This is a genomic window from Massilia suwonensis (assembly GCF_042655665.1).
In the GTDB taxonomy this organism is placed as follows: domain Bacteria; phylum Pseudomonadota; class Gammaproteobacteria; order Burkholderiales; family Burkholderiaceae_D; genus Telluria; species Telluria suwonensis.
Window position 1 is genome coordinate 55483 of sequence record NZ_JBHSMR010000013.1, and the last position, 112736, is coordinate 168218.

General features: G+C 66.1%; 97 protein-coding genes and 1 tRNA gene (2 of these 98 only partly in view). 41 read left to right on the plus strand and 57 right to left on the minus strand.

What is annotated here, in order from left to right:
* From ACFPQ5_RS08180 to ACFPQ5_RS08215, 8 genes are all read right to left on the minus strand, one after another.
* Positions 1 to 148: the 5' end (the start) of a branched-chain amino acid ABC transporter ATP-binding protein/permease gene (locus ACFPQ5_RS08180; protein ID WP_379753365.1), read on the minus strand. The gene continues 1805 nt to the left of window position 1, outside the view; 148 of the gene's 1953 nt are visible here — the first part of the coding sequence; the start codon lies at positions 146 to 148; its stop codon lies off the left edge, out of view.
* 2 nt (positions 149 to 150) lie between these two features.
* Positions 151 to 1041, minus strand: a complete 891-nt coding sequence (locus ACFPQ5_RS08185; protein ID WP_379753367.1) for a branched-chain amino acid ABC transporter permease — start codon at positions 1039 to 1041, stop codon at positions 151 to 153.
* A gap of 111 nt (positions 1042 to 1152) precedes the next feature.
* On the minus strand, positions 1153 to 2310 hold the full coding sequence (locus ACFPQ5_RS08190) for an ABC transporter substrate-binding protein (protein ID WP_379753370.1): 1158 nt from the start codon (positions 2308 to 2310) through the stop codon (positions 1153 to 1155).
* A gap of 277 nt (positions 2311 to 2587) precedes the next feature.
* Positions 2588 to 2995, minus strand: coding sequence for a hypothetical protein (locus tag ACFPQ5_RS08195; RefSeq protein ID WP_379753373.1), 408 nt, complete (start codon positions 2993 to 2995; stop codon positions 2588 to 2590).
* Positions 2996 to 3104: 109 nt separating this feature from the next.
* The gene (locus tag ACFPQ5_RS08200; RefSeq protein WP_379753376.1) at positions 3105 to 4409 is read right to left on the minus strand and encodes an SGNH/GDSL hydrolase family protein; all 1305 of its coding nucleotides are present in this window, start codon (positions 4407 to 4409) and stop codon (positions 3105 to 3107) included.
* 331 nt (positions 4410 to 4740) lie between these two features.
* On the minus strand, positions 4741 to 5583 hold the full coding sequence (gene serB, locus ACFPQ5_RS08205) for a phosphoserine phosphatase SerB (RefSeq protein ID WP_379760036.1): 843 nt from the start codon (positions 5581 to 5583) through the stop codon (positions 4741 to 4743).
* 5 nt (positions 5584 to 5588) lie between these two features.
* Positions 5589 to 9035, minus strand: coding sequence for a transcription-repair coupling factor (mfd, locus tag ACFPQ5_RS08210; RefSeq protein WP_379753379.1), 3447 nt, complete (start codon positions 9033 to 9035; stop codon positions 5589 to 5591).
* Positions 9036 to 9118: 83 nt separating this feature from the next.
* Positions 9119 to 9985 carry a DMT family transporter gene (locus tag ACFPQ5_RS08215; protein WP_379753382.1) on the minus strand — a complete coding sequence of 289 codons (867 nt, stop codon included), beginning with the start codon at positions 9983 to 9985 and terminating at the stop codon, positions 9119 to 9121.
* A 298-nt stretch (positions 9986 to 10283) separates the two neighbouring features.
* On the opposite strand from ACFPQ5_RS08215, the gene ACFPQ5_RS08220 reads away from it, so the two are divergent.
* The gene (locus ACFPQ5_RS08220) at positions 10284 to 10751 is read left to right on the plus strand and encodes an Lrp/AsnC family transcriptional regulator (RefSeq protein WP_379753385.1); all 468 of its coding nucleotides are present in this window, start codon (positions 10284 to 10286) and stop codon (positions 10749 to 10751) included.
* A gap of 42 nt (positions 10752 to 10793) precedes the next feature.
* On the opposite strand, the gene ACFPQ5_RS08225 is transcribed toward ACFPQ5_RS08220, so the two are convergent.
* From ACFPQ5_RS08225 to ACFPQ5_RS08255, 7 genes are all read right to left on the minus strand, one after another.
* Positions 10794 to 11273, minus strand: a complete 480-nt coding sequence (locus ACFPQ5_RS08225; RefSeq protein ID WP_379753388.1) for a hypothetical protein — start codon at positions 11271 to 11273, stop codon at positions 10794 to 10796.
* Positions 11248 to 11979, minus strand: a complete 732-nt coding sequence (locus ACFPQ5_RS08230; RefSeq protein ID WP_379753391.1) for a DNA-binding protein — start codon at positions 11977 to 11979, stop codon at positions 11248 to 11250. The genes ACFPQ5_RS08225 and ACFPQ5_RS08230 overlap by 26 nt, the downstream gene beginning before the upstream one ends.
* Positions 11980 to 12217: 238 nt before the next feature.
* Positions 12218 to 12550 (minus strand): hypothetical protein, encoded by a 333-nt coding sequence (locus ACFPQ5_RS08235; RefSeq protein ID WP_379753394.1) that lies wholly within the window; start codon positions 12548 to 12550, stop codon positions 12218 to 12220.
* Positions 12551 to 12688: 138 nt separating this feature from the next.
* A complete protein-coding gene (locus ACFPQ5_RS08240; protein WP_379753397.1) occupies positions 12689 to 12943 on the minus strand; it encodes a hypothetical protein in 255 nt (84 codons plus the stop codon).
* A 101-nt stretch (positions 12944 to 13044) separates the two neighbouring features.
* On the minus strand, positions 13045 to 14844 hold the full coding sequence (locus tag ACFPQ5_RS08245; protein WP_379753400.1) for a putative bifunctional diguanylate cyclase/phosphodiesterase: 1800 nt from the start codon (positions 14842 to 14844) through the stop codon (positions 13045 to 13047).
* On the minus strand, positions 14807 to 16162 hold the full coding sequence (locus tag ACFPQ5_RS08250; protein WP_379753403.1) for a sensor domain-containing diguanylate cyclase: 1356 nt from the start codon (positions 16160 to 16162) through the stop codon (positions 14807 to 14809). Before ACFPQ5_RS08250 ends, ACFPQ5_RS08245 begins: the two co-directional genes overlap by 38 nt.
* Entirely contained in the window at positions 16159 to 16545 is a 387-nt protein-coding gene (locus tag ACFPQ5_RS08255) for a phosphonate transporter (protein WP_379753406.1), read from the minus strand. The genes ACFPQ5_RS08250 and ACFPQ5_RS08255 overlap by 4 nt, the downstream gene beginning before the upstream one ends.
* Before the next feature lie 157 nt (positions 16546 to 16702).
* Here ACFPQ5_RS08255 and ACFPQ5_RS08260 point away from each other — a divergent pair, with 157 nt between their 5' ends.
* Together ACFPQ5_RS08260 and ACFPQ5_RS08265 are read left to right on the plus strand one after the other, a co-directional pair.
* Positions 16703 to 17938 (plus strand): AMP-binding enzyme, encoded by a 1236-nt coding sequence (locus tag ACFPQ5_RS08260; RefSeq protein WP_379753409.1) that lies wholly within the window; start codon positions 16703 to 16705, stop codon positions 17936 to 17938.
* A 125-nt stretch (positions 17939 to 18063) separates the two neighbouring features.
* Positions 18064 to 19905 (plus strand): ABC transporter ATP-binding protein/permease, encoded by a 1842-nt coding sequence (locus ACFPQ5_RS08265; RefSeq protein WP_379753412.1) that lies wholly within the window; start codon positions 18064 to 18066, stop codon positions 19903 to 19905.
* A 132-nt stretch (positions 19906 to 20037) separates the two neighbouring features.
* On the opposite strand, the gene ACFPQ5_RS08270 is transcribed toward ACFPQ5_RS08265, so the two are convergent.
* Positions 20038 to 22419 (minus strand): penicillin-binding protein 1A, encoded by a 2382-nt coding sequence (locus tag ACFPQ5_RS08270; protein WP_379753415.1) that lies wholly within the window; start codon positions 22417 to 22419, stop codon positions 20038 to 20040.
* Between the two features lie 144 nt (positions 22420 to 22563).
* Here ACFPQ5_RS08270 and ACFPQ5_RS08275 point away from each other — a divergent pair, with 144 nt between their 5' ends.
* Positions 22564 to 24834 (plus strand): OPT family oligopeptide transporter, encoded by a 2271-nt coding sequence (locus ACFPQ5_RS08275; protein WP_379753418.1) that lies wholly within the window; start codon positions 22564 to 22566, stop codon positions 24832 to 24834.
* A gap of 167 nt (positions 24835 to 25001) precedes the next feature.
* Here ACFPQ5_RS08275 and ACFPQ5_RS08280 read toward each other — a convergent pair whose 3' ends face one another.
* Positions 25002 to 25922, minus strand: coding sequence for an NAD-dependent epimerase/dehydratase family protein (locus tag ACFPQ5_RS08280; protein ID WP_379753421.1), 921 nt, complete (start codon positions 25920 to 25922; stop codon positions 25002 to 25004).
* A 105-nt stretch (positions 25923 to 26027) separates the two neighbouring features.
* On the opposite strand from ACFPQ5_RS08280, the gene ACFPQ5_RS08285 reads away from it, so the two are divergent.
* A complete protein-coding gene (locus ACFPQ5_RS08285; RefSeq protein ID WP_379753424.1) occupies positions 26028 to 26951 on the plus strand; it encodes a LysR substrate-binding domain-containing protein in 924 nt (307 codons plus the stop codon).
* A gap of 45 nt (positions 26952 to 26996) precedes the next feature.
* Here the strand turns inward: ACFPQ5_RS08285 and ACFPQ5_RS08290 are convergent, their stop codons facing one another.
* Positions 26997 to 28502, minus strand: coding sequence for a peptide MFS transporter (locus tag ACFPQ5_RS08290; protein ID WP_379753427.1), 1506 nt, complete (start codon positions 28500 to 28502; stop codon positions 26997 to 26999).
* Between the two features lie 291 nt (positions 28503 to 28793).
* Here ACFPQ5_RS08290 and ppnN point away from each other — a divergent pair, with 291 nt between their 5' ends.
* A complete protein-coding gene (gene ppnN / locus ACFPQ5_RS08295) occupies positions 28794 to 30164 on the plus strand; it encodes a nucleotide 5'-monophosphate nucleosidase PpnN (protein WP_379753430.1) in 1371 nt (456 codons plus the stop codon).
* Between the two features lie 192 nt (positions 30165 to 30356).
* Here ppnN and lysS read toward each other — a convergent pair whose 3' ends face one another.
* The 3 genes from lysS to prfB all read right to left on the minus strand — a co-directional run bounded on the left by lysS (position 30357) and on the right by prfB (position 33715).
* Positions 30357 to 31910: a lysine--tRNA ligase gene (gene lysS / locus ACFPQ5_RS08300; protein WP_379753433.1), complete on the minus strand. Its 1554-nt coding sequence runs from the start codon at positions 31908 to 31910 to the stop codon at positions 30357 to 30359.
* Between the two features lie 26 nt (positions 31911 to 31936).
* Positions 31937 to 32593 (minus strand): HAD family hydrolase, encoded by a 657-nt coding sequence (locus ACFPQ5_RS08305; RefSeq protein ID WP_379760038.1) that lies wholly within the window; start codon positions 32591 to 32593, stop codon positions 31937 to 31939.
* Positions 32593 to 33715 (minus strand): peptide chain release factor 2 gene (gene prfB, locus ACFPQ5_RS08310; protein WP_379753436.1). Its coding sequence is split into 2 segments (ribosomal slippage): positions 32593 to 33633 and positions 33635 to 33715, totalling 1122 coding nucleotides; the frame shifts between segments, so codons are not numbered across the junction. The genes ACFPQ5_RS08305 and prfB overlap by 1 nt, the downstream gene beginning before the upstream one ends.
* A gap of 139 nt (positions 33716 to 33854) precedes the next feature.
* Here prfB and ACFPQ5_RS08315 point away from each other — a divergent pair.
* A complete protein-coding gene (locus ACFPQ5_RS08315) occupies positions 33855 to 35864 on the plus strand; it encodes a bifunctional 2',3'-cyclic-nucleotide 2'-phosphodiesterase/3'-nucleotidase (protein ID WP_379753439.1) in 2010 nt (669 codons plus the stop codon).
* The gene (locus ACFPQ5_RS08320) at positions 35861 to 36238 is read left to right on the plus strand and encodes a tetratricopeptide repeat protein (RefSeq protein ID WP_379753441.1); all 378 of its coding nucleotides are present in this window, start codon (positions 35861 to 35863) and stop codon (positions 36236 to 36238) included. The genes ACFPQ5_RS08315 and ACFPQ5_RS08320 overlap by 4 nt, the downstream gene beginning before the upstream one ends.
* A 205-nt stretch (positions 36239 to 36443) precedes the next feature.
* On the opposite strand, the gene ACFPQ5_RS08325 is transcribed toward ACFPQ5_RS08320, so the two are convergent.
* Positions 36444 to 37193, minus strand: a complete 750-nt coding sequence (locus ACFPQ5_RS08325) for a GAF domain-containing protein (protein WP_379753445.1) — start codon at positions 37191 to 37193, stop codon at positions 36444 to 36446.
* Between the two features lie 196 nt (positions 37194 to 37389).
* On the opposite strand from ACFPQ5_RS08325, the gene ACFPQ5_RS08330 reads away from it, so the two are divergent.
* A complete protein-coding gene (locus tag ACFPQ5_RS08330) occupies positions 37390 to 37626 on the plus strand; it encodes a methyl-accepting chemotaxis protein (RefSeq protein ID WP_379753448.1) in 237 nt (78 codons plus the stop codon).
* A complete protein-coding gene (locus ACFPQ5_RS08335; protein WP_379753451.1) occupies positions 37623 to 37790 on the plus strand; it encodes a hypothetical protein in 168 nt (55 codons plus the stop codon). The genes ACFPQ5_RS08330 and ACFPQ5_RS08335 overlap by 4 nt, the downstream gene beginning before the upstream one ends.
* A 21-nt stretch (positions 37791 to 37811) precedes the next feature.
* Here the strand turns inward: ACFPQ5_RS08335 and ACFPQ5_RS08340 are convergent, their stop codons facing one another.
* The 4 genes from ACFPQ5_RS08340 to ACFPQ5_RS08355 all read right to left on the minus strand — a co-directional run bounded on the left by ACFPQ5_RS08340 (position 37812) and on the right by ACFPQ5_RS08355 (position 41077).
* The gene (locus ACFPQ5_RS08340) at positions 37812 to 39425 is read right to left on the minus strand and encodes a methyl-accepting chemotaxis protein (RefSeq protein ID WP_379753454.1); all 1614 of its coding nucleotides are present in this window, start codon (positions 39423 to 39425) and stop codon (positions 37812 to 37814) included.
* A 183-nt stretch (positions 39426 to 39608) separates the two neighbouring features.
* Entirely contained in the window at positions 39609 to 39929 is a 321-nt protein-coding gene (locus tag ACFPQ5_RS08345) for a DUF2288 domain-containing protein (protein ID WP_379753457.1), read from the minus strand.
* 15 nt (positions 39930 to 39944) lie between these two features.
* On the minus strand, positions 39945 to 40637 hold the full coding sequence (locus ACFPQ5_RS08350) for an RES family NAD+ phosphorylase (RefSeq protein WP_379753460.1): 693 nt from the start codon (positions 40635 to 40637) through the stop codon (positions 39945 to 39947).
* Between the two features lie 2 nt (positions 40638 to 40639).
* Positions 40640 to 41077 carry an MbcA/ParS/Xre antitoxin family protein gene (locus ACFPQ5_RS08355; RefSeq protein WP_379753463.1) on the minus strand — a complete coding sequence of 146 codons (438 nt, stop codon included), beginning with the start codon at positions 41075 to 41077 and terminating at the stop codon, positions 40640 to 40642.
* A 135-nt stretch (positions 41078 to 41212) separates the two neighbouring features.
* Between ACFPQ5_RS08355 and ACFPQ5_RS08360 the strand changes: the two genes are divergently transcribed.
* Positions 41213 to 41671 (plus strand): YybH family protein, encoded by a 459-nt coding sequence (locus tag ACFPQ5_RS08360; RefSeq protein ID WP_379753466.1) that lies wholly within the window; start codon positions 41213 to 41215, stop codon positions 41669 to 41671.
* A gap of 132 nt (positions 41672 to 41803) precedes the next feature.
* On the opposite strand, the gene ACFPQ5_RS08365 is transcribed toward ACFPQ5_RS08360, so the two are convergent.
* The 4 genes from ACFPQ5_RS08365 to ACFPQ5_RS08380 all read right to left on the minus strand — a co-directional run bounded on the left by ACFPQ5_RS08365 (position 41804) and on the right by ACFPQ5_RS08380 (position 46381).
* Positions 41804 to 42808: a Bug family tripartite tricarboxylate transporter substrate binding protein gene (locus ACFPQ5_RS08365; RefSeq protein WP_379753469.1), complete on the minus strand. Its 1005-nt coding sequence runs from the start codon at positions 42806 to 42808 to the stop codon at positions 41804 to 41806.
* A 38-nt stretch (positions 42809 to 42846) separates the two neighbouring features.
* Positions 42847 to 43578 (minus strand): SDR family NAD(P)-dependent oxidoreductase, encoded by a 732-nt coding sequence (locus ACFPQ5_RS08370; protein ID WP_379753472.1) that lies wholly within the window; start codon positions 43576 to 43578, stop codon positions 42847 to 42849.
* A gap of 83 nt (positions 43579 to 43661) precedes the next feature.
* A complete protein-coding gene (gene recJ, locus ACFPQ5_RS08375; RefSeq protein WP_379753475.1) occupies positions 43662 to 45359 on the minus strand; it encodes a single-stranded-DNA-specific exonuclease RecJ in 1698 nt (565 codons plus the stop codon).
* A complete protein-coding gene (locus tag ACFPQ5_RS08380; RefSeq protein WP_379753478.1) occupies positions 45356 to 46381 on the minus strand; it encodes a hypothetical protein in 1026 nt (341 codons plus the stop codon). Before ACFPQ5_RS08380 ends, recJ begins: the two co-directional genes overlap by 4 nt.
* A gap of 148 nt (positions 46382 to 46529) precedes the next feature.
* Between ACFPQ5_RS08380 and ACFPQ5_RS08385 the strand changes: the two genes are divergently transcribed.
* The 8 genes from ACFPQ5_RS08385 to ACFPQ5_RS08420 all read left to right on the plus strand — a co-directional run bounded on the left by ACFPQ5_RS08385 (position 46530) and on the right by ACFPQ5_RS08420 (position 59508).
* Entirely contained in the window at positions 46530 to 47798 is a 1269-nt protein-coding gene (locus ACFPQ5_RS08385) for a lipoprotein-releasing ABC transporter permease subunit (protein ID WP_379753481.1), read from the plus strand.
* Positions 47799 to 47808: 10 nt separating this feature from the next.
* A complete protein-coding gene (locus tag ACFPQ5_RS08390) occupies positions 47809 to 49077 on the plus strand; it encodes a lipoprotein-releasing ABC transporter permease subunit (RefSeq protein WP_379753484.1) in 1269 nt (422 codons plus the stop codon).
* The gene (gene lolD, locus ACFPQ5_RS08395; RefSeq protein WP_379753487.1) at positions 49070 to 49768 is read left to right on the plus strand and encodes a lipoprotein-releasing ABC transporter ATP-binding protein LolD; all 699 of its coding nucleotides are present in this window, start codon (positions 49070 to 49072) and stop codon (positions 49766 to 49768) included. Before ACFPQ5_RS08390 ends, lolD begins: the two co-directional genes overlap by 8 nt.
* Before the next feature lie 3 nt (positions 49769 to 49771).
* On the plus strand, positions 49772 to 50575 hold the full coding sequence (locus ACFPQ5_RS08400; protein ID WP_379753490.1) for a TatD family hydrolase: 804 nt from the start codon (positions 49772 to 49774) through the stop codon (positions 50573 to 50575).
* A gap of 171 nt (positions 50576 to 50746) precedes the next feature.
* Positions 50747 to 53518, plus strand: a complete 2772-nt coding sequence (locus ACFPQ5_RS08405; protein ID WP_379753493.1) for a type VI secretion system Vgr family protein — start codon at positions 50747 to 50749, stop codon at positions 53516 to 53518.
* Between the two features lie 25 nt (positions 53519 to 53543).
* Complete coding sequence (locus ACFPQ5_RS08410) at positions 53544 to 55280, plus strand: PGAP1-like alpha/beta domain-containing protein (protein WP_379753496.1); 1737 nt, start codon at positions 53544 to 53546, stop codon at positions 55278 to 55280.
* A complete protein-coding gene (locus ACFPQ5_RS08415) occupies positions 55277 to 57007 on the plus strand; it encodes a T6SS immunity protein Tli4 family protein (protein ID WP_379753499.1) in 1731 nt (576 codons plus the stop codon). The genes ACFPQ5_RS08410 and ACFPQ5_RS08415 overlap by 4 nt, the downstream gene beginning before the upstream one ends.
* A 158-nt stretch (positions 57008 to 57165) precedes the next feature.
* A complete protein-coding gene (locus ACFPQ5_RS08420; RefSeq protein ID WP_379753502.1) occupies positions 57166 to 59508 on the plus strand; it encodes a DNA internalization-related competence protein ComEC/Rec2 in 2343 nt (780 codons plus the stop codon).
* Here the strand turns inward: ACFPQ5_RS08420 and ACFPQ5_RS08425 are convergent.
* The 4 genes from ACFPQ5_RS08425 to ACFPQ5_RS08440 all read right to left on the minus strand — a co-directional run bounded on the left by ACFPQ5_RS08425 (position 59505) and on the right by ACFPQ5_RS08440 (position 64232).
* Positions 59505 to 60482 (minus strand): trypsin-like serine protease, encoded by a 978-nt coding sequence (locus tag ACFPQ5_RS08425; protein WP_379753505.1) that lies wholly within the window; start codon positions 60480 to 60482, stop codon positions 59505 to 59507. The genes ACFPQ5_RS08420 and ACFPQ5_RS08425 overlap by 4 nt on opposite strands.
* Complete coding sequence (locus tag ACFPQ5_RS08430) at positions 60460 to 61812, minus strand: hypothetical protein (protein ID WP_379753508.1); 1353 nt, start codon at positions 61810 to 61812, stop codon at positions 60460 to 60462. The genes ACFPQ5_RS08425 and ACFPQ5_RS08430 overlap by 23 nt, the downstream gene beginning before the upstream one ends.
* A gap of 273 nt (positions 61813 to 62085) precedes the next feature.
* The gene (locus ACFPQ5_RS08435; protein WP_379753511.1) at positions 62086 to 63534 is read right to left on the minus strand and encodes a sensor histidine kinase; all 1449 of its coding nucleotides are present in this window, start codon (positions 63532 to 63534) and stop codon (positions 62086 to 62088) included.
* Positions 63535 to 63536: 2 nt separating this feature from the next.
* Entirely contained in the window at positions 63537 to 64232 is a 696-nt protein-coding gene (locus ACFPQ5_RS08440) for a response regulator (RefSeq protein ID WP_379753514.1), read from the minus strand.
* 172 nt (positions 64233 to 64404) lie between these two features.
* Here ACFPQ5_RS08440 and ACFPQ5_RS08445 point away from each other — a divergent pair, with 172 nt between their 5' ends.
* The 5 genes from ACFPQ5_RS08445 (at position 64405) to ACFPQ5_RS08465 (ending at position 68070) form a co-directional block, all read left to right on the plus strand.
* Positions 64405 to 64926, plus strand: coding sequence for a Spy/CpxP family protein refolding chaperone (locus ACFPQ5_RS08445; protein ID WP_379753517.1), 522 nt, complete (start codon positions 64405 to 64407; stop codon positions 64924 to 64926).
* A gap of 13 nt (positions 64927 to 64939) precedes the next feature.
* Positions 64940 to 65812 (plus strand): dioxygenase family protein, encoded by an 873-nt coding sequence (locus ACFPQ5_RS08450; protein ID WP_379753520.1) that lies wholly within the window; start codon positions 64940 to 64942, stop codon positions 65810 to 65812.
* Positions 65813 to 65886: 74 nt separating this feature from the next.
* The gene (locus tag ACFPQ5_RS08455; protein ID WP_379753523.1) at positions 65887 to 66720 is read left to right on the plus strand and encodes an alpha/beta hydrolase; all 834 of its coding nucleotides are present in this window, start codon (positions 65887 to 65889) and stop codon (positions 66718 to 66720) included.
* 66 nt (positions 66721 to 66786) lie between these two features.
* Complete coding sequence (dcd, locus tag ACFPQ5_RS08460) at positions 66787 to 67353, plus strand: dCTP deaminase (protein ID WP_379753526.1); 567 nt, start codon at positions 66787 to 66789, stop codon at positions 67351 to 67353.
* A gap of 54 nt (positions 67354 to 67407) precedes the next feature.
* Complete coding sequence (locus tag ACFPQ5_RS08465; RefSeq protein ID WP_379753529.1) at positions 67408 to 68070, plus strand: cation efflux transmembrane domain-containing protein; 663 nt, start codon at positions 67408 to 67410, stop codon at positions 68068 to 68070.
* Between the two features lie 166 nt (positions 68071 to 68236).
* Here the strand turns inward: ACFPQ5_RS08465 and ACFPQ5_RS08470 are convergent, their stop codons facing one another.
* The 14 genes from ACFPQ5_RS08470 to wrbA form a co-directional block, all read right to left on the minus strand.
* Positions 68237 to 70492 carry an Orn/Lys/Arg family decarboxylase gene (locus tag ACFPQ5_RS08470; RefSeq protein ID WP_379753532.1) on the minus strand — a complete coding sequence of 752 codons (2256 nt, stop codon included), beginning with the start codon at positions 70490 to 70492 and terminating at the stop codon, positions 68237 to 68239.
* A gap of 191 nt (positions 70493 to 70683) precedes the next feature.
* Positions 70684 to 71307, minus strand: a complete 624-nt coding sequence (locus ACFPQ5_RS08475) for a DUF4337 domain-containing protein (protein WP_379753535.1) — start codon at positions 71305 to 71307, stop codon at positions 70684 to 70686.
* Complete coding sequence (locus ACFPQ5_RS08480; RefSeq protein WP_379753538.1) at positions 71304 to 71798, minus strand: dihydrofolate reductase; 495 nt, start codon at positions 71796 to 71798, stop codon at positions 71304 to 71306. The genes ACFPQ5_RS08475 and ACFPQ5_RS08480 overlap by 4 nt, the downstream gene beginning before the upstream one ends.
* A 130-nt stretch (positions 71799 to 71928) precedes the next feature.
* Positions 71929 to 72600: an MOSC domain-containing protein gene (locus ACFPQ5_RS08485; RefSeq protein ID WP_379753541.1), complete on the minus strand. Its 672-nt coding sequence runs from the start codon at positions 72598 to 72600 to the stop codon at positions 71929 to 71931.
* A gap of 4 nt (positions 72601 to 72604) precedes the next feature.
* On the minus strand, positions 72605 to 73399 hold the full coding sequence (gene thyA / locus ACFPQ5_RS08490) for a thymidylate synthase (protein ID WP_379753544.1): 795 nt from the start codon (positions 73397 to 73399) through the stop codon (positions 72605 to 72607).
* Positions 73400 to 73436: 37 nt separating this feature from the next.
* Positions 73437 to 74519, minus strand: coding sequence for a threonine aldolase family protein (locus tag ACFPQ5_RS08495; RefSeq protein ID WP_379753547.1), 1083 nt, complete (start codon positions 74517 to 74519; stop codon positions 73437 to 73439).
* Positions 74520 to 74709: 190 nt separating this feature from the next.
* Positions 74710 to 76725 carry a methyl-accepting chemotaxis protein gene (locus ACFPQ5_RS08500; protein WP_379753550.1) on the minus strand — a complete coding sequence of 672 codons (2016 nt, stop codon included), beginning with the start codon at positions 76723 to 76725 and terminating at the stop codon, positions 74710 to 74712.
* A gap of 126 nt (positions 76726 to 76851) precedes the next feature.
* The gene (locus ACFPQ5_RS08505) at positions 76852 to 78687 is read right to left on the minus strand and encodes an ABC transporter transmembrane domain-containing protein (protein WP_379753553.1); all 1836 of its coding nucleotides are present in this window, start codon (positions 78685 to 78687) and stop codon (positions 76852 to 76854) included.
* 31 nt (positions 78688 to 78718) lie between these two features.
* Complete coding sequence (locus tag ACFPQ5_RS08510) at positions 78719 to 79783, minus strand: lipocalin-like domain-containing protein (protein WP_379753556.1); 1065 nt, start codon at positions 79781 to 79783, stop codon at positions 78719 to 78721.
* Positions 79783 to 82332 carry an FtsX-like permease family protein gene (locus tag ACFPQ5_RS08515; protein WP_379753559.1) on the minus strand — a complete coding sequence of 850 codons (2550 nt, stop codon included), beginning with the start codon at positions 82330 to 82332 and terminating at the stop codon, positions 79783 to 79785. The genes ACFPQ5_RS08510 and ACFPQ5_RS08515 overlap by 1 nt, the downstream gene beginning before the upstream one ends.
* Entirely contained in the window at positions 82320 to 82748 is a 429-nt protein-coding gene (locus tag ACFPQ5_RS08520) for a DUF4124 domain-containing protein (protein WP_379753562.1), read from the minus strand. Before ACFPQ5_RS08520 ends, ACFPQ5_RS08515 begins: the two co-directional genes overlap by 13 nt.
* Before the next feature lie 13 nt (positions 82749 to 82761).
* Positions 82762 to 84171, minus strand: coding sequence for an FAD-binding oxidoreductase (locus ACFPQ5_RS08525; RefSeq protein ID WP_379753565.1), 1410 nt, complete (start codon positions 84169 to 84171; stop codon positions 82762 to 82764).
* Entirely contained in the window at positions 84164 to 84562 is a 399-nt protein-coding gene (locus tag ACFPQ5_RS08530) for a DUF2069 domain-containing protein (RefSeq protein WP_136218181.1), read from the minus strand. Before ACFPQ5_RS08530 ends, ACFPQ5_RS08525 begins: the two co-directional genes overlap by 8 nt.
* The gene (gene wrbA / locus ACFPQ5_RS08535) at positions 84562 to 85182 is read right to left on the minus strand and encodes an NAD(P)H:quinone oxidoreductase (protein WP_379753568.1); all 621 of its coding nucleotides are present in this window, start codon (positions 85180 to 85182) and stop codon (positions 84562 to 84564) included. Before wrbA ends, ACFPQ5_RS08530 begins: the two co-directional genes overlap by 1 nt.
* A gap of 61 nt (positions 85183 to 85243) precedes the next feature.
* Here wrbA and ACFPQ5_RS08540 point away from each other — a divergent pair, with 61 nt between their 5' ends.
* Complete coding sequence (locus tag ACFPQ5_RS08540) at positions 85244 to 86596, plus strand: YihY family inner membrane protein (protein WP_379753571.1); 1353 nt, start codon at positions 85244 to 85246, stop codon at positions 86594 to 86596.
* 134 nt (positions 86597 to 86730) lie between these two features.
* Here the strand turns inward: ACFPQ5_RS08540 and ACFPQ5_RS08545 are convergent, their stop codons facing one another.
* Genes ACFPQ5_RS08545 through ACFPQ5_RS08555 form a run of 3 tightly spaced genes read right to left on the minus strand, consistent with a single transcriptional unit; the run spans position 86731 to position 89151 of the window.
* Positions 86731 to 87021, minus strand: a complete 291-nt coding sequence (locus ACFPQ5_RS08545; RefSeq protein ID WP_379753574.1) for an Mpo1-like protein — start codon at positions 87019 to 87021, stop codon at positions 86731 to 86733.
* A gap of 2 nt (positions 87022 to 87023) precedes the next feature.
* Positions 87024 to 87839, minus strand: a complete 816-nt coding sequence (locus ACFPQ5_RS08550) for an alpha/beta fold hydrolase (protein ID WP_379753577.1) — start codon at positions 87837 to 87839, stop codon at positions 87024 to 87026.
* Position 87840: 1 nt separating this feature from the next.
* Positions 87841 to 89151 carry an O-acetylhomoserine aminocarboxypropyltransferase gene (locus tag ACFPQ5_RS08555; RefSeq protein WP_379753580.1) on the minus strand — a complete coding sequence of 437 codons (1311 nt, stop codon included), beginning with the start codon at positions 89149 to 89151 and terminating at the stop codon, positions 87841 to 87843.
* 181 nt (positions 89152 to 89332) lie between these two features.
* Here ACFPQ5_RS08555 and ACFPQ5_RS08560 point away from each other — a divergent pair, with 181 nt between their 5' ends.
* Entirely contained in the window at positions 89333 to 89785 is a 453-nt protein-coding gene (locus ACFPQ5_RS08560) for a CBS domain-containing protein (protein ID WP_379753583.1), read from the plus strand.
* A 129-nt stretch (positions 89786 to 89914) separates the two neighbouring features.
* On the opposite strand, the gene ACFPQ5_RS08565 is transcribed toward ACFPQ5_RS08560, so the two are convergent.
* Positions 89915 to 92164, minus strand: a complete 2250-nt coding sequence (locus tag ACFPQ5_RS08565; RefSeq protein ID WP_379753586.1) for a GGDEF/EAL domain-containing response regulator — start codon at positions 92162 to 92164, stop codon at positions 89915 to 89917.
* A gap of 210 nt (positions 92165 to 92374) precedes the next feature.
* Between ACFPQ5_RS08565 and aroC the strand changes: the two genes are divergently transcribed.
* On the plus strand, positions 92375 to 93466 hold the full coding sequence (aroC, locus tag ACFPQ5_RS08570; protein WP_379753589.1) for a chorismate synthase: 1092 nt from the start codon (positions 92375 to 92377) through the stop codon (positions 93464 to 93466).
* Between the two features lie 37 nt (positions 93467 to 93503).
* Here aroC and ACFPQ5_RS08575 read toward each other — a convergent pair whose 3' ends face one another.
* Both ACFPQ5_RS08575 and ACFPQ5_RS08580 read right to left on the minus strand, forming a co-directional pair.
* Complete coding sequence (locus ACFPQ5_RS08575) at positions 93504 to 95012, minus strand: HDOD domain-containing protein (RefSeq protein ID WP_379753592.1); 1509 nt, start codon at positions 95010 to 95012, stop codon at positions 93504 to 93506.
* Positions 95009 to 96721 (minus strand): putative bifunctional diguanylate cyclase/phosphodiesterase, encoded by a 1713-nt coding sequence (locus tag ACFPQ5_RS08580; RefSeq protein ID WP_379753595.1) that lies wholly within the window; start codon positions 96719 to 96721, stop codon positions 95009 to 95011. Before ACFPQ5_RS08580 ends, ACFPQ5_RS08575 begins: the two co-directional genes overlap by 4 nt.
* Before the next feature lie 329 nt (positions 96722 to 97050).
* Between ACFPQ5_RS08580 and ACFPQ5_RS08585 the strand changes: the two genes are divergently transcribed.
* From ACFPQ5_RS08585 to ACFPQ5_RS08600, 4 genes are all read left to right on the plus strand, one after another.
* Complete coding sequence (locus ACFPQ5_RS08585) at positions 97051 to 98742, plus strand: isovaleryl-CoA dehydrogenase (protein ID WP_379753598.1); 1692 nt, start codon at positions 97051 to 97053, stop codon at positions 98740 to 98742.
* Between the two features lie 108 nt (positions 98743 to 98850).
* Entirely contained in the window at positions 98851 to 99501 is a 651-nt protein-coding gene (gene upp, locus ACFPQ5_RS08590) for a uracil phosphoribosyltransferase (protein WP_136218429.1), read from the plus strand.
* A gap of 36 nt (positions 99502 to 99537) precedes the next feature.
* On the plus strand, positions 99538 to 99882 hold the full coding sequence (locus tag ACFPQ5_RS08595) for an Hpt domain-containing protein (RefSeq protein WP_379753601.1): 345 nt from the start codon (positions 99538 to 99540) through the stop codon (positions 99880 to 99882).
* 300 nt (positions 99883 to 100182) lie between these two features.
* A complete protein-coding gene (locus tag ACFPQ5_RS08600; protein ID WP_036166698.1) occupies positions 100183 to 100386 on the plus strand; it encodes a cold-shock protein in 204 nt (67 codons plus the stop codon).
* Positions 100387 to 100480: 94 nt separating this feature from the next.
* Here ACFPQ5_RS08600 and ACFPQ5_RS08605 read toward each other — a convergent pair whose 3' ends face one another.
* A complete protein-coding gene (locus ACFPQ5_RS08605) occupies positions 100481 to 101407 on the minus strand; it encodes a LysR family transcriptional regulator (protein ID WP_379753605.1) in 927 nt (308 codons plus the stop codon).
* Positions 101408 to 101565: 158 nt separating this feature from the next.
* Between ACFPQ5_RS08605 and aceB the strand changes: the two genes are divergently transcribed.
* Positions 101566 to 103155, plus strand: a complete 1590-nt coding sequence (gene aceB / locus ACFPQ5_RS08610) for a malate synthase A (RefSeq protein ID WP_379753608.1) — start codon at positions 101566 to 101568, stop codon at positions 103153 to 103155.
* A 194-nt stretch (positions 103156 to 103349) separates the two neighbouring features.
* On the opposite strand, the gene gloB is transcribed toward aceB, so the two are convergent.
* On the minus strand, positions 103350 to 104174 hold the full coding sequence (gene gloB, locus ACFPQ5_RS08615; RefSeq protein ID WP_379753611.1) for a hydroxyacylglutathione hydrolase: 825 nt from the start codon (positions 104172 to 104174) through the stop codon (positions 103350 to 103352).
* Between the two features lie 11 nt (positions 104175 to 104185).
* Between gloB and ACFPQ5_RS08620 the strand changes: the two genes are divergently transcribed.
* The 7 genes from ACFPQ5_RS08620 to ACFPQ5_RS08650 all read left to right on the plus strand — a co-directional run bounded on the left by ACFPQ5_RS08620 (position 104186) and on the right by ACFPQ5_RS08650 (position 109161).
* Positions 104186 to 104959, plus strand: a complete 774-nt coding sequence (locus ACFPQ5_RS08620) for a class I SAM-dependent methyltransferase (RefSeq protein ID WP_379753614.1) — start codon at positions 104186 to 104188, stop codon at positions 104957 to 104959.
* 25 nt (positions 104960 to 104984) lie between these two features.
* Positions 104985 to 105422, plus strand: a complete 438-nt coding sequence (gene rnhA / locus ACFPQ5_RS08625; protein WP_136218197.1) for a ribonuclease HI — start codon at positions 104985 to 104987, stop codon at positions 105420 to 105422.
* A gap of 55 nt (positions 105423 to 105477) precedes the next feature.
* A complete protein-coding gene (dnaQ, locus tag ACFPQ5_RS08630) occupies positions 105478 to 106185 on the plus strand; it encodes a DNA polymerase III subunit epsilon (RefSeq protein WP_379753617.1) in 708 nt (235 codons plus the stop codon).
* Positions 106186 to 106224: 39 nt separating this feature from the next.
* Positions 106225 to 106299 (plus strand) — tRNA-Val (locus tag ACFPQ5_RS08635).
* 333 nt (positions 106300 to 106632) lie between these two features.
* A complete protein-coding gene (locus ACFPQ5_RS08640; RefSeq protein WP_379753621.1) occupies positions 106633 to 108102 on the plus strand; it encodes a pilus assembly protein TadG-related protein in 1470 nt (489 codons plus the stop codon).
* Positions 108099 to 108563 (plus strand): TadE/TadG family type IV pilus assembly protein, encoded by a 465-nt coding sequence (locus ACFPQ5_RS08645; protein WP_379753624.1) that lies wholly within the window; start codon positions 108099 to 108101, stop codon positions 108561 to 108563. Before ACFPQ5_RS08640 ends, ACFPQ5_RS08645 begins: the two co-directional genes overlap by 4 nt.
* Positions 108550 to 109161: a TadE/TadG family type IV pilus assembly protein gene (locus tag ACFPQ5_RS08650; protein WP_379753627.1), complete on the plus strand. Its 612-nt coding sequence runs from the start codon at positions 108550 to 108552 to the stop codon at positions 109159 to 109161. Before ACFPQ5_RS08645 ends, ACFPQ5_RS08650 begins: the two co-directional genes overlap by 14 nt.
* A gap of 122 nt (positions 109162 to 109283) precedes the next feature.
* On the opposite strand, the gene ACFPQ5_RS08655 is transcribed toward ACFPQ5_RS08650, so the two are convergent.
* Positions 109284 to 110351 carry a LacI family DNA-binding transcriptional regulator gene (locus ACFPQ5_RS08655; protein ID WP_379753630.1) on the minus strand — a complete coding sequence of 356 codons (1068 nt, stop codon included), beginning with the start codon at positions 110349 to 110351 and terminating at the stop codon, positions 109284 to 109286.
* 312 nt (positions 110352 to 110663) lie between these two features.
* Here ACFPQ5_RS08655 and garD point away from each other — a divergent pair, with 312 nt between their 5' ends.
* Together garD and ACFPQ5_RS08665 are read left to right on the plus strand one after the other, a co-directional pair.
* Positions 110664 to 112205 carry a galactarate dehydratase gene (gene garD / locus ACFPQ5_RS08660; RefSeq protein ID WP_379760040.1) on the plus strand — a complete coding sequence of 514 codons (1542 nt, stop codon included), beginning with the start codon at positions 110664 to 110666 and terminating at the stop codon, positions 112203 to 112205.
* Between the two features lie 157 nt (positions 112206 to 112362).
* Positions 112363 to 112736 carry the beginning of an MFS transporter gene (locus tag ACFPQ5_RS08665; protein ID WP_379753633.1) on the plus strand. It continues 988 nt past the right edge of the window, so the window shows 374 of its 1362 coding nt (coding positions 1-374); it begins with the start codon at positions 112363 to 112365; the stop codon falls past the right edge of the window.

Genomic DNA, 112736 nt, shown 5'->3' on the forward strand with positions numbered 1-112736 from the left:
CGATATCCAGGCCGAACAGCAGGATCGCGTAGATCAGGATGGTTTCGGCCAGGTGGATGTAATACGGGTTGGTGAAGACGTGCGGGTACACGGCCAATACGATCAGGCCCAGCACGCTGGCAATCAGGAGCGGTTTCGATTTTGTCATGTTCAGACTTTCTTGATCGCGGCCTTGCCGAACAGGCCCGACGGTTTCACCGCCAGCACCAGCAGCAGCAGGATCAGGCCCGGCACTTCCTTGTAGCCGGTCGAAATGTAGTAGCCGGTCGCGGTTTCGGCGATACCGAGGATCAGGCCGCCGACGATGGCGCCCATGCCGGAAGTCAGCCCGCCGATGATCGCCACCGCAAAGGCTTTCAGGCCGAGCGAGGCGCCCATGGTGGCGCTGGTCAGCGTCAGCGGCGCGATCAGGGCGCCGGCAAAGGCGGCCGTGGCCGAGGACAGCGCGTACGAGAAGGTGATCACGCGGCCCGTGTTAATGCCCATCAGGCCGGCGGCGTCGCGGTCGTTCGAGGTGGCGACGACCGCCTTGCCGTAGATCGACTTGCGGTTGAACAGTTCGACGGCCAGCATGATCGCCAGCGCGCCGATGATCACGGCCACCTGCATCGGCTGCACGTTGGCGCCCATGAACTGGAACGGGGTCGAGGACAGCGGCGAAGGGAAGGGCAGCACGTCCTTGCCCCAGATGTTCTCGGCCACGTTCTTGAAGATGATGGCCAGTGCGATGGTGGACATGATCCAGCCGAATTCGGACTTGATCTTGATCGCCGGACGCACGCCGATCCATTCGACGAACATGCCCTGCAGCGCGCCGAAGACGATCACCAGCGGGATCATCAGCACATAGCTCATGTAGGGGCCGCCGTGGATGCCGCCGACCAGGGACAGGCCGACCAGGGCGCCCAGCATGAGGGCTTCGCCCTGGCCGAAATTGAGGGTACCGGAAGTGGCGAAGGTAAGTTGATAGCCGAACGCGACAACGGCATAGATCATGCCGAGCGCGATTCCGCTGAAGACCAGCTGCAAAAGGATATCCATGAATTCACCTGAAGAAGACGCACAGGCTCAGGGCCCGGCGCCTCCGGTCAACAAGAAAATGGCCAGTCAGGACGATCCCGGCTGGCCACGATCAGCGAATCTACCGCTGCCTTACTTGGCGTGGATCACGCGGCCGCCGCGCACTTCGCCGAACACGGTGTTGTTGAAGTTGATGGCTTCGTGGTCGGCCTTGCTGTACGGCTTCTCGTAGGTGGTGACGACGCCTTCGACCTTGGTGTTCAGGTTTTCCAGCGCGGCGACGATCTTCGGACCTTCGGTCGAATTGGCCTGCTTCATGGCCGCGGCCAGCAGGTAGATCGAGTCGTAGCCCTGGGCTGCCGACACGGCCGACGGCATGCGGCCGCCCGGCGGGTTGTAGGCTTTCACGTAGGCGTCGATGAAGGCCTTGCGCTTGGGCGTGTTGGCGTCCTGGATGAAGGTTTGCGGCATGCGCGTGCCTTCGCCGTTCTTGCCGGCGTTGTCGACGAAGTTCGCCATCGAGAGCGTCCAGCTGCCGATCATCGGCACTTTCCAGCCCAGTTTTTCCATGCCGTTGGCGATCTGCGCCAGTTCCGGGCCGATGCCGTAGGTCAGCACGGCTTCGGCGCCGGCCTGCTTGGCCTTCAGCAGCTGCGAGGTCATGTCGACGTCTTGCAGGTTGTATTTCTCGACGGCGACCGGCTTGATGCCTTTCTTCTCGAGCGCCTTTTCGAGGTCGGCGCGGCCCAGCTGGCCGTAGTTGGTCGAGTCCGCCAGGATCGCGACCTTCTTGAAGCCGCGGCGGCCGATCGCCTCGTCGACGATCATCTGCGACTGGATGGCGTCGCTGGCCGAGTTGCGGAAGACGAAGTTGGTCGGCTGGGTGGCGAACTGCTGGGTGATGACGGAGCCGGTGGCGACGTTGTTCATCACCGGGATCTGCGCCTGCTGGTAGAAGCGCTGCGAGGCCAGGGCGACGCCGGTGTTGATGTAGCCGACGGTGGCGACGACGCGTTCCTTGTTGATCAGTTCCTGGGCGATCTGCACGCCGCGCTCGTTCTTCGCTTCGTCGTCGCGCTCGACCAGCTGGATCTGGCGGCCGAGGACGCCGCCGGCGGCGTTGATCTCGTTGACGGCCAGCTTGACGCCGTCACGCATCGAGACGCCCATCGGCGCCGAACCGCCCGTGAAGGGACCGGACACGCCGATCTTGATCGGCTCCGCAGCCATGCCCGACATCGAAAAACCCAGTGCTACACCTGCAACCAATGCTTTCAACTTGAAATTCATCGCCGTCTCCGTAGTGTGTTTTTAGTGATGCATGACGTGGTACCCGGCGCGGAAAAATGCCGCTATCGGGCCATCGACCGACCCATTGTAGGATAGCAATTGGCCAACAGCAATCGATTGCTATGACGCATTGCACCATGCAACGTAGATAACACTTTGTAAGAAATTGGTAAGGAAATGCGCGTATAAAGCCGCAAAATAAAAGAGGCCGCACGATTCGTGCGGCCTCCCTTTTTTGGTGCATTGTTGCGCCAGCGTGCAGCCGGCGCGAGCGGTATCAACGCCGGCGATAGCCGCCGTGGTGGCGGTGTCCGCCCCAGCTGCGTCCGAAGCTGAAGCCCAGGCCGATCGAAACCGGCGGGTACCAGAACGGATCCTGGACGTACACCGGCGCCCCGTAGACCGGCGGCGCGGCGTAGACGGGCGGTGCGCTGTAGAGCGGCTGGCCGCCATAGCTTGGTGCCGGATTGACGACGACGTTCGAGCTGGTGACGACGCCGGCATCGCCCGCACGGGCGCCGGTCCCGAGCGGCACCGGGGTCACGGAAACGGTCTGCCAGCCGTTCGGATCGGGTTGGGCATAGGCACGGGTGCCGTAGTTGGCCGGGCCCGGGCCAGGCGCGGCGCAGCCGGCCAGCACGGCCACGGCGGCAACCGAGGCAAATACGAATACGAGTTTTTTCATGGCGGTCCTCCTGATCCCGCCATCATAGTTTTATCGTGTCCATTTTGGCGCGCAATTACAGAGTGTTACACCTCGGGCCGCATCGATACAATGCGGCCTTTCCCGCGCTTTAAGCGCTCTGCTCGCTCGGTGCGGTCGCCCCCGCCAGGAAGGACGCGAGCGGCACCGCATTAGCGATCGCCTGGTAGCCCGCGTCGTTGAAATGCAGGTGGTCGCCGCTGTCGTAGGCGGGCAGGATGCGGGTCGGCTGCGCCGGGTCGCGGACGGCCGCGTCGGTATCGAGCAGGGCATCGAATTCGCCGCTGGCGCGCATCCAGTCGTTCACCGTGCGCCGCAAGCCTTCCAGCACCGGGTGATAGGACGAGAAGCCTTCGAAGGGCGTCAGGGTGGCGCCGATGACCGCGATGTCGCGCGCCTGGGCGCGCATGATCAGCTGGCGATAAGCGGCGATCATCTCGCTTGCCGGCACCGGGTTCGTGACCGAGCTGGCGCGCACGTCGTTGATGCCGATCAGCATGAGCAGGTAGCGCACGCCGCTGGTCGACAGGACGTCGCGGTCGAAGCGCTCGGGCGTGGCGTAGCCCGCGAGCAGGCCGTTCGGGTTGTCGTAGAGGAGGAAATTGCCGCTGATGCCGCGGTTCACCACGCCGATGCGCCCCGCCGCCCCCAGCGAGGACTGCAGGCGCCGCGCCAGGTAATCGGGCCAGCGCCGGTTCGTGTTGATGGTGCTGCCCTGGCCGTCGGTGATCGAGTCGCCCAGCACCACCAGGCTGGGCACGGCGGCGTCGACGTCGACCGCGGTCAGGAAGGGCCAGGAGGTGAGGTTGCGCGTCACCGGCATGGACACGGTGGAGGTATAGTCGCCGCCCGGCGACACGTAGCTGTGCTGGAGCGCGGTGTTGTGCAGGGTGGTGCCCGGCGTGCTGCCGTACAGGTACAGGCTGATGGCGAGGTCGGCCTGCGCCGGCACCGCGAAGTCGAGCGCGTCGGAAACGGCCGGCGCCCGTCCGCGCAGCGTGACCGAGGGGACGCCGCCGAAGCGCAGTTCGCGCAGGGTGCCCGGCTGGACCGCCGCGCCGCTGGCGCGCAGGGCGATGGTGGCGCGTCCGATGCGCATCGGCGCGGAGCCCATTTCGTTGGAGATCCGGATGCGCACCCGGTTGCCGCCGATGCTGGTGTGGACGATCAGGCGCAGGGTCTGGCTGGAATAGGTCTGGATGCTGGCCGCCGGCGGCGGCCCGGCCGGGGCCGCCCCCCAGGTCGTGCACCAGCGCACCGCGCTGCCAGTCTGCGCGCGCGCGGGCAGCGCGGGAACGGCCAGCGAGGCGGCCAATGAGGTGGCCAGCGCGGGACCGGCCTTCAGAAACGCACGCCGGCTCGAACCGGCTTCGGGTGCGGGTGAATCGTCGTTCATGGTCATGCTCCGTCGGACAGGTTGGCGAACCGGTGCCGCCATGCGGGGAAAATGCAGGGCGGGTTGCAATGACCAATCTAAAACCCGGGCCGTGGACGACTCAAGAGACGCACAGCAGGGGATTTGCGCTGGCGCAGACATTGTTGAGTTATGGCTTGCGTTCGAGCAATTTGATGGTGGGCACGGAGCGCCCACCCTACGGCAGGGTGGCCGAGGCCAAGGGTTGTCGTAGGGTGGGCGCCCCGTGCCCACCGGATGCCGGCGCAGCGATAGCTTAAGCAAGTCGTAGGGTGGGCGCCCCGTGCCCACCAGATGCCGGCACAGCGACAGCTTAAGCAAGCACCGCCAACACCCCATCCAGCCCGCTGAAATTGAGCGCCACATCCGCCTGCGCCCGTACCACCGGCTTGGCCCGGAACGCCACCGACAGCCCGCTCACGCCCATCATCTTCAAATCGTTGGCCCCATCGCCCATCACGATCGCGCGCGAAGTGGGTACGCCCAACTCGGCGCAGACGCGCTGCACGGTACGCATCTTTTCCTCCGCGTCGACGATGCCGCCGAGCACGCGCCCGGTCAGGCGGCCATTCTCGGTTTCGAGCACGTTGGCGTGCGTGTAGTCCAGGCCGAGGCGGGGTTTCAGGCGGTCGGTGAAGAAGGTGAAGCCGCCCGAGACCAGCAGCGTTTTGAGGCCGGCGGCCTGCACCGCGGCCAGCATGGTTTCCGCGCCGGGCGACAGGCGCAGCCGCTCGGCGTACACGCGTTCCAGCGCCGAGGCTTCCAGTCCTTCGAGCAGGGCCACGCGTCGCGTCAGGCTGGCCGCGAAATCGAGTTCGCCGCGCATCGCCGCTTCGGTGATCTCCGACACTTGCGCCTTCAGGCCCTGCATGTCGGCGATCTCGTCGATGCACTCGATCGTGATCAGGGTCGAGTCCATGTCCATCGCGACCAGCGAAAAGTCGGACAGGCTGCGGCCGGCTTCGATGAAGGTCGCGTCGACCTGCGCCGCGAGTGCCGCGGCCTGCACGGCTTCCACCACGTCGGCCGCGGCGTCCACGTCTTCGCAGCGCAGCGCGCCGGAAGACAGGGAAACCGAGCGTGCCGGCCGCGCCGGCGCCGCCAGCGATTGCAGCACGTCCTGCGAGGCCTGCGGCCCCTGTAACACCAGATTCATCATCGTTAAGCCAGTAGTTGTTTGATCGTTTGCTTCACCTGCAGCACGCGCGCTGCCAAATCAGGCATGGCGGCCGTGATGCGCAGCTTGTCCTGGCCCGCGAGCTTGATGTGGCGGTTCTTCTGGATCAGCGTGATGATCTTGATCGGATCGATCGGCGGCTTTTCCATGAACTGCAGGTTGGCCGCTTCGCCGTGGGCGTCGATCTTGACGATGCCGACGGTCTTCGCCGCGATGCGCAGGCGGTGCGTCTCGATCAGGGCCTTGACCTGTTCCGGGAGTTTGCCGAAGCGGTCGATCAGCTCTTCCTGCATGTCGTCGATCTTGCCCTGGCTTTCGCAGTTGGCCAGGCGTTTATAGATCGACAGGCGCTCGTGGACGTCGCCGCAGAAGTCGGCCGGCAGCAAGGCCGGCACGTGCAGGTTGATCTCGGTGGTGGTCGACAGCGGCGCGGCGAGATCCGGCTCCTTGCCGGCTTTCAGCGCGCGTACCGCTTCGTTCAGCATGTCCGAATACAGCTGGAACCCGATCTCGAGCATCTCGCCCGACTGGTTTTCGCCCAGCACTTCGCCGGCGCCGCGGATCTCGAGGTCGTGCATGGCGAGATAAAAGCCGCTGCCCAGTTCTTCCATCGCCTGGATCGCGTCCAGCCGGCGCTGCGCCTGCTTCGTCAGGTTCGACACGTCGTTCACCAGCAAATACGCATAGGCCTGGTGGTGCGAACGGCCGACGCGGCCGCGCAGCTGGTGCAGCTGGGCCAGGCCGAATTTATCCGCGCGGTGCATGATGATCGTGTTCGCGGTCGGCACGTCGATGCCGGTCTCGATGATGGTCGTGCACAGCAGGATGTTGAAGCGCTGGGCCACGAAGTCGCGCATCACCTTTTCCAGGTCGCGCTCGTGCATCTGGCCGTGGGCCACGCCGATGCGCGCCTCCGGCAGGAGTTCGCGCAGCATGGACAGGCGGTTCTCGATGGTCTCGACTTCGTTGTGCAGGAAGTAGATCTGGCCGCCGCGCTTCAGTTCGCGCAGGCAGGCCTCGCGGATCACGGAACCGTCCTCGCTGCGGACAAACGTCTTGATCGCCAGGCGCTTCTGCGGCGCGGTGGCGATGATGGAGAAGTCGCGCAAGCCCTCCAGCGCCATGCCGAGCGTGCGCGGGATCGGCGTTGCGGTGAGCGTCAGCACGTCCACTTCCGCGCGCAGGGCTTTCAGCGCTTCCTTCTGGCGCACGCCGAAGCGGTGTTCCTCGTCGATGATGACGAGGCCCAGGCGCGTGAACTTCACGTCGGGCGAGAGCAGTTTATGGGTGCCGATCACGATGTCGAGCGTGCCGTCGGCCATGCCCTTGATCGCGTTGTTGATCTCCTTCCCGGTGCGAAAGCGCGAGAGCTCGGCGATCTTCACGGGCCAGTCGGCGAAGCGGTCGGCGAAGGTCTGGGCGTGCTGCTCGGCCAGCAGCGTGGTCGGCGCCAGGATCGCGACCTGTTTGCCGCCCATGACGGCGATGAAGGCGGCGCGCAGGGCGACCTCGGTCTTGCCGAAGCCGACGTCGCCGCAGACCAGGCGGTCCATCGGGCGGCCCGAGGTCATGTCCTTGATGACGTTGGAAATCGCTTCGGCCTGGTCCGGCGTCTCGTCGAAGCCGAAGCTCTGGGCGAAGTTCTCGTAGTCGATGCTCGAGTATTCGAAGGAGTGGCCGGTGCGGGCGGCGCGGCGCGCGTACAGGTTCAGGAGTTCGGCCGCGGTGTCGCGCACCTGTTCGGCGGCCTTTCTCTTGGCCTTGTCCCACTGGCCGGAGCCGAGCGAGTGCAGCGGCGCGTCTTCGGGCGAGGTGCCGGAGTAGCGCGAGATCACGTGCAGCTGCGATACCGGCACGTACAGCTTGGTGTCCTTGGCGTATTCGAGGTGCAGGAACTCGGTCTCGCCTTCGCCCAGGTCCATCGAGACCAGGCCCATGTAGCGGCCGATGCCGTGGTTGATGTGGACCACCGGGTCGCCGATCTTCAGCTCGGACAGGTCGCGCACCATCGACTCGACCTGGCTCGAGGCTTCCTGCTTCTTCTTGCCGGCGCGCCGGCCCGAACCCGCATACAGCTCGGTCTCGGTGATGAAGGCGATGCAGCCGCTCGACTCTTCCAGTAGTTCAAAGCCGGCCTGCAGCGGCGCCACGCCCAGCGCGAGTTTCGCGTCGCTCGCGCGCATGCCCTCGAAACCTTCGACCGGCGTAACGTCGAAGTGGTATTCGTTGAAGTACTGCTGCAGCGTCTCGCGGCGGCCGTTCGATTCGGCGCAGATCATCACGCGGCAACTGGTCCGGGCGATGAAGGCGCGCAGCGGCGCCAGCGGGTCTTCGAGGCGGCGGTTCACCGCGATGTCGGGAATCGGCGCGGACAGCTCCGATGCCGGCGCGTTCGGATCGCGGCCGATGTTCCAGCGCCCGTGCGGCTTGGCGCAGGTGAAGAACTGTTCGCTCGACAGGAACAGCTCGCGCGGCTCGAGGATCGGGCGTTCGCGGTCGCTTTTGAGGAAGCGGTAGCGCGATTCGGTATCAAGCCAGAAGCGTTCGATGGCGGCATCGATGTCGCCGACCAGGGCCAGCGGGCTGTCTTCGGGCAGGTAGTCGAACAGGGTCGCGGTTTCTTCGAAGAACAGCGGCAGGTAGTATTCGATGCCGGCCGAGGCGATGCCGCTGCCGATGTCCTTGTACACTGGAGCCCTCGACGGATCGCCTTCGAATCTTTCGCGCCAGCGGCTGCGGAAGGCCGTGCGGGAAGCCTCGTCCATCGGGAATTCGCGGCCCGGGAGCAGGCGCACTTCCTTCACCGGATACAGCGAGCGCTGGGTGTCGGCATCGAAGGTGCGGATGGTCTCGATCTCGTCGCCGAACAGATCCAGCCGGTAGGGCAGGGCGGAACCCATCGGGAACAGGTCGATCAGGCCGCCGCGCACCGAGTATTCGCCGGGCGACATCACCTGCGACACGTGCGAATAGCCGGCCAGGGTCAGCTGGGCTTTCAGCTTCGCTTCGTCCAGGTTCTCGCCCTGGCGGAAGAAGAAGGTGTAGGCGGCCAGGAAGGATGGCGGCGCCAGGCGCACCAGCGCGGTGGTGGCCGGGACGACCAGCACGTCGCACTGGCCGTTGCGGATCTCGTGCAGCGTCGCCAGGCGCTCGGACACCAGGTCCTGGTGCGGCGAGAAGGCGTCGTAGGGCAGCGTTTCCCAGTCGGGCAGCAAATGGCATGCCAGTTTGCCGTCGGCGAACCATGGAACCTCGTCGAGCAGGCGCTGGCCGTCGCTGGCGTTGGCCACGACGACGGTGAGCATTTGTTTGTTCGCCTTGAACGCCAGGCCGGCGACCGCGAGTGCGTACGCATCGGAGGAGCCGGCCAGCGCTGGCAGGACGAAACGGTTACCGGGTTTCGGGAGGTGCTTTTTGAGGTCGAAAGGCATGCAGGCGTGCGGTGTCAGGTCGGGCCGTTGGGTCGTTCATTATAGACGAACCGACACCACGACGCCCCGCACGCGACGCTTGCTCAGCGGCGCCGTCCCGCTGCCAGTGCGACGCCTGCAAGGATGATGCCGAAGCCCACCGCGTGGTACAGGTGGGGCGCCTCGCCCAGCAGCGGCCAGGCGGCCAGCGTGGCGAACAGCGGGATCAGGTAGACCGACAGGCTGGCGCGCGCGGGACCTGCGATCATCACCAAGCGGTCGAAGCAGAAGTAGGCGCCCAGGCTCGGCACCACGGCCAGGAAGGCCAGCGCGATGTACAGGCGCGGATCGCTGAAGTTGGCAACAATGCCGAGCGAGGCTTCCAGCACCGCGAAGGGCGCCAGCACAAGCGCGCCGCCGCCGATCAGCGCGGCCAGCTTGACGATGCTCGGCAGCGGGGGCAGGGCCATGCGCTTGCCCAGCACCGTGTACAGCACCCAGCCGCTCGCGGCCAGCACCACCCACAGGTCGCCCGTGCCGAAAGCCATGCCGCCCAGCGCGGACAGGTCGCCTTTCGACAGCACGACCAGCACGCCGAGGATGGCCAGCAGCATGCCGCCGGCCTGCTTGCGGCTCAATGGCGCTTTCCACACCAGGGTTTCGAGCAGCATGACCAGTGCAGGGCAGGCCGCGAAGATGATGGCGATGTTGGCCGCGCTGGTATGGCGCGCGCCGATGTACTGGGGACCGACGGCCAGGCCCATGCCGAGCGCGGCCAGCAGCATCAGGCGCGGGAAGTGGGCCATGATCGCGTGGCGGTGCGTCCACAGGCGCGGACCGACGCTTGGGAGCAGCAGGGCGAAGGCCAGCGCCCAGCGTCCGAAGGCCAGGAACAGCGGCGGCAACGCCGCGCTCTCGGCCCAGCGGGCGACGACGAGGTTGGCGGCGAAGAGGGCGGGGGTGACCAACATGAGCGGCAGCTCGGTGTTGCGGGCGTCGACCCGAAGTCCAAGTCCTGCGCGAGATACTGCTTCCGACACGAATACTCCAGAATCCTGTTGCTGCATTGCAGGCAAAGAGCGCGTTCGGACGAGGAATCGCAGCGCTTTGTCCTATGTAAAAGGCGAACAAGGATTTTACTGCAGCGCACAAAAAATATTCTTTCGTTCACCCGGGCGATATGCGGATGTTGCGGATATTTCTGCTGTGTTTGAGGTAAAATGAAGAAGAATTATCTATTCAAACTCGTATAGACAGGAGGGGCTGTACATGAAGGAGGGAGTGCTCGACGAGATCGACAGGAAGATCCTGCGCACCCTGAGCCGCGACGGCCGGATCAGCAACCAGAAGCTGGCCGAGGCCGTGAACCTCTCGCCCACGCCCTGCTGGCACCGGGTGCGCGCGCTCGAAGAGAGCGGCCATATCAGCGGCTACGTCGCGGTGCTCGACCAGCGCACGCTGGGCGTGCCGGACACGGTGATCATCGAAGTGACGGTCGACCGCCACGACGACGAGATCTTCCAGGCGTTTTCGGACGCGCTGGCCGAGCTGCCGGAAGTGATGGAAGCTTACCTGCTGTCGGGGGAATACGATTACCTGATCAAGGTGGCGGTGTCGGGGACCGAAGGCTACGAGCGTTTCCTGCGCCAGAAACTCTACAAGCTGCCGGGCGTGCGGCACACGCGTTCGACGTTTACCCTGCGCTGCCTGAAGCGGACGGTGTCGGTTACGCCATGACCAAACCGGACCGCGGCGCCCGCACCGACGCCGCCGGTTTTGTTACGCCTTCTCGCGCAACATCAAAGCGACTTGTTCCATGTTGATCAGGTCGATCTTGCCATTGGCGATGTCGGCACCCGTCTGGGCGCACCACTTGATCCGCTGGGCGGGGACGCCGCGGTTGACGACGCCGAGGGTGTCGTAGGCGCTGCGCAGCGCGATGGCGTCGGCCTCGCTGCGCGGCGTCTTCGGGAAGTACTTCGCCAGCAGCACATAGGCACGCTTGACGACCGCGCCGTTGCGGTCTTCCCAGTCGCGGTACGCCTGCCGGTACAGCTGCGCGGATGCCGGATGGGCACGCGCGCACAGGCTGGCGGCTTCGCGCACGAGTGCGGCGTTATTCAGGGCAATGGTCATGCCCGGCGCCAGGCGCTTGCCGACTTCGTCCTGACGCGCCTGTGCTGCGGGCGACAGGGGCGCCGGTCCGCGCACGCCGGCCACCGCGCTGGCGTCATTATTTCGCTTTCTTGCGCAGCGCATCGAGCTCCATGCGCAAGGCCCCGCGATCGCTCTTGGCCTGCGCCAGCTGCGCCTGCACGTCCTTGAGCTCGGCAGCCAGGCTGTCGCGCGCGGTAGTGGCGCCGACCAGTTCCATCTCGGCCGCGAGGCGCGCATCCGATTGCGCCGCCTGGGCGGCGACGCTGCGCTCGAGCTGGGTACGCAGGTCGGCCAGCTGGGCATCCTTGCCGTCGATGGCCAGCTGGTCCTTGGCCTTGTTGACCAAGGCGTCCATCGCGACCTGGCGCGCATTGCGCAATTCGGCGTTGAGGCGTTCGATTTCCTCGGAGCGCTCCTCGGCGGCGGCCTGGGCCGCGTAGCGTGCGCTGTTGGCGCTGTCGAGATCGGCTTCGAGGCGGCTGCCGGCCTCGATCAGCTCGTCCATGTCGCGCTCCAGGCGCGCCATCGCTTCGCGCGGGCCGGCGCCGGCTTCCTCGGCATGCTGGCGCGCCCATTTGGCCAGCTCGGCGGCCAGCGCGGCCGGCAGTTCGACCGGCGCGGGCTCCGCCGGCTGCTCATGTTCGGCGCGCCAGGCGCGCAGGTGGCGGCCGATGGCGCTGGGGGAGGCGCCGTCGAGTTCCTCGACCAGCGCGTCGAGGGTCACGGGCGTGCCCGCTTTCTTCAGCTTGGCGGCCGCGGCGGCGACTTCGTCGTAGGTGATGTCCTGGCTGGATGAATCCGTGGTCATTGAGCGAAAAAGTTGTGGGTGACGCGCGCTATGATAAGCGAGCGATCGGCGAAGCTGGGCGGCTGCAAGGCTTGAAAGCGCCGGCCGGGACCGCCACCGGTACGCAGTGTGGCGTTATTGCCTCACTGTAATATTCTTGACATTGTCGGATCGCTTTCAATACAGGCAGAAACGACAACGCCAGCGGCGAGCGCTGGCGCAGGAAACAAACAGGCACGCCGCAGCGTACCCGGGCCGATCAGCGGCCGGTGCCGGTCGTGGCTGGTGGCGTGGTGGTGCCGGTCGTACCCGAGGTGCCGGTCGTGCCGGAGCCCCACGAACCCGAAGTGCCCGCAGGCTGGCCGGTGGTGCCGGTGGTCGGGGTGCTGCCGGTGGCGCCCGTGGTCGGATTGCCGCGCTCGGTCATGGCGCCGCTGCCGGTCGTGCCGGTCGAGTTGCTCATGCCCGAGGAGCTGCTCATGCCCGACGAGCTGGTGCCCGAGGAGCTGTCCATCGAGTTGGTCGATTTGCAGGCGGCCAGGCCCAGGCCCAGCGAGGCGGCGACGATGACGGTGGTGATGGTGCGTTTCATATTCTTTTCCCTCCATATTGGTTTGAGGTCTTCATCATGCGAGCGCACGTTTGCGGCCGCCATAGGAAGGAAGCGTCAATACGTGTAGGAGATACCGGACAGTTAATGTCCGGTGTGACCCGGAGTTAAGGGCCGGCCTCAGCGCTGTCCGGTGTTGCTCGGGGTGGTGTTGGCGGGCACCGCGCCGGTGGCGCTGGTGGAACCCTTGACGTCGGCATTCGCCGCCTCGGCGCCGCCGCTGGTGCGCGCCGTGCCGCCCGTGCCGCTGCCGGTGCCGCTGCCAGTCATCGCGCCGGCGCCTTCCGTCGATCCGCTGCTGTTGGTCCCCATGTTGCTGCAACCCGCCAGGCCGAGCCCGGCAACGAACAGCACGCAGGTAGTCAGATGCTTCATGGTCGCTCTCCCCTTGTGAACAGGAGTTCCATCATGCGGCCCGGCGCCGGGCGGCGCCATAGGCAATCGGCTGACCGATTTGTAGGACGGACCGGACAGCGTCAGCGCTGCGCGCCGAGCCACTCGACCAGCGCGGTCGACACCAGCGGGCGGCTGTAGAAGTAACCTTGCCCCTTGGCACAGAACTGGGCGCGCACGGCGTCGGCCTGGGCCTGGGTCTCGATGCCTTCGGCCACCGTGTTCATGCCCAGGCTCTGCGCCACCTTGACGGTCGCCTCGATCAGCACCCGGTGGTGGTGGCTGGTGTCGGCCTTGCAGACGAAGGAGCGGTCGATCTTGACGGTGTCGACCGGCAGCAGGTGCAGGCTCGACAGCGAGGAATAGCCGGTGCCGAAGTCGTCCAGCGCCAGCTTGATGCCGAGGCTTTTCAGTTCGTGCAGGCGCACCTGGATGTGCTCGTCCTGGGCGGCCAGGCTTTCCGTGACCTCCAGCTGCAGGCTGGCGGCGGGCATGCCGCTGCGCTCCAGCATGGCGGCCACCTTGGCCATCCAGTCGGGCTGGGCCAGCTGGGCGCGCGATAGGTTCACGGCGATCAGGCGCGGCGCCGCTTCGCCCAGCTGCTCGCGCCAGCGCATGAAGTCAAGGCAGGAGCGTTCCAGCACGAAGTCGCCGATGGCGTCGATCAGGCCGCATTCCTCGGCCACGCCGATGAAGTCGAAGGGCGGCACCAGGCCGCGCACCGGATGCTGCCAGCGCACCAGCGCCTCGACGCCGGCCGAGTAATCGGTCGAGCCGTCCGGGTTCAGGCCGACCACGGGCTGGTACATCACGAACAGCTGTTCCTCGGCCAGGGCCGTGCGCAGCTGGGCCTCGATGTCGGCGCGGCGTGCGGCGCGTTCGCGCATCGCCGCTTCGAACACCAGGTGACGGGCGCCGCCGGCACGCTTGGCTTCAACCATCGCGATGCTGGCGTCGCCGATGATGTCGTCGGCGCCGCGGCCGCCGTCCGCGCCGGCGTCCCAGAAGACGCCGATGCTGGCGCGGCAGGCCACCTCGTGGCCGTCGACCTGGTGCGGGCGCGCCAGAGCGTCGAGCAGGCGCAGGGCCAGGCGCTCGGCTTCGTCCGGGTGGCGCAGGCCGTCGAGCAGCACGACGAATTCGTCGCCGCCCAGGCGCGCCACCAGGCCGGCGCCGCCGGCGGCCGGATCGATGCGGCCATTGGCCGGCAGGCCGCCGGCGCGCATGCGGTCGGCCAGCGCCGCCAGCAGGCGGTCGCCGATGCCGGTCAGCAGGCGGTCGCCGGCGCTCTGGCCGAGGGTGTCGTTAATCTGGCGGAAGCGGTCGCAGTTGATGAACAGGAGCGTGAAGCGGTCTTCGCTGCCCGTGCGGTCGAGCAGGGTCTGCAACTGCTCGACGGCGGCGGCGCGGTTCGGCAGGCGGGTCAGGATGTCGGTGCGCGCCGCGCTGCGCAGGCGCCGGCGCAGGTTTTCCTGCTCGCGCTGGATTTCGAGCGTCGCGTCGGTGAGCGCCGCCATCAGGCGTTCCGGATCGAGCTTCAAGAGGCTGATCGACAGCACCTGCGGCGCACCCGGCGCGCTGTGGTCGGGGCCGAGCGGCACGCGCAGCGCTTCGCAGACCACGCCCGAGGGCTGGTCGAAGCTGTCGGCCATCTCCTTGAGCCGGGGTGCGACATCCTCGAGCGTGGCGAACAGGTTGTCCAGGCCGCCGTCGCGCGCGAGCGGCATCAGCAGGTTGGACGCCATCGGATTGAGCATCTCCACCGAACCCCTCAGGTCCGTTTGCACGAGGCCGATCGGGGCCCGGTACAGGAACTGCACCAGGGCCTCGTAGGCGTCGATCTGCTCAACCTGCATTGCGGCTTCGCTGTGGAGTGTTTGCATGTGTGCTCAGTTCCGGGTTCCAGGACGCGACGCGGTTGCGTCCGTCCGCCTTGGCCTGGTACAGCGCCTCGTCGGCGCGCTTGATCAGGAGGTCGATGCCGCCCGCGATATCGGTTTCGAACACGGCGACGCCGGCGCTGACAGTGTAGGCGATCTCGAAGCCGTCCGCCGCCACCAGCCGGGTCGAGACGGCCTGGCGCAGGCGCTCGGCGCTTTGCAGCGCCTGCTCGATGCCGGTCGAGGGCAGCAGCACGGCGAATTCCTCGCCGCCCAGTCGCGCCACGGTGTCGACCGCGCGGAAGGTATCGCGCAGCACGTTGGCCAGGTCGCACAGCACGCGGTCGCCGGCCGGATGGCCATAGCGGTCGTTGATGTGCTTGAAGTGGTCGGCGTCGAACACGATCAGGGCCAGCGCGCGCGGCGTGTGGGCGGCGCGCTCGAGTTCCAGTTCTGCCGCCTCGAAGAAGGCGCGCCGGTTGGCCAGCGAGGTCAGATGGTCGCAGAAGGCCGCCTGGCGGCGCTTCTCGGTGGCGGCGCGCTTGTCGCTGATGTCGCGCAGGATCAGGCAGTAAGCCGGAGCGCTCGGATCGTCGCCGAAGGCTTCGCGGTCGGGCAGTGGCGCGATCAGGGCGCTGCACCAGAACTGGCTGCCGTCGGCGCGCAGGCGCAGGCCTTCGTCCATGCTCCAGCCGTTGGCGTCGGCCTCGCGCAGGCGGTCGAGCAGGTGCTCGCCGGTCATCGCGTCGGGCGGATAGAAGATGGAGTAGGGCGAGCCGACGATGTGCTCGCCGAAGCCGGTGACGCGCGCGATGCTGTCGTTCCAGTCGCACAGGCGGCCTTCGCGGTCGACCGCGGCCAGCGCGTAGTCGCTGATGCGGGTCAGGATCGCGTTCAGCCAGGCGTCGCTCTGGCGCAGCTGGCGTTCGCGCCGCACTTCGGTCGTCACGTCCTGGATCACGGCCATGATGCGCGCGTCGTCGAGCTTCAGCAGGGTGAAGGAGAGGATCTGCGGCACGCCGCGGCGGTCTTCCGCGCGCAGGTGGATGTGCAGGCCCTCGAACACCATGCCCGTCGGGCGCGCGTACTGCGCGCACTGCAGGCGCAGGTCGGGCGCGACGCCCTCGAGCGCGGTGAACAGGTTCGTCAGGCAGCCGTCCGGCGACAGCGGCATCAGCAGCTGGGCCGAGATCGGGTTGATCATGACGATCTCGCCGTCGATGCCTGCTTGTACCAGGCCGACCGGCGCCAGGTACAGGAACTGCATCAGGGCTTCGTGTTCAGCGCGCAGGCTGTCCACGTCGTTGTGGAAGTCGATCACCGGCGCTGGACCAGGACGTAGCGGGTGGCGCTGTCGGCGCTGGCCAGCAGGCGCAGCTTGACCTTGATCGGACGCATGCGCAGGGTCAGCACGTAGTCGATGGTGTCGTCGAGTTCGGCAGCGTCGAAGGCGGCGTCCTCGAAGCGCTGGGCCACCATGAAGTTGTTCAGGCAGGGCGCGACGTTGGTGAACAGCGGCTCGCCGATCACGCGCTGCGGCGACAGGCCGGCGGCTTGCGATTCGAAGGCGTTGTAGCGCTGGACCTTGGCGTCGGCGTCGAAGCCGATCACGCCGAAGTCGAGGGCGTCGAGCTGCTCCGGGCTGCTGGCGTCGAGGATGTCGGCCAGGCCGCGCGTGTCGAAGGTAGGGGTAGCACTGGTCATGTGTCGTTCTCCGCCTGAAAATGAATTGATTGATTTGAGGAAACAAATGTTGGCATGTGTGCGCCCGAGTGTCAATCGTGTGTGCCACTTTCCGTCACAAATCGGCTGCGGTTGACAGAATAGCCGCCCCGCTGCACCATCGCCAGCCCCGATTCGTGTGAAAGAAACAATGGACGAGCTGCGGCATCCGGCCTGGTGGCGTATTGACGAAATTCTGGCGCGCCTGGTGCGCGACCTGCTTGCGGCCGAACTGGCGGCGGCGCGGCCGGGGCGCAGCCTGGCCCCGGCGCATGCCTGGCCTGAAGAGGTCGACCTCGCCGCCGATCTGGGCGCCGATTCGCTCGACCTGATGGGCGCCGCCACGGCGCTGGCCGACCTGCTCGGCTTTGCCCGCGCCGGCATGCAGGACGCCCTGCTGGCGCACACCCGGCTCGCCGACTGGATCGCCGCAGCCCGCGCCAGCCTGGCGCGCGACGACAGCGTGCTGACCTTCCGCACTTCGGGCAGTTCGGGTACGCCGAAGCGCTGCGCGCATCCGCTGGCCAATCTGTGGCGCGAGGTCGACGAACTGGCGCGCCTGCTGCCGGGCCGGCGCCGCGTGCTTGCCGCCGTGCCGGCACATCACATCTACGGTTTCCTGTTCACGGTGCTGTTGCCGCAGGCGGGCCAAGAGCCATTGCCCGTCATCGACCTGCGCGGCGCTTCGCCTGCGGCGCTTGCCGCGCAGCTGGCGCCGGGCGACCTGGTGGTGGGCCATCCCGATTTCTGGAATGCCGTGGCTGCATTGTCCCCGCGCTTCCCGGCGGACGTGGCCGGCGTCAGCTCGGGCGCGCCTTGTCCCGACGTGACTGCGGCCGCTTTGGCCGGCGGCGGGCTGCGCCTGCTGCAGGTGTATGGCAGCTCGGAGACGGCCGGCGTCGGCACGCGCGAGGCGGCCGGCGCGCCGTATCGGCTGCTGCCGTACTGGCGGCGCGGCGACGTGGAGAACACGATCGAACGCGGGGACGAGCGCGGGGTTGAGCGTTTTGTGCTGCAGGACCGGCTCGATTGGCAGGACGATCGGCACTTCCTGCCGAACGGCCGCATCGACCAGGCCGTGCAGGTCGGCGGCGCCAACGTGTATCCGGCCTACGTGGCCGAGGTGCTGGCCATGCATCCGGACGTGCGTGAAGCCGTGGTGCGCCCGATGCGCCCGGACGAAGGCGCGCGCCTGAAAGCCTTCGTGGTGCCGGCGGACGGGTACGTTCCTTCGATGCTGCGCGCGGAACTGAATGCCTGGATCGCCGAGCGCCTGACGCCGCCCGAGCGCCCGGCCGCTTATTCCTTCGGCCCCGCGCTGCCGCGCCAGCCGGGCGGCAAGCCGGCGGACTGGATCATCGACGCCTGGTCCTAGACGTGGCGGGAAACAGACGCTGCGCGCTATGTCTGTTTCCGCACTGAACGAAGCGATGCGAGCTCGTATGCTGGCAGTGCCGGCCGGGTAAATACGCCTGCCGGCTGACTACCGGAACGTACCAGATGAAGACCACGCCCAGCCCCGCCGATACCAACAATGCAATGCAAGGGGAGCAGGCGCCTCCCCGTGAACGACGCCGCGCGCCGCCCCTGTCGCTGGCCGCCTGGAAGCAGTTCGTCCATGTCGCCAAACCTTACTGGCTGGAAGAGGAAAGGGGCCGCGCCTGGTGCCTGCTGCTGGTCCTGATCGTGCTGATGCTGGTCGAGACCAAGGCGGCCGTCATGCTCAACGACCAGGCCGGCGAGATGACCTCGGCGCTGGCGGCCAAAGACGGCGGGCGCTTCTGGGGCTCGGTGCGGGCCTGCCTGCTCGTGCTGGCCTTCGCGGTGCCGGCCTACGCCTTCTATTACTACATGCGCGACGTGTTCGCCAACCAGTGGCGCCGCTGGCTGACCGGCCGCTTCCTCGACGGCTACCTGAAGGGGCGCAAGTACTACGCCCTCGGCGGCAACAGCGAGATCGACAACCCCGACCAGCGCATCAGCGAGGACGTCAACACCTTCACCGGCCGTTCGATCCACTTCCTGCTGATCTTCCTCGGATCGCTCATGCAGCTCGTCGCCTTCAGCGCCGTGCTCTGGTCGATTTCGCATACCCTCGTTGCCGTGCTCGCGGTGTACGCGCTGGCCGGCACCGTGATCGCGCTCTACGTGTTCGGCAATCCGCTGATCCGGATGAATTTCTGGCAGCTGCGCTGCGAGGCCGATTTCCGCTTCAGCCTGATGCGCGTGCGCGAAAACGCCGAATCGATCGCCTTCTACCGCGGCGAGGCGCAGGAGCGCGCCCACATCAACGGCAAGTTCGACAAGGTCATCCAGAACTATGCGCGCCTGATCAGGAAGCAGCGCTCGCTGAACCTGTTCCAGCGCACCTTCAGCCAGCTGACCCTGGTCCTCCCGGCGGTGATCCTGGCCGACGCCGTGCTCTCGGGCGAACTCGAGGTGGGACGCGCCATCCAGGCGGCCGGCGCCTTCACGGCGGTGCTCGGCGCGGTGGGCGTCATCGTCGACAACTTCGAGAGCCTGAGCCGCTTCGTGGCCGGCATCGACCGCCTGCAGGCCCTGTCGCGTCTCCTGCTGCCGGAGGCTCGGCACGACGCCGCCGCCGAGCAGGAGCCGTGCATCGCGCGCCGTCCCGGCGCGCATCTGGCGCTGGAAGCGCTGACCCTGCATCCGCCGCAGTCCGAGCGCGTGCTGATCAAGGGGCTGAACCTGGTCCTCAAACCCGGCGACGCGCTCTTCATCACCGGCGACAGCGGCTGCGGCAAGAGCTCGCTGCTGCGCGCGATCGCGGGCCTGTGGAGCCGCGGCAGCGGCACGATCCAGCATCCGCCGGCGGAGGACTTCTTCTTCCTGCCGCAGCAGCCTTACCTGCAGACCGGAAGCCTGCGCAGCCAGTTGATTTACCCGAGTGCGTCGTCTCGCCTCGATGATGAGCGTTTGCTGGAGATCCTCGACGAGGTTCACCTGCCGCACCTGGCCGAGCGCGTGGGCGGGCTGGATGCGGTGCAGGATTGGGAAAAGCTGCTGTCGGTCGGCGAGCAGCAGCGCCTCGCCTTTGCGCGTGTGCTGGTGCACGCGCCGCGCATCGTGATCCTGGATGAAGCGACCAGCGCCCTCGACGCCGGCAACGAAGCCTCGCTGTATGCGCGCCTGCGCGCCAGCGGGGCGACGCTGATCAGCATCGCGCATCGGGCGGCGGTGCTGCGGCATCATACGCATGTGCTGCACCTGAAGGGGGAAGGGGCGTGGGAGGTGCTGGAGGCGAAGGATTATCGGTTCGATGGGCCGGCGGGTGAGGTGTCGTCAGCGCGCGGTAATACCGTCGTGGCAATGGCGCATTGAAGACGCGCCGCGTGGTGTTCATCGGTTCCGCGTGGGCTCGGAGAGCCCACCCTACAACGGTGGAGCATCGTAGGGTGGGCTCTCCGAGCCCACGCGGTAGACCGGCGGATTTGACGCGGCGTCGAACCGGACCTACTGCGCCGGCACGAACACCGGTGACGCGGGTGGCGGCGCCGTCGGCACACCATCCGCACGCGGATGTTCCTCCCCCTCTACATCGTCGGTGAGATAAGGCTGCTCCGGCTGCGCCAGCGTCGCCGGATCGATGTCGATCGTGCGGTACTGCGGCATCTCCGCAAACTCCGCATAGATCCAGTCGTCGTTCTCGCGCAGCACGCCCTCCGGCTGTTCGCGTTCGACCTGCGGCTTCTTCGCCAGCGCCACCTGCATGTAGTCCATCCAGATCGGCAGCGCCAGCGTCGCGCCGAACTCTCGCCCGCCCAGCGAACGCGGCTCGTCGTAACCCATCCAGGCCACCGCCACCACGTTGGCGCCGTAGCCTGCGAACCAGCCGTCGATGGCGTCGCTGGTGGTGCCGGTCTTGCCGGCGATATCGGTGCGGCCGAGGCGCTTGGTGGCGGCCGCGCCGGTGCCGTAGCGGGTCACGTCGCGCAGCATGCTGTCGGTGACGAAGGCATTGCGGGCGTCCAGCACGCGCGCGCTGTCCTGGCGCGGCGCCGGCGGTTTGTTCTCGACGAGCACCGTGCCGTCGCCGTCCTCGATGCGCGTGATCAGGTAGGGCTTCACGCTGTAGCCGCCGTTGGCGAAGACGGCATAGGCGCCCGCCATCTGCAGCGGCGTCACGGCGCCGGTGCCCAGCGCCAGCGTCAGGTTCTTCGGATGGCGCGCCAGGTCGAAGCCGAACTTGCCGAGGAAATCGTGGGTGTAGGGCACCTCCAGTGCGCGCAACAGGCGCACGGTCGGCACGTTCTTCGAATGCGCGAGCGAATAGCGCATCGTGATCGGGCCGTCGAAGACGCCGTCGTCGTTCTGCGGCGACCAGTCGGCGCCCGCGTTCTCGCCCGGCATGACCAGCTCCTGGTCGAGGATCAGGGTGCCCGGGTTGTAGCCCTTGTCCAGCGCCGCCGAATACACGAAGGGCTTGATCGCCGAACCCGGCTGGCGCCAGGCCTGCGTGACGTGGTTGAACTTCTGCAGGTTGTAATCGAAGCCGCCGACCAGGGCCTGGTAGGCGCCGGTGTCGGCGTCGAGCGCTACGAAAGCGGCTGCCACCAGCGGGACCTGGGTGATGCCCCAGGCATCCTTATCTTTGCCACCAAGTTTGCTGATGCGGACCACCGCGCCTGGCGCGATGCGCTGCGCTTCCTTGGCCTTCTCCGACAGGCCGCTTGCTGCGAACTTCAGGCCCGCGCCCGTGATCGTGATGACGTCGCCGTCGATGTTCTCGACCTTCACCGATTTCGACGAAGCCGCGATCACCACCGCCGGCTCCAGACCGTCGCTCGACGGACGCTTCTGCAGCGCCTCGACGATCGCTTCCTCGCGCTCTTCCTTGTCCTCGGGGAGAACGATGCGCATTTCCGGGCCGCGGTAGCCGTGGCGGCTGTCGTAGGCCAGTACGTTGCGCCGCACCGAATCGTAGGCCGCTTCCTGGGCTTTCGAATCGATGGTGGTGATCACCTTGATGCCGCGCGTGTAGCTCGCTTCGGCGTACTGGGCAAACACCACCTGGCGCGCGAGTTCCGCCACGTACTGGGCGTGGGTGCCGAATTCCTGCGGTTTCGAATGCACGCGCAGCGGTTCGGCCACGGCTTGCGCGTACTGGGCCTCGTCGATGTCGCCGAGATCGCGCAGGCGGCGCAGCACCTGCTCCTGGCGGACCTTGGCGCGCTTCGGGTTCACGGCCGGGTTGTGGCGCGCGGGATTTTGCGGCAGGCCGGCCAGCATCGCCGTTTCGGCGATCGTCAACTGGTCGAGCTTCTTGCCGAAATAGCTGCGCGCGGCGCTGGCGAAGCCGTAGGAGCGCTGGCCCAGGTAGATCTGGTTCATGTACAGCTCGAGGATCTGGTCCTTGGTCAGCGCATCCTCGATCTTGTAGGCCAGGACGATTTCATTCAACTTCCGCGACAGGACCTTTTCCTTCGACAGGAAGAAATTGCGCGCCACCTGCATCGTGATGGTCGAGGCGCCGCCCGAGCCGAAGCCGCCGGTGACGTTGGACTTGACGGCGCGCGCCGCGCCCATCCAGTCGATGCCCTTGTGCTCGTAGAATCGCGCGTCCTCGATGGCCAGCACGGCTTTCTTCATCATCGGCGGGATCTGGGCGATCGGCACGAAGTCGCGGTGCTCCTCGCCGAATTCGCCGATCAGCTGCTTGTCGGCCGTGTAGATGCGCAGCGGGATCTTCGGCTTGTAGTCGGTGACGGCGTCGATCGAGGGAACGTTCGGGACGATCGCCATCAGGAACCACACGGCGACGCAGGCGACGACGAGGACGATGGCGGCGAGGGCGAAGAAAATGAAACCTTGCTGACGACGGACGGGCTTATTCAAAACGGTGTTCTCCTGCTGTGGGCATGCGCAAAAGGCAGGCCCGGCGGCGCATTATAATCCGCTTTCTTTCAGCTTCCGCATATGCCATAGTCACGCCTTCAGGCTCCCCTAAGAAAGCCTGGCACTCCAGAATTAAGGAAACCGATGCCCTACGATCCTGCTCCCGCGCCCGTCAAGCCGTACATACCGGCGACGGCCAATCTCCCCGAATTCACCATCCGCGCCCTGGTCATGGGCGTCGTGCTGGGCATGGTGTTCGGCGCTTCCTCGCTTTACCTGGTACTGAAAGTCGGCCTGACCGTCAGCGCCTCGATCCCGGTCGCGGTGATCGCCATCACCCTGTTCGGGATGTTCAAGAAGATGGGCGGGCGCGAGTCCACCATCCTGGAAAACAGCATCACGCAGACGGCCGGTTCGGCCGGCGAATCGCTCGCCTTCGGCCTGGGCGTGACCATGCCGGCGATTATGATCCTCGGCTTCGACCTCGAAATCTCGCGCGTGATGCTGGTCGGCGTGCTGGGCGGCCTGCTCGGCATCCTGATGATGATTCCGATGCGCCGCACGATGATCGTCGACGCCCACCGCGAACTGAAATACCCGGAAGGCACGGCCTGCGCCGAGGTGCTGAAGGCCGCCGCCACCGACACCTCGCGCGAAGCGGCGGGCGAAGTGCGTGAAGCCGGTTCGGACGCGGCGCGCGATGCGAAGCGGCGCGCCGCCGTCATCTTCGGCGGCTTCGGCCTGGGCCTGCTGTACAAGGTCGCCAATGTCTCCTTCAAGGGCTGGAAGGACGTCGCCAACTTCGAATTCGGCGCGCCCCTGAAAGCCGGTTCGGCCGGCGCCGAGATCTCGCCGGAACTGGTGGGCGTCGGCTACATCATCGGCCCGCGCATCGCCTTCACGATGGCGGCCGGCGGCGTGCTGTCCTATCTGATGCTGATCCCGATGATCAAGTTCTTCGGCGAGCTGCTGACCGTGCCGGTCTCGCCGGGAACGATGCTGATCAAGGACATGTCGCCGGACGACATCCGCGACGCCTATGTGCTCTACATCGGCGCCGGCGCGGTCGCCGCGGGCGGCCTGATCTCGCTGGTGCGTTCGCTGCCTTCGATCTGGAAGGGCCTGAAGGGCGGCCTGGCCGGAGTCGGCGCAAATAAGGGCGGCGCCAAGACCAGCGCGCAAGCGACGCAGCGCACCGACCAGGACATTCCCTTCAAATGGGTCGCGATCGGCTGCCTCGCCATCATCGCGATCATTACCGTCGCCACGCCGCTGCACATGAACCTGCTGGGCGCGCTGCTGATCCTCGTGTTCGGCTTCCTGTTCGCCACCGTGTCCTCGCGCCTGACGGGCGAAGTCGGCTCCTCCTCGAACCCGATCTCGGGCATGGCGGTGGCCACCTTGCTGTTCACCTGCCTGATCTTCCTGCTGATGGGCTGGACGGGCGGCCGTTACTACGTCACCGCCTTATCGGTCGGCGCCATCGTCTGCATCGCGGCGAGTAACGCCGGCACCACCTCGCAAGACCTGAAGACCGGCTTCCTGGTCGGCTCGACGCCGAAGCTGCAGCAGTACGCGATCCTGTGCGGCGCCTTCGCCTCGGCCCTGATCCTGGGCCCGATCCTGCTGAAGCTGAACGATGCAGGCACCGTCTACGTGCCGGCGGCCCAGGTCGCGCCGAACGTCACGGTGGACGCCTCGAAGCTGACCGAAACGGCGCAGCTGCAAGGCCCGCAGGCGGAATCCGACAACAAGACCTATAAAGTCTGGCGCAAGACCGACACGGTGGGCGGGCCTGAAGGTAAATACCTGGTCGGCGAGGACGGCAAGCTGGCCTACCTGGTCGACCCGGGCATCAACGGCCACCACCACACCCGTCCGGACGGTACCGAAGTGAAGAAATACGACGCGCCGAAGGCCGTGCTGATCTCCTACATCATCAAGGGCATCCTCGACCAGCAGCTGCCGTGGACGCTGGTGCTGTTCGGCGTGATGATCTCGGTGGTGCTGGAAATGGCCGGCATCCAGGCGCTGGCCTTCTCGGTGGGCGTCTACCTGCCGCTGGTGTCGACGCTGCCGATCGCGGTCGGCGGCGCGGTGCGCTGGGCGGCCGACCGCCGCAACAACAAGCTGCCGCAGTACGCCAAGCTCAACGACGAAGAGCGCGTCGCCGCGGGCGACCGCAGCTGGGGCACGCTGCTGGCCTCGGGCTATATCGCCGGTGGGGCGCTGGCGGGCATCATCATTGCGATTACGGCGGGGGTGATGACCAACTTCGACAGCACGATGGCGAAGTGGGCGGAGGCGTCGAATCCGTTCTTTGCGGGGCCGGATGCGGATCTGCTGTCCTTGATCCCGTATGCGGCGATCGTGCTGCTGCTGTACTGGGTGGCGCGGGAGAAGCCGCAGCAGTAAAAGAAACGGGCGCTTTCACAGCGCCCGTTTTTTTGTGGTGGCCCTTGTCGAAGGGCGCGTGGCCGCATTCGGTGAACGCGTGGAGTCAGGACTCCACCCTACGATCTGTGATGCGCGTAGGGTGGAGTCCCGACTCCACGCGTTTGCATCGGTCGAGCAGACGCGCCCTAAACAAACGCCAGATCGTGCTGCCGAATCACATTATCCAGCCACATGTCCGTGTGACTGAACCTGAACCCCAGCTGCGCCGCGCGGCCCGTATCGAGCACCAGCGCTTCCGGCGAATCGAAGGGCGACAACACCCCCGGCGCCATGCCCGCGACTTGCTGCGTGCGCGAAGGCGCATCCAGCACGTCCGCCACGCGCTCGTACAAGGCATGTGCCGACAGCGCCCCCTGCGACGCCGCATTCACCGGTCCGGTAAAGCTCTGCGACCCCACCCAGTCCAGGAAGGCCGCCGCCTCCTGCGTCCCGATGAAGGAGAGCTGCGCCTGTGCGTCCGTATAACGCAAGGCCATGCTCGAGCGCAGCGCGTCCACATACCAGGACAGCCGCCCCGTGAATTCCTCCGGCCCGCCCAACACGTGCGCCAGGCGCGCCGTCACCAGGGGCAGGGAGCCGTCGCGGTAGAGATAGGCCTCGGCCTGCACCTTGCCCGCGACATAGCTCTCGACCGCGCGCTTCGGGTCGTGCCAGGGATACTGCGTGTCGATGCGCTGGGCCAGTACCGGCAGGTCGGATTCGAGCAGGGCGCCGCCGGAGGGCTGCACGCCGCGGTAGACGTCGATCGTGGAAGTCATCACGTAGCGCCCGACCTTGCCGGCGAAGGTACGCACGGCGATGGCGGCATCCAGCGGGCTGTAGCACATCTGGTCGAACACGAGGTCGTAGCGCTTGCCGGCGAAAGCGGCGCGCATGGCCGTTTCGTTGCGGCGGTCGACGCGGATGCGCTCGATGCGGCTGCCGAACGGGTCGGGGGCGTAGCCGCGGGTGGCGATCGTCACCCGGTGGCCGGCGCGCACGAGGCGCTGCACCAGCAGCTTGCCGAAATAGCGGGTCCCGCCGATCACCAATATATCCTTGTGCATGGCTTCTCCTTGACGAATCGGATATATTTTGTGCTCAGCAACAAATTCGCACAACCGAGAAAAAGTGAGCGCTATGAATAAGAATAGTTTATGCATGGAGGCGCCATGAAACCCTTGCGCAGTCTCTCCGGGTTCATCGATTTCGAGTGTGCGGCGCGCTGGGGCAGCTTCAAGCTGGCCGCGCGCGAGCTGCACAAGACGCCGGCGGCGGTCAGCCTGCAGGTGAAACAGCTGGAAGAAGCGGTCGGCTTTCCCTTGTTCGTGCGCCACCCGCGCCACATCGCCCTGACCGCCAAGGGCGAGGAATTGTCGATCGCAGTCGGGCGCATGCTGGCCGACCTGCGCGCGAAAGTCGGAGCCCTGCAGCGCGGCGACGAGGAGTCGGTGCTGCGCATCTCGACCACGCACTCGTTCGCGATCAAGTGGCTGGTGCCGCGCATGCACCGCTTTACCAAGCTGTATCCGGAACTCGACATCCGCATCGATTCGAACGATGCCCCGGTTGACCTGGAAGCCGACACCACCGACGTCGCCGTGCGCTACGGCTCGGTGCGCGACGGCGATCCCTCGACCCTGTTTCGCGAGCGCCTGGTGCCCGTCTACAGCCCCGAGCTCCTGGCCCCGGACCAGGCCGCGCTGACCCTGGCGGACCTGAACAACTGGCCGCTGCTGTGCGAGAAGTCGCCCGAGCGCTGGCTGCAGCTGCTCAACGAGAACCGGGCCTTGAAAGGGGACTACGATTTTTCGCGCGCCTACAGCCACTGGGGGGTACTGGTGCAGGCCGCCGTGGCGGGGCAGGGCGTGGCCCTGGTGCCTTACGGGATCGCCTGCCAGGACATCGCTTCCGGTGCGCTGCGCCAGATCGCCTGCAAGAGCGCGCGCTTCGAGCAGGGCTACCGCTTCCTCGCCAATCCGCACAAGGAAAACATGGGCAAGGTGCAGCGCTTCCGGGCCTGGATCGAGGAGGAGATGGCGCAGATGGAGCTGGCGCTGGACAGGAGGCCCAGGAGCGCCGGCGCGCCGCAATAAAAAACGGCAGCCGAGGCTGCCGTTTTGCTTGAAGCGAAAGAAGAATTACTTCACGCCGTGCATCAGCTTCTGGATCAGCGGTGCGATCAGGAACAGCAGGATGCCGCCGCCCACCAGCGACCAGAAGCCGAAGGTGTAGCCGTCCAGCGCCGAGGCGATCGACATGCCCGATTCGCCCGATACGTGCGAGGCGAAGATGCCCGACAGGTTGTTGCCGATACCGGTCGACAGGAACCAGCCGCCCATGCCCAGGCCGACCAGGCGCACCGGCGCCAGCTTGGTGACCATCGACAGGCCGATCGGCGACAGGCACAGCTCGCCCACCGACTGGATGAAGTAGACCGAGAACAGGGTCCAGAACGGGATCTTGCCGGCGTCGTCGACCAGGGTCGACAGCGCGTACATCAGCAGGCCGAAGGCCAGGCCGTTGAAGATCAGGCCCAGGCCGAACTTGCGCGGGATCGACGGGTTGGCGTTGCGGCGGCCCAGCATCACCCAGATGGCGGCGATGATCGGGGCAAACGCGATGATGGCGACCGAGTTCACGCTCTGGAACCAGGCGACCGGGAAGATGAAGCCGTTCAGGTCGCGGTCGACGATCTGGTCGGCCAGGAAGGTGAAGGAGCTGCCGGCCTGTTCGAAGAACATCCAGAACAGGATGTTGAAGGCGAAGATGATCATCATGGCGATGGTCTTGTCGCGCGCCACTTTGCCGTTACGGATGCCTTCGATCATCAGCATGACGGCGAGCAGGACGAACAGCACGGTCAGGATGCCCTGGATGGTGCCGGCGCCGAGTTTCAGCAGGAAGTACACGACCGGGATCACGACGATGCTGCCGATGATGACGGCCAGCGGACGGCCCATGCCTTCGGCCTGCGGCTCCGGGCGGCCGATGCCGGCCAGGGTCTTGCGGCCGATGTAGAACCACACGAGGCTGATCAGCATGCCGATACCGGACGCGAAGAACACGACCTTGTAGGCCGGCGTGGTGCCGTCGCCCAGCTTCTGCGCGAGGATCTGGGTCAGGATCGGGGCGATGAAGGCGCCCGCGTTGATGCCCATGTAGAAGATGGTGAAGCCGGAATCGCGGCGGGTGTCGGCCATGCTGTAGAGCTTGCCGACCATGGTCGAGATGTTCGGCTTGAACATGCCGTTACCGACGATGATGGTGGCCAGGCCCAGCTTGAAGACGTCCTGGTTCGGGATCGTGATCATGAACAGGCCGGCCGCCATGAAGACGGCGCCGATCAGGATCGAACGCTGGTAGCCGATCACGCGGTCGGCGATCAGGCCGCCGAAGACGGCGCCGGCGTACACCAGCGCGAGGTAGGAACCATAGGTCAGGTTGGCGTCGGCCTGGCCCACGCCGCTGCCGCCGTAGAACTGGGCGACGATGTAGAGCACGAGGGCCCAACGGATGCCGTAGAAAGCGAAGCGTTCCCAGAATTCGGTCATGAACAGCATCCACAGCGGTGCTGGGTGACCCATGATCTGTTTGAACTCTGGAATGGCGACTTCTTTGCCGGGTGTAGCTGCTGCTCCGCTCATGCGGGTCCCTCCGAAAATAGAGTTTTGAGAACGACTGTTTTATGGAAATGCAGGATATACAGACATTTCCAGCTGGGACGCATTTTAGAGGAATTTGCTTACCTCAAGAAAAATTTTTGTCATTGTGGTAAACACGCGCGCGGATGGTGCGTCCACGCACGATGACGTTGCCTGATTGCACAATTGACGCGCACGCGCCGGCGTCCCCGGCGCCTTTGTCGTATATTGGTGAAACGGCCAGCATTATTTCCGGAAGCCTTTATTCCCGGCGCATTAGAAAGGAAGAACTGCATGAACTACGAAGTCATCGATACCCTGATTTCCCCCGAAGGCCGGCTCGAAGTGCTGTCGAAGGCCGAAGTGGCCAAGCTGCTCGATACCAGCCAGGGCGGCCTCTACAATATTTTCCGCAAGTGCGCGCTCGCGGTCCTGAACTGCGGCAGTTCGATCGACGACGGCAAGGAACTGCTCGAGCGCTACAGCAGCTTCGAGATCAGCATCATCCAGCGCGAGCGCGGCATCAAGCTCGACATCCGCGGCGCCCCGGCCATCGCTTTCGTCGACGGCAAGATGATCAAGGGCATCCACGAACACCTGTTCGCCGTCCTGCGCGACATCGTCTACGTCCATTTCGAGATCACCGAAAACCCGAAATTCAACCTGAGCAAACCGGAAGGCATCACCGACGCGGTGTTCCACATCCTGCGCAACGCCAACGTCCTGCAGCCGCAGCGCAATCCGAACCTGGTCGTGTGCTGGGGCGGCCACTCGATCAACCGCATCGAATACAACTATTCGAAAGAAGTCGGCTACGCCCTCGGCCTGCGCGAACTCGACATCTGCACCGGCTGCGGCCCGGGCGCGATGAAGGGCCCGATGAAGGGCGCGGCCATCGGCCACTCCAAGCAGCGCCTTCACGGCGGACGCTACCTCGGCATCTCCGAACCCGGCATCATCGCCGCCGAATCGCCGAACCCGATCGTCAACGACCTGGTCATCATGCCGGACATCGAGAAGCGCCTGGAAGCCTTTGTCCGCACCGGCCACGGCATCGTCGTGTTCCCGGGCGGCGCCGGCACCGCCGAAGAGATCCTCTACATCCTCGGCATCCTGCTCCATCCGGACAATGCCGAGATGCCGTTCCCGCTGGTGTTTACGGGGCCGGCGACGGCGCGCGAATACTTCGAACAGATCGACGGCTTCATCGCCCACACGCTGGGCCCGCGCGCCCAGGCGCGCTACAAGATCATCATCGACGACCCGGACGCGGTCGCGCGCGAGATGCACGCCGGGATCAAGCTGGTGCGCGAGTACCGCAAGGAAAAGAGCGACGCCTATTACTTCAACTGGCGCCTGAAGATCGACCAGGAATTCCAGAAGCCCTTCAAGCCGACCCACGAGAACATGCGCAACCTGTCGCTGCACAAGAACCAGGAGACGCACCTGCTGGCCGCGAACCTGCGCCGGGCGTTTTCGGGGGTGGTGGCGGGGAACGTGAAGGAAGAAGGGATCCGCGAGATCGAGAAGCACGGGAAGTACGAGATCCACGGGGATCCGGACATCATGGGGCCGATGGATGCGCTGCTGGCGTCGTTCGTGGAGCAGAGCCGCATGAAACTGCCGGGCAAGGCGTATGTGCCTTGCTATACGATCGTTCAATAGAGCGGGCGCCGGGACGTAAGGTGGGCGGGTTCCCCGCCCACGCGGTATCGGGACGGGCGCCGATGTCGTGTTCGACGATCTCGCCGCCACGTATCGCCGCGTGGGCGGGAGACCCGCCCACCTTACGCCACAACCGCAGCCAACAAAAGAAACGGGACGCCTTGGCGTCCCGTTTCTTATCCGATCAAGCGATCAGTCTTCCTTACGCAAGTGCGGGAACAACAGCACGTCGCGAATATTCGGCGAATCCGTCAGGATCATGATCAAACGGTCGATGCCGATACCGCAGCCACCGGCCGGCGGCATGCCGTATTCCAGCGCGCGGATGTAGTCGGCGTCGTAGTACATCGCCTCTTCGTCCCCGGCATCCTTGGCTTCCACCTGCGACAGGAAACGCGCCGCCTGGTCTTCCGGATCGTTCAGCTCGGAGAAGCCGTTGGCGATCTCGCGGCCCACCATGAAGAGCTCGAAACGCTCGGTGATGCCGTCACGGCTGTCGGAGGCGCGCGCCAGCGGCGAGACTTCGACCGGGTAGTCGATGATGAAGGTCGGCTCCCACAGCTGGGCTTCGGCCGTCTCTTCGAACAGGGCCAGCTGCAGCGCGCCCAGGCCCGCGGTGGCGAAAGGCTTGACGCCGAACTTCTTCAGCTCCGCCTTGATGAACTCGGCGTCGTCCAGCTGCTCGGCCGTGTAGTGCGGCGCGTAGGTGTTGATCGCCTGGACGATGGTCAGGCGGCGGAACGGCTTCGACAGGTCGAGCTCGCGGCCGCCGTAGTTCAACACGGCCGTGCCCTGGGCGTCGATCGCCGCCTGGCGGATCACGGCTTCGGTGAAGTCCATGATCCAGCTGTAGTCGGTGTAGGCCGCGTAGAACTCCATCATCGTGAATTCAGGATTGTGACGGATCGACACGCCCTCGTTACGGAAGTTGCGGTTCACCTCGAACACGCGGTCGAAGCCGCCGACCACCAGGCGCTTCAGGTACAGCTCGGGCGCGATACGCAGGAACATCTGCATGTCGAGCGCGTTGTGGTGGGTGATGAAAGGCTTGGCCGCGGCGCCGCCCGGAATTGGGTGCAGCATCGGGGTCTCGACTTCCATGAAGCCGTTCTTTTCCATGAAGCGGCGCATCGACGACAGCGCGGCGGTACGCGCCTTGAAGGTGCGGCGCGTCTCTTCGTTCATGATCAGGTCGACGTAGCGCTGGCGATATTTCGTCTCCTGGTCCGCCAGGCCGTGGAATTTATCGGGCAGCGGGCGCAGCGACTTGGTCACCAGGCGCAGGGTCGTCACCTTGATGGTCAGCTCGTCGACCTTGGTCTTGAACAGCGTGCCTTCCACGCCCAGGATGTCGCCCAGGTCGTAGGTGCGGAAGGCTTCCATCGCGGCTTCGCCGGTGGCGTCCAGGGTCACGTAGATCTGGATGCGGCCGTCGGCGCGCACGCCCGACGAATCCTGCAGCGTGGCGAAAGCGGCCTTCTTGCCGGCTTCGCGTTTCAGCATCATGCGGCCGGCCAGCACCACGGGGATGGCTTTTTCTTCCAGCTCCTCACGCGACAGGGCGCCGTACTGCTCGACCAGTTCGGCCGCCTTGTGCTGCGGCTTGAAGTCGTTCGGGAAGGCGACGCCTTTTTCACGAATGGCGGCCAGCTTGGCGCGGCGCTCGGTCATGATCTTGTTTTCATCGGACGCCGCCGGTGGTGCAGATGCGGCAGGCGTCGTGTTCTCTTGGTTTTCCGTAGTCATGGTTGGTTCAACTCTTGTTGGTTTGTTCAGGCGAAGAGCGATTCGAGCGACAGGCTCTCGAAATCGTCGACGATGGCGATCACGTTGTCGAATTCGGCGAAAGCTTCGCGCGGCAGGGTCGTGGTGATCACCACCACGCGCATGCCGGCGCGGCGCGCGGCTTCCACGCCCAGGGGCGCATCTTCGAAGACGATGCAGTCGGCCGGTTCGGCGCCGCAGCGTTTCGCCGCTTCCAGGAACACGTCCGGATGCGGTTTCCCGCGCGGGACGTCCGTGGCGCCGACGATCGTTTCGAAATGGCGGCGCAGGTCCAGGCCGTCGAGCGTGAACTCGACGTTGGCCGGCGGCGCGGCGGTACCGACCGCGAGTGCGATCCCCTGCGAGCGCGCGTCGGCGATCAGGTCTTCGAAGCCTGCGACGGCCTTCAGGTGCGGCGCATACAGCTCGCGGTACACGGCTTCCTTCTCGTGGTTGAGCACGGCGACTTCATCGTCGTCCAGGTGCTCGCCCATGTGGGAACGGATGATCTCCTTGCCCTGGCGACCGGCCGTGGTGCGGAAGAATTCGTCCGCATCAATGGCGCGGCCGCGGCGCTCGAAGAAGGTGATCCACGATTGCGTATGGAAGGCCATGTTGTCGACGATGGTGCCGTCCATGTCGAAGATCAGGGCACGCTTTGCCATCATGCGCTCGCGCCCGCACCGACGCCCTGCTTCAGCGAGGCCGAGATGAAATCGTCCAGGTCGCCGTCCAGCACGTTCTTGGTGTTGCCGGTCTCGAAGCCGGTACGCAAGTCCTTGATGCGCGACTGGTCGAGCACGTAGGAACGGATCTGGTGGCCCCAGCCGACGTCGGTCTTCGAGTCTTCCAGCTTCTGCTGCTCGCTCATGCGCTTGCGCATCTCGAGTTCGAACAGCTTCGCACGCAGCATGTCGAAGGCTTCGGCCTTGTTGCGGTGCTGGGAACGGTCGTTCTGGCACTGCACGACGATGCCCGACGGGGCGTGCGTCAGGCGCACCGCGGAGTCGGTCTTGTTGATGTGCTGGCCGCCGGCGCCCGACGCGCGGTAGGTATCGATGCGCACGTCGGCCGGGTTGATCTCGATCTCGAAGGATTCGTCGACTTCCGGATACACGAACAGCGAGGTGAACGAGGTGTGGCGGCCATTGGCCGAGTCGAACGGCGACTTGCGGACCAGGCGGTGCACGCCGGTCTCGGTGCGCAGGTGGCCGTAGGCGTACTCGCCCTCGACCTTGATGGTCGCGGTCTTGATGCCGGCAACCTCGCCCTCGGACATTTCCATCACCTCGGCCTTGAAGCCCTTGCGCTCGCAGTAGCGCAGGTACTGGCGCAGCAGCATCGAGGCCCAGTCCTGGGCTTCGGTGCCGCCGGCGCCGGCCTGGATGTCGATGAAGCAGTTCGCATGGTCCATCGGGTTGCTGAACATGCGGCGGAATTCCATCTGCTCGATGACGGTCTTGATGCCTTCGAGGTCGGCTTCGACCGCCTCGATGGTGTCGTCGTCGCCTTCTTCGCGGCCCATCTCGAACAGGTCGGCACTGTCCGCGAGGTCGGCTTTCGCCTTCTCGAGCGTGAGCACGACGCCTTCGAGCGCCTTCTTTTCTTTACCGAGATCCAGCGCCCGTTTCTGGTCGTTCCAGACGGTCGGATCTTCGAGTTCTTCGTTGACCTGCTCTAGTTTCTCTGCCTTCCGATCGAAGTCAAAGATACCTCCGAAGTTCGGCTTCGCGACCGGTGAGGTCGTTCAGCAGGGCGGCGATGGCGTTGATGCGTTCAGCTTCCATGATCTTGGCATTTTTAATGAGTTGAATCGAACCTTCGATTATACCCCAGCGCCCCACGGGCCGGTGCGCCTTGCTGCACTGGCCGCGACTGCCGTATCATCGGCCGAATTTCACTTGCCTTCCATCTGAAGAATCCCCCATGCGCCACCTGAAACCTTGCCAGATCGGCATTGCCGTCCTCGCCACCCTGCCAGCCCTGGCTCTCGCGGCACCTGCCGCTCCGAAAGGCGCCAGCGCCACGCTGGCCGTGCTGGAAACCACCGACCTGCATTCGAACGTGGTCGGCTACGACTATTTCAAGCTGGCCGCCGAGCCTTCGATCGGCCTGGACCGCACGGCGCGCCTGATCGCGCAGGCACGGGCCGAGTTCCCGAACACCGTCCTGTTCGACAACGGCGACACGATCCAGGGCAATGCGCTGGCCGACTGGCAGGCGCTGGTGAAACCGCTGGGCTGCGAGCAGACGCTCGGCATCTACAAGGTCATGAATGCGCTCAAGTATGACGGCGCCTCGATCGGCAACCATGAATTCAACTATGGCCTGGCCTACCTGAGCCAGGTGACGGGTAACCGCTTCAAGGTGGCCGGCGTCGCGCAGCCCAAGCGCTGCGCCGGCCCCGCTTTCCCGCAGGTGCTGGCCAACGTCTACAGCGTCAAAACGAAGCAGCCGCTGTTCGCCCCTTACCGCATCGTCGAGAAGAAGCTCAGCGCGCAGGACGCGAATGGCAAGCCGATCACGGCAACAGTCAAGGTCGGCATCATCGGCTTCACGCCGCCGACCATCATGTCCTGGGACAAGCGCTGGCTGGAAGGGAAGGTCTACACCACGGGCGTGCGCGAGGCGGCCCTGAAGTACATCCCCGAGATGCGCAAGAAAGGCGCCGACATCGTGGTGGCGATCGCCCACGGCGGCCTGGATGCCAATCCCTACACGCCGCAGATGGAAAACGCCGGCTGGTACCTGGCCCAGGTGCCGGGCGTGGACGCGATGCTGCTCGGTCACTCGCACCAGCTGTTCCCGAACGCGGCCAGCACCGCGCCGCAATTCAACCTGCCGGGCGTCGACAAGGCCAGGGGCCTGGTGCACGGCGTGCCGACCGTGATGGCGAATTTGTGGGGCAAGCACCTGGGCGTGATCGCGCTGCAGCTGCGCGCCGACGGCAAGCGCTGGACGGTCGAGAAGGACAAGACCGTGGTCGAAGCGCGCGCGGCGCAGAATGCGGATAAAAGCTTCGTCGCGGCCGACCCGGCCGTGATGGACCTGATCCGCGCCGAGCACGAGGCGACCATCGCCTACGTGAAGACGCCGGTGGGCAGCACGGACTTCCGCATGACGACCTACTTCGCGGACGTGGGCGACCCGTCGGCGCTGCAGGTCGTCAACGCGGCCCAGACGGACTACGTGAAAAAGTACATCGCCGCCAACCTGCCGCAATACGCGAAGCTGCCGGTGCTGTCGATGTCGGCGCCGTTCAAGAGCGGCCTGGCCGGCGCCTTCGACTTCACCGACGTCCCGGCCGGCAACCTGGCCCTGAACAACGCGGCCGACCTCTACCTGTACCCGAACGCGCTGTACGCGGTGAAGATCGACGGCGCGGGCCTGAAAGCCTGGCTCGAGACCTCGGCGCGCCGCTTCAATACGATCGACCCGAACAAGACGGGCCCGCAGGAACTGGTCAACGCCTCGGTGCCGAGCTATAACTTCGACACGCCGACCTCCAGCGAGATCAGCTACGAGATCGACGTCACGCAGCCGCCGGGATCGCGCATCCGCAAGCTGGCGCTGCGCGGCGTGCCGGTCGAGCCGAATCAGGAATTCATCGTCGCCACCAACAACTACCGCGCCAGCGGCGGCGGCAACTTCCCCGGCCTGGACGGCAGCAAGACCGTCGTCGCCTCGCCCGATACCAGCCGCGACGTGCTGATCGCCTATATCCGCGACGTGAAAAAGCTGAGCCGCGCCGCGCACGGCAGTACGCGCAGCTGGCGTTTCGCGCAGGTGAAGTCGGCCGGTCCCGTGGTCTTCCATTCGGCTCCCGGCATGATCGGGCTGGCGCGCGAAGCCGGGCTGGAGAACGTGCGCGAAGCCAAGGCCGACGACGGCCTGGGCAAGGGCTTCGCGCTGTACGAACTGGATCTGTCGAAGTGAGGGCGCTGCTGCTGGCGCTGGCGCTGGCAAGCGCCGCGCAGGCCGCCGAGCCGGTGCGGAATGCACAGGCGGCCTACCAGCAGGCGCTCGGCTACCGCAACGGCACCGGCGTCGCGCCCGATGCGGCGCAGGCGGCGCGCCTGATGGAGCAGGCCGCGCGCGCCGGTCTGCCGCAGGCGATGTTTACGCTGTCGAACATGCTGGCGGCGGGAGAGGGCGTGCCGCGCGACGAGGCGGCGGCGCGGCGCTGGCTGGAGCAGGCCGCGGAGGCCGGCCATCCGGCCGCCTTGCAGGAACTGGCGCTGCGCGAACCGGACCCGCGCAAGGCGGAGCTGCTGATGCGCCAGGCGGAGCACGCTTTGCAGCATCAGTAGGGTAGGGGTGGTCGAGGCCAATGGCCTCGACCACGGTTTTATCGGGCGCCCCGTGCCCACCACGGGGCGGCGTCATGTTTACGCCTGGACGTCGTTGATACACACGCCACCAATGACGCCGCGTTTTGGTGGGCACGGGGCGCCCACCCTACGTTTTAGCAACGTCAGTAGTAAGGTAGGGTGGGCGCTCCGTGCCCACCGACGATCAATTCTCGCCAGAGGCCTCGATCTCGTTGGCCGCAATCGCCGCGAGATCCACCAGCGCTTCCAGTTCCGCCGCGCGCAGCTTGCGCGGTTCGCGGTCGATCACGCACAGGGTTCCCATCGCATTGCCCGCGCGGTCGCGCAGTGGCACGCCGGCGTAGAAGCGCATGTGCGGGGCGGCCAGCACCAGCGGGTTGCCGGAGAAGCGGGCGTCGCTGATCGCGTCTTCCACCACGAAAGGACCGTCCTGCAGGATCGCATGGGTGCAGAAGGCCCACTCGCGCGGCGTCTGCTGGGCCGGCAGGCCGACGCGCGCCTTGAACCACTGGCGGCGCGCCGTCAGCAGCGAGATCAGGGCGATCGGCGACTCGGTCACTTTCGAGGCCAGGCGCACGATGCGGTCGAAGCGTTCTTCCTGCGGGGTGTCCACCAGGCCGGTGGCGGCCAGCGCGGCAAGGCGCTGGGCTTCGTCATCGGGCACCGGGAAGCCCGGCTCGGGATTGGGCAGGAATTCGGGATCGGTCGGCGTCGGCGGCAGGCGCCGTTCCGGCGCGCCCGGCTGGCCCGACACCCGGTTCATCAGAGCGCGGATATGGCTCTCGCGCGTGCGGCGGTGGCCGCCCGGCGTTTTCCATGATTCGATGGCGCCGCTTTCCATCCACAGCTGCACAGTACTGGTCGCCACGCCGAGCAGGCGCGCGGCGGCACTGGTGGTCAGGATGGGATCCTCTTCCATTAAATTGCTGTTCATCAATATTCCTAAGTTTATTGAAGTATAGCTGATTTGATGAATCTATTCGGTACTTCCTTGCACTCAACGAAAAGTGATGATCAAAGCAACAAAGTCGTGACTTCTCGTTGCAATATAGAAATTGATCATTCGAAATCCTGTGCGATTTCGTCAATAAACCGGATCCGGGCCACAGGGCGGCGCCGCGGTCGACGGCGTGGTCGCAACCAGGAACCTGATTCACGAATCCGCGCGCCGCATCGAGGACATCATTTCCGTCATCGACGGCGTCGCGTTCCAAGCCGATATCCTGGCCCTGAACGCGGCGGCCGCGGCGGCGCGCGAGATCAAGGTGCTGATCGAAGACCCGATGAGCGAGGTCGGCGCCGGCACGGTGCTGGTCGGCCAGGCCGGCGAGACCATGCGCAAGGTGGTGACGGGGGGCAGCGCGTGACCGACATCATTGGCCAGATCCTTGACGCGACGCGCTTGCAGAGCGCGGGCATCGAGCAGGTGGACCAGGCCATCGTGCGCCTGCAGGCCGACCAGCTGGCCGGCGTCGTGAATACCTTCCAGCTGGAAGAGCAGGGACGCGGCAGGGCGCTGGTCCCGGCCTGAGCCGGCGTCGGCCGCGGGGATTTAGACGGCGGCCAGCGCCAGCTGATGTACGCCGGCTGCGCGTGCAGGCGTGCGGGCCGCGGGAGCGCCGGCCGCCTCGTCCAGCTTGAAGGTGCTGACCAGCTGGGCCAGGCGCGCGGCCTGGTCCTGCATCGATTCCGCCGCGGCGGCGGCCTGTTCGACCAGGGCCGCGTTCTGCTGGGTGACGCTGTCCATGTCGACGATCGCGCTGTTGACCTGCTCGATGCCGGCGCTTTGCTCTTCGCTGGCGTTGGCGATGTCGGCCATGATGCTGGTCACGTGCTCGATGCTGCGCACGATGTCGTTCATGGTGGCGCCGGCGCGGTCGACCTGCCTGGCACCCGCTTCCACGTTCCCGACCGAGTCGTCGATCAGGGCCTTGATCTCCTTGGCGGCGCTGGCCGAACGCTGGGCCAGGTTGCGTACCTCTCCGGCGACGACCGCGAAGCCGCGGCCCTGTTCGCCGGCACGCGCCGCTTCCACGGCCGCGTTCAGGGCCAGGATATTGGTCTGGAAGGCGATGCCGTCGATGACCGAAATGATGTCGACGATCTTGCGCGAGGACTCGTTGATCGAACCCATGGTCGCCACCACTTCGGCTACCACGGCGCCGCCTTCGCCGGCGATCGCGGCCGCGTTCTTGGCCAGCTTGTTGGCTTCGCGGGCGTTGTCGGCGTTCTGGCGTACGGTCGAGGTCAGTTCTTCCATCGAGGAGGCGGTTTCTTCGAGCGAACCGGCCTGCTGTTCGGTACGGGCCGAGAGGTCCGCATTGCCGCTGGCGATCTCGTTCGATGCGGTGGCGATGGCGCCGGTACCGCTGCGCACGTTACCGACGATGTCGGCCAGCGCCTTCGACATGCTGGCGAGCGCGCGCAGCAGGTCGCCGGTCTCGTCGCGCTCGGTGGCGGCGGCGCGGCTCGTCAGGTCGCCGCGCGCGACGCGCTGGGCGAAGCCGACCGCATGGCGCAGCGGCACGGTGATCGAACGGGTGATGACGTAGGCGCCGCCGATCCCGATCAGCAGGGCGCTCAGGCCCAGGACGATCAGGATGATGCGGGTATTCGAATAAGAGTCGAGGATCGAGGTCGCGACGCCGTCGGCCGCTTCGATCTGCATCCTGGCGAGTTTGTTCATCTCGGCCAGGAAGGCCTCGCTCAGCGGCATCAGCTCCTGGGCGTAGATACGGTCCGCGCCCTGCACGTCGCCGGCGCGCTTGGCGGCCAGCAGCGCGCCGCGCGCCTTCAGGTAAGGGTCGCGCGCGGCCTTGACGCGCGCGAACTGGGCGCGCACGCCTTCGTTGCGCAGCGAGCCTTCGACTTCGTTCTGCAATTCGGTGGAACGCGCCGACACGGCCTTCATGCGCGCTTCGATGCGGTCGATCACGGCCGTGTCCTCGGTCACATAGGCGGTTTCCAGGTTGGCGCTGTTCAGCTCGATCAGCTTGCCCCATTCGGCCACGTTGCGCTGGTTCTTGATGCTGGTGTGCACGAGGCGGCTGGTCATGTCGCCGGCTTCCTGCATGCGCAGCAGGGCGGTGACGGTCACCGCCAGCAGCAGGGCGAGGACGAGGGCAAATCCGGCGCCCAGGCGGACACCGATCTTGAGGTTCTTCACGTTGGATTCCCGATGATAGAGCGGCGCTGGGCCGCGGTTCGACTGCAGACGGTCAGCGGCTGTCCTGCGTGGGAACGCCTGCAGTCCGCTGTCAGGGGAAGTATACCAGTCTTGCAGGAATAAATGATGCCATGCAGCAAAATTGCAACATCGCGTGATAGCGATGTTGCAATTGATGTGCAATTAGTGCAACTGCTTCTTTTCGGGCTGGACGAGGATGAAGGGATGGACGACCGAGGCCCACAGGGCGACGCCGCTGGCGCTCCAGGTCTGGGCCTGCAGGTCGGATACCTTGGCGACCTTGCCCTCGCTCATCCAGCGGCTGATGTGGTCCTTGTCGTCGTGCGAGATGCGGACGGCGACGTCGATCAGGTCGAGTTCTTCGCTGACGTAGATCACGTTGCCCTGGGCGAAGTGGCGCTCCAGCTCGCTCCAGGCGATGCGGCCGGTTTCGCGGTTGATTTTGTCGTGCAGTTCGGTGTCGTTTTCGGGCTTGGTTTGCATGCTTTTGCTCGTGGATCAGATGAGTTCGACCGTCGGAAGCGGCGAACCCGCCCATGTTAACCGATAGGCAGCTCCCTTGCGCACATTGCCCACCAGCGCAGGACGGAAGCAGGCGAGGTTGGTGCCCTGCGGCGCACGCACGCTCGGGTAGATCACGCCCATGGAGCCGAGCTCGAGGAGGGTATTGGCCAGCTCTTGCGAGGCGACGTAGCTGCTGGGGTCGAGGCATCTGGCGAAGGCCCCCATGCCGCGGATGTCGTGAAAGCCCGCGTTGAAGTCGGCCAGCATCGCCTGGTAGGTGACGTTGTCGTCGAAGCGATCGATTTCCTGGTATTCGACGGTTTTATGGAAGCTGACTTCTGCCAGCGCTGTTTCGACGTCGAAGGCGCAGTACCAGGCGCCGCGCCGGCCGTCGTTGAAGCGGCTGCCTTCGGGCCGGGCATAGGTATAGGCCGCATTGATGATGCGGAAGTTCGGCACGCCGAACACCAGTTCGTCCACGCCGATCCCGGGCAGCAGGCCGGCTTCTCCGCGCAGGCGCTCGTTGGTGGCGTTGTCGAGGTCGAACAGGTCGCGCAGGGTGGCGTCGCTGTCGGCGAGCGGGGCCAGCACCGAATCCTCGAGGTCGGCGAAACGCGAGGGCAGCAGGCGGCAGGTGTCGAACTGGCGCAGCGCCGTCAGCGCGGGCAGTTTGTGCGCGGCCGCCAAGATCAGAGGCCTCCGCGGCGCGCGTCGAGCAGCTGGCGCACCGTCTGCATGGCCAGCAGGCCGCCGCCCAGCATCACGGCGAGCGGCGTGCGGCCGCCGAAGATGATGTTGGTGTTGGGCAGGTGCACCCATTCGTCGGCCAGCTTGTCGCCGTACAGGATGTGCAGGGCCTTGTAGATGCCGAGCAGGTAGGAAATGCGGGTGATGCGGTCGACCTCGAGCACCCGGTCCGGGTTCTTCTTCCAGTCGTAGAAAGAAGAGGCGCCCAGCCCGCCGAGGAGCTCGCGCGCATCTTCGTCGCGCAGCTGCCAGGCGCCGGCCAGCTTGAAGAAGCCGGTCAGGGCCGACTTCGACAGGCGCTCGCGCTCGGCGCGCGAATTCAGGTCCACCAGCACGGCCGGCTCGAAGCGGCTTTTCGGATAGGAATAGGCCAGGTTCATCGTGTCCTCCAATTCTGGAGTATTTATACTCCGTTTCCGGAGTGGCTGCAACTGACGGTTGTCAAGCCGTGTGCACCATGACAGAATTGGCGCCGAGTTGTCGAAAGGAAAATGTTCGAAAGGAAAGGTACTCCTATGCGTTGGCGTTCGGCGGGGCTCTTCTTACTGGTACTGGGGTGCGTTGCGGCTGCGGCGCTCGCCGTCGCGCGCGGTTCGCGCGTGGCGCCCGGCGACCTGCGCCAGCAGGTGATCGCGGCCGAGCGCGCGTTTGCCGCCAGCATGGCCAGGCGCGACTTCGATGCCTTCACCGACCACCTGTCGCGCGAGGCGGTGTTCATGCGGCCGGGCGGCGCATTGCGCGGCAAGGAAGACGTGGCCGAGGGCTGGCGGCCGTATTTCGACAAGCCGGATGCGCCGTTTTCCTGGGATCCCGAAGAGGTCGAGGTGCTGGCTTCGGGAACGCTGGCGTTCAGCAGCGGGCCGGTGCGCGATGCGGCGGGCAAGCAGGTGGGGCGTTTCAATTCGGTCTGGCGGCTGGAAGGGCCGGGGACCTGGCGGGTAGTGTTCGATCGCGGGTGCGATTGCGGGCGCTGATTATCTTGGCGCCGTCACGCGTGGAGTCAGGACTCCACCCTACGATTATCGGTACCCGTAGGGGTCATTGAGGCCAATGGCCTCAATGACGGGTTCACCGGAGTCCCGACTCCACGCGTTTTCAGCGCTCGATTAATCCGCCGTCGCGCCCGACACCTTCACCGTCTGCCCCCACTTCGCCGTCTCGCTGCGAATGAACTCCGCGAACTGCTCCGGCTTCTCCCCATGCGGCTCGGCGCCTTGCTCGGCCAGCTTCTTCTTCACTTCCGGATCGGCCAGCGCTTTCAGGATCGAGGCATTCAGCTTCGCGATCACCGGCGCCGGCGTTCCGGCCGGGGCCAGGATGCCGAACCAGGACGTGGCGCTGTAGCCCGGCACGCCCGATTCGGCAATCGTCGGCACGTCCGGCAGGGCCGGCGAGCGGGTCGGCGTGGTGACCGCGATCGGACGCAGCTTGCCGGCGCGGACGTGGCCGATCACCGACGGCATGTTGTCGAACATGATGGCTGTCTGGCCGCCCAACAGGTCGGTCAGGGCCGGCGCACTGCCTTTATATGGGATGTGCTGCATCTCGACGCCCGCCATCTGCTGGAACATCTCGCCCGACAGGTGGATCGAGGTGCCGCTGCCGGACGAGGCGAAGGTCACCTTGCCCGGATTGGCTTTTGCATAGGCGATCAGTTCCTTGACCGTCTTGAAGGGTTGCGATGGATTTGCCACCAGCAGGTTCGGCACCAGCGCCACGCGCGAGACCGGCGCGAAATCCTTGATCGGATCGAAGGGCATCTTCTTGTACAGGCTCTGGTTGATCGCGTGGGTGCCGACGGTGCCCATCAGGATCGTGTAGCCGTCCGGCGCCGCGCGCGCCACCATCTGGGCGCCGATGTTGCCGCCGGCGCCGGGGCGGTTGTCGATGATGACCGGCTGGCCCAGGTCCTTGGCCATGAACCCGCCGACCACGCGCGCCAGGATGTCTGTGGTGCCGCCGGGCGAGAAGGGCACGATCATGGTCAGGCCTTTCGACGGGAAGGCCTGGGCCTGGGCGGCGAGCGGCGCCAGCGCGAGGGCGCCGGTGGCCAGCATGGCCAGGGCGAGGGTGCGGCGCTTGGGTGCGAAAGTCTGTGCGAGAGTCTTCATGGTGGGTCTCCAGGATGTTGTTGTGGTTGAAGGGATATTCAGATCGGTGCGACGCCCAACGTGGTGCCGCCGCAGACGTAGAGCACCTGGCCGGTGACGAAGCCGTTTTCCGGCGCCAGGAAAAAGAGCGCTGCACGCGCCACGTCTTCGGGCGTGCCGAGGCGCTTGACGAGGATGCTGTCGAGGATGCGCTGCGTCTGCGGCGCGCCTTCGGGATTGCTGTTCTTGAAGAGCTCCGTGGCGATCGGGCCCGGAGCGACCGCGTTGACGGTGATGCCGTCGGCGCCCAGTTCCTGGGCCAGGGTGCGCGTCAGGCCGATCAGGCCGGCCTTGGTGGCGGAATACACGATGCGTTCGGGCTTGCCGAGCGCCGCGCGCGAGGAGATGTTGACGATGCGGCCCTGGCCGCTTGCACGCAGCGCCGGCAGGCAGGCCTGGGTCAGCAGGATGGGCGCGCGCAGGTGCAGGCCGACGACGTCGTCGAGGTCGGCCATATTCGCGGTATCGATGCTGCCGGGGCGGGTGGCGCCGGCGTTGTTGACGAGGGCGATGACCGTGTACTTCGACGCGATCTCGTGCGCGGCCGCTTCGATGGCGTCCTGCTTCGTCAGGTCGGCCTGCAGCGAGACCAGCTGGTCATGGTGCCAGGCGGGGGCGCGGTAATCGAGATTGAGGACGCTGCGGCCCTGCGCCAGCAAGGCTTCGCAGATGGCGCGGCCGATGCCGGAACTGCCGCCGGTAACCAGGGTGAACTGCCGTGCTTCGATCATGCATTGCGCTCCTCGAAACGGCCGGGCCACGATACCCGGCACGGGTCGATATTAGCATGTCGATAGCGGTTGATGAGCGGCTGTCACACCGGCTCTGCGTGCTCCACCAGCAGCTGCACCTTGGTCACCCCGTTGTACTCGTTCGCATCGAGCCTGAACGCCACGCGCGCCCGGTCGCCCAGCCCTTCGGTATGCCCGAACCAGATCGCATCGTAGCGCCGCCCGTTCCGCTCCAGCAGCAGCTTGAGGTGCTTCTCTTTCAGGATGCGCTGGCTCAGCACGCGGAATTCGTCGCAGAACACGGGCGGCGCGAAACCCTGGCCCCAGACCTGCCCGTCGCACAACTCGATGAAGGTGGTCGAATAGAACTCGTCCTCCAGCGGCCCGTCGGTCTCGACGACGCGCTCGAGCTGGGCCTGGGTCAGCCAGGCGCGCCCGACGGCCTCGAAGGCCTGCTGGAAGGCGTCGAAGGAGTCGGCCCTGATGGTGAGTCCCGCCGCCATCGCGTGGCCGCCGAACTTCTCGATCAGGCCCGGCACCTTCTTCGACACCAGGTCGAGCGCGTCGCGCATGTGGAAACCCGGGATCGAGCGTCCCGACCCCTTGATCAGCCCCGCGCCGCCCGGCGCGAAGGTGATCGTCGGGCGGAAGAATTTCTCCTTCAGGCGCGAGGCGACGATGCCGATCACGCCCTGGTGCCAGCCTTCGTCGAAGACGGCGATGGTGCTGGAGTCCGCGGGCTCGAAGGCATCGAGGTGCAGCAGGGCCGTGTCCTGCATCTCGGCCTCGATCTCGCGCCGCTTCAGGTTGATCTCGTTGAGCTGCTGGGCGATGGCCCAGGCGCGGCCCTCGTCGTCGGTGGTCAGGCACTCGATCCCGAGCGCCATGTCTTCGAGGCGCCCGGCCGCGTTCAGGCGCGGGCCGACGGCGAACCCCAGGTCGAAGGGCGAGGCATTGCGCGCCTCGCGTCCGGCCACGCGGAACAGGGCCGCCACGCCCGCGTGCATGCGGCCGGCGCGCATGCGCTTGATGCCTTGCGCGACCAGGATGCGGTTGTTGGCGTCGAGTTTCACCACGTCGGCCACCGTGCCCAGGGCCACCAGGTCGAGCAGGTTGTCCAGCTTTGGCTGGGTCTGGGCATCGAACACGCCGCGTCGGCGCAGTTCTGCGCGCAGGGCTAGCAGCACGTAGAAGACCACGCCGACGCCGGCCAGGTTTTTACTTGGGAAGCCGCATTCCGGCTGGTTCGGATTGACGATCACGCGTGCCGGCGGCAGCGTGTCGCCCGGCAGGTGGTGGTCGGTGACGACGACCTCGATGCCGCGCCGGTTCGCCTCCAAGACGCCGTCGACGCTGGCGATGCCGTTGTCGACGGTGACGATGATGTCGGGCGCCTTTTCGCGCACGGTCAGCTCGACGATGTCGGGCGTCAGGCCGTAGCCGTGCACGACGCGGTCGGGCACGATGTAATCGACCTCGGCGCCCATCGCGCGCAGGCCGCGCAGGGCGGTGGCGCAGGCGGTGGCGCCGTCGCAGTCGTAGTCGGCGACGATGGTCATTTTTTTACGCGCCGCGATGGCGTCGGCCAGGAACACGGCCGCCGCATCGATGTGTTTCAGGCCGCTGGGCGGCACCAGGGCGGTGAGCTCGCAGGACAGCTCGCGCACGTCGACCAGGCCGCGCGCGGCGTAGATGCGGGCCAGAACAGGGTGCACCCCGCCCTGGCGCAGCAGTTCGGACTGGCGGAAAGGGCAGGGACGGGTGGCGATACGGGTTTTCAAAGCAGGCTATCCAGGCTGATACGGCGCCAGAAGGCGCGTTGCGCCATGGCGGTGGTGGTGAATTCGGCAAGCGCGTCGCGGTGGCTCAGCACCAGGCGCACTTCGCGCAGGCGACGCTTCATCAAGGCATCCAAGATGGGTGCGAACAGCGCGGCTTCAAGTTGCTGCAGCTGGGCGATCCAGCCGCCCCAGTCGGCGCCGACGGCGTAAGGGGCGGCGCTGGCGCAGTACAGGATGGTGTCGCCATCGATCCCCGCGGCGAACTGCGCCAGGTCTTCGACGCGGGCGTCGGCCAGGTGCTCGACCACGCCGCCGTCATCGAGGACGGCGAGTGTCGGCGCGTTCGGCGCCGGCAGCCGGCCGGCATCGGCCGCGCCCCAGGCCCAGAAGGCATTCACCGGCGGCAGCCGGCGCGCCTCCCGCACCGCGTTCACCGGGTGCGTGTGCCACAGGATCTGCACTTCGTTCTGCAGGCGGCGGAAAGCCGCCGCGCGTTCGCCGGCCGGCATCCAGTCGGTCAGGTCCATGCCCAGCGCGGCCTCGGGCGTGGCGGTGTCCAGGCCCGCCCAGTCGTCGGCGCGCATGAACCAGGTGCCGGCGTCGCCGTAGACCAGCGTGTGACCCGCTTCTTCGAAATAGGGCAGGGCGGTATCGAACAGCGCACGGGACTCGGGCTCGGATAAACCCAGGTGGCGCGGGTCGCCCATCATCAGGTGGGTGCGCGCGATCTCGATGTGGATCGGATTGACGATGAACCAGGTGCCGGCCTCTGGCTTGACGCCGAAGCGACGCATCGCGGCGGCGGCCCAGGCCGGACCGCCGCCGTCTGCCAGCCCGAGCGCCTTCGCCAGCCATTGCTCGTGCGGCAAGGCGCGCACCGCATCGTTCAGCGGCACGCGCTGGCGGCTGCTGGTGCGGCTCAGCAGGGCGCCCAGTGCAGGCGCCTGCAGGGAGCGCACCAGGTCGGGAGCGAACTCGGGAATGGGAAGGGCGAAGGGAAGGACGACGGTAAGCTGGGACATACCCGACATTGTAGGCCAAATGGGACCGGCAAGCGACGCCGTGGGCCGTCCCGAAGGCGATCTCGGAGAGCAAATCGTTTCCTCGCGTGCTGTCACGGATGAGCTTCTTGTGGCAAACTGCGGGGTCGGTTGTCAAACACTTAAATTCATGAGCATCATCTACAAGCTGCCGTATGAAGCTTTGGTCGGCCTGCGCTACACGCGCGCCGGCAAGCGCAGCGGCCGCAACCGCTTCATTTCCTTCATTTCGATGATCTCGGTGGCCGGCATCGCCCTCGGCGTCGCCGCGCTGATCGTCGTGCTGTCGGTGATGAACGGCTTCCAGAAGGAAGTCACCGACCGCATGTTGTCGGTGCTGGCGCACGTCGAGGTCTACGATGTGCGCGGCGCCATGCCGGACTGGCGCGCGGTCGGGCGCGAAGCCGCGAAGAATCCGCAGGTCGTGGCAAGCGCGCCCTTCGCCGACGTGCAGGGCATGCTGCTGCGCGACGGCGTGATGAAGCCGGCCCTCCTGCGCGGGATCATCCCGAGCGAAGAATCGAAGGTGTCCGAAGTGGCGCGCCAGATGCGCCAGGGCAGCCTGGACAAGCTGACGCCCGGTTCGATGAACGTGGTGCTGGGCAGCGCGCTGGCCAAGTCGCTCGAGGTGGGCGTCGGCGAGCGCGTCACCATGTTGCTGGGCACCGTGGGCAATGCCGGCGGGGCACCAAGCGCGCCGCGCACCCAGGCCTTTACCGTGGTCGGCATCTTCGAAGCCGGCCACTACGAATTCGATTCCACGCTCGCTTTCGCCCACCTGGACGACGCCGTCACGACCGCGCGCATCGAAGGCCCGGCCGGCGTGCGCCTGCACCTGCGCGACATGCACGCGGCGCCGCGCGTGGCGTCCGAGCTGCGCCGCACGCTCGGCAGCGAGGTCGTGCTGCGCGACTGGTCGCAGGTGAACCCGGTCTGGTTCGCGGCGGTGGAGTCGCAAAAGCGCATGATGTTCATCATCCTGGCGATGATCATCGCGGTGGCCGCCTTCAACCTGGTCTCGACCCTGGTGATGACGGTGAAGGACAAGCAGTCCGACATCGCGATCCTGCGCACCCTGGGCGCATCGAAGCGCTCGATCATGAAGATCTTCATCGTGCAGGGCACCCTGGTCGGCCTGCTCGGCAGCGCGCTCGGTGTGCTGCTGGGTGTGACGGTGGCGCTGAACGTCGACGTGATCGTGCCCTTTATCGAGCGCCTGCTGGGCATCCAGTTCCTCTCCAAAGAGATCTACCTGATCAGCGAGATCCCGTCCGAGTTGCGCTGGCCGGACGTGGCCAGCATCGGCGGTCTGGCCGTGCTGCTGGCCTTCCTGGCGACCCTCTACCCGAGCTGGGCGGGCGCGCGCGTGAAACCGGCGCAGGCGCTGCGCTACGAATGAAGACACGAACATGAGCATCATCCATAAATTGCCCTTCGAGTGGCTGGTCGGCCTGCGCTACACGCGCGCCGGCAAGGGCAGCGACAACAGCGGCTTCATTTCCTTCATCTCCCTGATCTCAGTGGCCGGCATCGCGCTCGGCGTGGCGGCCCTGATCATCGTGCTCTCGGTGATGAACGGCTTTCAGAAACAGGTGACCGACCGCATGCTGTCGGTGCTGGCCCACATCGAGGTCTTCGACGCGCGCGGCAGCATGCCGCAGTGGCAGGAGGCGGCCAAGGAAGCGCTGCGCAATCCTTCGGTGCTGGGCGCCGCGCCCTTCGTGCAGAGCGAAGCGCTGCTGCAGCAAAGGGACGGCGCAATGCGTCCGGCCGTGGTGCGCGGCATCCTGCCGGAAGCGGAGCGCAATGTGTCCGAAGTCGCCAACACCATGCGCCAGGGCCGCATCGATACACTGACGCCGGGCAGCTTCAACATCGTGCTCGGCTACGCGCTGGCCGGGGCGCTGAACCTGCAGGTCGGCGACAAGGTCACCATGCTGCTGGCGCAGGCCCAGGCCACGCCGGCCGGCCTGCTGCCGCGCATGCGCACCTTCACCGTGTCGGGCATCTTCGAAGCGGGCCATGCCGAGTTCGATGCCGGCATGGCCTTCGTCAGTTTGCAGGACGCCGAGAAGATGGAGCGCCTCGATGCGCCCGCCGGCCTGCGCCTGCGCATCAGGGACATGCACGTCGCGCCGCAAGTGGCAGAGGAATTAAAGAAGTCGATGTCGGGCGACCTCGTGATGCGCGACTGGTCGAAGCTGAACGCGGTCTGGTTCGGCGCCGTACAGACCGAGAAGAAGATGATGTTCATTATCCTGACCCTGATCGTGACGGTGGCCGCCTTCAACCTGGTCTCGACCCTGGTGATGACGGTGACCGACAAACAGGCCGACATCGCGATCCTGCGCACCCTGGGCGCCTCGCCGCGCTCGATCATGAAGATCTTCGTGGTGCAGGGCGCGGTGGCCGGCCTGCTCGGCACCGTGCTGGGCGTGGGCGGCGGGGTGCTGGTCGCGCTGAACATCGACGTCATCGTTCCATTCATTGAACAGTTATTGGGAGTGCAGTTCTTGTCCAAGGATATTTACCAATTCACGGCCGTGCCGTCCGAGCTGCGCTGGCCGGACGTGGCCAGCATCGGCATCGTCTCCGTGATCCTGGCGTTTGCCGCCACGCTGTATCCGAGCTGGTCGGCTTCGCGCGTGAAACCGGCGGAGGCGCTGCGCTATGAATGACGCGATGAATCAGCCGGTACTGGCCTGCCGCGGCCTGAGTAAAACCTTCAAGCAGGGCGACTACCAGGTGCAGGTGCTGGACAAGATCGATTTTTCGATCGCCAGGGGCGAGCGCGTGGCGATCGTCGGCGCGTCCGGTTCGGGCAAGTCGACGCTGCTGCATTTGCTGGGCGGCCTGGATACGCCGACCGGCGGCTCGGTGACCCTGCTGGGCGAAGACTTCGCGACCCTGTCGGAGACCCGCCGCGGCGACCTGCGTAATTCCTCGCTCGGCTTCGTCTACCAGTTCCACCACCTGCTGCCGGAATTCTCGGCGCTCGACAACGTGGCCATGCCGCTAATGATCCGGCGCGAGAAGCGCGCGCAGGCGGCAAGCCAAGCGCAGGCCATCCTGGCGCGCGTGGGTCTTGCCAGGCGCGTCGTGCACCGGCCGGGCGAATTGTCCGGCGGCGAACGCCAGCGCGTGGCCCTGGCGCGCGCGCTGGTCACGCAGCCGGCCTGCGTGCTGGCTGACGAACCGACCGGTAACCTCGACCATACGACGGCGCTCGTCATCTTCGACCTGATGCTGGAACTGTCGCGTACCCTGGGCACGGCCTTCGTCATCGTCACCCACGACATGGAACTGGCCCGCCGCTGCGACCGCGCGCTGCGCCTGACCGAGCACGGACTGGTGCCGCTGGAGGACTAAGACATGTGGATCGACACCCACTGCCACCTGGACGCGCACGAATTCGGCGACGCCTCGCTGGACGTGGCGGATCAGGCGCGTGCGGCTGGCGTGTCGATGATCGTGATCCCGGCCGTCGAGCGCGCGAATTTCGAGACTGTAGCGCGGCTCGCGCATGCGGCGCCGAACGCCAGCTATGCGCTCGGCATCCATCCGATCTACGTGCCGCAGGCGCGCGACGAAGACCTCGCGCTGCTGCGCGCCGCGGTGGAAAAAGCGATGATTGATCCGTGCTTCGTGGCCATCGGCGAGATCGGCCTCGACTTCTTCATCCCCATGCTGTGCGAGCCGTACATGCGCGAGAAGCAGGAACGCCTCTTTCGCGAACAGCTGCGCATCGCGCGCGACTTCGATCTGCCGGTGCTGACCCACGTGCGCCGCTCGCAGGACCAGGTGCTGAAACACCTGCGCCAGATCGGGCCGCCGGGCGGCATCGCCCACGCCTTCAACGGCAGCGAGCAGCAGGCGCAGACCTTCATGAAGCTCGGCATGCACCTGGGCTTCGGCGGCGCCATGACCTTTACGCGCGCGCTGCAGATCCGGCGCCTGGCAAGCAACCTGCCGCTGGACCGGATCGTGCTGGAAACCGATGCGCCGGACATCTCGCCCAGCTGGATCCACCCGGCGCGCAACAGCCCGGAACAGCTGCCGCGGATCGGCGCGGCGCTGGCCGAGCTGCGCGGCGTCGACCCGGCCGAAGTCGCGGCCGGCGCCTGGCACAGTTCCCTGGCCGCGATACCCCGTTTGCAGGCCCTGCTGGCGGAATAAAACACAGGTCCGGCGGAACTATTTGCGCTGGCCGAACTCTGCTGTGCAGGCAACCAGACGACGGTCGAACGCGTGCAAAGTTCGCCACATTCTCCCTGGACACGATGATTCACCGCAACCAGGTATTGTCGGGTTCATGGGACCATGGCCCTTTCGGCATGGGAGAGGAATGTGGACAGCGCGAGTGCCTTCCTGCGGGTGCTGCGGCACGAACAGTCACTGAGCACGGCGCACCGCGCGCTGCGCCTGCGCCTTGCGCATCCGGAGGGACTGTTCGATGACCTGCTGCTGCCGCAGCAGATCGTGGGCAGCGAGTCCATCTGTGGCGGCATCGAGTACCGCGTCGCCTGCGTCTCCAGCGATCCGGCGCTGGCGCTGAAAGACTTCATCGCGCTGCCGGCCGAAGTGCAGATCGTCACCGACCGCGGCGCCTTGCGCAGCATCTGCGGCATCGTCACCGAAGCGCGCGCCGGCGACAGCGACGGCTCCCTCACGAGCTATCAGCTGGTGTTGCGCGACGCGCTGGCCGTCATGGAAAAGCGCGTCAACAGCCGCATCTTCCGCAACCAGAACGAGCTCGCCATCGTGCAGGTGCTGTTCGACGAATGGCGCCATGCGAACGCGGTGCTGGCCGGCGCCTTCGAATACGAGCTCGATACGTTGCTCGATCCTGCCCGGTACCCGGCGCGCGAACAGACCATGCAGTACAACGAGTCCGACGCCGGCTTCGTGCGCCGCCTGCTGCGCCGGCGCGGCATCTCCTGGTGCGTGCGTCCGGGCCGCAGCCGCGCCAGCGCCGTCGACCCCGAGCACGACCGCGTCCCCGCACATACCCTGGTGCTGTTCGGCGAAGACGCCAGGCTGCCCCGCAACGCCGCCGGCACCGTGCGCTTCCACCGCGACGACGCCACCGAGGAACGCGACACCATCACCGCCTGGAGCGCCGCGCGCACGCTGCAGCCGGGACTCGCCTCGCGCCACAGCTGGGACTACAAGCATCCCGGCGGCGAGCGCTTCATGGCGACCGGCGCACGCGCTGAATTCGACCAGGGCGGACATGGCAACGCGCTGGCGGCCAGCCTCGACGACTACCTGCTCGACACCCCGCACGCCGGCAGCGACGGCGAAGACCACGCGCGCCTGGGCCAGCTGCGCATGGCGCGCCACGGCTTCGAGGCCAAGTGTTTTCAGGGCGAGGGCACGGTGCGCGACTTCTGCGCCGGCCAGTCCTTCACGTTCGAGGGCCATCCCGAGATCGACGGCCATCCCGAGGACGAGCGCGATTTCCTCATCACCGCACTGCACGCCAGCATCCGCAACAACCTGCCGGGCGACATGAACCTGCGCGCCGAGCGCCTGCTGGCCCGTTCCGGCTGGACCGCGCCTCTCGGCGGCGCGCCGGTGCAGGTACGCTTCACGGCAGTGCGCTGCGGCGTGCCGGTGGTGCCGGCCTTCGATCCGCGCGTCGACCTGCCGCATCCGCAGCTGCAAAGCGCGATCGTCGTCGGCCCCGCCAACGAGGAGGTGCATTGCGACAGCCTGGGACGCGTCAAGATCCGCTTCCCCGGCATGCGCATGCGCGACCACGAGCACGCCCACGGCGCCGGCGCCTCCGGCTCGCCGCTCGACTCGGCCTGGGTGCGCGTCGCCTCGAACTGGGCCGGCAACGGCCCCGGCAGCCACCAGCAGAACGGCAGCATCAGCCTGCCGCGCGTGGGCAGCGAAGTGCTGGTCGCCTTCCTCGGCGGCGACCCCGACAAGCCCATCGTGCTGGCCCAGCTCTTCAACGGCCAGGCCGCGCCGCCGGCCCTGAGCCCGAAGGGCGAACTGCCCGGCAACCGCTACCTGTCCGGCCTGCGTTCGCGCGAAGTGGGCGGGCGCCGCGGCAGCCAGCTGCGTTTCGACGACACCCGCGGCGAGATCGGCGTTCAGGTGGCGAGCGACCATGGGGCGTCGGAACTGAATCTCGGGTGGATGACGCGGGCGCGGGCGAATGGCGAAGGCAAGGCGCGGGGCGAGGGGGCGGAGCTGCGCAGCGATCATGCGGTGGCGATTCGGGGCAAGAAAGGGGTGCTGGTCAGCGCCGAGGCGGCATCCAACGAAAGTGGGCAGCAGCTGTCCCGCAGTGGCCTGCTGGGGCTGGCGCAGTTGATGCAGAGCGTAGCCGACGAGATGGCGAAACTGGCCGAGCACCATGCCGGCGACGAACAGGCCAGCGGGCGGCTTGCTGAACTGGCGGACAAGATCAGGACCTGGGATGAGGGCAGCAACGTCGCGCCAGGGACACCGGGCGGGAAGGGGGGCGCTCCCATCGTCGCCGTGACGGCGCCCGCCGGCGTCGTCCTGGCGAGCCAGCAGAACGTGGCGCTCGGAGCGGAAAAGAAGGTGGACGTGGTCAGCGGCGGCGACACCCAAATCTCCGCCGGCCGCAATGTCTTCGTGCGCGCGGCGCGCGGCATCAGCGCATTCGCCCATGCACTCGGCGTCAAGCTGGTCGCCGCCGACGGCGACGTGACGCTGGAGGCGCGGCGGGGTGGGATTCAGGTCCGCGCCCACAAGCGCATCAGCCTGATCTCGTCGGAGGCGATCCACATCGAGGCGCCGCTGGTGCGCATCGTCTCGCGCGGCGCGCAGACCGAATGGGCGGACGGAACGATTACCCAGCAAGGCAGCGGCAAGCATATGATCAAGGCGTCGGCGATCGTGCACGCAGGGCCGGGCGGCGGCACGCCGACGACGCTCGATTTCTCCAAATCGAACATCCGCACCGACGAGCGCATGGTGCTGCGCGACCTGCAGACGCGCGATCCGATTCCCCTGCAGCGCTATATCGCCCACCTCGAGGACGGCAGCACGATTGCCGGCACCAGCGACGAGGACGGCCGCACCTCCCTGGTCCAGAGCGCCACGCTCGGACCTGTCCGCTTCGAACTGCTTGACTGAACGCCGGCCTGCAGGCGCCACTCCCATGACTGAATCGACCAGGCCGCTACCGCCGCTGATTCCCTTGGCCCACGGCGGCTGGGAGGTCAATTCCTTCATGTCCTCGACCGAGTACACGATTCGCGGCATGGGCTTGAAGCCGCCGAATCATGTGATTCCGGTGATCGTGGTGCCGGGGATTATGGGGACGAATTTGCGGGCGAAGATGCATCCGCGGCCCATGCGGAGTAACGAGAAAAACGGGAAGGCCGATCCAGGGGAAGTGGTATGGCGTCCGCCCAATGGAATAAAGGAGGGACTGCTGGCGGTGAAATTCTGGGAACAGCGATCTGCCGCGGAGCGCCAGAAGCTCTTCGATGGTCCCACGCTGGAAGTTGACGGGCGGGGCGCTATCGCATTGCTCGATTCCGTCGAAGGATATGAGTTGTCGGAATCGGAGATGCGCAAGCAAGGCTGGGGCGAAGTGCACGCTGATTCGTATGGCATCTTGCTGCATGCACTACAAACCCGCCTGAACCAGACGTTCGGTTTCGACGAAATCAAGAAGGAGCGCTATCTGTTGCAGCACTGGAAGGACGTCATGTCCTGCGAACCGAGCAAGTGGGGCGTGCGTGAATTCGAGCCGCTGACGGAAAAACATCTCGCCAAACACGCCAAGCGCTATTTTCCGGTCTACGCTGTCGGTTATAACTGGCTCGAGGATTGCGCGATCTCGTCGGAGCGGCTGGAAAGCCGGATTAACGAGATCATCGCTTTCTGGAAAAGCGCTAAACGGCACTGCGAACAGGTCATTCTCATCACGCACTCGATGGGTGGGCTGGTAGCACGCGCGTGCGCCAAACGCATTCCCCACAGGATCGCCGGCGTCATTCATGGCGTCATGCCCGCTTTTGGGGCGCCGGCGGCGTACCGACGCATGGCCTGCGGCACCGAGAGTTCGAGTCCCGACAACGGCCCACTCGACAACATGGCCGCGTCCGCGCTGGCAAAAATTCTGGGGGAGACGACCGACAAGACGACGCCCGTGCTGGCAACCTCGCCGGGCGCGCTTGAACTGCTGCCGAATCATCTCTATCCCGGTCCGTGGCTGCATGTTCGCGTCACGACGTCTATTGGTAAACCTCAGCCTGTGAACGGAGCAAGCAAAGTTAATTCGGCGGGCAATAACCCTACGTCCATCGACTGTCTGCACTTTCCTGGACCGACATCGCCAAATCCCTACGACATATACAGGGATATGAGCCCTTGGTATCGTTTGATCAACCCGGCCTTGGCGGACCCTGCGGGGAAACACAAAGAAACAGAAAAAGGGGTCGAGAAGGCCATTATCGCGGCGGTTAACACTGCCGAGACATTCCACCGGTCGCTGGGCGATTATTATCATCCAAACACGTACGCGTTTTACGGCAACGACCAGCACAAACGCTCATATGGCCAGGTGCGCTGGGTCGCAAGGCAACAAGCCGGAGCTGCAACCGTCGTCACCGCGGCGAACGTCAATGCCGCACATTTTGTCGGTCACACTACGCTAGGCCAGCGCCGTGTGCGCCTGGAAGAAAAGACCGAGCTGCTGTTCGCACTGGAGGAGCAGGACGCGCGTGGCGACGGCACCGTTCCTTACCAGTCAGGAACTGGACCCAGCGGAAAGGCCAAGCAGGTGTTCGCGACGCAGGGTTACGACCATCAGGGTTCGTACAAGCATCCCGATATGTTGTTGCTGACCCTGCGGCTGGTCGTGAAGATCGTGCAGGAGACGACGTGAAGCGTTGGCTCCGGAACGGGCTGGCAAGACTGCTGGCTGGAGTGATTATCGCCGGAATGACGGGAGCCTGGGCCATTGGCGAGGTTCGCGGGCAGCGCGCGGCGGCACAACGGGACAAAGACGAGGTGGCGCGAATGACCCAGAAGATGACCACGGTATGCATCGGCAGGTTCCTGGTTGATCTGCCAGAAGAAACAAGGCTTGAGCTGGCCAAGCCGCGGATACACGGCTTCGATATTTCGTCGCTCGACGAGTCGGAAGCCGATTTTCAAGTCCGCCTTGCCCAGCGCGAGGCACGCCTGCGGGCTACGCCCGACCGCCTCGGCGGGAACAAGAACGTCGAATCGGTCAGGGAGGTGAAGACTGAGAACGGCGTCATCGGCAAGATTTTCGTTCATAGCCGGACGGTAATGGAAGGAACGCGAATGCGGGGGTTGGAACAGGAGCGTTACCGCTTTGAAGGCGTTGCGATCGAAGCCCTGGTGCATGGACAGGGTCTGAGTTTCGATCTATCAGCACCCGATTACGACCCTGCAAAGATCGAAAATCTGTCCAAGCTAGTCGCCAAGCTGGTGCCGAATCCGACTAACGAAGCGCCGAAAGAACCGGGTTTCTGCATCGATCGAGCTTGGTTTCGTGATCCGCTCACCGCTGATCAAGGCGAACAAATCATCATGCGCGCGATGTTACCAAGCCATCCTGATATCGACCTCATGCTAATTTTGGCAGCTGGAAACAAACCGGAGGAGCAAACTCTGCTTCAGCGGAGTGCGGATGTGGATGCGAAAATGTCCGCATCGGACAAGGCGCGGCTCTCCAACCTCCGTGCAGAGCCGCGAACGATAGGCGGCATCGTCGGCGATGAGTTGGTCACACGCGGGGTCGAAAAAAATGATGCAGTCGTTTATGGATTTTGGTGGGAGATAAATGGAACCGAGGACAATGTCTTCATTCCCCACCTTTCTTTTACCATGGAAACTGGTAAGAGTGATAACGGACCAGTTCCTTCGTCGTTGTCGCAGGACGCCGCAATGGCACTGTGGGACAAGATTTCATCCAGCATTCGACTGCGTCCCACGCAAGAACGCAAGCCTGTCGAAGCAGAGCCGCCGCCAACTCCACTCGGCACCCACGCCTTGGCTGGCGATCGCTGTCCCGAAAGCGGCTGGTGGCTGTGTGGCGACGGCGGTGACGGGATCGGTGTGCTCGGTGGGCAGCGCCAGTACATCAAGAAGGGCGACCGCATGCCGCAGGCCTTGTTGCTCCCACCGCAGACAATGTGGGAAAAGCTGCGGGGCGTGCAGCCGAGCTTCGAGTCGGCAACCCAGACTTCTTGGAAGCTGGTCGACAAACGCAATCGCAAGCGCGTACCTTCGGCTCTGCCGCTGGCGCAGGCGACACCTGCTGCGGCGGCGGGCATGAGTGGTTCCGCTACAGGGCCGCGCATCATGGAAGAGCAGGGTGTACCGGTCGGCAGTTTCGCTGCCACTGGCGTGCCCTGTCCAGCCAGCGGCTGGTGGCGCTGCGAAGACCCACGCGCACTGGATGGCACGCGCTGGTTCGCACGGGGGAGCTTGCTGCCTTCGGCAACGTTCGCGCTTCCGCCCGGGGCGTTCGGGCGCTCGGCGCATGGAGCGCAGTCGATCGAGCGTCGCGGTGAATGGCGCCTGATGCGGCTTGCCGATTCGCCAGTGCAGGGGAGCCGCGGCGCTGAGGAATCGGCATGATGCGCCTGCTCTGGAGGCGGGTGGCGACGCTTGGCATTGTCGCAATCGGCGCTGGATTGGCTGCAACCTGGACTGCCGGGCAATTGCGCGAAAGACCCAGACGGCACGCACCCGCCCGCCCAGCCACCTGACGGCCCCACAACCCGCAAGCGCGCACGATGCGCTCCACCATTCTCAGCTTCGTCGCCGGCGCGGCCTTCCTGCAGACACGCGCCACGCTCCCGGCGACATGGCAGATCGCCGCCTGCCTCGCGGCGGCGCTCGCGCTCCTGCTCGCATTGCGCGGCACGGTCCGCGCGGCGATTGCCGGCACCCTGGCCGGCTTCGCCTGGGCTGCCTTCCTGGCACACCTGGCGATCGCGCCGCAACTGGCCAAGCTTGATGAAGGCCGCGACATCGACATCGTCGGCACCGTCGCCAAACTCCCGCACGACTTCGGCCAGGGCGTGCGCTTCCAGTTCGAAGTCGAGCAGGTCCTGACAGCACAAACGACGATACCGCCGATGCTCGCCCTGTCCTGGTACCGCGCCGATGGCGAGCGCCTGCAGCTGCGTCCGGGCGAACGCTGGCGCCTGAGGGTGCGCCTGCAGCGCCCGCACGGCAACGCCAATCCGCACGGCTCCGACTACGAGGCCTGGCTGCTGGGGCAGGGGATCCGCGCCACCGGCTACGTGCGGGCCGCGCCGGGCAACGGCAGGCTCGCCGATTTCGTCCTCACGCCGGGCCATCTGGTCGAGCGCTGCCGCGATGCCCTGCGCGCGCGCATCCTTGCAGCGCTGGAGGGCAAGCCCTACGCAGGCGTGATCGTGGCCCTTGTCGTCGGCGACCAGCGCGGCATCGAGCAGCCGGACTGGGATGTCTTCAACCGGACCGGCGTCAGCCACCTGGTCGCGATCTCGGGCCTGCACATCACGATGGTGGCGGGGATGGCGGCAATGGCGGCATCCAGCCTGTGGCGCCGCTCCTTCTTTACGCGCGCGCAGTTGCCGCTGCTGCTGCCGGCGCAGAAGGTGGCGGCCCTGGCGGGTGCCGCGGCGGCGCTGCTGTACGTGCTGCTGGCCGGTTTCGGCGTGCCGGCGCAGCGCACCCTGTACATGCTGGCGGTGGTGGCCGCGGCCCTGTGGATGGGGCGCCTGGCCAGCGTGTCGCACGTCCTGTGCCTGGCGCTCGGGCTGGTGGTGCTGCTCGACCCGTGGGCCGTGCTGTGGCCGGGTTTCTGGCTCTCGTTCGGCGCGGTCGGCGTGATCCTGTATGCGGGTGTCGGCAGGACCCAAGCCGCCCACGGCTGGCGCGGCAGCCTGCAGCTGGCCTCACGCACCCAGTATGCGGTCACGCTCGGGCTGGTGCCGCTGACGCTGCTGTTGTTCTCGCAGGTGTCAGTGGTGGGGCCGCTGGCGAATGCGCTGGCGATCCCTGCGGTGAGTTTCGTCGTCACGCCGCTGGCGCTGTTCGGCAGCCTGCTGCCGGCGCCGCTGAACGGCCCGGTGCTGGCTGCCGCACATCTCGTGCTCGACTGGCTGGCATGGGTGCTCGCATGGCTGGCCAGGATGCCGCTCGCCGTCTTCAGCGCACCCGCGCCGCCGCCCTGGCTGTTCGTGCTGGCCCTGCTCGGTACCGCCTGGATGCTGGCGCCGCGCGGCTGGCCCCATCGCTGGACCGGCGCCGCTGCCTGGTTGCCGCTGTTCCTGCTGCAGCCCTCGCACCCGCCACCGGGCAGCTTCAGCGTCACCGCCTTCGACGTCGGCCAGGGCATGGCGCTGCTGGTCGAGACGAGCGGGCACCGGCTGCTCTACGACACCGGCCCGCAGTATGCGCCCGGCCAGGATGCGGGCAGCCGTGTGCTGCTGCCGTACCTGCGTGCGCGCGGCATCCGGCGCCTGGACAGCGTGGTCGTCTCGCACAGCGACGTCGATCACGCAGGCGGCGCCCTGACCCTGCTCGACGCGCTGCCGGTGGCCAGCGTGAGCAGCTCGCTCGGCGCGGGACACCGCATCGTCCAGGCGGCGCGCCGCCACGAGCGCTGCGTCGCCGGCCAGCGCTGGGAGTGGGATGGCGTCGTCTTCGAGATGCTGCAGCCGACGTCCGCCAGCTATGACGATCCGGTCCTGAAGGCGAATGCGCGCAGCTGTACCTTGCGAATCTCCGCGCAGGGCAGGGCGGTGCTGCTGGCAGGTGATATCGAGGCGGCCCAGGAAGCGGCACTGGTTAGCGCCAGCTCCGATAAGCTGCGTGCCGACGTGCTGCTGGCGCCGCACCACGGCAGCGGCACCTCGTCCAGTCCCGCCTTCCTGGCGGCGGTGCGGCCGGCGATCGGGGTGTTCCAGGTGGGTTATCGCAACCGCTACCGGCACCCGAAACAGGAGGTGTTTGAGCGTTACGGTGTTATGGCGGTCCAACGTTTGCGCACCGATGACTCGGGTGCGCTGCGTTTCGACTTCGGCAATACGCTCGGCGTGGAGGAACACCGTGTCGCGCATGGTCGCTACTGGTACGATCGCTAGGACGCGAGCGCGATCTCAATCGAGAACAGCCCGGGCTGGAACAGCATGAACGCCGGGATGGCAAAGGCCAGCTGTTGTCCTGGGTCGCCCCAGAAATGCATTCCGTGCAGCGTGCCTTGGCGATCGATTAGAGGCGAGCCGCTGTCGCCGGCGGCTGTGTCCGCCACGAACTGGTAGGCGGCCGCGATCGTCACCATGCCGCAGCTTGGATAGGGTAGCCGGACATTTGCCCATTCCTTGACGAAGCGGGCCGGGCGCGGTCCTCTGGGCGTGAAGATCGTGCAGTCCAGGGGGCGGTTGACTCCAGGTTCGACCCGTTGCGGCACGATCCTGCCGGCGTCCCAGAAAATTTTGGCGGCCGGATTGGCCAAGGCGATAGCCGCGTCCAGGCAGGGTTTTCCCGATGGGGTGAGCTCGGCGTATTCGTACAGACGCGCAACCACCTCCGGCGAGCCATTCGCGCGGATGACGGAGTCGATGCAGCCACACTGGCGACCGAGCAGGGACAGGGCCAGCACATGCTGGCATCCAAGCAGGAAGCGGTTTGCGGGCTTGTCCGTTTGGGCGACGATGCAGCAGGCGGCCCCGCGCAGAGACAGGGCCGCGTTCGCGGCGGCGCTAGAATGGATGCCGTTGGCAAGGTTCTGCATCTTCTGCGGATGGCCGGCCCCGATTTCCTCAACGTCGGTCGGCACCTGGCAGCGGATGCGCCTGCCGCCGCGCCGGACATAGGTCGTGATCTCGTGCGGCACTGGTCTGGCGGGACTCTCGGATTTAGCGTCGACCAGAAAGCCGATACAGATAGTGGGCAGAACCCGTCCGGCCGTTTTCTTGTAGCCGGCGCCAATCGCATAGGCGCCGAACTTCCTCACCAGGCGCTTGCCGCGCTGGCCGCAGAGACGGCGGACGATGGCTAGCTGCTCTTCTTCGCCCAGGCCATCGAAAGTGTTCTCAGCTGTTCGAGTTTTGGCCATCGCCGGCCTCCACCAGTTCAATGTCCTTCGGCTGGAAGCGCGCCCCGGTTTGCTCCGCGAGGAAGACCTTGAGCTGTTCCAGAGTGTTGAGCTGTGGCGGCTTGCTGCTACCGCCGACGAGCGTCGCGGTCCCCTTGAGCTTGCCGCCGGCAAGCGCAAGTCCGCTCAATTGCCAGAATCCGGAGGTCGAACTCTTCCGGTTGGCCAGCAAGGCGTTCAGGTTTTTTTCCAGGCTCGCCACACTGTCGGCATCCGGTTGGTCTGGATAAGGCGCGTCGGCTGCACCGCGGCCATGGGGTACCGAGGGCGGCGGCGGGGCCGCTTGCTGCAGGCCCGGAATGCTGTCGCCGCTCGGTTTGGCGGCTTCGACCAGCATTGCTTCATAGGTATTAAAGGCGATGTTGGTGAAGGGAGGCGCCGGCAGGTGGCGCTTGCCGGTATCCGCGGCGCCAGCCGCCCGCGCGGACGCCATCTCGGCCGGTTTTAGGACCGGATAGAGGCCGGGCGCGGCCACGGTTGCCTTCGTGACCTTCACCGTGACCCGCTGTCCGGCCGTCATGTCACTGGTGTCGACCGCGCCTTGCGGTGCGCCGCCCAGCGCAGTCGCCGGGGTGATCCTGCTTGCGGCCAGCTTGCCGAGGGACGCATAGAAGTCGAGGAAGGGACGGGCCAGAGCGCTGTTGTCGATCTTCGCATTCATGCCATACAAGCCCCAGCCCTGGGTGAGAACGACGCCAATGTCCGCCTTTCCCAGGCCCGGTGTTCCCTGCACCACGTGTTTTTCATCAAAATCAGGCAGCCAGACAATGTCGAAAAAGCGCCTCCCGAGCGTGGGCGGGAACGGCGTCGGCGTGGTCGTTACCGACAATCCGTATTTGCCGCTGTCCGCCGGCGCAGCAGGGGCGATTTCCTTTTTGCTCTCACTCTTCTCCTCGGTGTTGCCTTCGGCTGGCCCAGTCCCCGACTCCGTTGCGCCCTGCGGGGAGCCGGTCGCTCCGAACTCGCGTCCGGGAGCGCGTATCACGGCCACAGGAATACGGCTGCCAGCATCCTTGCCCAAATCGCTCTTGAATAAACTGCCCAATTCGCCTTGGTCTTTTACATTATCGATCAACAGATAATTTTTATCTGCGGATAATACGCCGGAGACAAAATAATTCGACGCGCCAATAATGAAGGGCTCGAATACTTGGATATACGGTCGCGGCAGATAATACGGGATGCCTTCGGGCTCGGTTGGGTGGGATACACTGACAACTCGGACACCGGCGCATCCGGCAAGCGACCCGAGTGCCGAGACTGATAATAGCAACTGCCTGCGCAAACACATGGTATCCCCCAGTGCGGCAATCCAGCTGGCAATGCAGAATCCGACCGCCCGCAATTGAAAGCGGGCGCGGGCTTATTAAATGAGCGAATCGGCGAAATCACGCAATTAAATCTACGCTCGTTTCGATGCAGTTCGAAGCCGCGATGCGAATTAATCCGAAATGTAGTGATTAAGCGACGGGTATCTGGGTAACGCTTGGAGGCATACGACGATTATCTGTTGCCAAAGCAAAGTTAATGAAATGCCGTACAGCCCATAAATGAAATGGCGAGCTTAGCCCGCCTGCAGCAGCGTGACGCTTACCTGCAGCCCGCCACCTTCGCGGTTCAGCACCCGGATCGTACCGCCATGCGCATGCACGACCCGCTCGGCGATCGCCAGCCCCAGGCCGTGGCCGTCGACGTTGTTCTTCGCCGGATTCGAACGGAAGAAGGGCTGGAAGATGGTCGGCAAGTCGTCCGGCGCGATGCCGGGGCCGCGATCGAGCACGTCGAGGTGGACCAGGCCGGCGTCGGCGCGCAGGCGCAGTTCGACGCTGCCGCCCGCGCCGCCGTGCTTGACCGCGTTGCGCACCACGTTCTCGATGGCGCTCCACAGCAGGTCGGGCGCTCCCTGTACCTGCGGCTCCCCTTCGATCCGCACCTCGACGTCCGGCCCGTCGGGGCCTGCCTCGAAGCGCGCGTCGGAGGCGATGCCGTCGACCAGTTCGGCCATGTCCACAAGCTCGCGTTTCGGCAGGTCCGGATTGGCTTCCAGGCGCGACAGCGTCAGCAGTTCGCCGACCAGCCTGTCCATGCGCACGCTCTCGCGCTCGATGCGCTCCAGCGAGGCCGCCATCTTGTCGGGCTGCTGGTGCGCCAGCCCGATCGCCGCCTGCAGGCGCGCCAGCGGCGAACGCAGCTCGTGCGAGACGTCGTGCAGCAGGCGGCGCTGGCCGTCCATCAGGGCGCGCAGGCGCGCGCTCATGCGGTCGAAGTCGCGTCCCAGGTCGTTCAATTCGTCGCCGCCGCTCGGACTGCCGGCGAAGCGCGGCGCCAGGTCGCCGGCGGCGGCGGCCTCGAAGGCCTTGCGCAGGGCGCGGATCGGACGCGAGAAATACCAGGCCAGCAGGAAGGCGAACAGCAGGCTGACAAGAACGCTGGCCAGCAGCGGAATTGGTTTACTGAAGGGCCAGCCGGGACCGAAGGGGCCGCGCGGACCTTCGCCGCGGCCGAAGCCGGGACCGCCCGGTCCCGCATGTGGATCGCCAGGACGCGCGTCCGGCATCTGGCCGGGCGCTGCCGGTGCGCCAGTGCGCATCTGGCGCGGCACGAAGGCGAGCAGGCGACGGCCGTCCGGCGCCACCAGTTCGCGCACCGGCTGGAACGGGCGCTCGACTCCCAGTTCGCGCCGCGCCTGCGCCAGCGTGCCGGCGGCGACTTCGCGTCCGAGCAGCTCGCGCCCGCTGGTGTCGACGATATACACGGTATGGCGGCTGCCCGGCCGCACGATCTCGCGCAGGGCCGGCAGGCCGCCGTATTTGAGGGCGATGGCGCTCGAATCGAGCATGAAAGCGGCCGGCGGGCCGGTCTCGATGCTGGTGACGGTGGTCGACAGGCGCGCCTGTTCGCGCAGCCAGAAATAACTGCCGATGCCGACCGCCGCCGCGACTTGCGCCAGCAGGATCGAGAGGAAGAACTTCCAGAACAGCCGCCCGGCGGGACGGCCAAGGGTGCTCGCCATGGTCACACGCGGATCAGCTGGTAGCCGAGACGGTAGACGGTCTGCAGCGGCGAGCGGCCATCCTCTAACAGGCCGAGCTTGTGGCGCAGGCTGGACAGGTGCACGTCGATGTTGCGGTCGAAGCGCGCCAGCGGGCGGCCGAGGCCTTGCTCCGACAGTTCGTTCTTGCTGACCGGGCGCCCGGCGTGGCGCGCCAGCACTTCGAGCAGGTTGAATTCGGTGCTGGTCAGTTCCAGGTTGCTGCCGTCCCAGGTGGCGCGGCGCTGCTCGGGCAGCATGGTCAGCTTGCCGACCGTGAGCATCACGCCACCGCTGCCGCTGCTGCCGGGCTGGGCGTCGTGGGTGCGGCGCAGGATGGCGCGCACGCGCGCGGTCAGTTCGCGCGGGGTGCAGGGCTTGGTGACGTAGTCGTCGGCGCCCAGTTCCAGGCCGAGGATGCGGTCGGCGTCGTCGCCGCGGCCGGTCAGCATCAGGACGGGGATCTTGCTGGCGGCGCGGATGCGGCGCAGGGTCTCGATGCCGTTCAGGGCCGGCATCATCACGTCCAGGATGACGATCGCGTAGCGCCCGCTCAGGGCTTCGCGCGCGCCGGACACGCCGTCGTGGGCGCAGGCCACGGTGAAGCCTTCGCCTTCCAGGTATTCGGTAAACATGGCGACGAGCTCGGTGTCGTCGTCGATCAGCAGCACATTGTTCATCCGCCGATGATAGCAAAGCCCCACGCGCGCGGGCGCGACGGCCGGGCGCTTTTACCCATCTTTACAACGGCGCCTTCGAGGGCGTACTTACCTCGTTTTACATCGCATTGACGGCGCTTTACACCCCCGGGTTTCAGAATGAGGGCCTTTCGCACATCGCCGAGGAACCAGAATGCATCCATCCCGCTTCACCGCCGCCATCCTGATCGCCGCCGCCTGCGCTTGCGCGCCGGGCGCCTTTGCCGAGCCCCTGTCCGCACCGCCGCCTCCGGGCGAGCGCATGGACGGACCCGGCGCCGATGTGGAGCAGGCACCAGACGCCGGACCGGGCCCGGGCGATCGCCGCGGCCCGGGGGGTTTTCATCCAGGCCGGGGCCGTGGCCCGGGCTTGCCTTTCCTGCGCGGGCTCGAGTTGAGCGAAGCCCAGCAGGACCGCCTGTTCGCGATCCTGCACGCCGAAGCGCCGCAGCTGCGCGAGCAGGACAAGATCGAGCGCAAGGCGCACGAAGCGCTGCGCGCGATGTTCGAAGCAGGCGACTTCAACGAAGCGAAAACGGCGAGCCACAGCAAGGCATTGGGCCAGGCCGTCGCCGCCCGCGAACTGCTGCGCGTGCGCACCGCCGGCCAGGTGATGGCCCTGCTCACCCCGGAGCAGCGCGCGCAGCTGAAGCAGGAACGCGAAGCACGTCAATAAGCAAGGAGACACCATGAGCACGCACCACCACCATCACGACGGCGACCTGCAGGCCGACCTCGACAAGCTGCTGCACACGGCCGCCCGCCGGCGCCAGAGCCTGCGCTGGCTGTTCGCCGCCGCCGCCGCCGTGCCGCTCTACGGCTGCGGCGGCGCGGCCGGCGAGACGGGCAGCACCGTCACCGGCACGACGTCCACCACCACCACGACGCCGGCCACCACGACGACGGCCGCGAGTTCGTGCGCCGTCATCCCCGAGGAAACCGGCGGCCCGTATCCTGCCGACGGCACCAATTCCAGCAACGGCAAGGTCGCCAACGCCCTGGTCCTCTCCGGCATCGTGCGCAAGGACATTCGCTGGAGCGTGGCCGGCGCCTCGGGCGTGGCAATGGGCGTGCCCTTGACGATCCGCCTGAAGCTCGTCAACGTGGCGGCCAACTGTGCTTTAGCCACCGGCGCCACCGTCTACCTCTGGCACTGCGACCGCGACGGCAACTACTCGATGTATTCGAGTGCGATTAGCGCCGAAAACTACCTGCGCGGCGTGCAGGAAGCCGATGCCGACGGCTATGTCACTTTCACGACCATCTTCCCCGGCTGCTACGACGGACGCATGCCGCACGTGCACTTCGAGGTCTACCCGACATTGGCGAAAGCGACCAGCGCCGCCAACCGCGTGAAGACCTCGCAGTTCACCTTCCCGCTGGCGACCCTGAACGAGGCCTATACCGCCACCGGCTACAGCGCCAGCGTCGCCAATCTCTCGCGCATCAGCTATGCCAGCGACAACGTCTTCGGCGACGGCACCTCGCTGCAGATGGCGAGCATGAGCGGCGACATCGTCAACGGCTACGTCGCCGACCTGACAGTAGGTGTTTCCCTCTAAAGGATGGGCGCGCGCGGGGCAGGGATAATCTCCTGACATTACAATCGAAGCTCCTTCGACTGTCTGTGCCTCGTATGACCAAGCCCCTGCTGCATTTCTGTCACGGTAACAGCTTCCCGTCCGGTACCTACCGCCAGCTGCTGGACGGCCTGCGCGCCCACTATGAGGTGCACCAGACCGACATGGTCGGCCACGATCCGCGCTATCCGGTCGACGACAACTGGAGCAACCTGGTCGACGAACTGATCGAACATATCGAAGCCCACGGCCGTCCTGCGATCCTGGTCGGGCACTCGCTGGGCGGCATGCTGAGCACGATGGCGGCCGCGCGCCGGCCCGACCTGGTGCGCTGCGTGGTCATGCTCGATTCGCCGGTGGTGGCGGGCTGGCGCGCGCTGGCCTGGCGCTTCGTGAAATGGATCGGCAAGGGCGGGCGCTTTTCGCCGGGACGCTTTTCGGAACGCCGCCGCAATGTCTGGCCTGACCGCCAGGCCGCCTACGACCACTTCATCTCGAAGGACATTTTTGCCGCATGGGCGCCGGGTGTGCTCGACGACTATCTCGAGGTCGGCCTGAAGCCTCATCCGGATGGGGTGCAGCTGCGCTTCGACCGCGGCGTGGAGACGGCGATTTACAACTCGCTGCCGCATCACCTCGGTGACCTGATCAAACGCGGCTACCCGGTGCCGGTCGGTTTCATCGGCGCCACCCGCTCCGAAGAGCTGCGCCAGGCAGGGCTGGCGTCGACGCGCAAGCTGGTCGGCGCGAACTTTGTCATGACCGAAGGCAGCCATCTCTACCCGATGGAGCATCCGGCCCGCGCCGCGCAATTGACGCATGAGATGATCGTGCGCCTGCTGGGCGCGAATCTGACGCGTCATGAAAAGCTGACGGAACGGCAAGCCTGAGGACGACCGGGCGGCGCTTTTCGCGTAAAATCCCGGGATTCCTAGCAATCCTGAAAGTTTTCAAAGATGGCAATCAAGAGCGACAAATGGATCCGCCGCATGGCGGAAGAACACGGCATGATCGAGCCCTACGCACCGGGCCAGGTGCGCGAGGAAGAGGGCCGCCGCATCATCTCCTGGGGCACCTCGTCCTACGGCTACGACATCCGCTGCGCCGACGAATTCAAGGTCTTCACCAACATCAACAGCACGATCGTCGATCCGAAGAACTTCGATTCGAACTCGTTCGTGGACGTGAAGAGCGACGTCTGCATCATCCCGCCGAATTCGTTCGCGCTGGCCCGCACCATCGAGTACTTCCGCATTCCGCGCAACGTGCTGACCGTCTGCCTGGGTAAATCGACCTATGCGCGCTGCGGCATCATCGTCAACGTCACGCCCTTCGAGCCCGAGTGGGAAGGCTATGTGACGCTGGAATTCTCGAACACGACGCCGCTGCCGGCCAAGATCTATGCGGGCGAAGGCTGCGCGCAGGTGCTGTTCTTCGAATCCGACGAAGTCTGCGAGACCTCGTACAAGGACCGCGGCGGCAAGTACCAGGGCCAGCACGGCGTGACGCTGCCGAAAACCTGATACGGTTTTTCGAGGCAGGTCTGTAGGAACGTATTATTTCCAGCGGAGGCCAGCGTGGCTGATTGCTGCAGCGGCGGCTGCTCTTCCGATAAGCCGCCTGTCGATCCCCGTTACCGGCGCGTGCTCTGGATCGCGCTCTTTGTGAACGCGCTGATGTTCGGCGTCGAGCTGGCGGGCGGCTGGGCGGCCGGTTCCGTCTCGCTGCTGGCCGACGCCGTCGACTTCTTCGGCGACGCCGCCAACTACGGCATTTCCCTGTTCGTGCTCGGCCTGGCGCCCATCTGGCGTTCGCGCACCGCGCTCGTGAAGGGCGCGACCATGGGCGCCTACGGCGTCTTCGTGATCGGCTCGGCGCTGACGCACCTGGCCAGCGGCACCGTGCCCGCGGCGCAGACCATGGGCGCGATCGGCGTGGCGGCCCTGCTGGCCAACGGCCTGGTGGCGGCGCTGCTGTTCGCGTTCCGCAAGGGCGACGCCAACATGCGCTCGGTGTGGCTGTGCACGCGCAACGACATGATCGGCAATCTCGCCGTGCTGCTGGCGGCGCTGGGCGTGTGGCAGGCGGAGAGCGGCTTGCCGGACCTGTTCGTGGCCAGCGTGATGGGTGTGCTCGGACTGACGGCGGCGAGGAGCGTGATCGTGCAGGCGCGGGCGGAAATGGATGCGAACCCGGAAAAAGCGCATCCCGGACCAATCGTCGAGTTGCACCGCCGTTGAGAGTAGGGTGGGCGCTCCGAGCCCACCAAAGCGTCGCGCCAACGCGAAGCATGCATTCGGTGGGCACGGGGCGCCCGATGAAACCGTAGTCGAGGCCATTGGCCTCGCCCACCCCTACAAAAAAGAGGAGCCGGCGGCTCCTCTTTTCACATCAAGACATCAACGCTCAATCCTGGCGCACGCAATCGACGAAGTAATCGCGCTTGCCGTCCACCTCGCGCTTCACGAGACCATGGACATCGGTCTCGAAGCCCGGGAACTTCTCGTTGAAGTCGCGCGCGAAGCGCAGGTAGTCGACGATGGTCTTGTTGAAGCGCTCGCCCGGGATCAGGAGCGGAATGCCCGGCGGGTAAGGCGTCAGCAGGATCGCGGTGGTGCGGCCTTCCAGGTCTTCGATGGCCACGCGTTCGATGTCGCGGCGCGCCATCTTCGCAAACGCGTCCGACGGCTTCATGGCCGGCACCATGTCCGACAAATACATCTCGGTGGTCAGGCGCGCGACGTCGTACTGCTTGTAGAAGGTATGAATCTGGGTGCACAGGTCGCGCAGGCCGCGGTTCTCGTAGCGCGGGTTGGCCGAGGCGAACTGCGGCATCACCTGCCACATCGGCTTGTTGCGGTCGTAGTCGTCCTTGAACTGCTGCAGCGCCGTGACCAGCGTGTTCCAGCGGCCCTTGGTGATGCCGATCGTGAACATGATGAAGAAGGAGTACAGGCCGCACTTCTCGATGATGACGCCGTGCTCGGCCAGGTACTTGGTGACGATCGAGGCCGGGATGCCGGTCTCGCCGAACTGGCCGTCCAGCGACAGGCCCGGCGTGACGATGGTCGACTTGATCGGGTCGAGCATGTTGAAGCCTTCGGCCAGGTTGCCGAAGCCGTGCCAGTCGTCCTCGGCGCGGATCATCCAGTCTTCCTGGGTGCCGATGCCTTCCTCGCCTTCGACGTCCGGACCCCAGACCTTGAACCACCAGTCTTCGCCGTACTCGGCGTCGACCTTCTTCATGGCGCGGCGGAAGTCGAGCGCTTCCAGGATCGATTCCTCGACGAGCGCCGTGCCGCCTGGCGCTTCCATCATGGCGGCGGCGACGTCGCAGGAGGCGATGATCGAGTACTGCGGCGAAGTCGAGGTGTGCATCAGGAAGGCTTCGTTGAAGGCGTCCTGGTCGAGCTTGACCGATTCCGATTCGCGCACCAGCACCTGCGAAGCCTGCGACAAACCTGCGAGAAGCTTGTGCGTCGACTGGGTCGAGAAGATCATCGACTGCTTGGCGCGCGGGCGGTCGCGGCCTATCGCGTGCATGTTCTTGTAGAAGTCGTGGAAGGTCGCGTGCGGCAGCCAGGCTTCGTCGAAGTGCAGGGTGTCGATGCGGCCATCCAGCATCTCGCGCAGGACTTCCACGTTGTAGACCACGCCGTCGTAGGTCGACTGGGTGATGGTGAGGATGCGCGGCTTCTTGTCCTTCGCTTCGCGCGCAAACGGGTTCGCCTCGATCTTGCGGGCGATCGATTCAGGCGTGAACTCTTCGAGCGGGATCGGACCGATGATGCCGAGGTTGTTCCGGGTCGGCATCAGGAACACAGGGATGGCGCCGCACATGATGATCGAGTGCAGGATCGACTTGTGGCAGTTACGGTCGACGACGACGATGTCGCCCGGCGCGACGGTCGAGTGCCAGACCATCTTGTTCGAGGTCGAGGTACCGTTGGTCACGAAGTAGCAGTGGTCGGCGCTGTAGATGCGCGCGGCGTTGCGTTCGGATTTGGCCACCGGGCCGGTGTGGTCGAGCAGCTGGCCGAGTTCCTCGACCGCGTTGCAGACGTCGGCGCGCAGCATGTTCTCGCCGAAGAACTGGTGGAACATCTGGCCGATCGGGCTTTTCAGGAAGGCGACGCCGCCCGAGTGCCCAGGGCAGTGCCACGAGTAGGAGCCGTCGTAGGCGTAGTTGACCAGCGCGCGGAAGAAGGGCGGCGCCAGCGAGTCGAGGTAGGACTTGGCTTCGCGGATGATGTGGCGCGCGACGAATTCCGGGGTGTCCTCGAACATGTGGATGAAGCCGTGCAGCTCCTTCAGGATGTCGTTCGGGATGTGGCGGCTGGTGCGGGTCTCGCCGTAGATGTAGATCGGTATGTCCGAGTTCTTGTGGCGGATCTCCTTGACGAAGGCGCGCAGGCCCATCAGCGCCTGGTCGGTTTCCTCGACCGAGCCGCCGCCGAATTCCTCATCGTCGATCGACAGCACGAATGCCGAGGCGCGCGACTGCTGCTGGGCGAATTGCGACAGGTCGCCGTAGCTGGTCAGGCCCAGCACCTCCATGCCTTCCTTTTCCATGGCCGCGGCCAGGGCGCGAATGCCCAGGCCCGACGTGTTCTCGGAACGGAAATCCTCGTCAATGATGACGATGGGGAAACGAAATTTCATTGACAGCTCCAATGCGAAGCGCCGTGGGGGACGAATCCGCGCAACATGCACGGTTCGCCTCGCACGGCACCGAAAAATAAAGGCGGATTTTCGCAGAAAAACCGCTGCCCGGTGTACATTTTTTTATTAGCGTAACGGGATGCGGCGCTCGGCGGCGCACATCAGTGCTTCGGGCCGCCGCCGCGGGCGGATCAGCGCGCCGGACGCGGCCGGAATCGCCGATACAGCACCAGCAGCAGCGCGGCGCCGCCGGCCGCCGCAAACGGGGCGAACAGCATCGGCGCCGGATCGGCGCGCAGGGCGGCGAACAAGCCCAGGGTCAGGCCGAAGGTCGCCACCGCGCAGGTCGCGGTGAGCAGCCAGGTGCGGCGCGCCAGCAGGGCGACTGCTGCCAGCGAGATCGCGATCTGCTGCACCACCGAGGCCAGCATCCACTGGCGATGCCGGTGCAGGGCCTGTTCGGATTTGATGTTCCACTCCTTCGACGAGGCTTCCCAGCGCTCGGCCTCCTTGCGGATCTCTTCCTTCTCCAGCCGGTAGCGCGCCACGTCGAGGCGGTAGCGCGCCTGGTCGACGCCGGGAATCGCGAGCGCCAGCTCGGCCAGGTTCTGCTTGTTCGACTTGGCCTGGTAGTGGCTCCAGGCGTTGGCCGAGCTGGTCTTGTCGATTGCCGCGTTGCTCTTGTAGAGCGAGGCTTCGTTCTGCATGCCGCTGCCGAGATAGCCGAACAGGGTGCCGATGGTGGCCAGCACGGCGATCAGCACCGCGACCTTGCCGGCGAAACCGTCGCCGGCGCGGGGAGCCTGGGCGCTCACGCGCCGCTTTCCATGCGTTCGTAGGTCACGAAGGCATAGTCGTAGCCGTTCGCGTCCGAATGATGGGTTTCGCGCGCGGTTTCACGCCAGACGCCTGGGTCGATCGGCGGGAAGAAGGCGTCGCAATCGAAGCTATGGGCGATTTCGGTGACGATCATGCGCTGGGCCAGATGCATCGATTCCGCGAAAATCTGGCCGCCGCCGATGATGCTGGCGTCCGAGTCGCCCAGCAGCGCCAGCGCGCTTTCCAGCGAATGCGCGGTCTCGACGCCCGCGTGGCGCCAGTCGGCGTTGCGGGTGACGACGACGTTGCGCCGGCCCGGCAGCGGGCGGCCGATCGAATCGAAGGTCTTGCGGCCCATGACGATGGGCTGGCCGAGGGTCACGCGCTTGAAGTGGGCCAGGTCTTCCGGCAGGTGCCAGGGAAGCTTGTTGCCGATGCCGATGCCGCGCTGCGCGTCGATGGCCACGACCAGGGTCAGGCGGCGCATTGGGCTTCCCCATGATAGTGGTAAAAGGCAGGGGCGGGCACGTGCATGTCGGTAGTCCTTGTTCGTTGACCGGAAGGGAGGCCAGATGGTGTCTTGACGCGGGCGGCGTGTCAAGCTTCTTGTGCGCGGTTCAAGACCGTTCGAACAGGCCTTCGCCTTGCCAGCGCGGCAGCGCAACGGTCGATTGCGCCGGCACCGCCATGGCTGCGTAATAATTGCCGAGCCTGGCCAGCAGGCGCGGAAAAGCGCGGCAGTAGGTCGACTGGATGCCGGCCAGGCGCGACAGCACGCGGTATTCGACCACGCTGCCCTCGGGCGCGGCGTCGAGCACCCGGCGCACGCGTTCGCGCCAGTCGTCCGGCCAGGGCTGCTCCAGCACGCCGAGGTCGTGCACGGCGTCGCCTGCGCGGATCACGCCGCCAGTGAGCACGCGTGCCAGCACGCCACGCCGGTTGCTGATTCGCTGGGCCAGCCGCGGCTGCGCGGCGTCGAGCTGGCAGCAGGCTTCGCACTGGAACATCATGCGCAGGCGGACGTCGCCGCCGATCTGGAGCACCGTGCCGGAAGTGAGACGGGCAGTCTCGATATCGAGCAACAGGTTTTCGCCCAGCGCGTGCGGCGGCAGCGAGAAGGCTTCGTAGGCCGTTCGGCTGGCCAGCAGCAGTTGGCGCGGCGAGTATGGGTCGGCATGGACCTCATCGACGATGCCGGTGCCTGCGAGCAGGCGCAGGCTGGGAGCGGACTCGATCGGTGCGGCTTTCGAAGTCCGCGCGGCCAGCCCGACGACGCGGCCCGTGCTCACTGCTTCAGACCGCGACCGGCGCCTTGATCCCTGGATGCGACTCGTAGCCGACCACTTCGAAGTCCTCGAAGCGGTAGTCGAACAGCGAGTCCGGTTTGCGCTTGATGACCAGTTTCGGCAGCGGGAAGGGCTCGCGCGAGAGCTGGAGCTCGGCCTGCTCCAGGTGATTCGAGTACAGGTGGCAGTCGCCCCCGGTCCAGACGAAGTCGCCGACTTCGAGGCCCGCCTGCTGGGCCAGCATGTGGGTCAGCAGGGCGTAGGAGGCGATGTTGAAGGGCACGCCGAGGAAGATGTCGGCGCTGCGCTGGTAGAGCTGGCAGGACAGCTTGCCGTCGGCGACATAAAACTGGAAGAAGGCGTGGCAGGGCGGCAGCTTCATCTGCGGGATGTCGGCCACGTTCCAGGCGGAGACGATCATGCGGCGCGAGTCCGGCGTATGCTTGATCTGCTCGAGCACCTGGCTGATCTGGTCGATGTGGCCGCCCGACGGGGTCGGCCAGTTGCGCCACTGGTAGCCGTAGATCGGGCCGAGGTCGCCGTTGGCGTCGGCCCATTCGTCCCAGATCGAGACGCCGTTCTCTTTCAGGTAGCCGATGTTGGTCGAGCCCTGCAGGAACCAGATCAGTTCATGGATGATCGACTTCAGGTGCACCTTCTTGGTGGTCACCAGCGGGAATCCCTCGGACAGGTCGAAGCGCATCTGGTGGCCGAACACGGACAGGGTGCCGGTTCCGGTGCGGTCGGTCTTGAGCGTGCCGTGCTCTTTCACATGACGCATGAAGTCGAGGTATTGGCGCATGGCTGTCTTTCTGTGCTTTTTAGTCTGATCGAACCCGCTATTTTAACTTATTCGCAAAGAGGGCCAAGGCTTCGCGCAGGCGCGCTTCCGGCACGGCCAGCAGGTTGTCGCCCACGTACAGTTCGAAGTAGCTGGTGTCCGGCAGCGCGCCGTGCGATACGCGGTTGAAGAGCCAGATGCCGTGCTGCTCGGCGAGCTCGCTGCGGACCGCCAGCGCGCGCTCGCGATTCACCGGCAGGTGCAGATGCAGCATGTTCGCGGCGGGCCTGGCGGGATTGACGCGGATGGCGGGATGCGCGGCGAGCAGCTCGTACAGCAGCTCGGTGCGGCGGAAGTAGTCCGGCATGGCGGCCAGGCGCGCGTCGAACTGCATCGCGGCGGAGACGATATACGGCGAGCGGTGGACCACGTTGCCGCCCTGGCGCCGGAACCATTCGGCCGCGCGGTCGACAAAAGCGCGGCTGCCGGCCAGCATGGCGCCACCGAGGCCGCCGATGCCCTTGTACAGCGAGACGTAGACGGAATCGAAGCCGGCCGCGATCTCGCGCGCGCTGCGTCCATAGCCGGCCTGCGCTTCCAAAAGGCGCGCGCCGTCCATGTGCAGGTGGATGCCGCGCTCCTTGCAATGCGCCTTGATGGCGTCGAGTTCGTCCCAGGCGACCAGCTGGCCGCCGATCTCGCGCATCGGGATTTCGAGGCCGACGGCGCCGAGCCGGTCGGGGACACCCCCGATGTCGGCAGCGGTCCAGGGGCGGGTGCGCTCGCCGACTTGCAGGGCGTCGAAGTGGCCGAGCAGTTGGTAGTTGGAGCGCTCGTGCACGAAGATGTGGGAGGTCGGGTGCAGGGCGGCGGGCGCGTTGCCGCGGTCGGCGCAGGCCAGGCGCAGGGCGGTGACCTGGGCCATGGTGCCGCTGATGCAGAACACGGCCGCTGGAAAGCCGAGCAGGTCGGCGATCTTGTCCTCGAAGCTTTCGATCAGGCTGCCGGCGCCATAGACGTCGTGCTCGACGCCGTGCTGTTCGCACCAGGCGGCCATGGCGGCGTAGAGTTCGGCGGGAGGGCGGGCGCGGTGGCCGGGGAAGACGGTGTCGCAGCGGCGGATCAGTTCGGCGTCGGTCAAGATGAGCTCCTGGTGAGGGCTGCAACTTTACACCGAAGGCGCGGTGTTCGAAAAGGCTCGCGGCGGTCGCGCACCGTAGGGTGGGCACTCCGTGCCCACGCGGTCGTACCTATGCAAACCGCAGGGTCTCCGGCGATGCCGCCACGGATCGAACGATGATCCCGCGTGGGCACAGAGTGCCCACCCTACATTACATCGTCAGCGCCAGGTGTTTTGCCGGCGCTTCGAGCGCACCAGCGCTGTCGTCCAGGCGGAACAAGCGCACCGCGCGCGCCAGTTCCGCCGCCTGGTCCTGCATCGCCTGCGCCGCGGCGCTGGCTTCCTCGACCAGGGCCGCATTGTGCTGGGTCGTCTCGTCCATCTCGCCGATCGCCCGGTTGACCTGCTCGATGCCGTGGCTTTGCTCCTGGCTGGCGGCCGTGATGTCGGCCATGATGTCGGTCACGCGGCCGACGCTGGCCAGCACTTCGTCCATGGTGGCGCCGGCTTTCGAGACCAGCTCGCGTCCGACATCCACTTCGCTGCTCGAGGCGGCGATCAGGGCCTTGATCTCCTTCGCCGCGGCGGCGCTGCGCTGGGCCAGGTTGCGCACCTCGTTGGCGACGACCGCGAAGCCGCGGCCCTGTTCGCCGGCGCGCGCCGCCTCGACGGCCGCGTTCAGCGCCAGGATGTTGGTCTGGAAGGCGATGCCGTCGATGACGCCGGTGATGTCCGAGATCTTGCGCGAGGACTGGTTGATCGACTCCATGGTCTCGACCACCTGCGCCACCATGCTGCCGCCTTTCTGGGCGATGGTCGAGGCGGAGACCGCCAGCGTATTCGCCTGGCGCGCATGCTCGGCGTTCTGGCGCACGGTCTCGGTCAGCTCGCCCATCGAGGACGAGGTCGTGGCCAGGCTGCCGGCCTGCTGCTCGGTGCGGGTGCACAGGTCCTGGTTGCCGGTCGAGATTTCGTTGGAGGCGCTGGCGATCTGCTCGGCGCCCAGGCGCACCTGGCCGACCACGGCGGAGAGCTTGCGGCTGATGCCGTTCATCGCGTCGAGCAGCAGGCCGATCTCGTCGTTCTGGCGGCGCTCGATATTCACCGTCAGGTCGCCGTCGGCGATGCGCACGGCGGCGTCGCGGGCCGCGGCCAGCGGGCGGGTCACGGTGGCGCGCACGAACGCATACAGGATGGCGGCGAAAGCCAGCAAGGCGACCAGGGCGAAGCCGATGTACTGGTTGCGCAGGCGCGTGGCTTCCTCGGTGATCTCGTCGCGGTAGGTGCCGCCGGCGATGACCCAGTTCCACTCCTTGAAAAAGGCAAAGGCGGCGACCTTTTCGCGCGCCATGCTTTCGCCCGGATTCTTCCAGTCGTAGGCGATGTTGCCGGTCTTCTTCTCGAGGATCTCCTTGACGAAGGCGCGGCCATCCGACGCTTTGCTTTCGAGGATGTTGTCGCCTTCGCGCTTCGGGTGCACCAGCAGCTCGCCGTAGGACTTGCCCGGCGCGGCGTTCAGGACGTAGAAGTAGCCCGTCTTGCCGACCTTGATCGCGCGGATGCGCTCCTTCAGCGCGGCGATGTCCTTGCTGATGTCGACGCCGACGTAGAGGGCGCCGACGATCTTGCCTGCGCTGTTCTTGACCGGTTCGTACTGGGTGATGAACTGCTTGCCGAACAGCTTGGCCAGGCCGACGTACACTTTGCCGTCCTTCAGCGCGGCATACGCCGGGCTGGCGCGGTCGAGCACCGTACCGACGGCGCGCTCGCCGTTTTCCTTTTTCACCGAGGTGCTCACGCGCACGAAGTCCTCGCCGTCGGCGACGAAAATGGTAGCGTTGCCGCCGGTCTCCTTGCTGAAGCGGTCCGGTGCGCTGAAGTCGAGGTTCAGCAGCTTGCCTTCATGGGTCAGCGCGGGCACCGGCTTGCCGCCGATATCGACCGGCGCCGCCGGATCGTTTTCGAAAGCGCCTGCAAAGTCGGCGGCGAAGATGCGGCCGAAACTCACGGCTTCGCTGGAGACGGTGCGGTTGAACAGGTCGACGGTATCGACCACGCCCTGCAGTTCGTTCTGCATGCTCTGGTTCGCACGTTCCTCGAGCATCGAGGAGGTGGTGACGGTGATCGTCAGGACCAGGGCGGCAATCAGGATACCGACGAGAGCGAAGCTGAAGGCGCTGATCTTGGTGCCGACATTCCAGTTGGCGGGGTGGTATTTGTTGGACATGGCTGTGCGTGGCAATGACGAATACCGCCGATGATACCAAACACTTGCTTCAGGTCAACAAAATGAGATGACGAAACCCGAAAATCCGGCAATTCTGTATCGATCTACACACAGCTTGCCGGAACGTCAATGCCGAAGCTCATGTTCCACGTGCACGTTATGGAACTGCAGGGCCGCCAGGTTGGCATAGATCCCGCCCAGCGCCACCAGCGAGGCATGGGTGCCGGTTTCGACCACCACGCCGTCTTCCATCACGACGATGCGGTCGGCCCGCTGCACGGTCGCCAGGCGGTGCGCGATGATGACGGTGGTGCGGCCGACCATCGCCGCCTCCAGCGCGCCCTGGACCAGGCGTTCGGATTCGGCGTCCAGCGCGCTGGTGGCTTCGTCGAGCAGCAGCAGAGGAGGATTCTTCAGCAGGGCGCGCGCGATCGCGATGCGCTGGCGCTGGCCGCCCGACAGGCGCACGCCGCGCTCGCCGAGGAAGGAGCGGTAGCCCTGCGGCAGGCGCTCGATGAATTCGTGGGCCGCGGCCAGCTTCGCCACCTGGATGACTTCCTCGTCGCTGGCATCGGGCCGGCCGTAGCGGATGTTTTCCATCGCGTCGGCCGAGAAAATCACGGTATCTTGCGGGACGATGCCGATCGCGCCGCGCAGCGTGTGCAGGTCGAGGTCGCGGATGTCGACGCCGTCGAGCGTGATGGCGCCGGCCTGCGGATCGTAGTAGCGCAGCAGCAGCTGGAACAGGGTGGTCTTGCCGGCGCCCGAAGGGCCGACCACGGCCACCGTCTCGCCGGGCTTGATCGACAGGGAGACGTGCGACAGGGCGGCCGTGTCCGGGCGCGACGGGTAGGCGAAGGTGAGGTCGTGCAGGGCGAGGGCCGCGCCGTTCGAAGAGCGCGCCGGCAGCGGCCGCGGATGCGCAGGATTGCGGATGTCCGAGCGCGCCGCCAGCAGTTCCAGCAGGCGCTCGGTGGCGCCGGCGGCGCGCTGGGCTTCGCCCATGACTTCGGCCAGCGCGCCGATCGAGCCGGCGACGATGGACGCGTAGAGGATGAACTGGCCGAGGTCGCCCCCGGTCATGCTTCCTTCCAGCACCGCATGCGCGCCCAGCCAGAGCACGAAGACGATGGTGCCGAACACCAGCACGATGGCCAGCATGGTGAGGAAGGAACGGGCGCGGATGCGCTGCATGGCGGCATGGAATGCGCCTTCGACCGAGGAGCCGAAGCGCTCGGCCTCGATCTTCTCGTGGGTGTAGGCCTGGACGGTCGGCATGGCGTTCAGGATCTCGCCGGCCAGGGCCGAGGCGTCGGCGATGCGGTCCTGGGAATCGCGCGAGAGTTTACGAACGCGCCGGCCGAACAGCACGATCGGCACGATGACCAGCACCAGCAGCGCGAGGATGATGGCGGTCAGCTTGGCGCTGGTCACGAACAGCATCACCAGGCCGCCGAGGAACAGCAGCGTGTTCCTCAGGGCCAGCGAGATGCTGGTGCCGACTACGGCCTGGATCAGGGTGGTGTCGGTGGTCAGGCGCGAGAGCACTTCGCCGCTCTGCGTGGTCTCGAAGAATTCCGGGCTCTGGTGCACGACGTGGCGGTAGACGGCGCTGCGGATGTCGGCCGTGACGCGCTCGCCCAGCCAGGACACCATGTAGAAACGCGCGGCCGTGGCCACGCCCAGCACCGCGGCGACGCCGAACAGCGCGAGGAAGGTGGCGTCGACATGTTTGATGCTGTGCGCGCCGGCCTGGGCGCCGAAGCCGAGGTCGATCATCTGCTTGAAGGCGGCGGGGATGGCGAGCGTGGCGCCGGCCGCGAACAGCAGGGCGATGCCGGCCAGGACGAACTGGCGGCGGTAGGGGAGCAGGAAGGGAGTCAGGCCCTTGAGGGCGGCGAGGCTGCCTTTGCGTGGTGTACTGGAATCGGTACCGTTACTGCCGGGGGAACGCTTGGTCATCGTGTCGCTTGTTGTTGTTCTGTCTCGTAATTCAAAGTTTCATCCGCTGCACGTACCCCGTCATCTCGAGGTAGCCGTGGCCCGCGGGCACGCCGTCGCGCTCCAGCGTTACCGCGCCTTCCCAGTAGACGGCGCCCGTCGAGCGGCGCGAATCGAGCTCCTGGTCCGGCTGCAGCGGCGCGATTCGCCAGCGCGTGGCGCCCGTCGTGATCGTGGTCGCGACCGGATAATTCGCATTCGTGCGCGGCGATTTCCAGTGCGTCTGCGGCGTAAAGACCACCTGGTCGGGCGTGTAGCGAGTGACTTTGCCGTCGCGTCCGCGCACCGTCGCGTGCGCCCATAGTTTACCACCGTCCTTGGCGCGGATCTGGAAAGCCATCAGCGCGCCGCCGTCGTCGAGATTCGCACCGATCCAGTCCCAGCCCTGGGCCTCGGGCTGCAGCGCTTCGCTCGACCATTCGTGGTCGAACCAGGCAAGCCCTGTCACCGGTCCGGCGGCGCCCGCGCGCCCGGCCACACCCGTCACCTTCAGCTGCGGCAGGCTGTAGTAATAGCTGGCGTGTTGCGCGGCCGGGCCTTTGCGCGAGTAGCCGCCTTCGCCCTGCAGCAGCGGCGGCTGGGTCGGCGACAGCGTCAGTTCCAGCGTCATTTCGGCCGATTTCAACAGAACGCGATAATTCCCGTCAGCCGCGCGCGTCATGCGCCAGTCGTCCAGTTTGATGTCGGTATCGCCCGGTTTGGCCCAGGCCAGACCGAAGCCCTGGCGCGCGCTTCTCTGGTCGTGCACCAGGCGGCCGTGCGCCGGATCGGACAGGGCGGCGTGGCCGATCACCAGCTGGTGCGGGGCAAAGGCGCTCGGGTTGGCCGGATCGTGTTCGGTGCGGCTCCTGAAGAAGGTCACCTGGAAGCCGAGCGGCTTGCCGTCCGATTTCTTCAGCCAGCCGGTGACGTACCACCACTCGGTTCGATAGTCGGGGTGGGCGCCGAAGTCGCGCGGGAAGACCAGCGGCTGGCCCGGTGTCACGGCCGGGAAGGTCGGCGCCGCCGCCTGCGCCAGGCCGGCGACGAACATCAAGATAAGGAACAACAGCCGCATCACCAATCCTCCCGCACCGCGCGCACCGGCCCGCCCGACAAGGCGTACCGTCCCGACACCAGGGCCGTGCCGACCGAAGCCGCGACCAGCACGCCCGCCACGGTGCCGAGCAGGCCCCATGGTAAATGCAGTCCCATGGTCCAGTGGAAGGACTGGGGATTCACGACAAAGACCAAAATCAGGCTGATCACGAGGCCGAGCGCGAAACCGCAGGCCACGCCGAGCAGCGTCAGCAAGCCGCCCTCGCAGGCCAGGATGCCGAGCACCTGGCCGCGCGTCACGCCGACGTGGCGCAGCATGCCGAATTCGCGCGCTCGCGCCAGGGTCTGGGCCGAGAAGGTGGCAGCCACGCCGGACAGGCCGATGACGATGGCGATCGCTTCGAGCAGATAGGTGACGGCGAAGCTGCGGTCGAAGATCTGCAGGCTGGCGGCGCGGATTTCGCCGGGGCGCGCCAGCTGCAGCGCGCCGCCGAAAGGCAGCTTGCGCAGCGCGCCCTCGATGCGGTCTGTGTTCGCTTCGCTGCCGGCGTAGATGGCGGCGTCGGTGACTTCCAATGCGCCGGTCAGGGCACGATAGTCGCTAAGGCGCACGACGATGGAACCGGACTGGTTGGCATAATCGCGCCAGACGCCGGCGACAAAGAAGGCGGCCGGCTTGCCGCCCAGCGGCAGGCTCAGGGTCTGGCCGACCTGCACGCCGTACAGATCGAGCATGGCTTCCGAGACCCAGGCTGGACGTGCGCCGGCGGGCACGGGCTGCGACGCCCCTACCAGGAACAGCAAGCGGCCCGGATCCAGCGCGTTGATGTCGCGCGCGATCAGCACCACGTCCGGCCGGTCGGCCTGCAGCGAGATCGGCCGCGTGCGCAGGAACTGCACCTGTCCGCCGCCCGCTGCGCGGGCGATCGCATCCTGCTCAGGCTTGCCGAAGAAACCCGAACTGCCGCCGGCCGCGCTGCGCACGTATAAATCGGCCGGCAGGATGTGGCGCATCCAGTCGTCGACCGAGATGCGGAAGCTCGCCACCATGATCCCCATCGCCACCATCAGGCTGAAGCTGGCCAGCACGCCGCCCAGCGCGATCGAAGCCTGGCCGGGCGCGTTCGCCAAACGCGAGAACGCGAGGGCCAGCACCGGCGGCGGCGTCGGCACGCGCCGCAGCAGGCGCGCCAAGAGGCGGAAGCTGCTCGAGGCCAGGCGCGGCATCAGGCCGATGCCGCCGATCAGCAGCAGGGCGATCGCGAAGTAGCCGAACAGGGGCAGTTCGAACACGGGCGGGGCAAAAGCGAACACGCCCGCCAACGCCAGGCAGATAAAGGAGGGCCAGACGCGCGACAGCCGGTGCAGGGCCGCTTCGTCGTTGCCGGCCTTGAGGGCGACAGCCGGTTTGGCGCGCGCCGCTTCCAGTGCCGGCGCCAGGCAGCCGAGCAGGGCGACGCCGAGACCGAGCGCGAAGAAGACGAAGGCCGCAACGGGCGTGAACACCACCTGCGGCTTGATGCCCGGGAAGTAGCCGGCGCCGAGGTCGCCCCCAAAAAAGCGCAGCGCCAGCGCGGCCAGCGCATAGCCGGCCGCCACCCCGAGCAGGGCGCCGACCAGGCCCAGGCTGGCGCCTTCGATCAATACCTGGCGCAGCAGCTGGCCGCGTTCCACGCCCAGCACGCGCAGCAGCGCGAACTGGCTGCGCCGCCGCATCACCGACAAGGCCTGGGTCGAAAAGACGAGGAAGGCGCCGGTGAACAGGGCGACCAGGGCCAGCACGGTGAGGTTCACGCGGTAGGCGCGGCTGAGGTTATTGTTGCGGCTTTGCTGGTCGCTGTCGTTCGGCTGCTGGACGCGGAAGCGGCCGGGGAAGCGGCGTTCCAGGTCGGCCGTGAGCCTGGCTTCGAATTCGGCGCGGTTGACGCCGTCGCGCAGTTTGAGATCGACGCGCGAGAGCTTGCCGAGCTGCTTGAAGCGCCACTGCAGGGCGCCGATGTCCATCACGCCGAAGCGCTGGCCGGGCCGGGCGCGCTGCACCGGGCCGGCGACGCGCAGCGAGAAATCGCGGGTGCCGGCGCGTACGCCGAGCGCGGCGCCGGTGCGCAGGTTCAGCCAGCTCTGCGCGGCCGGCGAGAGAAACACGGTGTCGTCGGCGAGCACGTCGCTGCCGCGTCCGTCCTGCGGCACGCCCAGCAAATCCGGTGCGATGTAGCCGGCGCGCAGCGGGTCGATGCCGACCAGGCGCAGCGAGCCTTTCGCGGCGGGGACGGCGGCCTGCACTTCGAGCACGGGCGCGGCCAGCGCCACGCCCTCGTATTCGGCCAGCAGCGGATAGATCGCCTCGTCGAACACGGCTTCGCGTCCGGCCACCTGGACGTCGGCCTGGCCGGACAGGCTCTTGATCGCACTCGAGAATTCGTTGAAGGCGGCGGCGTTGATCAGGTGGATCGCAAAGCCCATGGCCACGCCGACCGCGATCGCGGCCACGGCCAGCACGGCGCGTACGGGATGGGCGCGCCATTCGCCGACCAGCAGCCAACGTGACAGGACGTTCAGGCCGGACATTGCACCGCCAAGGCCTCCGCCTGCCTGCGCGCCTTCAGCCGCGCGCTGGCGCTCGCTTCCTTGCCGGCACGGGCCGCGTCTTCTCCGGCCCATTTGACTTGCAGGCGCAGGCGTTCGCATTTCTGGCGCGTGGCTGCAGCGGTGCGGGCTGCGCGGGCGTTTTCACGTTCCTCGCGCGCGGCCACGACAGAACGTTCCTTCTGCAGCGCGGCCAGGCGCGCCTTGTCACGCTCCAATGCCTGTGCCGCGTCCTTGCTCTCAGGCGCCGGCGGCACCGCCAGCTCGCTCGACTTGCCCACGGCGCAAGGCTGCTCGCCATAGCTGACCTTGCCGTCCACCGTGCATTTGTAGACCGTCTGCGCGGCAGCCGTTCCCACCAGCGCGCACATGCCGAACGCCAACACCATTGCTTTCATGACCTCGTCTCCCTCACAAAATTTTGCCAGGGTTCATGATGCCGAGCGGGTCGAGGGCGCCTTTGATGGCACGCATCATGTTCAGTTCGACGGGGTCCTTGTAGCGTTGCAGGTCTTCGCGTTTCAGGGCGCCGATGCCGTGTTCGGCCGAGATCGAGCCCTCGAATCGTGCCACGCTGTCGTGCACGATGCGGTTGATCGCATCCTGGTTGCCGAGAAAGGTTTCGTGCGAAACGCCGGCAGAAGGCGCGACGTTGTAGTGCAGGTTGCCGTCGCCCAGGTGGCCGAAGCAGACCACCTGGCAGCCGGGGAAGGCCTGCGCCAGCTGGGCGTCGGTGGCGGCAATAAATGCGGCGATCTGCGAGATCGGCAGCGAGACGTCGTGCTTGATGTTCTTGCCGGCGCTGGCCTGGGCCAGCGGGATGTGTTCGCGCAGCTGCCACAGCCCGCTCGACTGGGCGATCGAGGTGGCGACCACCGCATCGTCGGCGAGTCCCCCTTCGAGCGCGGCTTCGATCGCCGCTTCCAGCAAGCCGACCGCATGTTCTTCCGATTCGCTGCTCGACACTTCCAGCAGCGCATACTGCGGATGGCTGCGCGCGAAAGGACGCGGCAGGTGCGGAAAGTGTTTGGAGACCAGCCGGAGGCAAAAGTCCGACATCAGTTCGTAGGCGGTGAGGCTGGAGCCGCACTGATCCTGCATCAGCGACAGCAGAGAGAGGGCGCGCTCCGGCGACTCCATCGCCACCAGGGCCGTGGTCGAGGCTTTCGGCTGCGGGTAGAGCTTCAGCACTGCCGCCGTGATCACGCCCAGCGTGCCTTCGGCGCCCACGAAGAGTTCGCGCAGGGCGTAGCCGGTGTTGTCCTTGCGTAGGCCGCGCAGGCCGTCCCAGATCTCGCCGTTCGGCGTGACGACCTGCAGGCCCAGGCACAGGTCGCGCGTGTTCCCGTAGCGCAGCACGGCGGTGCCGCCGGCATTCGTCGACAGGTTGCCGCCGATGGTGCAGCTGCCTTCGGCCGCCAGCGAGAGGGGAAACAGCAGCCCGTTTTTCGCCGCCGCGTCCTGGATCTGCTGCAGGATGGCGCCGGCCTCGACGGTGATGGTGCGGTTGGTGGTGTCGATCTCGAGGATGCGGTTCATGCGCCGCAGCGAGAGCACGACGGCGGTGCCGCTGGCGTCGGGCACGCTGCCCAGCACCAGGCCGGTGCGCCCGCCCTGCGGCACGATCGGCACCCGTGCCTGCGCACAGGCGGCGACCAGTTGCGCGACCTCGTCGACCGTGGACGGCAGCAGCACCGCCCGCGCCCGGCCGGTGAAGCGGCCGCGCCAGTCGGTGAGGTAGGGCGCCATGTCGATGTGTTCCGACAGCACCCGCGACGCGCCCACGATCGTGCGGCAGCGTCCGAGGAAATCCTCAGTCATGCGGTACTTTTACCTTGTCCAGCAATTCCTTGGCCATGCGCTGCGCCGCCTTCTTGTAGGGACGCAGGTAGAGCAGGGCGCAGGCGAAATAGACGCAGACCAGCGCCACTTCGCCCAGGGCCATCATGCGCGAGAGCTCGAGCGTGTCGCTCCAGGCCCGCACCGCGCCTTCGGCAAAATAAATCAGGATCACCATCGACGACCACTGCAGCGTGTACAGGTCGCGCTTGATGACGCCGCGCAGCGGCACCAGCAGCGGCACCGCCTTCAGGGCCAGCAGCGAGCCGCCCGGGTGCAGCGGGGCGACCCAGATTTCCCAGGCCACCAGCCAGCCGATCAGCCAGATCAGGCTGGCGATGGCGCCGCCATGGAAGAGCTTTTGGGTTTGCATCAGCGTGATTCCTGCAGTGGCGATTGCAGTTTCGCGGCAGCTTCGGCCAGGCGGCGCCCGAGCGCGATCGCCAGGCGTTTTTCGTCTTCGCTGACCTGCTTGTCGCCGTCGATGCCGGCCCAGTGGGTGGCGCCGTAGGGGCTGCCGCCGGTGGACGTGGTCATCAGTTCGGGATGGGTGTAGGGCAGGCCCATAACGAGCATGCCGTGGTGCAGCAGCGGAATCATCATCGACAGCAGGGTCGCTTCCTGGCCGCCGTGCAGGCTGCCGGTGGAGGCGAACACGACCGCCGGTTTGCCCGACAGGGTGCCGGCCAGCCATTCGGCCGCGGTACCGTCGAGGAAATATTTCATCGCCGCCGCCATGTTGCCGAAGCGCGTGGGCGAACCCAGGGCAAGGCCCGCGCATTCGGCCAGGTCGGACAACTCGACATAGGGCGCGCCATCGAGCGGGATGGCGGGCGCCGTCGCTTCGGCCACGGTCGAGACCGCCGGCACGGTGCGCAGGCGGGCTTCAAGCCCGGGCACGCTTTCGATGCCCTGGGCGATCAGCTCGGCCAGCTTGCGGGTGGCGCCGTGGCGCGAGTAGTACAACACGAGTATGGTCAGGGTCGGGTTCATCGTTGGTATTATAGAATGCTTTGCTGGAACAAATGCCCCGGGCGCTATTCAAAACGACAACATGCTTTCGAAAACGGTTACTGCAATCTCGCGTTCCACCAACGACCTGCTGGCCGACGGCTTCGAGCGCGTGCGCGGCCTGACGCTGGCCGAGGTGCAGGACCTGGTGCGCTTCGCGCGGCGCCGCCTGCGCGAGGAAATGCTGCCCCAGGTGGCAGGCAGCCTCACCTTTACGACAACGCTGGCGCTGGTCCCCCTGCTGACGATCGTACTGGCCATTTTTACCACGTTTCCGATCTTCGGTCAGCTCCGCACGGCTTTGGAAACCTGGTTCGCCCAGGCCCTGATGCCCAAGGCGATCTCGAACACGATCATCGCCAACCTGACGCAATTTGCCGACAAGGCCAAGGGGCTCTCGGCCCTGGGCGCGGTGGTGCTGCTGTTCACGACCACGGCGATGATGGGCATGATCGAGCGCGTCTTCAACCAGATCTGGCGCGTGCGCCGGCCGCGCCCGCTGATGCAGCGCATGCTGACTTACTGGGCGCTGATCACCCTCGGACCCTTGCTGTTCGGCCTGTCGATTTCGCTCACGGCCCAGCTGTTCGTGGTGACGGGCGGGGTGACGAAATTCGTGCCCTTCCTCGGCACGCTGCTGTCGACCCTGGCGTCGCTGGCGCTCACCACCGGCGCTTATACGCTGCTGTATGTGGCTGTACCCAACCGCTACGTAAATTGGCGCGACGCCCTGTGGGGCGCGCTGGCCGCGGCGATCGCCTTCGAATTGGCCAAGCGCCTGTTCGCCTTGTTCATCCGGCAGTTTCCGACCTACGCGATCATCTACGGCGCGTTGGCTGCGCTGCCGCTGTTCCTGGTCTGGATGTATTTATCGTGGCTGATCACGCTGCTGGGCGCGGTCGTGGCGGCCGCGCTGCCCGTGATCAAGTACGAGCGATGGTGGCACGTGCCTGCGCCTGGGGGCGTGTTCGTCGATGCGATGGCGGTGCTGAAGGTGCTGCATGGCGGGGCGCATGCGACCGGGTCGGCGCTGGTGTCGTCGGCTGCAATCCGGGCGCACACGCGGATCGGCTACGACGAACTGAGCCTGCTGCTGGAGCAGATGGTGGCGGCCGGCTGGGTGGGGCGCGTGCAGCCGGAGCTGCCGCAGCAGGGGCCGTGGCGGACGAGCGACCGGGCCGGGGCGGATGATTGGGTGCTGCTGGCCGATCCGGACAAGCTGCGCGTGGCGGACGTGTACCGCTTGTTCGTGTTCGGCGGGGCGTTGGCGCCGAATGCGCAGCAGGTGGTGGGGTCGACCTTATCGCTCGATGCCGGGGCCTTGGCGCGGCAGGTGGAAACGGCCGTCGGGCAGGGGCTCGATCAGCCGATCAGCACGTATTTCGCAAATGCGTAGGGTGGAGGGGGGCGCCGAGCCTCCTGACTCCACGCGTTTGCAACGTTCGCAGACTTTCGGCCACATTTCGGCCGCTCTGGCGTGCGCTGACGCGTGGAGTCGGGACTCCACCCTACGGTGCGCCACCGTCTCGATTAAAAACTGACTTTCCCGGTCAGCATCTGCCAATACATCACCCAATCCGCCTTGAACGACAGCCACGGCTGCTTGAAGGTCGCCGGCCGGTTGTGCTCATAGAAGAAATGCCCGATCCACGCGCCGCCATAACCGAACACGAGCGCAACCAGCACCCACCAGGCATTCGCCGTCACGATCGCCGCGGCAAGCGCCAGCAGCGCGCCGGTGCTGCCGATGAAGTGGGTCCGCCGGCAGCGGCGGTCGGCGTGCTGGCTCAGGTAGAAGGGATAGAACTCGGTAAAGGTCATGGTCAAGTCTCCTCGAGCGACAGCGCGAACGCGTCCAGCGCCTCCAGTACCGCATCGGGCTGTTCGCTCATCAGCGAATGGCCGGCGTCGACCTGCACCACCTTGCCGTGTTTGATGCCGCCGGTCAGGACCTTGGTCGAGCGCGCCGGCGTCATCATGTCCTTGCTGCCGAAGATGAAGAGTGTCGGACAGCGCACGGCGGCCGCTGCCGCTTCGCCATTGGCGTACGCGTTACAGGCCGAGAAATCGGTGTAGAACAGCTGGTCCGGATTCAGCGCCGACATGCGCTGCATCAGCCGGCGCGCGCCGCCCATCACGGAAAAGCCTGGCGCCGGGCTTGACGGTTTGTGGGCGATGCTCGAGTGCGACCAGATGTTGACCATGTCGATCGCCGCGCCCTCGTCGTCGCGCGCGGTGGCGAGCAGGGCGTCCGAGACCTTCATCGGGTAGGTCGTGCCGAGCATGGCCAGCGCGCGCACCTTGGCGGGCGCGCGCAGCGAAGCTTCCAGCGCGACGAGCGACCCCATGCTGTGGCCGGCCAGGATCGCCTTGCGTACGCCGGCGGCGTCGAGCAGCGCCAGCAGCCAGTCGGCCATCTGCTCGACGCTGGCCAGCGCCGGACCGCTGCTGCGGCCATGTCCCGGCAGGTCCACGGCCAGCACGCCGTAGCCGTGGTGCGCGAACCAGCGCGACTGCAGGCCCCAGACCGAGTGGTCGTTCTGGGCGCCGTGGATGAAGACGATGGTCGGCAGCAGCGGGTCGAAGCGCTTGCCGCCGCTGTAGGCATAGGCCTGTTTTCCCTGGATCTCGAGCTGCATCTCAGGCTCCCTTCTGCGCGGCCTTGAGCGCGCGGCCCAGGTCTTCGATCAGGTCGTCGGCATCTTCGAGGCCGACCGAGAGGCGCATCGTGCCCTCGGTGATGCCGCTCGCGGCCAGCTGGTCCACCGGCACGCGGAAGTGGGTGGTCGAGGCCGGATGGATGACCAGCGACTTGGCGTCGCCGACGTTGGCCAGGTGCGAGAACACTTTCAGACTGTCGACGAAACGGCGGCCGGCCGCGCGGTCGCCCTTCAGCGCAAAGGTGAACACGGCGCCGCAGCCTTTCGGCAGCAGTTGTGCGGCGAGGGCATGATCCGGATGGCTGTCGAGCTCCGGATAGGAGACCGAGTCGACCGCCGGATGCGACAGCAGGAATTCGATCACGCGGCGCGTGTTGCTTACATGGCGTTCCATGCGCAGGCCCAGGGTCTCGATGCCCTGCAGGATGGCGAAGGCGTTGTGCGGGCTCATGGCCGCGCCGAAGTCGCGCAGGCCTTCGCGCCGCGCGCGCAGCGCGAAGGCGCCGACGCTGGACTCCTCGGCGAACACCATGCCGTGGAAGCCTTCATACGGTTCGCACAGCTCGGCGAAGCGGCCGGTCCGGTCATAGGCGCGCTGCCAGTCGAAGGTGCCGCCGTCGACCAGCAGGCCGCCGATCGCCGTGCCGTGCCCGCACAGGAACTTGGTGGCCGAGTGGAAGACAAGGTCGGCGCCATGTTCGAAAGGCTGCAGCAAATACGGCGTGGTGAAGGTCGAATCGACCATCAGCGGCAGGTCGTGCTCGTGGGCCAGCGCGGCGATGCGCGGGATGTCGAGCACGTCCAGGCCCGGATTGCCCAGGGTTTCGCCGAACAGGACCTTGGTTTCGGGGCGGATCGCGGCGCGCCAGGCGTCGATGTCGCGCGGGTCCACGAAGGTGGTCTCGATGCCGAAGCGTTTGAGGGTGTAGCCCAGCAGGTTGTGCGAGCCGCCGTAGAGGGCCCGCGAGGCGACGATGTGCGAACCGGCGCCGGCAATCGTCGACAGGCCGAGGAACATCGCCGCCTGGCCGCTTGCAGTGGCGATGCCGGCGACGCCGCCTTCCAGGGCCGCGATGCGTTCTTCCAGCACCGCGTTGGTCGGGTTCGAGATGCGCGAGTAGACGTGGCCGCTGCGCTCCATGTTGAACAGCGAGGCGGCGTGGTCGGAATCGCGGAAAGCGAAGGAGGAAGTGAAATGGATCGGCGTGGCGCGTGCGCCCGTGGCCGGGTCGATTGCCGCGCCCGCGTGCAGCGACAGGGTGTCGAAGCCCGGGTAGTGTGGACCGCTCATGGATGTCTCGTCGATAAATAATTATGGGCGGAATCGTAGCATTCTTTGCGCAGCGCGCGAACGGCTGAGCGGTCCTTTCCCACGTTGCTGGATTTTCTGATAGCCTTAGGCTACATTCGTGTTATGCCTTAGACAAAGAAATCGACTAGTGAATATTCCAACAGAAGCCGGGGTGGCTAATATGAAAGTTTCAGAAATCCTGCAGGTGAAGGGCAACATCCTCTACACGGTGACCCCTGAAACCCTGCTCGCCGACGCGGTCAACACGATGTCGGAAAAGGACATCGGTTCCCTGGTGGTCATGGAGTATGGCGACCTGGTCGGCATGCTGACTTTCCGCGAAGTGATCAAGGTGCTGCACTCGAACGGCGGCGCGCTGGGCGCGGGCACCGTGCGCAAGCACATGGACGAGGCGCCGATCACGGTCACCCCCGAAACCGAAGTCAACGAGGTGCGCCGCATGATGCTGGAAAAGCATGCGCGCTACCTGCCGGTGATGGATGCCAAGACGCTGCTGGGCGTGATTTCGTTCTACGACGTCGCGCGCGCGGTGCTGGAGGCGCAGAGCTTCGAGAACCGGATGCTCAAGGCGTATATCCGGGATTGGCCGGCGGAGCAGGCGGCTGAGGACTGAGTAGCGGGCCTGCTTGGTGGGCTCGGGGCGCCCACCCTACGGCTGTTGAACGCGTGGGCGGGAGATCCGCTTGCCCTACGATTGTGCCTGCTGTAGGGTGGGCGCCCTGAGCCCACCAAGCGTCGCACATCAGGCGGCGTCGCTGAGACCCTGCGTCGCCAGCCACTCCAATAAGCCCTGCGGCGACAGCGGCCGCGCGAACAGGTAGCCCTGCGCCAGCGGACAGCCCAGCGCGTGCAGGATCTGCGCCTGGCGCTCGTCTTCCACCCCTTCCGCGATCACCGACAGGCCCAGGTTGCGCCCGAGCTGGATGATCATCTGGGCGATGCTGCTGCCGCGCGCCGAGCCGGTGATCTCGCTCACAAAAGCGCGGTCGATCTTCAGGCGGTCCACGTTCAGGCGCTGCAAGTGCGACAGCGACGAGAAGCCGGTGCCGAAGTCGTCGATCGCGATCGACACGCCGGTGCGCTTGACCTGGGCCAGCATCTCGGCCAGCAGTTGCGGCTCTTCCATCGCCATCGATTCCGTGATCTCGAGCTCGATGTATTCGGGCGGCGCGCCGGTCTCGCGCAAGGCGTCGCGCAGCACGTCCACGAAGCGCGGATGGCGGAACTGGGCCTGCGAGACGTTGATCGACATCGTGAAGTCCATATGGCCGGCGCCGCGCAGGCGCATCAGTTCCGCGCAGGCTTCGCGCAGCACCCAGGCGCCGATCTCGACGATCAGGCCCGAGTATTCGGCGATCGGGATGAAGCGGTCCGGCGGCACCATGGTGCCGTCCTGCATGCGCCAGCGCAGCAGGGCTTCGGCGCCAAACGGGCGCTTGGTGGCGAGGTCCACCTGCGGCTGGTAGGCGAGGAAGAGTTCGCCGCGGCGCACGCCGCTCCTGAGCGCGTGCATCAGGCGCACGCGCTCGCGGATCTCGACGCCCATACCGCGCGAAAAATAGAAATGGCCGCCGCGCTGCTGCGATTTCGCGCGTTTCAGCGCGATGTCGGCGTCCTTGAGCGCATCGGCGCCGCTGCCGTCGTGTTCGCCCAGGCGCACCAGGCCCAGGGTGCTCGAGACCTGCAGGTCCTGGCCGTCGAGCGAGAAGGGCGCCGCGAACAGTGCGTGGATCGCGTCCGGCGTATTCAGGCTGCCCATGCCGAGCACGGCGAAGATGTCGCCGCCGATGCGCGCCACCTTCAGGCGCGGATCGAGCTGGCTTTGCAGGCGCTGGGCCACCGTCACCAGCAGCTGGTCGCCGAACCCGTGGCCGAGGGCGTCGTTGATCTCGGCGAAGTGGTCGAGGTCGACGAGAGTCAGGGTCGTATCCAGTCCGCCTTCGTTGGCGACCGCCGCGTCCAGGTCCTCGACCAGTTGGGTGCGGTTCGGCAGGCCGGTGAGCTGGTCGAAGAAGGCGGCGTTGTTCAGGCGTCCGACCAGTTCGAGGTTGTCGAGGCTGACCGAGACCACGCTGGTGAAGACGTGCAGCAGGCGCTTGTTGCCGTCGCCGACAGGGCGCGCCAGGGGCAGGGCGGCGGCGAAGTCGCGGCCCGATTTGCCGGGGAAGTAGAGCGCCAGGCAGGTCGGGTTGAATTCGGAGCGCCGCCCGGCGAGGGCGCGCGTGACGGCGCCGCCGAGCAGGCCGTGCTGCGTCAGGTCGAGCAGGCGCTGCTCGAGTTCGAGTCCGCTGCCGGCGCCGCCGAGGACACGCAGCCCGCCGCCTTCGCGCGCGCACAGCACGCCGCCGGCTTCCTGGCCGAGCAGGGCGGCCGCCTGTTGCAGCACCGAGCGGGCGACGTCGCGCGCGCCGTGCAGGCGCATCAGTTCGGTGCCCGCACGGACGATGCGCTCCAGGCCCGCGCGGCCCACGCCCAGCGCGTGCAGCTGCTGGTAGGCGCGCACGGCGGCGGCCACCGTCGTATACAGCTTGGTGCGGGTCAGTTCCGACTTGGTGCGGTAATCGTTGATGTCGAGGTCGCGGATCGCTTCCATCTCGGGCGTGTAGCCCGGCTGGCCGGTACGCAGGATGATGCGCACGTCGGTCATGCCGAGCGTCTCGCGCACGTGGCGCACCAGGTGCAGGCCGGCGTCGGGCTGCTCCATGACGACGTCGAGCAGGATGACGGCGATGTCGGGTTCGCGCGCCAGCAGGGCGCGTGCATCCTCGGCCGAATAGGCGTGCAGGAATTCGAGCGGACGGTCCTGGATTTCGAGCCCGGCAAGGGCGAAAGTGGTGGTCGAATGGACGTCGGCGTCGTCGTCGACGACCAGGATGCGCCAGGCCGGCGCGTCCGACCGCCCGCCGCGCGCGCCCGGCAGCGGCGCCTCGTCCAGGAAAACCAGGTCGTCGTGCGCAGGCAGGGCGACACCGGGCGACATCGATGCGGGCATTATTGTTGCGTCTCCAAGTTCAGGCTCGGCGGTTCATTCGAATGGAGTATAACGGACATTATTCAATGCGGGCGGCCAAAAGTTGTGCTTGAAGGAAAATTTATATCCGTCAGGCAACAGTTTTAAGCCTGCAGGAGGAAAAAGGGGCCCGCCCGCCGATGTCTGCGCGGGCTGGTAGAATGATCTTTTTCGCACCTTTCGCCTACGTCTATGTCTGGTAATTCCTTCGGTAAGCTGTTTTCCGTCACCACTTTCGGCGAATCGCACGGTCCCGCGATCGGCTGCGTCATCGATGGCTGCCCGCCGGGCATGGCGCTCAGCGAAGCCGACATCCAGGGCGACCTCGACCGCCGCAAGCCCGGCACCTCGCGCCACGTGACGCAGCGCCAGGAAGCGGACCGGGTGCAGATCCTGTCGGGCGTGTACGAGGGCGTCACCACCGGCACCCCGATCGCGCTCCTGATCCCGAACGAAGACCAGCGCAGCAAGGACTACGGCAACATCGCCGAGACCTTCCGTCCCGGCCATGCCGACTATACCTACTGGCACAAATACGGCGTGCGCGATCCGCGCGGCGGCGGCCGCTCCTCGGCTCGCCTGACCGCGCCGGTGGTCGGCGCCGGCGCGGTGGCCAAGAAATGGCTGCGCGAACGCTACGGCGTCAAGTTCATGGGCTGCATGCGCCAGCTGGGCGAGATCGCCATTCCCTTCGAAGGCTGGGAGCACGTGGCCAACAATCCCTTCTTTGCCGCGACCGGCGACGCGGCGCTGCTGGCGCGCATGGAAAGCTACATGGACGAGCTGCGCCGCGCCGGCGATTCGATCGGCGCGCGCATCGACGTGGTCGCGACCGGCGTGCCGGTGGGCCTGGGCCAGCCGATCTACGACAAGCTCGATGCCGACATCGCCTACGCGATGATGGGGATTAACGCGGTCAAGGGCGTGGAGATCGGCGCCGGCTTCGCGTCGGTGGCGCAGAAGGGTTCGGAACACGGCGACGAACTGACGCCCGAAGGTTTTGTCGGCAACCAGGCCGGCGGCGTGCTGGGCGGGATCTCGACCGGGCAGGACATCACGGTCTCGCTGGCGATCAAGCCGACGTCCTCGATCCGGGTGCCGCGCCGTTCGATCGATAAGGCGGGCGTGCCTGCCATGGTCGAGACCTTCGGGCGCCACGATCCGTGCGTGGGCATTCGCGCGACGCCGATTGCGGAAGCGATGCTGGCGCTGGTGCTGATCGATCACGCGTTGATGCATCGTGCGCAGTGCGGGGATGTGCGGGTCGACACACCGCGCATTTAATTTCGTAGGGTGGGCACTCCGTGCCCACCCTACAAAATCAGGCTTTGCTCGCTGCCGCCAGCTCGGCCTGCGTACGCCGCTCGATCGCCCGCACCACCAGCGTCCGCAAATCGTTCAACAGCGAGAACTCCGTCTGGCTCAGGCTGATCGACGGGAAGGTATCGTCCCAGTCGCCATAGATGAAGCCGACCGGCTGGCCGTTCAGGCACAGCGGCACGACGACGAAGCAGCGTGCCTCGGACAGGGTGCCGCGCCACCAGCCGGGCAGCTTGGCGGCGAAGTTCGGGTCGCGCGCATTCTCGATGAAGATCACGCGGTCGCTGGTGAGCGCCGCATGGAACACGTCGGGACCGTAGGCGTCGTCGAAACTCAGGTTCGGGATCAGGCCCTTGCTGCCCTCGCCGAAACCCATGCGCGCCAGGTACTTGCCTTCGCGCCGGTTGCGCAGGAAAGCGAATGCGCGCGTAAACGACAGGCCCTGGAAGATGGTTTCCAGCGCCATCGACATCATCTGGCCCGGATTGACCGCGACGCCGGCGTCGCGCATGTCGGCCGCGCCGCTCATCAGGATGCGGTTGCCGGCCTCGCGCTTGCGGGCGATGGTCTCGACCCGCATTTGCTCGATTCGCTGTTTTTCCTGCGGCTTGGCCAGCGGCGCGATCGTCAGGTCGGCCTGTGCCTCCGTCCTGGCCTTGTCGATCGCGGCCAGCATCTGCTGCGGCGCCACGCCCAGCATCGGCGCGAAGGCCTCGGCCAGTTCGGCCACCTGGGCCGCGCCCGCTTCGTCGTCGTTCCAGAGCGAATTGGCGCAGCGCGTCGACATGGTGCCGAGTGCCGCCAGCCAGTCGTCGTGGCCGAAGCCTTCCTCGCGTTCGCCCGGCTCCAGCGTGCGCATGCCGGCCACGAGGTTGCGCGGCAGGCCCCAGTGCTCGGCGGTCGCGCGGCCCAGGGCCTCGAGCGAGAGCCCGAGCACCAGTTCGGCGGCCGCGTGCTCGTTGCCGGCGCCGCCGATCTCCTGCATGCGCGCCCAGCGCTCCGGCATGTAGAAGGTGACCATCATGCGGCCCAGCGAATGCAGGATCGAGCACACCACGGCTTCCTCGGGATCGCGCGTGGCGGCGCTGGCGGCCACCTGCTGGGCCACCATCCCGGCCAGCACGGCCTTTTCCATTTCGACGTGGGCCAGCGCCGAATCCGGCGTGCTTTTCGACAGTTCCTCGATCAATTTGAGGCCCAGGGCCAGGTGGCCGATCGCCTCAGTGCCCAGCACCAGCACGGCTTTCGAGACCGTGTTGATGCGCTGGCCGAAGGCCGAGTACATGCCGCTGTTGGCCAGGCGCAGGACCTTCTGGGTCAGGACCGGATCCGACAGCACGGTCTGCGTCATCGAGAATTCGCGCTCGTCCTCGCCGCGCATCGAGGCCAGGATGGCGTTGATGGCGCGCGTGAAGCCGGGCATGTCGCCCTGGCGCCGGATGCGTTCCCACAGCAGGTCGAGGGTGGCGCCGGCCCGCGGCGCGGGTTCGTGTAGGGATGATGCGGTCATGGTGTGCGGGCTGCTCGTTCGGGCGGCAGCAAGGCCGTGTAATGGTTGTCCTGCAGGGCGGCGAGCGCGACGTGCGCCGGCATCGGTTTGCCGGTCAGGTAGCCCTGGATGTAGCGGCAGTCGCGCGCCGAGAGCCAGGCCATCTGTTCCTCGGTCTCGACGCCTTCGGCCACCACCGACAGGTCGAGGTGGCGCGCCATGTCGAGCACGGCGCTGCAGATCGCCGCTTCCTTCTGCGCTTCCGGCAGGTCTTTCACGAAGGCGCGGTCGACTTTGAGCACCGAGATCGGGAAGCGCTTCAGGTAGGCCAGCGAGGAGTAGCCGGTGCCGAAGTCGTCGATCGCGATGCGCGCGCCGCGCTCCGACATTTTGCCCAGGATGGTTTCCGCGTGCTGCGGGTCGACCATCAGCGTGCCTTCCGTGATTTCGAGCACGAGCTTGCGCCCGTCCAGGCTTGATAAGGCCAGCGCCTCGTCCAGCACGCCGAGGAACTTGTCGCTCCTGAACTGGCGCGGGCTGATGTTGACCGAGATGTAGAGATCGCGCTTGGCCGCTTCCTCGAACTGCTGCAGCTGGGCGCAGGCAGCCTTCAGGGCCCAGGCGCCGAGCATGTTGATCAGGCCATTGGTCTCGGCGATCGGGATGAAGCGCACCGGCGGCACCATGCCCAGGGTCGGGTGCTTCCAGCGCATCAGGGTCTCGAAGCCTTCGATCAGGCGCGTGCGCGCGTCGACGATCGGCTGGTAGTAGAGCAGGAACTCGCCTTCGCGCACGGCCGAGAACATGGCCGCTTCGAGCGAGATGTCGTGCTGCGGCGGACCCTGTTCGCGCGCGCTGTAGACCAGGGCGCGGCCCTTGCCGGTTTCCTTGGCGCGGATCAGGGCTGCGTCGGCCAGCGCCAGCAGGCCGTGGTCGTCCTCGGCATGCTGCGGATAGAGCGCGACGCCAACCGAGGCGCCGAGGTAGATCGTGTGGCCCTCGTGCTCGAAGGGCGACTGCAGGGTCGCCAGCAGGCGCCCGGTGACGAGCTTGATCTGGGCTTCGCTGGCGGTGCCGGGCAGGACCACGACGAATTCGTCGCCGCCCACCCGCGCCAGCGTATCGCTGTCGCGCATCGCACGGCGCAGCCGGCCGGCGGCCTGGCACAGCACGGCGTCGCCGACCGCATGGCCGAGCGCATCGTTCACTTTCTTGAAGCCGTCGATGCCGATCGTGGCCACCGCGAAGCCCTGGCCCGAGCGGCGCGCATTGGCGATCACCATGCGGATGCGATCGGCCAAGAGCAGGCGGTTCGGCAGCTCGGTCAGGGCGTCGTGGGTGGCGATGTGGCGCAGGCGTTCTTCAGTCGCGTGCTGGGCGCTCATGTCGCGCCCGACGACCAGCAGGCTGTCGTAGGCGCCGAGCGGGGCGATGCGCAGCTCGAAAGGGATCTCGCGGTCCAGGCAGCGCAGCCGTGCGCGCACCAGCACCGGTTCGCCGGCCGCGTGGACGTCGGCGATCGCGGTGCGCAGCCCGGCGCCGTCGGCCTGGTGGACCAGCTCGGCCAGCAGCATGCCCTCGACCGCGCCCGGCAGGCCGAGCAGACGCAGGGTGCGGCGGCTGGCGCTGCGGATCTCGCCGCTGGGGGCGATACGGAACGCGCAATCGCCCGCTGCTTCCATCAGCGTGTCGGTGCCGTGCGCCGGCGCGGCGGCGGGAGGTGAGCGCATCGTTGAAATATCTGCCTTATTGCTGGCACCTGGGACAGGTGAACCCTGGGAGTTTAACAAACCACAAGGAACTTTATCACCGAAAAATTCCGAGGGGCATTAAAAAACATCGGCAGCCACAGCTCGTTTCGCTTCGTTTGCGTTACCGCAGTGGTGTCTTGCCTGACGCGGCGCTTTGCGCTAGCCTCTTGACGGATCGTTAACAAGCATTGTCAAAACAGGATCTGCCATTGTCCCCGATGCGTGGTGGCCGAGAAAGCACAGTCGTGCATTTCGATGCTTTTGCGCAACATTATAGACCGGATGGCCATAGCCAGCGAGGAGCCGCGATGAATTCCTTCGATACGCACGACGTCTTCAACCAGGCGCCGCCTTTTGCCGACGTCAACCTGCTGCGCTGCGACCCGGCGCTGCGCGAGGGCCTGGAGCGCGAAGGCGCAAGCTGGGCACTCGAGCGGCTCGACGTCCTTGGGGCACGCCTGGGCCGGGCCGAGGTGCTCGACCTGGCGCGCCTGGCCAACAGCAACGGCCCGCGCCTGGTCGCTTTCGACCGCAGCGGCCGGCGCGTCGACGAAGTGGAGTTCCATCCGGCCTGGCACGAACTGATGGCCATGATGATCGGAGAGGGCGCCCATTCCGCGCCCTGGGTCGATCCGCGTCCCGGCGCCCAGGTCGCGCGCGCCGGCGCCTACCTGCTGTTCGGGCAAGTCGAAAACGGCGCCCAGTGCCCTGTGACGATGACCTATGCCGCGGTGCCGGCGCTGCGCCATGCGCCGCGCATCGCCGAGCGCTGGCTGCCGAAGATCCTGTCCAACGAATACGACCCGCGTTCGCTGCCGGTCGAGCACAAGCGCGGCGCCCTGATCGGCATGGGCATGACGGAGAAGCAGGGCGGCACCGACGTGCGCGCCAACACCACGCGCGCCGTCGAGATGCTGCCGGGCGAGGCCAGGGAGCGCCTGGGCGCGGAGGGCGAGGGCGCCTGGCGCATCGTCGGCCACAAGTGGTTCTTCTCGGCGCCGCAGTCGGATGCGCACCTGATCCTGGCCCAGACCGACGAGGCGGGCAGCGCCGGCGGATCGCCGCCCGGCCTGTCGTGCTTCTTCGTGCCGCGCTACCTGCCCGACGGCAGCCGCAACGCGATCCGCGTGCAGCGCCTGAAGGACAAGCTCGGCAACCGCTCGAACGCCTCGTCCGAGGTCGAGTTCTGCGACGCCATCGGCTGGCTGGTCGGCCCGGTCGGGCGCGGCATCCCGACCATCCTCGAGATGGGCAGCCACACGCGCCTGGATTGCGTGGTCGGCAGCGCCGGCATCATGCGCGCGGCGCTGTGCCATGCGCTCAACCACGCGCGCGGCCGCGCCGCCTTCGGCAGGCCGCTGGCGCAGCAGCCGCTGATGCGCAACGTGCTGGCCGACCTGGCGCTGGAATCGGAGGCGGCCACCGCGTTTGCCCTGCGCCTGGCGCGCTGTTTCGACAATCCGGACGATCCGATGGAGGCCGCGCTGGGCCGCATCCTGACCCCGGCCGGCAAGTACTGGCTATGCAAGCGCGGCCCGGCCTTTGGCGCCGAGGCGATGGAAGTCATGGGCGGCAACGGCTATGTCGAGGACGGCCCGCTGGCGCGCCTGTACCGCGAATTCCCCGTCAATTCGATCTGGGAAGGGTCCGGCAACGTGATGTGCCTGGACGTGCTGCGCGCCCTCGGCAAGGCGCCCGAGGCCGCGCGCGCGGCTTTGACGGCCGAGCTGGCGCCGGCGGCTCATCGTGACGCCCGCTTCGCACGCTACGTCGAAGCGCTCGGGCAGGAGATGCTGAACACGGACGAAGCCGGCGCGCGCTGCCTGGCCGAGCGGCTGGTGATCGCGGTGCAGGGCGCGCTGCTGATCCAGCATGCCCCAAGCTTCGTGTCCGAGGCCTTCGTCGCCTCGCGCATCGCGCAGGACGTGGGCGGCGCCTTCGGCCGGCTGCCTTCGAACCTCGACTTCGAGGCCATCCTGGAACGGGCACTGATGGTCTAGCATGAACTTTCTACAGCCGGAGCGCGACAAAACCGCCCGCACTTGCGATAATGGCAGGTTACGAGCACCGCTCCCCGCATCAACCGAAGAACATCTCCTATGTCGACCATGAAACAAGACCCGCGCTTCCCCAGCCTCTACATCCTGAACCACCCGCTGATCCAGCACAAGCTGTCGCACATGCGCGAGCACGACACCTCGACCCGCACCTTCCGCGAGCTGCTCAAGGAGATCACGCTGCTGATGGGCTACGAGATCACGCGCGACCTGCCGCTGACCACGCGTCCGATCCAGACCCCGCTGGTCACCATCGACGCGCCGGTCATCGCAGGCAAGAAGCTGGCGATCGTGCCGATCCTGCGCGCCGGCATCGGCATGAGCGACGGCCTGCTTGAGCTGGTGCCGTCGGCGCGCGTGGGCCACATCGGCGTCTACCGCGACCCCGACACCCACGAGCCGGTCGAGTACCTGGTGCGCCTGCCGGACACCTCGGAACGCACCTTTATCCTGTGCGACCCGATGGTCGCGACCGGTAACTCCGCCGTGCACGCGGTCGACGTGCTGAAAAAACGCGGCGTGCGCGACGACCAGATCATCTTCCTGGCCCTGGTCGCGGCGCCCGAAGGCGTGAAGGTCTTCCACGATGCGCATCCGAACGTGAAGCTCTACGTCGCCTCGCTCGACTCGCACCTGAACGAGCACGCCTACATCGTGCCTGGCCTGGGCGACGCCGGCGACCGCATCTTCGGTACGAAATAAGTGCCGGGGCCGGTGGATGCGGACTTCTTTGTCCGCTTGACGCAGGCGAACGCGGAGTTTCGCGCCGGCCTGCCGGACACGCTGCGGCGCCTCGGCCAGGCGGGCGCCGGCTTCGATCCGGTCGCGCCCAGCGCCGCGCTGGCGGCCGAGCTGCAGTCGCTGTTGCATGCGCTGGCAGGCGCCGCCGTCACCTTTGGCTTTCGCGAGCTGGGGCAGGGCGCGCGCGCGCTCGAGCAGCGCCTGCGCGTGCTGACCGCCTTCGAACACGTGGGCGCCGACGACTGGCGCGCATTGCTGGCCTCACTGGACGATTTTGTCCGCGGCGGTTTGGCTGCGCCTCAGCCCGCTTATCACAGCGCCGCCTTTTCGCTGTTGCCCTGAATTAAAAGTCTAGCGTCGAGCCGTTTGATCCAGCGCAAACTTGATCAGCTTCGATGACCTATATTCTCACTGTGCCGATGCAATTCGGAGCCCTGTAACAAGCGCTAAATAGTTGGTGAAAGGCATTGTTACGCGCCCTCTGTTTTTATTTTGCGAAAACTGCTTGTAGGCTGTTTTATTCGGTATAATACGGGATCGTTGGGTTCGAGCTAGTAGTGCAGTCTGTCTGTCATTTCTTTCTTGCTTCTTCAAACGATCATAAACGGGCGCAAGCCCACTTAACTGAAATAGGAAATTGTAATGGCAACTGGCATCGTTAAATGGTTCAATGACTCGAAGGGCTTCGGCTTCATCACCCCTGATGAAGGCGGCGAAGATCTGTTCGCGCACTTCTCGGCTATCCAGAGCCAAGGCTTCAAGTCCCTGCAAGAGAACCAGCGCGTCTCGTTCGACGTGACCTCGGGTCCTAAGGGCAAACAAGCATCGAACATCCAGCCGCTGTAATTTCAGCCGCTGTATTACGATGAAAAAATCCTCGGCATGCCGGGGATTTTTTTTCGCCTGTCGTTTCCGGACAGCACTGTCCACTTGTGCCCGATCAGGCTTCCACGCCCGTTTCGCTTTCCGCACGCCAATAATCAGGCTGCGCATAAGCGCGCCGCAGGAAATCGACGAAGGCACGTATCCTCAGCGGTAAATGCCGCCGCTGAGCAAATACCGCATAAATATCGTTGCCCGGCGCCGCATACGCGTCCAGCACCGTCACCAGTTTCCCCGCCTCGATCTGCGCGCCGACTTCCCACATCGAGCGCCAGGCCAGTCCCTTGCCGTCCAGCGCCCAGTCGAGCAGCACTTCGCCGTCGTTGCACACCATATTGCCGGCCACCTTCAGGGTCACCATCTTCTGGTGGTCGCGAAAGCTCCAGCCGCGCTGGCTGCCTTCGCTGCTGATGGCCAGGCAGTTGTGGCGGGAAAGGTCGGCCAGTGTACGCGGCGTGCCGTGACGCTTTAGGTAGCCGGGGCTTGCGACCACCACGCGCGCGTTGTCGGCCAGTTTGACGCCCACGAGGTTCGAGTCGCCCAGGCTGGCGATGCGGATCGCCACGTCGACGCCTTCGCCGACCACGTCCACCACGCGGTCGTTCAGGTTCAGGTTGACCGTCACGTCGCGGTGCTCGGCCAGGAAAGAGGGGAGCAGGGGAGCCACATGGCGCCGTCCGAAGCCGGCCGGGGCCGAGACCAGCAGGTGGCCCTTGGCATGCGCGCTGCGCTCCGATACCGCGGCTTCCGCTTCGTCCATCTCGGCCAGGATGCGCTGGCAATCCTCGAGAAAGGCCGCGCCTTCGTCGGTGAGGGCCAGGCGCCGCGTGGTCCGCTGCAGCAGTTTTACCCCTAGCCGCGCTTCCAGCGCATCGAGCCGGCGTCCGATCATGGCCGGCGCGATGCCTTCGGCGCGTGCCGCCGCCGACAGGCTGCCCCGCGCAACGACCTCGACGAAGGTAGAGATTTCCCTGAATTTGCCCACGCCGCTCCTTGGTTGACCTGTGACTTTTACGCACAAATGAAATGCATTAATGTATCGTTCAGCTACTTTCTGTTGAATATACTTGATGATATGACAAACGCCAAGCTGCCCTATACTGGCGTCGAACACAGGATTCCCACCTACCCAAGGAGCACCACATGAGCATCGCCACCCCGCAAGGCCTGGAAATCACGGCCGAGATCAAGCCCGGCTTCGAACAGATCCTCACCCCCGAGGCGCTCGAACTGGTCGCGATGCTGACCCGCCAGTTCGAGCCGCGCCGCCAGGAACTGCTGGCCGCCCGCGTCGAACGCGCCAGGCGCCTGGACGCCGGCGAGCGTCCGGACTTCCTGGCCGAGACCGCCCACATCCGCAATGGCGACTGGAAAATCTCCCCGATCCCGCAGGCACTCGAATGCCGCCGCGTGGAGATCACCGGCCCGGTCGAGCGCAAGATGGTCATCAATGCCCTGAACTCGGGCGCCGACAGCTACATGACCGACTTCGAGGATTCGAACGCGCCGAACTGGGACAACCAGATCACCGGCCAGATCAACATGCGCGACGCCGTGCGCCGCACGATTGCGCTCGAGCAGAACGGCAAGACCTACAAGCTGAACGACAAGGTCGCGACCCTGGTCGTGCGTCCCCGCGGCTGGCACCTGGACGAGAAGCACGTGCTGGTCGACGGCAAGCGCATCTCGGGCGGCATCTTCGACTTCGCCCTGTTCATGTTCCACAACGCCAAGGAGCAGCTCGCGCGCGGCGCCGGACCCTACTTCTACCTGCCGAAGATGGAATCGCACCTGGAGGCGCGCCTCTGGAACGACATCTTCGTCGCCACCCAGGAAGCGCTCGGCCTGCCGCGCGGCACCATCAAGGCGACCGTGCTGATCGAGACCATCCTGGCCGCCTTCGAGATGGACGAGATCCTGTACGAGCTGCGCGAACACAGCGCCGGCCTGAATGCGGGCCGCTGGGACTACATCTTCTCCTGCATCAAGAAGTTCAAGCTGGACAAGAACTTCTGCCTGGCCGACCGCCCGAAGGTGACGATGACCTCGCCCTTTATGCGTGCTTATGCGCTGCTGCTGCTGAAGACCTGCCACAAGCGCGGCGCGCCGGCGATCGGCGGCATGTCGGCCCTGATCCCGATCAAGAACGATCCGGAGAAGAACGAGGTCGCGATGGGCGGCGTGCGCAGCGACAAGGCGCGCGACGCCACCGATGGCTACGACGGCGGCTGGGTCGCGCACCCGGGCCTGGTCGAGCTGGCGATGACCGAGTTCACCAAGGTGCTGGGCGACAAGCCGAACCAGATCGAAAAGCAGCGCGACGACGTCGAGGTGACGGCCGCCCAGCTGCTCGACTTCCAGCCGGAGACGCCGATCACCGAAGCAGGGCTGCGCTACAACATCAACGTCGGCATCCACTACCTGGGCGCCTGGCTGGCCGGCAATGGCTGCGTGCCGATCCACAACCTGATGGAAGACGCGGCGACGGCCGAGATCAGCCGCTCGCAGGTCTGGCAGTGGATCCGCTCGCCGAAGGGCGTGCTGGAAGACGGCCGCAAGGTCACCGCCGAGATGGTGCGTGCGATGATTCCGGAAGAGCTGGCAAAGGCGAAAGAAGCGGCGCCGAACGGAGATAACCCGAGCTATGCCCGCGCTGCGCAAATCTTCGAGGAGATGTCGACCTCGGAACAGTTTGCGGAATTCCTGACGCTGCCGCTGTACGAAGAAATCTGAGTCACACAGGCATTGAACAAAGCGCCGTCATCGCGACGGCGCTTTTTTTGTGACCAGCCCAACTCGTGTCTCAGAAAAACGTAACTAACCAACGAAGGAAAGGCGTCAAACCGCAAAGCGCGGCTACGCACGCGCAACACCGAGCCGCCAGGGCCGGAGGGAGCGCGGTACCCGCATGAGGCTGGCTACGCCTGTTAAAACACGTTTTTCCATTCACGCAGGGCAGCGAACGCCTGCACCGGCGTAGCGCCTCCCGGCAATTTGCCGGCTGCAACCAGCGACGCGACTATCTCGGGTTCGCGACAACGCAGGAAGGGATTCGTGCTCCGTTCCAGCCCGATACTCGACGGCACCGTCGGCACGTCCTGCGCACGCTTCGCGCTCTCGTCGCGCACGCGCAGGGCCAGCGCCTCGTTGCCCGGCTCGACGGCTTGTGCGAAGCGCAGGTTGGCCAGCGTGTATTCGTGCGCGCAATAGACCTCGGTATCCTCGGGCAGCTTGGCCAGCTTCTCGAGCGAGGCCGCCATCTGCTCCGGCGTCCCCTCGAACAGGCGCCCGCAGCCGCCCGCGAACAGGGTGTCGCCGCAGAACAGCCAGTGCAGGCCCGGCGTCGTGCGTACGTAGGCGATGTGGCCGAGGGTGTGGCCGGGCACGTCCAGTACCGCGAATTCCAGCCCCAGCCCCGGCACGGCGATCCGGTCGCCCTCGCTCAAGGGATGGGTGACCGCGGCGATTCCGTCATTGCGCGGCCCGAATACAGGGACGTCGAAACGGCCCTGCAGGGCCGGCACGCCACCAATGTGGTCGTTATGGTGATGGGTGAGTAAAATGGCGGTAAGGGCCAGGCCGTGTTCTGCGAGGGCCTGGAAGATCGGGGCGGCGTCGCCGGGGTCGACCACGGCGGCGTTCGATCCGTCGTGGATCAGCCAAAGATAATTATCCTTGAACGCCGGCACGGTCAGGACACTCAAATCATTACGCGCGGCGTGTTCGCCGCTGGTATTTTGCTCAGTTTGCATAAGAGGGTGGCATGGATAGCGCTGCGTCCGAAAAATCCATTATAGCGCTCGACGAATGGCTGCTTTCGCCGGCGGGCGCCTACGTGCGCGCCTTCGAGCAGGCCTGCCTGGACGAGCTGACGGCCGACATCTTCGGCTATAACGCGGTCCAGATCGGCGTGCCGCAAATCGACGCCCTGTCCGCCAACCGCATGCCGAACAAGTGGCAGGCGGCAACCCGCACCTCGACCCGCGACGAACTCGGGTTCGCCGCCAGCGGCAAGCAGATCGCCGTCGCCCTCGATTTCGCCGAGCTGCCCTTCGCCTCGCAAAGCCTGGACCTGGTGGTGCTGCCTCACGTGCTCGAGTTCGCCGCCGAGCCGCACCAGGTACTGCGCGAAGTCGAGCGCGTGCTCATCCCCGAGGGCCAGGTGATCATCTGCGGCTTCAATCCGGCCAGTCTGTGGGGCGCGCGCCAGGGCCTGGGCAAGGTCACGCGCAGCGGCTACCTGCCGGCGGCAGGCGAATTCATCTCTATGCCCCGCATGAAAGACTGGTTAAAATTGTTGAATCTTGGCGTCACGCGCAGCCATTTCGGCTGCTACGCGCCACCGTTTCGCACCACCCAGTGGCTCAACCGCTTTGCGATGATGGAAGGGGCGGGGCAGAAATGGTGGCCCTACCTCGGCGCCGTCTACATCGTGCACGCGGTCAAGCGCGTGAAAGGCATGCACCTGATCGGGCCGGCGTGGAACAAGAAAGCGAGCCGGGCGCCCCAGGCAGTCCCGGCAACCAATAGAAAATAATACGTATCAAGGAAAGACCGGCGGCATGACGAAAGTGGAAATTTTTACCGATGGCGCCTGCAAGGGCAATCCCGGCGCCGGCGGCTGGGGCGCGCTGCTGGTGGCCGACGGCCACGAAAAGGAAATATTCGGCGGCGAGCTGAACACGACCAACAACCGCATGGAACTGAAGGCCGTGATCGAAGCCCTTGGCGTGCTGAACCGTCCCTGCGAAGTCGTGCTGCACACCGACAGCCAGTACGTGCAGAAGGGCATCTCGGAGTGGATCCACGGCTGGAAGGCACGCGGCTGGAAGACGGCAGCAAAAGAGCCGGTCAAGAACGACGACCTGTGGAAGGCGCTGGATGCGGCCCAGCAGCAGCACGCCGTCGAATGGCGCTGGGTGCGCGGCCACAATGGCCATCCCGGCAACGAGCGTGCCGACGTGCTGGCGAACCGCGGTGTGACCACCGTGCGACGCTGATTGCCCGCTTCATAAGTTATACTGCTGGCTTGCCTTTAACCAAGATTAGCCAGCCATGCGCCAGATTGTCCTCGATACCGAAACCACCGGCCTGAACCCACGCACCGGCGACCGCGTCATCGAAATCGGCTGCGTCGAACTGGTCAACCGCACGCTGACCGGCAACAATTTTCACCAATACATCAATCCCGAGCGCGAGTCCGACGAGGCCGCGCTCGCGGTCCACGGCCTGACCACGGAATTCCTGAGCGACAAGCCCAAATTCCACGAGATCATCGACGAACTGATCGCCTACGTCGACGGCGCCGAAGTCATCATCCACAACGCCCCGTTCGACCTGGGCTTCCTGAACGCCGAATTCCAGCGCCTCGGCAAGCCGAGCTTCGTCTCGCATTGCAGCGGCGTGATCGACACCCTGGTCAACGCCAAGGAAATGCACCCGGGCAAGCGCAACTCGCTGGATGCCCTGTGCGACCGCTACGGCGTCTCCAACGCCCATCGCAAACTCCACGGCGCACTGCTCGACTCCGAGCTGCTGGCCGACGTGTACCTGGCGATGACGCGTGGCCAGAACTCGCTGTCGATGGACGTCGAAGTCGAAAGCACCGGCGGCGGCATCGAGCTCGACGCCGTGCCGCTGGGCGAGATCATCGTCGTCGCGGCGGGCGCCGACGAACTGGCATTCCACGAAGAGGTGCTCGTCGGCCTCGACAAGGGCGTCAAGGGCGAATGTGTTTGGAGAAATTATTCGCCAAAGGTTTGACGGTAGAGAAAGTTTTTGGCATAATACTCCTCGTTGTCAGGGAGGTTAGCTCAGGGGTAGAGCACTGCATTCACACTGCAGGGGTCGCAAGTTCGAAACTTGCACTTCCCACCAGAATTCAAGAAAGGCCAGCTATTCAGCTGGCCTTTTTGCTTTTCCTGCCCCGTCCTGCATGGCGCAGACCCGCCCGCGAATGCAGCCTTGTCCCTTTTAATCGCTAAGCAATCTCGTCGCCCCGTTCAACATCAGGCGTGCCCAGCCCTTGCTCACAGCGCACTTGTACCAGAAATGAGGCAGCTCCTGAGCCTGGCCAACAAGCCTCGCGAGACCGGACAAGCAATTCAGGGTGCTTGAGTAAAATCAATTTTTCCTAGTTATCGAAAGTTAGAATCGGTCTTCGAGTCCACTAGGCGGACGGCCGCCCAAGTGCGAAAGAGGGAGATCGGGATGAGCGTTGCATCTCACACGCCAGACGCTTCGCGCGGCCTGCATGGACAGCCGCGGCAGCGTGGTTCCGTCGCTGTGATGTTCATCGTTTCGGTGATCGTGATCTTCGGCTTCTTCGCTTTGGCGCTCGATCTGTCGCGGGTGTACAACCGCACTATCGAAATGCAGAACGTAGCCGATACAGTTGCGCTGGCGGCTGCTGCGGAGCTGAATGGTACGGCGGCGGGAGTGTCCAGGGCACTGTTGAGGGCATCCGAACGCTTTGTGACGCTTCCGGGGACGGTCGTGGGAGGCGTCTCCTACAACTACTCGACTCTCACGATGGAGTGGAGCGACGCGGCTATTGCTTTCGGAACCACGCCGGCGGGGCCATGGGTGGATGCCGGTACAGCTGCCGCAAACTCCGAAGGCTTGCTGTTTGCCCGGGTCGATACAGGGCGGCTGGACCCGGCATATGGCGATATCCAGGCGATCTTTCTGCCGGTCCTGGCACCAGCAACACGAACCGTTTCGACTGCCGCCACTGCTGTAGCGGGGCGTTCGGCAATCAAGGTCGTGCCCATGGGCGTCTGCGCCATGCGTCCCGAAAGAGCACGGGACCACAAGGGGGAACTGGAGGAATACGGGTTCCGCCGAGGCGCCGCCTACGACCTGATGCAGCTGAATCCGGAATCGACGGCAGCGGGCAGTACTTTCCTGATCGATCCGCTGGTTCCCCCGGGGACCGTGGGCGCAGCCTCGGCGACGAGCGCCACTGCCGCCGCGCCCTTCATCTGCACCGGCACGATGGCCATGGCGAGAGTGACCGGGGGAGATGTCGTGGTCTCTTCCCCATTTCCGCTGAGCGAACTATTCAGCAGCTTCAACTCTCGCTTCGAAAACTATACCGCTCCCTGCACTCCGGCGTCGGCCCCGCCGGACACAAACATCAAGGAGTACAAGTACGACAACGGCAGCGTCCCGTGGATGAGCGCACAGCCGCTTGGCCAGGCAGCGGCGCAATCGCTTGCCGAAGGGAAGCGATGGACGGTGGTGGGCCCCGACGACACCCCTGCCGGGACGACGAATGTGCAGTATGGACCACTTTGGTCTTACGCCAAGGCGGCGAGATTCAGTGCCTATTCGCCTGGCGTGCCGGAACCGGCCAACGGTTACGGCACGTTCGGAACTGGCGACTGGGGCACGCTGTACAGCCAGGGGACTCCGACCGCTACCGGCTATCCGACCACGACGCCCTATGCACAGACCAGCGGCCAGCACTTCAGGGCGCCAGGCCGAAGAGGCGTCAGTGGACGCCGCGTCCTGAACGTTCCGCTATTGGCCTGTCCCGTCACGGGCAACCATGCGGCGATCCTGGGTATCGGCAGATTCTTCATGACGGTACAGGCCGATGCGACAACGCTGGTCGGCGAATTCGGCGGCCTGGTAAACGAACAATCCCTTGGCTCCAACGTGAAGCTCTACCCATGAAAACGTTCCCGAACAGCCGCACCCGGCATCGCGAAAAGGGAGGCGCGGCGGTGGAAATGGCGATCGTCCTTCCTATCCTGATCATGCTCGTGACAACGCTCGTCTTTTTCGCGCGGGTCTTCTGGTACTACAGCGTCATGCAGAAGGCAGCACAAGATGCAACCCGGTTCCTTTCCACCGCCACCCAGGTGGAAATGCGGACAACGGGAGCACCCATGGCCGCCGTTGCGAGATCGATTGTGGAAGCCGAAACGAGTCTGCTGCGTTCGACCGGGGACGACTTCGCCATCGACGTGCAATGCAATTTTGCGACCTGTGGGTTCGCGGTGCCTGTCACGGTCCGGACCGTCATCCAGATGCGGATGAGCGACGACATTTTCGGCCCCTTTACGTCCGCATTCTATGGAAGCGATGGACTGGTCCTGACCGCAGACGTGACGATGCGCTATGCAGGCAATTAATTCAAACGGCGCTGCAAGCCGGATACTGCAGAAGCAGCGGGGCGGGGCGGCCGTCGAGTTCGCTCTCGTCGTGATCATCCTCCTTACGCTCATCATCGGGATCATGGAGCTGGCGCGCGCCATGTACATCTGCAATACGCTGCAGGAGGTGACGCGGCGGGCGGCAGCGCTGGCGGCGAATACCGACTTCAGCGATGCCGCAGCCATGCAGCGCGTTCGCGAACGGGCCATCTTCCGAACCGCCCCAGGTTTCCTGACGTTCGCCGCCCCTGTTACGGACGCGCACATCAATATCGACTACCTTGCGGTGACGCCCGACGGTGCGAGTCTGACGGCGAGCCCAATCCCGAAGGGCTCCCTTCCTGCCAACCCGGCACGCAACCAGGAAGTCTGCACCGGCAATCCGAACGACGCGGCATGCATACGCCTGGTGCGCGTCCGCATTTGCATGCCGGGAGGCGGTTGCGATCCCGTCCTTTACCAATCCATCGCGTCGCTCGTCCGCATCCCGTTCCCCCTGCCGCAGTCAACGACGATCGTCACTGCCGAGACATTAGGACGGCCGGCAGGGGTCGCACCCGCACCGTGCGGGTGTTGATGGCGTACGTGTTCCAATCGGGACTGCGGCGCTCGGTCGGGCGAGCCCCGCGCACGCCTGCCCCCTGCGGGCGTGGCCAGTCCTTACCCGGGCAATGATCGCGGCTGGCGCAGCGCGGGTCCTCAAACGATCGTCCTCGTCGTCCCGCGCTCGATCAGACGGAAGCCCACGTCGATGACCTTCTCCCTCAAGGCCTTGCCTTCGATCCTGGCGATCAGGGACCGGGCTGCCTGGACGCCGATGGCGCGCTTGTCGATATGGACCGAGGAGAGGGGCGGGTGCGTGTGCGCCGAAAAATCGAAGTCTCCGAAGCCCATGATGCCCAGCTGGTCCGGCACGGAGATGCCTTGCACCGTCGCCTCGATGAGCGCCCCCTGGGCCAGTACGTCCGAACTGCACACGATGACTTCCGGAGCATGGCCCGCGGCGAGGATCGCCCGCAAGGCTTCGCGGCCCAGGTTCAGCGTGGTCGGCGGCGTCGCCAGGTGCGTGGCCAGGGGAGCGATATCGTGCCGCGCCAGCTCTGCTTCCAGCGCCTCGCGGCGCCGGATGGCGCGCTCGTCGCGGGCGCAAATCGAGGCAAACCGTTTATATCCTTTACCCAGCAAATACTGCGCGACCTGCTCGCCGATCCGTTCCTGCGAAAAGCCGATGGCGATGTCGATGGGGGAGGGCGTCAGGTCCCAGGTCTCGACGACCGGGATGCCCGTGGCCAGCAACTTCTTGCGTACCGCGGGATGGTGGGTGATGCCGGTGAGGACGACGCCGTCCGGCTGGCGGCTGAGGATCGCCGTCAGCAGGTCTTCCTCTTTCTGGCGCGAGTAATTCGACAGGGAGAGCAGCAACTGGTAGCCGTGCGCCGACAGTTCGTCGTTCAGGCCTTGCACCGTTTCCGCGAACATCGAGTTCGAGAGCTGGGGCACGACGGCGGCGATCAGCTGGCTGCGCTTCGTTGTCAGGCTGCCGGCGAGCATGTTCGGGATATAGCCCATCGCCGCCGCCGCCTCTTTTACGCGCGCGATCGTGTCGGGCTTCACGAGCTTGGGGTTGTGCAGAGCCCGCGATACGGTAATCGGGGAGAGACCCGCCAGTCGCGCGACGTCCTTGAGCGTGATGCTGCGCGGCCGCTCGGCTGCTCCTTCGGCGTCCGGCAGGAGTAGATCGTCTTCGGTTTCGAACGGGTCATGCATTCGCTTGCCTCTTGTTTGCTGCAGATGTGTAAGGCTGGGATACAGGAAGATTCATGCTTGCTTTCGTCGATGATTGCGGTATCATACCAAGCGTCACGCTCGGCATGGTGACAAACTCCGGATTGCACTGCGGCAGGATTGGCTGGCCAGGATCGGCCAAATTTTTACCGAGCAAATGATTGCGGTATCATTTCTAGCGGTGCTGAGATGAACGCGAGTAATTCTCCGTGGAGAACAATGCGAATCTCTCCAAAATCGTGAAATGATTGCGCAATCACTGGCGGCAAGAACCCGAAATACAGGAAGAACATGATGAACATCCCTCGCACCATCCGTATGCACGACAAGGACAATGTCGCGATCGTCGTCAATGGCGGTGGCCTGCCGGAAGGCACGGTCTTTTCCGACGGACTGACCCTGAAGACGCGCGTGCCGGAAGGGCACAAGGTCGCACTCCGCGACATCGCGCAGGGCGAAGCGATCCTCCGGTATAACGTGACCATCGGTTATGCGCTGCAGCCGATCGCGCAGGGTACGTGGATCGAGGAATCGCTCGTCGGCATGCCGGCGGCGCGCGCCCTGGACGACCTGCCGCGCGCCGACGGCAAGCTGGAACCCCGGCCGCCGCTGGAGGGCTACACCTTCGAGGGTTTCCGCAACCCGGACGGTTCGGTCGGCACCCGCAACCTGCTGGCGATCAGCCAGACCGTCCAGTGCGTGTCGGGCGTGGTCGACTTTGCCGTCAAGCGGATCAAGGAAGAGCTGCTGCCGAAGTATCCGAACGTCGACGGCGTGGTGGCCCTCGAGCACGTCTATGGCTGCGGGGTCGCGATCGATGCGCCGGGCGCCGAGATCCCGATTCGCACGCTGCGCAACATCGCGAAGAACCCCAACTTCGGCGGGCGCGCGATGGTCGTCAGCCTGGGCTGCGAGAAGCTGCAGCCCGGCCGCCTGTTCCCGACGGGCTCGATTCCGATCCGCGGCGCCCAGGACGTCGACGTGGTCTGCCTGCAGGACGCCGCCCACGTCGGCTTCGGCGACATGATCGATTCCATCATGCGCACCGCCGAGGCCCACCTTGCGGAACTCGACAAGCGCCGCCGCGAGACCGTGCCGGCGTCGGAACTGGTCGTCGGCGTGCAGTGCGGCGGCAGCGATGCGTTCTCCGGCGTGACGGCCAATCCGGCCGTCGGTTTCGCCAGCGACCTGTTGGTGCGGGCCGGCGCGGCGGTGATGTTCTCGGAAGTGACCGAAGTCCGTGACGGCATCGACCAGCTGACCCGCCGCGCCGCCGACGAGGAAGTCGCCCAGGCGATGATCCGCGAGATGGCCTGGTACGACGAATACCTGCGCCGGGGCGGCGCCGACCGCAGCGCCAACACCACGCCGGGCAACAAGAAGGGCGGCCTGGCCAACATCACCGAAAAGGCCATGGGCTCGATCATCAAGTCCGGCACCGCGCCGATCTCGGGCGTTTTGTCGCCGGGCGAAAAGCTGCAGCAAAAGGGCCTGATCTACGCGGCCACGCCGGCCAGCGATTTCATCTGCGGCACCCTGCAGCTGGCGGCGGGCATGAACATGCACGTGTTCACGACCGGCCGCGGCACCCCCTACGGCCTGGCCGCCGTACCCGTGGTGAAGGTCGCCACGCGCGACGACCTGGCGCGCCGCTGGCATGACCTGATGGACATTAACGCCGGCCGTATCGCCACAGGCGAAGCGACGATCGCGGACGTGGGCTGGGAGCTGTTCCACTACCTGCTCGACGTCGCGAGCGGCCGCAAGAAGACCTGGGCCGAGCACTGGCGCCTGCACAACGCGCTGGCGCTCTTCAATCCGGCGCCGGTGACCTGATTTCCGCTTGCGGGCAAGACCGGCGACAAGACCGGTACCCGCCAGACGATCCGATCGGGACGCTGCACGCGAGGTGCGCGCAGCGCAAACAGGATTTCCCCGCCCGCGAGGACGGGGCATCGACAGCAAAAAAAACAGTACGACATCAGGAGACATCATGCAGCAGACGACAGCCACCGGCATGCCTATCGCCACGTCCAAAACCGCAACGCGCACGCGCTGGACGATTCTTGCGATCCTCTTCATCATCACCACCATCAACTACGCGGACCGCGCCTCGATCTCGATCGCGGGTCCCGAGCTGCGCAAGGTCTTCGGCCTGAGCGCGGTCGAAATGGGCTTCGTCTTTTCGGCCTTCAGCTGGTCCTACGTGCTGGCCCAGCTTCCCGGCGGCTGGCTGCTGGACCGCTTCGGTTCGAAGATGACCTACTTCTTCGCCATCTTCCTGTGGTCCCTGTTCACCATGGTGACCGGCGCGATCGGCTTCCTGACCGGCGGCGCCGCCGTGGCCGCGCTGTTCGCGCTGCGCTT

What these genes read in the sequence shown, in the direction of transcription:
- ACFPQ5_RS08185 (WP_379753367.1), bottom strand. Translation starts at nt 1,041, where the DNA reads ATGGATATCCTTTTGCAGCTGGTCTTCAGCGGAATCGCGCTCGGCATG.
- ACFPQ5_RS08190 (WP_379753370.1), bottom strand. Translation starts at nt 2,310, where the DNA reads ATGAATTTCAAGTTGAAAGCATTGGTTGCAGGTGTAGCACTGGGTTTT.
- ACFPQ5_RS08195 (WP_379753373.1), bottom strand. Translation starts at nt 2,995, where the DNA reads ATGAAAAAACTCGTATTCGTATTTGCCTCGGTTGCCGCCGTGGCCGTG.
- ACFPQ5_RS08200 (WP_379753376.1), bottom strand. Translation starts at nt 4,409, where the DNA reads ATGAACGACGATTCACCCGCACCCGAAGCCGGTTCGAGCCGGCGTGCG.
- serB (WP_379760036.1), bottom strand. Translation starts at nt 5,583, where the DNA reads ATGAATCTGGTGTTACAGGGGCCGCAGGCCTCGCAGGACGTGCTGCAA.
- mfd (WP_379753379.1), bottom strand. Translation starts at nt 9,035, where the DNA reads ATGCCTTTCGACCTCAAAAAGCACCTCCCGAAACCCGGTAACCGTTTC.
- ACFPQ5_RS08215 (WP_379753382.1), bottom strand. Translation starts at nt 9,985, where the DNA reads ATGTTGGTCACCCCCGCCCTCTTCGCCGCCAACCTCGTCGTCGCCCGC.
- ACFPQ5_RS08220 (WP_379753385.1), top strand. Translation starts at nt 10,284, where the DNA reads ATGAAGGAGGGAGTGCTCGACGAGATCGACAGGAAGATCCTGCGCACC.
- ACFPQ5_RS08225 (WP_379753388.1), bottom strand. Translation starts at nt 11,273, where the DNA reads ATGCGCTGCGCAAGAAAGCGAAATAATGACGCCAGCGCGGTGGCCGGC.
- ACFPQ5_RS08230 (WP_379753391.1), bottom strand. Translation starts at nt 11,979, where the DNA reads ATGACCACGGATTCATCCAGCCAGGACATCACCTACGACGAAGTCGCC.
- ACFPQ5_RS08235 (WP_379753394.1), bottom strand. Translation starts at nt 12,550, where the DNA reads ATGAAACGCACCATCACCACCGTCATCGTCGCCGCCTCGCTGGGCCTG.
- ACFPQ5_RS08240 (WP_379753397.1), bottom strand. Translation starts at nt 12,943, where the DNA reads ATGAAGCATCTGACTACCTGCGTGCTGTTCGTTGCCGGGCTCGGCCTG.
- ACFPQ5_RS08245 (WP_379753400.1), bottom strand. Translation starts at nt 14,844, where the DNA reads ATGCAAACACTCCACAGCGAAGCCGCAATGCAGGTTGAGCAGATCGAC.
- ACFPQ5_RS08255 (WP_379753406.1), bottom strand. Translation starts at nt 16,545, where the DNA reads ATGACCAGTGCTACCCCTACCTTCGACACGCGCGGCCTGGCCGACATC.
- ACFPQ5_RS08265 (WP_379753412.1), top strand. Translation starts at nt 18,064, where the DNA reads ATGAAGACCACGCCCAGCCCCGCCGATACCAACAATGCAATGCAAGGG.
- ACFPQ5_RS08275 (WP_379753418.1), top strand. Translation starts at nt 22,564, where the DNA reads ATGCCCTACGATCCTGCTCCCGCGCCCGTCAAGCCGTACATACCGGCG.
- ACFPQ5_RS08280 (WP_379753421.1), bottom strand. Translation starts at nt 25,922, where the DNA reads ATGCACAAGGATATATTGGTGATCGGCGGGACCCGCTATTTCGGCAAG.
- ACFPQ5_RS08285 (WP_379753424.1), top strand. Translation starts at nt 26,028, where the DNA reads ATGAAACCCTTGCGCAGTCTCTCCGGGTTCATCGATTTCGAGTGTGCG.
- ACFPQ5_RS08290 (WP_379753427.1), bottom strand. Translation starts at nt 28,502, where the DNA reads ATGAGCGGAGCAGCAGCTACACCCGGCAAAGAAGTCGCCATTCCAGAG.
- ppnN (WP_379753430.1), top strand. Translation starts at nt 28,794, where the DNA reads ATGAACTACGAAGTCATCGATACCCTGATTTCCCCCGAAGGCCGGCTC.
- lysS (WP_379753433.1), bottom strand. Translation starts at nt 31,910, where the DNA reads ATGACTACGGAAAACCAAGAGAACACGACGCCTGCCGCATCTGCACCA.
- ACFPQ5_RS08305 (WP_379760038.1), bottom strand. Translation starts at nt 32,593, where the DNA reads ATGGCAAAGCGTGCCCTGATCTTCGACATGGACGGCACCATCGTCGAC.
- ACFPQ5_RS08315 (WP_379753439.1), top strand. Translation starts at nt 33,855, where the DNA reads ATGCGCCACCTGAAACCTTGCCAGATCGGCATTGCCGTCCTCGCCACC.
- ACFPQ5_RS08325 (WP_379753445.1), bottom strand. Translation starts at nt 37,193, where the DNA reads ATGAACAGCAATTTAATGGAAGAGGATCCCATCCTGACCACCAGTGCC.
- ACFPQ5_RS08345 (WP_379753457.1), bottom strand. Translation starts at nt 39,929, where the DNA reads ATGCAAACCAAGCCCGAAAACGACACCGAACTGCACGACAAAATCAAC.
- ACFPQ5_RS08355 (WP_379753463.1), bottom strand. Translation starts at nt 41,077, where the DNA reads ATGAACCTGGCCTATTCCTATCCGAAAAGCCGCTTCGAGCCGGCCGTG.
- ACFPQ5_RS08360 (WP_379753466.1), top strand. Translation starts at nt 41,213, where the DNA reads ATGCGTTGGCGTTCGGCGGGGCTCTTCTTACTGGTACTGGGGTGCGTT.
- ACFPQ5_RS08365 (WP_379753469.1), bottom strand. Translation starts at nt 42,808, where the DNA reads ATGAAGACTCTCGCACAGACTTTCGCACCCAAGCGCCGCACCCTCGCC.
- ACFPQ5_RS08370 (WP_379753472.1), bottom strand. Translation starts at nt 43,578, where the DNA reads ATGATCGAAGCACGGCAGTTCACCCTGGTTACCGGCGGCAGTTCCGGC.
- ACFPQ5_RS08380 (WP_379753478.1), bottom strand. Translation starts at nt 46,381, where the DNA reads ATGTCCCAGCTTACCGTCGTCCTTCCCTTCGCCCTTCCCATTCCCGAG.
- ACFPQ5_RS08385 (WP_379753481.1), top strand. Translation starts at nt 46,530, where the DNA reads ATGAGCATCATCTACAAGCTGCCGTATGAAGCTTTGGTCGGCCTGCGC.
- ACFPQ5_RS08390 (WP_379753484.1), top strand. Translation starts at nt 47,809, where the DNA reads ATGAGCATCATCCATAAATTGCCCTTCGAGTGGCTGGTCGGCCTGCGC.
- lolD (WP_379753487.1), top strand. Translation starts at nt 49,070, where the DNA reads ATGAATGACGCGATGAATCAGCCGGTACTGGCCTGCCGCGGCCTGAGT.
- ACFPQ5_RS08400 (WP_379753490.1), top strand. Translation starts at nt 49,772, where the DNA reads ATGTGGATCGACACCCACTGCCACCTGGACGCGCACGAATTCGGCGAC.
- ACFPQ5_RS08410 (WP_379753496.1), top strand. Translation starts at nt 53,544, where the DNA reads ATGACTGAATCGACCAGGCCGCTACCGCCGCTGATTCCCTTGGCCCAC.
- ACFPQ5_RS08420 (WP_379753502.1), top strand. Translation starts at nt 57,166, where the DNA reads ATGCGCTCCACCATTCTCAGCTTCGTCGCCGGCGCGGCCTTCCTGCAG.
- ACFPQ5_RS08425 (WP_379753505.1), bottom strand. Translation starts at nt 60,482, where the DNA reads ATGGCCAAAACTCGAACAGCTGAGAACACTTTCGATGGCCTGGGCGAA.
- ACFPQ5_RS08430 (WP_379753508.1), bottom strand. Translation starts at nt 61,812, where the DNA reads ATGTGTTTGCGCAGGCAGTTGCTATTATCAGTCTCGGCACTCGGGTCG.
- ACFPQ5_RS08435 (WP_379753511.1), bottom strand. Translation starts at nt 63,534, where the DNA reads ATGGCGAGCACCCTTGGCCGTCCCGCCGGGCGGCTGTTCTGGAAGTTC.
- ACFPQ5_RS08440 (WP_379753514.1), bottom strand. Translation starts at nt 64,232, where the DNA reads ATGAACAATGTGCTGCTGATCGACGACGACACCGAGCTCGTCGCCATG.
- ACFPQ5_RS08445 (WP_379753517.1), top strand. Translation starts at nt 64,405, where the DNA reads ATGCATCCATCCCGCTTCACCGCCGCCATCCTGATCGCCGCCGCCTGC.
- ACFPQ5_RS08450 (WP_379753520.1), top strand. Translation starts at nt 64,940, where the DNA reads ATGAGCACGCACCACCACCATCACGACGGCGACCTGCAGGCCGACCTC.
- ACFPQ5_RS08455 (WP_379753523.1), top strand. Translation starts at nt 65,887, where the DNA reads ATGACCAAGCCCCTGCTGCATTTCTGTCACGGTAACAGCTTCCCGTCC.
- dcd (WP_379753526.1), top strand. Translation starts at nt 66,787, where the DNA reads ATGGCAATCAAGAGCGACAAATGGATCCGCCGCATGGCGGAAGAACAC.
- ACFPQ5_RS08470 (WP_379753532.1), bottom strand. Translation starts at nt 70,492, where the DNA reads ATGAAATTTCGTTTCCCCATCGTCATCATTGACGAGGATTTCCGTTCC.
- ACFPQ5_RS08480 (WP_379753538.1), bottom strand. Translation starts at nt 71,798, where the DNA reads ATGCGCCGCCTGACCCTGGTCGTGGCCATCGACGCGCAGCGCGGCATC.
- thyA (WP_379753544.1), bottom strand. Translation starts at nt 73,399, where the DNA reads ATGCGCCAATACCTCGACTTCATGCGTCATGTGAAAGAGCACGGCACG.
- ACFPQ5_RS08500 (WP_379753550.1), bottom strand. Translation starts at nt 76,725, where the DNA reads ATGTCCAACAAATACCACCCCGCCAACTGGAATGTCGGCACCAAGATC.
- ACFPQ5_RS08505 (WP_379753553.1), bottom strand. Translation starts at nt 78,687, where the DNA reads ATGACCAAGCGTTCCCCCGGCAGTAACGGTACCGATTCCAGTACACCA.
- ACFPQ5_RS08510 (WP_379753556.1), bottom strand. Translation starts at nt 79,783, where the DNA reads ATGCGGCTGTTGTTCCTTATCTTGATGTTCGTCGCCGGCCTGGCGCAG.
- ACFPQ5_RS08515 (WP_379753559.1), bottom strand. Translation starts at nt 82,332, where the DNA reads ATGTCCGGCCTGAACGTCCTGTCACGTTGGCTGCTGGTCGGCGAATGG.
- ACFPQ5_RS08520 (WP_379753562.1), bottom strand. Translation starts at nt 82,748, where the DNA reads ATGAAAGCAATGGTGTTGGCGTTCGGCATGTGCGCGCTGGTGGGAACG.
- ACFPQ5_RS08525 (WP_379753565.1), bottom strand. Translation starts at nt 84,171, where the DNA reads ATGACTGAGGATTTCCTCGGACGCTGCCGCACGATCGTGGGCGCGTCG.
- ACFPQ5_RS08530 (WP_136218181.1), bottom strand. Translation starts at nt 84,562, where the DNA reads ATGCAAACCCAAAAGCTCTTCCATGGCGGCGCCATCGCCAGCCTGATC.
- wrbA (WP_379753568.1), bottom strand. Translation starts at nt 85,182, where the DNA reads ATGAACCCGACCCTGACCATACTCGTGTTGTACTACTCGCGCCACGGC.
- ACFPQ5_RS08540 (WP_379753571.1), top strand. Translation starts at nt 85,244, where the DNA reads ATGCTTTCGAAAACGGTTACTGCAATCTCGCGTTCCACCAACGACCTG.
- ACFPQ5_RS08545 (WP_379753574.1), bottom strand. Translation starts at nt 87,021, where the DNA reads ATGACCTTTACCGAGTTCTATCCCTTCTACCTGAGCCAGCACGCCGAC.
- ACFPQ5_RS08550 (WP_379753577.1), bottom strand. Translation starts at nt 87,839, where the DNA reads ATGCAGCTCGAGATCCAGGGAAAACAGGCCTATGCCTACAGCGGCGGC.
- ACFPQ5_RS08555 (WP_379753580.1), bottom strand. Translation starts at nt 89,151, where the DNA reads ATGAGCGGTCCACACTACCCGGGCTTCGACACCCTGTCGCTGCACGCG.
- ACFPQ5_RS08560 (WP_379753583.1), top strand. Translation starts at nt 89,333, where the DNA reads ATGAAAGTTTCAGAAATCCTGCAGGTGAAGGGCAACATCCTCTACACG.
- ACFPQ5_RS08565 (WP_379753586.1), bottom strand. Translation starts at nt 92,164, where the DNA reads ATGCCCGCATCGATGTCGCCCGGTGTCGCCCTGCCTGCGCACGACGAC.
- aroC (WP_379753589.1), top strand. Translation starts at nt 92,375, where the DNA reads ATGTCTGGTAATTCCTTCGGTAAGCTGTTTTCCGTCACCACTTTCGGC.
- ACFPQ5_RS08575 (WP_379753592.1), bottom strand. Translation starts at nt 95,012, where the DNA reads ATGACCGCATCATCCCTACACGAACCCGCGCCGCGGGCCGGCGCCACC.
- ACFPQ5_RS08580 (WP_379753595.1), bottom strand. Translation starts at nt 96,721, where the DNA reads ATGCGCTCACCTCCCGCCGCCGCGCCGGCGCACGGCACCGACACGCTG.
- ACFPQ5_RS08585 (WP_379753598.1), top strand. Translation starts at nt 97,051, where the DNA reads ATGAATTCCTTCGATACGCACGACGTCTTCAACCAGGCGCCGCCTTTT.
- upp (WP_136218429.1), top strand. Translation starts at nt 98,851, where the DNA reads ATGAAACAAGACCCGCGCTTCCCCAGCCTCTACATCCTGAACCACCCG.
- ACFPQ5_RS08600 (WP_036166698.1), top strand. Translation starts at nt 100,183, where the DNA reads ATGGCAACTGGCATCGTTAAATGGTTCAATGACTCGAAGGGCTTCGGC.
- aceB (WP_379753608.1), top strand. Translation starts at nt 101,566, where the DNA reads ATGAGCATCGCCACCCCGCAAGGCCTGGAAATCACGGCCGAGATCAAG.
- gloB (WP_379753611.1), bottom strand. Translation starts at nt 104,174, where the DNA reads ATGCAAACTGAGCAAAATACCAGCGGCGAACACGCCGCGCGTAATGAT.
- ACFPQ5_RS08620 (WP_379753614.1), top strand. Translation starts at nt 104,186, where the DNA reads ATGGATAGCGCTGCGTCCGAAAAATCCATTATAGCGCTCGACGAATGG.
- rnhA (WP_136218197.1), top strand. Translation starts at nt 104,985, where the DNA reads ATGACGAAAGTGGAAATTTTTACCGATGGCGCCTGCAAGGGCAATCCC.
- dnaQ (WP_379753617.1), top strand. Translation starts at nt 105,478, where the DNA reads ATGCGCCAGATTGTCCTCGATACCGAAACCACCGGCCTGAACCCACGC.
- ACFPQ5_RS08640 (WP_379753621.1), top strand. Translation starts at nt 106,633, where the DNA reads ATGAGCGTTGCATCTCACACGCCAGACGCTTCGCGCGGCCTGCATGGA.
- ACFPQ5_RS08645 (WP_379753624.1), top strand. Translation starts at nt 108,099, where the DNA reads ATGAAAACGTTCCCGAACAGCCGCACCCGGCATCGCGAAAAGGGAGGC.
- ACFPQ5_RS08650 (WP_379753627.1), top strand. Translation starts at nt 108,550, where the DNA reads ATGCAGGCAATTAATTCAAACGGCGCTGCAAGCCGGATACTGCAGAAG.
- ACFPQ5_RS08655 (WP_379753630.1), bottom strand. Translation starts at nt 110,351, where the DNA reads ATGCATGACCCGTTCGAAACCGAAGACGATCTACTCCTGCCGGACGCC.
- garD (WP_379760040.1), top strand. Translation starts at nt 110,664, where the DNA reads ATGAACATCCCTCGCACCATCCGTATGCACGACAAGGACAATGTCGCG.